89 protein-coding genes and 2 pseudogenes are annotated in these 92,491 nt (G+C 66.5%); 56 read left to right on the top strand and 35 right to left on the bottom strand.

Features of this window, described 5'->3' with window-relative positions:
- A pseudogene (locus DFR49_RS22335) lies at positions 1–164 on the bottom strand (acyl-CoA dehydrogenase); the annotation flags it as partial.
- 79 nt (positions 165–243) lie between these two features.
- On the opposite strand from DFR49_RS22335, the gene DFR49_RS20505 reads away from it, so the two are divergent.
- The 7 genes from DFR49_RS20505 to DFR49_RS20535 all read left to right on the top strand — a co-directional run bounded on the left by DFR49_RS20505 (position 244) and on the right by DFR49_RS20535 (position 12,351).
- Positions 244–1,116 carry an HpcH/HpaI aldolase/citrate lyase family protein gene (locus DFR49_RS20505; RefSeq protein ID WP_119037549.1) on the top strand — a complete coding sequence of 291 codons (873 nt, stop codon included), beginning with the start codon at positions 244–246 and terminating at the stop codon, positions 1,114–1,116.
- A 378-nt stretch (positions 1,117–1,494) separates the two neighbouring features.
- Entirely contained in the window at positions 1,495–3,711 is a 2,217-nt protein-coding gene (locus tag DFR49_RS20510) for a beta-glucosidase (protein WP_119037723.1), read from the top strand.
- A gap of 36 nt (positions 3,712–3,747) precedes the next feature.
- Complete coding sequence (locus tag DFR49_RS20515; RefSeq protein WP_119037550.1) at positions 3,748–6,966, top strand: TonB-dependent receptor; 3,219 nt, start codon at positions 3,748–3,750, stop codon at positions 6,964–6,966.
- 85 nt (positions 6,967–7,051) lie between these two features.
- On the top strand, positions 7,052–8,563 hold the full coding sequence (locus DFR49_RS20520; protein WP_119037551.1) for a tryptophan halogenase family protein: 1,512 nt from the start codon (positions 7,052–7,054) through the stop codon (positions 8,561–8,563).
- A complete protein-coding gene (locus DFR49_RS20525) occupies positions 8,560–10,089 on the top strand; it encodes a tryptophan halogenase family protein (protein WP_119037552.1) in 1,530 nt (509 codons plus the stop codon). Before DFR49_RS20520 ends, DFR49_RS20525 begins: the two co-directional genes overlap by 4 nt.
- 26 nt (positions 10,090–10,115) lie before the next feature.
- A complete protein-coding gene (locus DFR49_RS20530; protein WP_119037553.1) occupies positions 10,116–11,174 on the top strand; it encodes a LacI family DNA-binding transcriptional regulator in 1,059 nt (352 codons plus the stop codon).
- Positions 11,119–12,351 carry an MFS transporter gene (locus DFR49_RS20535; protein ID WP_119037554.1) on the top strand — a complete coding sequence of 411 codons (1,233 nt, stop codon included), beginning with the start codon at positions 11,119–11,121 and terminating at the stop codon, positions 12,349–12,351. The genes DFR49_RS20530 and DFR49_RS20535 overlap by 56 nt, the downstream gene beginning before the upstream one ends.
- Before the next feature lie 108 nt (positions 12,352–12,459).
- On the opposite strand, the gene DFR49_RS20540 is transcribed toward DFR49_RS20535, so the two are convergent.
- From DFR49_RS20540 to DFR49_RS20555, 4 genes are all read right to left on the bottom strand, one after another.
- Positions 12,460–14,022 carry an aldehyde dehydrogenase (NADP(+)) gene (locus DFR49_RS20540; RefSeq protein WP_119037725.1) on the bottom strand — a complete coding sequence of 521 codons (1,563 nt, stop codon included), beginning with the start codon at positions 14,020–14,022 and terminating at the stop codon, positions 12,460–12,462.
- Positions 14,023–14,141: 119 nt separating this feature from the next.
- Positions 14,142–16,148 carry a TonB-dependent receptor gene (locus DFR49_RS20545; protein ID WP_245968679.1) on the bottom strand — a complete coding sequence of 669 codons (2,007 nt, stop codon included), beginning with the start codon at positions 16,146–16,148 and terminating at the stop codon, positions 14,142–14,144.
- 58 nt (positions 16,149–16,206) lie between these two features.
- Positions 16,207–16,644: a YdeI/OmpD-associated family protein gene (locus tag DFR49_RS20550; protein ID WP_170151075.1), complete on the bottom strand. Its 438-nt coding sequence runs from the start codon at positions 16,642–16,644 to the stop codon at positions 16,207–16,209.
- The gene (locus DFR49_RS20555; protein ID WP_119037556.1) at positions 16,641–17,795 is read right to left on the bottom strand and encodes an acyl-CoA dehydrogenase family protein; all 1,155 of its coding nucleotides are present in this window, start codon (positions 17,793–17,795) and stop codon (positions 16,641–16,643) included. Before DFR49_RS20555 ends, DFR49_RS20550 begins: the two co-directional genes overlap by 4 nt.
- Positions 17,796–18,001: 206 nt before the next feature.
- On the opposite strand from DFR49_RS20555, the gene DFR49_RS20560 reads away from it, so the two are divergent.
- The 5 genes from DFR49_RS20560 to DFR49_RS20580 all read left to right on the top strand — a co-directional run bounded on the left by DFR49_RS20560 (position 18,002) and on the right by DFR49_RS20580 (position 24,083).
- Positions 18,002–19,009: a fumarylacetoacetate hydrolase family protein gene (locus DFR49_RS20560; protein ID WP_119037557.1), complete on the top strand. Its 1,008-nt coding sequence runs from the start codon at positions 18,002–18,004 to the stop codon at positions 19,007–19,009.
- A 206-nt stretch (positions 19,010–19,215) separates the two neighbouring features.
- Entirely contained in the window at positions 19,216–20,499 is a 1,284-nt protein-coding gene (locus DFR49_RS20565) for a 3-methyl-2-oxobutanoate dehydrogenase (2-methylpropanoyl-transferring) subunit alpha (RefSeq protein ID WP_119037558.1), read from the top strand.
- A gap of 178 nt (positions 20,500–20,677) precedes the next feature.
- Positions 20,678–21,685, top strand: a complete 1,008-nt coding sequence (locus DFR49_RS20570; protein WP_119037729.1) for an alpha-ketoacid dehydrogenase subunit beta — start codon at positions 20,678–20,680, stop codon at positions 21,683–21,685.
- Positions 21,685–22,986: a dihydrolipoamide acetyltransferase family protein gene (locus tag DFR49_RS20575; RefSeq protein ID WP_119037559.1), complete on the top strand. Its 1,302-nt coding sequence runs from the start codon at positions 21,685–21,687 to the stop codon at positions 22,984–22,986. The genes DFR49_RS20570 and DFR49_RS20575 overlap by 1 nt, the downstream gene beginning before the upstream one ends.
- A 62-nt stretch (positions 22,987–23,048) precedes the next feature.
- The gene (locus tag DFR49_RS20580; RefSeq protein WP_119037560.1) at positions 23,049–24,083 is read left to right on the top strand and encodes a glycoside hydrolase family 43 protein; all 1,035 of its coding nucleotides are present in this window, start codon (positions 23,049–23,051) and stop codon (positions 24,081–24,083) included.
- 3 nt (positions 24,084–24,086) lie between these two features.
- Here the strand turns inward: DFR49_RS20580 and DFR49_RS20585 are convergent, their stop codons facing one another.
- On the bottom strand, positions 24,087–24,899 hold the full coding sequence (locus DFR49_RS20585; protein ID WP_170151076.1) for a PdaC/SigV domain-containing protein: 813 nt from the start codon (positions 24,897–24,899) through the stop codon (positions 24,087–24,089).
- Positions 24,900–24,987: 88 nt separating this feature from the next.
- Between DFR49_RS20585 and DFR49_RS20590 the strand changes: the two genes are divergently transcribed.
- Positions 24,988–25,719, top strand: a complete 732-nt coding sequence (locus tag DFR49_RS20590; protein WP_119037562.1) for an energy transducer TonB — start codon at positions 24,988–24,990, stop codon at positions 25,717–25,719.
- 3 nt (positions 25,720–25,722) lie between these two features.
- Here the strand turns inward: DFR49_RS20590 and DFR49_RS20595 are convergent, their stop codons facing one another.
- The 3 genes from DFR49_RS20595 to DFR49_RS20605 form a co-directional block, all read right to left on the bottom strand.
- Positions 25,723–26,670 carry an aldo/keto reductase gene (locus tag DFR49_RS20595; RefSeq protein WP_119037563.1) on the bottom strand — a complete coding sequence of 316 codons (948 nt, stop codon included), beginning with the start codon at positions 26,668–26,670 and terminating at the stop codon, positions 25,723–25,725.
- Entirely contained in the window at positions 26,667–26,846 is a 180-nt protein-coding gene (locus DFR49_RS20600; protein WP_147373737.1) for a hypothetical protein, read from the bottom strand. The genes DFR49_RS20595 and DFR49_RS20600 overlap by 4 nt, the downstream gene beginning before the upstream one ends.
- 90 nt (positions 26,847–26,936) lie before the next feature.
- Positions 26,937–27,227: a hypothetical protein gene (locus DFR49_RS20605; RefSeq protein ID WP_119037565.1), complete on the bottom strand. Its 291-nt coding sequence runs from the start codon at positions 27,225–27,227 to the stop codon at positions 26,937–26,939.
- A gap of 151 nt (positions 27,228–27,378) precedes the next feature.
- Here DFR49_RS20605 and DFR49_RS20610 point away from each other — a divergent pair, with 151 nt between their 5' ends.
- The 5 genes from DFR49_RS20610 to DFR49_RS20630 all read left to right on the top strand — a co-directional run bounded on the left by DFR49_RS20610 (position 27,379) and on the right by DFR49_RS20630 (position 34,177).
- On the top strand, positions 27,379–28,338 hold the full coding sequence (locus tag DFR49_RS20610) for an ArsR/SmtB family transcription factor (RefSeq protein ID WP_119037566.1): 960 nt from the start codon (positions 27,379–27,381) through the stop codon (positions 28,336–28,338).
- Positions 28,335–29,276: a methylenetetrahydrofolate reductase [NAD(P)H] gene (gene metF / locus DFR49_RS20615; RefSeq protein WP_119037567.1), complete on the top strand. Its 942-nt coding sequence runs from the start codon at positions 28,335–28,337 to the stop codon at positions 29,274–29,276. The genes DFR49_RS20610 and metF overlap by 4 nt, the downstream gene beginning before the upstream one ends.
- A 109-nt stretch (positions 29,277–29,385) precedes the next feature.
- Entirely contained in the window at positions 29,386–30,432 is a 1,047-nt protein-coding gene (locus DFR49_RS20620; RefSeq protein WP_119037568.1) for a homocysteine S-methyltransferase family protein, read from the top strand.
- Positions 30,433–30,500: 68 nt separating this feature from the next.
- The gene (gene metH / locus DFR49_RS20625; protein WP_119037569.1) at positions 30,501–33,119 is read left to right on the top strand and encodes a methionine synthase; all 2,619 of its coding nucleotides are present in this window, start codon (positions 30,501–30,503) and stop codon (positions 33,117–33,119) included.
- 131 nt (positions 33,120–33,250) lie between these two features.
- Complete coding sequence (locus DFR49_RS20630; RefSeq protein WP_119037570.1) at positions 33,251–34,177, top strand: right-handed parallel beta-helix repeat-containing protein; 927 nt, start codon at positions 33,251–33,253, stop codon at positions 34,175–34,177.
- A 138-nt stretch (positions 34,178–34,315) separates the two neighbouring features.
- Here DFR49_RS20630 and DFR49_RS20635 read toward each other — a convergent pair whose 3' ends face one another.
- Positions 34,316–35,974: an alkaline phosphatase family protein gene (locus tag DFR49_RS20635; RefSeq protein WP_425454971.1), complete on the bottom strand. Its 1,659-nt coding sequence runs from the start codon at positions 35,972–35,974 to the stop codon at positions 34,316–34,318.
- Positions 35,975–36,043: 69 nt separating this feature from the next.
- Between DFR49_RS20635 and DFR49_RS20640 the strand changes: the two genes are divergently transcribed.
- Positions 36,044–38,071 carry a protein-disulfide reductase DsbD family protein gene (locus tag DFR49_RS20640; RefSeq protein ID WP_119037571.1) on the top strand — a complete coding sequence of 676 codons (2,028 nt, stop codon included), beginning with the start codon at positions 36,044–36,046 and terminating at the stop codon, positions 38,069–38,071.
- Between the two features lie 105 nt (positions 38,072–38,176).
- Here the strand turns inward: DFR49_RS20640 and DFR49_RS20645 are convergent, their stop codons facing one another.
- The gene (locus DFR49_RS20645; RefSeq protein WP_119037572.1) at positions 38,177–38,956 is read right to left on the bottom strand and encodes an arginyltransferase; all 780 of its coding nucleotides are present in this window, start codon (positions 38,954–38,956) and stop codon (positions 38,177–38,179) included.
- Positions 38,957–39,443: 487 nt separating this feature from the next.
- Positions 39,444–40,688 carry a threonine ammonia-lyase gene (locus tag DFR49_RS20650; protein ID WP_119037573.1) on the bottom strand — a complete coding sequence of 415 codons (1,245 nt, stop codon included), beginning with the start codon at positions 40,686–40,688 and terminating at the stop codon, positions 39,444–39,446.
- Between the two features lie 253 nt (positions 40,689–40,941).
- Here DFR49_RS20650 and DFR49_RS20655 point away from each other — a divergent pair, with 253 nt between their 5' ends.
- Together DFR49_RS20655 and DFR49_RS20660 are read left to right on the top strand one after the other, a co-directional pair.
- The gene (locus DFR49_RS20655) at positions 40,942–42,531 is read left to right on the top strand and encodes an amidohydrolase (protein ID WP_119037733.1); all 1,590 of its coding nucleotides are present in this window, start codon (positions 40,942–40,944) and stop codon (positions 42,529–42,531) included.
- A gap of 119 nt (positions 42,532–42,650) precedes the next feature.
- On the top strand, positions 42,651–43,085 hold the full coding sequence (locus tag DFR49_RS20660) for a GIY-YIG nuclease family protein (protein WP_342768480.1): 435 nt from the start codon (positions 42,651–42,653) through the stop codon (positions 43,083–43,085).
- Between the two features lie 108 nt (positions 43,086–43,193).
- Here DFR49_RS20660 and ctrA read toward each other — a convergent pair whose 3' ends face one another.
- Positions 43,194–43,901: a response regulator transcription factor CtrA gene (gene ctrA, locus DFR49_RS20665; RefSeq protein WP_119037574.1), complete on the bottom strand. Its 708-nt coding sequence runs from the start codon at positions 43,899–43,901 to the stop codon at positions 43,194–43,196.
- Between the two features lie 194 nt (positions 43,902–44,095).
- Positions 44,096–45,022: a LysR family transcriptional regulator gene (locus DFR49_RS20670; protein ID WP_119037575.1), complete on the bottom strand. Its 927-nt coding sequence runs from the start codon at positions 45,020–45,022 to the stop codon at positions 44,096–44,098.
- Positions 45,023–45,111: 89 nt separating this feature from the next.
- Here DFR49_RS20670 and DFR49_RS20675 point away from each other — a divergent pair, with 89 nt between their 5' ends.
- Complete coding sequence (locus DFR49_RS20675; protein WP_119037576.1) at positions 45,112–45,810, top strand: pirin family protein; 699 nt, start codon at positions 45,112–45,114, stop codon at positions 45,808–45,810.
- Between the two features lie 56 nt (positions 45,811–45,866).
- Positions 45,867–46,469: an NAD(P)H:quinone oxidoreductase gene (gene wrbA, locus DFR49_RS20680; protein WP_119037577.1), complete on the top strand. Its 603-nt coding sequence runs from the start codon at positions 45,867–45,869 to the stop codon at positions 46,467–46,469.
- 27 nt (positions 46,470–46,496) lie between these two features.
- Here wrbA and DFR49_RS20685 read toward each other — a convergent pair whose 3' ends face one another.
- The gene (locus tag DFR49_RS20685) at positions 46,497–47,204 is read right to left on the bottom strand and encodes a M15 family metallopeptidase (RefSeq protein WP_170151077.1); all 708 of its coding nucleotides are present in this window, start codon (positions 47,202–47,204) and stop codon (positions 46,497–46,499) included.
- Positions 47,205–47,269: 65 nt separating this feature from the next.
- On the opposite strand from DFR49_RS20685, the gene DFR49_RS20690 reads away from it, so the two are divergent.
- The 4 genes from DFR49_RS20690 to DFR49_RS20705 all read left to right on the top strand — a co-directional run bounded on the left by DFR49_RS20690 (position 47,270) and on the right by DFR49_RS20705 (position 49,799).
- A complete protein-coding gene (locus DFR49_RS20690) occupies positions 47,270–47,917 on the top strand; it encodes an RluA family pseudouridine synthase (protein ID WP_119037579.1) in 648 nt (215 codons plus the stop codon).
- Positions 47,910–48,314, top strand: coding sequence for an alternative ribosome rescue aminoacyl-tRNA hydrolase ArfB (gene arfB, locus DFR49_RS20695; RefSeq protein ID WP_119037580.1), 405 nt, complete (start codon positions 47,910–47,912; stop codon positions 48,312–48,314). Before DFR49_RS20690 ends, arfB begins: the two co-directional genes overlap by 8 nt.
- Before the next feature lie 51 nt (positions 48,315–48,365).
- The gene (locus tag DFR49_RS20700; RefSeq protein WP_119037581.1) at positions 48,366–48,848 is read left to right on the top strand and encodes a GAF domain-containing protein; all 483 of its coding nucleotides are present in this window, start codon (positions 48,366–48,368) and stop codon (positions 48,846–48,848) included.
- A gap of 87 nt (positions 48,849–48,935) precedes the next feature.
- Entirely contained in the window at positions 48,936–49,799 is an 864-nt protein-coding gene (locus DFR49_RS20705; RefSeq protein ID WP_245968680.1) for an RcnB family protein, read from the top strand.
- Between the two features lie 146 nt (positions 49,800–49,945).
- On the opposite strand, the gene DFR49_RS20710 is transcribed toward DFR49_RS20705, so the two are convergent.
- Positions 49,946–50,140 (bottom strand): KTSC domain-containing protein, encoded by a 195-nt coding sequence (locus DFR49_RS20710; RefSeq protein WP_211325961.1) that lies wholly within the window; start codon positions 50,138–50,140, stop codon positions 49,946–49,948.
- Between the two features lie 497 nt (positions 50,141–50,637).
- Between DFR49_RS20710 and DFR49_RS20715 the strand changes: the two genes are divergently transcribed.
- Positions 50,638–51,216, top strand: a complete 579-nt coding sequence (locus tag DFR49_RS20715) for a thermonuclease family protein (RefSeq protein ID WP_119037583.1) — start codon at positions 50,638–50,640, stop codon at positions 51,214–51,216.
- Between the two features lie 6 nt (positions 51,217–51,222).
- Here the strand turns inward: DFR49_RS20715 and DFR49_RS20720 are convergent, their stop codons facing one another.
- From DFR49_RS20720 to DFR49_RS20740, 6 genes are all read right to left on the bottom strand, one after another.
- Positions 51,223–51,960: a BglII/BstYI family type II restriction endonuclease gene (locus DFR49_RS20720; RefSeq protein ID WP_119037584.1), complete on the bottom strand. Its 738-nt coding sequence runs from the start codon at positions 51,958–51,960 to the stop codon at positions 51,223–51,225.
- Positions 51,960–52,607, bottom strand: coding sequence for an MT-A70 family methyltransferase (locus DFR49_RS20725; RefSeq protein WP_119037585.1), 648 nt, complete (start codon positions 52,605–52,607; stop codon positions 51,960–51,962). Before DFR49_RS20725 ends, DFR49_RS20720 begins: the two co-directional genes overlap by 1 nt.
- A 344-nt stretch (positions 52,608–52,951) precedes the next feature.
- Complete coding sequence (locus tag DFR49_RS21780; RefSeq protein WP_147373738.1) at positions 52,952–53,266, bottom strand: hypothetical protein; 315 nt, start codon at positions 53,264–53,266, stop codon at positions 52,952–52,954.
- Positions 53,267–53,509: 243 nt separating this feature from the next.
- On the bottom strand, positions 53,510–54,568 hold the full coding sequence (locus DFR49_RS20730; protein ID WP_119037586.1) for a ribonucleotide-diphosphate reductase subunit beta: 1,059 nt from the start codon (positions 54,566–54,568) through the stop codon (positions 53,510–53,512).
- 73 nt (positions 54,569–54,641) lie between these two features.
- A complete protein-coding gene (locus DFR49_RS20735; protein WP_119037587.1) occupies positions 54,642–54,851 on the bottom strand; it encodes a hypothetical protein in 210 nt (69 codons plus the stop codon).
- Positions 54,851–55,219, bottom strand: a complete 369-nt coding sequence (locus DFR49_RS20740) for a hypothetical protein (protein WP_245968681.1) — start codon at positions 55,217–55,219, stop codon at positions 54,851–54,853. Before DFR49_RS20740 ends, DFR49_RS20735 begins: the two co-directional genes overlap by 1 nt.
- A gap of 84 nt (positions 55,220–55,303) precedes the next feature.
- On the opposite strand from DFR49_RS20740, the gene DFR49_RS20745 reads away from it, so the two are divergent.
- Positions 55,304–55,555 (top strand): DUF2171 domain-containing protein, encoded by a 252-nt coding sequence (locus DFR49_RS20745; RefSeq protein WP_119037588.1) that lies wholly within the window; start codon positions 55,304–55,306, stop codon positions 55,553–55,555.
- 2 nt (positions 55,556–55,557) lie between these two features.
- Here DFR49_RS20745 and DFR49_RS20750 read toward each other — a convergent pair whose 3' ends face one another.
- Both DFR49_RS20750 and DFR49_RS20755 read right to left on the bottom strand, forming a co-directional pair.
- A complete protein-coding gene (locus tag DFR49_RS20750) occupies positions 55,558–56,043 on the bottom strand; it encodes an endonuclease domain-containing protein (protein WP_119037589.1) in 486 nt (161 codons plus the stop codon).
- A 113-nt stretch (positions 56,044–56,156) separates the two neighbouring features.
- Positions 56,157–58,076, bottom strand: coding sequence for a ribonucleoside-diphosphate reductase subunit alpha (locus DFR49_RS20755; RefSeq protein WP_119037590.1), 1,920 nt, complete (start codon positions 58,074–58,076; stop codon positions 56,157–56,159).
- Positions 58,077–58,532: 456 nt separating this feature from the next.
- Here DFR49_RS20755 and DFR49_RS20760 point away from each other — a divergent pair, with 456 nt between their 5' ends.
- Positions 58,533–59,402: a hypothetical protein gene (locus DFR49_RS20760; protein ID WP_119037591.1), complete on the top strand. Its 870-nt coding sequence runs from the start codon at positions 58,533–58,535 to the stop codon at positions 59,400–59,402.
- Positions 59,341–59,793, top strand: coding sequence for a hypothetical protein (locus tag DFR49_RS20765; protein WP_147373739.1), 453 nt, complete (start codon positions 59,341–59,343; stop codon positions 59,791–59,793). Before DFR49_RS20760 ends, DFR49_RS20765 begins: the two co-directional genes overlap by 62 nt.
- Positions 59,794–59,958: 165 nt before the next feature.
- Here DFR49_RS20765 and DFR49_RS20770 read toward each other — a convergent pair.
- Together DFR49_RS20770 and DFR49_RS20775 are read right to left on the bottom strand one after the other, a co-directional pair.
- Positions 59,959–60,771: pseudogene (locus tag DFR49_RS20770) on the bottom strand (IS1595 family transposase); the annotation flags it as partial.
- Positions 60,772–60,881: 110 nt separating this feature from the next.
- On the bottom strand, positions 60,882–63,557 hold the full coding sequence (locus tag DFR49_RS20775; RefSeq protein WP_245968682.1) for an EAL domain-containing protein: 2,676 nt from the start codon (positions 63,555–63,557) through the stop codon (positions 60,882–60,884).
- Between the two features lie 132 nt (positions 63,558–63,689).
- Between DFR49_RS20775 and DFR49_RS20780 the strand changes: the two genes are divergently transcribed.
- Complete coding sequence (locus DFR49_RS20780; RefSeq protein WP_119037594.1) at positions 63,690–64,868, top strand: MBL fold metallo-hydrolase; 1,179 nt, start codon at positions 63,690–63,692, stop codon at positions 64,866–64,868.
- Between the two features lie 45 nt (positions 64,869–64,913).
- On the opposite strand, the gene DFR49_RS20785 is transcribed toward DFR49_RS20780, so the two are convergent.
- Complete coding sequence (locus DFR49_RS20785) at positions 64,914–65,060, bottom strand: lmo0937 family membrane protein (protein ID WP_119037595.1); 147 nt, start codon at positions 65,058–65,060, stop codon at positions 64,914–64,916.
- A gap of 304 nt (positions 65,061–65,364) precedes the next feature.
- On the opposite strand from DFR49_RS20785, the gene DFR49_RS20790 reads away from it, so the two are divergent.
- From DFR49_RS20790 to DFR49_RS20835, 10 genes are read left to right on the top strand one after another with little or no spacing between them, the layout of a single operon-like run.
- Entirely contained in the window at positions 65,365–65,829 is a 465-nt protein-coding gene (locus DFR49_RS20790) for a hypothetical protein (protein ID WP_147373740.1), read from the top strand.
- 56 nt (positions 65,830–65,885) lie between these two features.
- Positions 65,886–66,902, top strand: coding sequence for a LysM peptidoglycan-binding domain-containing protein (locus DFR49_RS20795; RefSeq protein WP_245968683.1), 1,017 nt, complete (start codon positions 65,886–65,888; stop codon positions 66,900–66,902).
- Positions 66,892–67,320, top strand: coding sequence for a hypothetical protein (locus tag DFR49_RS20800; RefSeq protein WP_119037598.1), 429 nt, complete (start codon positions 66,892–66,894; stop codon positions 67,318–67,320). The genes DFR49_RS20795 and DFR49_RS20800 overlap by 11 nt, the downstream gene beginning before the upstream one ends.
- 60 nt (positions 67,321–67,380) lie before the next feature.
- On the top strand, positions 67,381–69,576 hold the full coding sequence (gene uvrB, locus DFR49_RS20805; protein ID WP_119037599.1) for an excinuclease ABC subunit UvrB: 2,196 nt from the start codon (positions 67,381–67,383) through the stop codon (positions 69,574–69,576).
- Positions 69,577–69,621: 45 nt separating this feature from the next.
- Positions 69,622–70,041, top strand: coding sequence for a DUF2924 domain-containing protein (locus DFR49_RS20810; protein ID WP_119037600.1), 420 nt, complete (start codon positions 69,622–69,624; stop codon positions 70,039–70,041).
- A complete protein-coding gene (locus DFR49_RS20815) occupies positions 70,038–70,319 on the top strand; it encodes a type II toxin-antitoxin system RelE/ParE family toxin (protein ID WP_119037601.1) in 282 nt (93 codons plus the stop codon). The genes DFR49_RS20810 and DFR49_RS20815 overlap by 4 nt, the downstream gene beginning before the upstream one ends.
- Positions 70,291–70,611 carry a HigA family addiction module antitoxin gene (locus DFR49_RS20820; protein WP_119037602.1) on the top strand — a complete coding sequence of 107 codons (321 nt, stop codon included), beginning with the start codon at positions 70,291–70,293 and terminating at the stop codon, positions 70,609–70,611. The genes DFR49_RS20815 and DFR49_RS20820 overlap by 29 nt, the downstream gene beginning before the upstream one ends.
- A gap of 44 nt (positions 70,612–70,655) precedes the next feature.
- A complete protein-coding gene (locus DFR49_RS20825) occupies positions 70,656–71,195 on the top strand; it encodes a hypothetical protein (RefSeq protein WP_119037603.1) in 540 nt (179 codons plus the stop codon).
- Positions 71,192–71,758 (top strand): hypothetical protein, encoded by a 567-nt coding sequence (locus DFR49_RS20830; RefSeq protein WP_119037604.1) that lies wholly within the window; start codon positions 71,192–71,194, stop codon positions 71,756–71,758. The genes DFR49_RS20825 and DFR49_RS20830 overlap by 4 nt, the downstream gene beginning before the upstream one ends.
- Before the next feature lie 53 nt (positions 71,759–71,811).
- Entirely contained in the window at positions 71,812–71,958 is a 147-nt protein-coding gene (locus DFR49_RS20835; RefSeq protein ID WP_119037605.1) for a hypothetical protein, read from the top strand.
- Positions 71,959–72,492: 534 nt separating this feature from the next.
- Here the strand turns inward: DFR49_RS20835 and DFR49_RS20840 are convergent.
- The gene (locus DFR49_RS20840; RefSeq protein WP_119037606.1) at positions 72,493–73,953 is read right to left on the bottom strand and encodes a flavin-containing monooxygenase; all 1,461 of its coding nucleotides are present in this window, start codon (positions 73,951–73,953) and stop codon (positions 72,493–72,495) included.
- Between the two features lie 126 nt (positions 73,954–74,079).
- Entirely contained in the window at positions 74,080–74,541 is a 462-nt protein-coding gene (locus tag DFR49_RS20845; RefSeq protein WP_119037743.1) for a DUF2721 domain-containing protein, read from the bottom strand.
- A 68-nt stretch (positions 74,542–74,609) separates the two neighbouring features.
- Here DFR49_RS20845 and DFR49_RS20850 point away from each other — a divergent pair, with 68 nt between their 5' ends.
- From DFR49_RS20850 to nadA, 13 genes are all read left to right on the top strand, one after another.
- The gene (locus DFR49_RS20850; protein ID WP_170151078.1) at positions 74,610–74,963 is read left to right on the top strand and encodes a SpoIIAA family protein; all 354 of its coding nucleotides are present in this window, start codon (positions 74,610–74,612) and stop codon (positions 74,961–74,963) included.
- An 82-nt stretch (positions 74,964–75,045) separates the two neighbouring features.
- Positions 75,046–76,167 carry a GNAT family N-acetyltransferase gene (locus tag DFR49_RS20855; protein WP_119037608.1) on the top strand — a complete coding sequence of 374 codons (1,122 nt, stop codon included), beginning with the start codon at positions 75,046–75,048 and terminating at the stop codon, positions 76,165–76,167.
- 52 nt (positions 76,168–76,219) lie between these two features.
- Positions 76,220–77,662: a 3-isopropylmalate dehydratase large subunit gene (gene leuC / locus DFR49_RS20860; RefSeq protein ID WP_119037609.1), complete on the top strand. Its 1,443-nt coding sequence runs from the start codon at positions 76,220–76,222 to the stop codon at positions 77,660–77,662.
- 133 nt (positions 77,663–77,795) lie between these two features.
- Entirely contained in the window at positions 77,796–78,425 is a 630-nt protein-coding gene (leuD, locus tag DFR49_RS20865; protein WP_119037610.1) for a 3-isopropylmalate dehydratase small subunit, read from the top strand.
- Positions 78,388–79,392 (top strand): NADPH:quinone oxidoreductase family protein, encoded by a 1,005-nt coding sequence (locus tag DFR49_RS20870; protein ID WP_211325962.1) that lies wholly within the window; start codon positions 78,388–78,390, stop codon positions 79,390–79,392. Before leuD ends, DFR49_RS20870 begins: the two co-directional genes overlap by 38 nt.
- Positions 79,393–79,697: 305 nt before the next feature.
- Complete coding sequence (locus DFR49_RS20875) at positions 79,698–80,021, top strand: DUF1476 domain-containing protein (RefSeq protein ID WP_119037612.1); 324 nt, start codon at positions 79,698–79,700, stop codon at positions 80,019–80,021.
- A 4-nt stretch (positions 80,022–80,025) separates the two neighbouring features.
- Positions 80,026–80,259, top strand: coding sequence for a BolA family protein (locus DFR49_RS20880; RefSeq protein WP_119037613.1), 234 nt, complete (start codon positions 80,026–80,028; stop codon positions 80,257–80,259).
- A 13-nt stretch (positions 80,260–80,272) separates the two neighbouring features.
- On the top strand, positions 80,273–80,605 hold the full coding sequence (gene grxD, locus DFR49_RS20885; RefSeq protein WP_119037745.1) for a Grx4 family monothiol glutaredoxin: 333 nt from the start codon (positions 80,273–80,275) through the stop codon (positions 80,603–80,605).
- 425 nt (positions 80,606–81,030) lie between these two features.
- Positions 81,031–81,399 carry a BlaI/MecI/CopY family transcriptional regulator gene (locus DFR49_RS20890; RefSeq protein ID WP_119037614.1) on the top strand — a complete coding sequence of 123 codons (369 nt, stop codon included), beginning with the start codon at positions 81,031–81,033 and terminating at the stop codon, positions 81,397–81,399.
- On the top strand, positions 81,396–82,991 hold the full coding sequence (locus DFR49_RS20895; protein WP_245968684.1) for a M56 family metallopeptidase: 1,596 nt from the start codon (positions 81,396–81,398) through the stop codon (positions 82,989–82,991). Before DFR49_RS20890 ends, DFR49_RS20895 begins: the two co-directional genes overlap by 4 nt.
- Positions 82,992–83,168: 177 nt before the next feature.
- Positions 83,169–84,029, top strand: a complete 861-nt coding sequence (locus tag DFR49_RS20900) for an MBL fold metallo-hydrolase (RefSeq protein ID WP_119037615.1) — start codon at positions 83,169–83,171, stop codon at positions 84,027–84,029.
- Positions 84,011–84,760 (top strand): DUF4230 domain-containing protein, encoded by a 750-nt coding sequence (locus tag DFR49_RS20905; RefSeq protein ID WP_425454972.1) that lies wholly within the window; start codon positions 84,011–84,013, stop codon positions 84,758–84,760. Before DFR49_RS20900 ends, DFR49_RS20905 begins: the two co-directional genes overlap by 19 nt.
- A gap of 261 nt (positions 84,761–85,021) precedes the next feature.
- Complete coding sequence (gene nadA / locus DFR49_RS20910) at positions 85,022–86,032, top strand: quinolinate synthase NadA (RefSeq protein WP_119037616.1); 1,011 nt, start codon at positions 85,022–85,024, stop codon at positions 86,030–86,032.
- Between the two features lie 102 nt (positions 86,033–86,134).
- On the opposite strand, the gene DFR49_RS20915 is transcribed toward nadA, so the two are convergent.
- Together DFR49_RS20915 and DFR49_RS20920 are read right to left on the bottom strand one after the other, a co-directional pair.
- Positions 86,135–86,854 (bottom strand): esterase/lipase family protein, encoded by a 720-nt coding sequence (locus DFR49_RS20915; protein WP_245968685.1) that lies wholly within the window; start codon positions 86,852–86,854, stop codon positions 86,135–86,137.
- Positions 86,854–87,531, bottom strand: coding sequence for a TIGR02117 family protein (locus DFR49_RS20920; protein WP_245968686.1), 678 nt, complete (start codon positions 87,529–87,531; stop codon positions 86,854–86,856). The genes DFR49_RS20915 and DFR49_RS20920 overlap by 1 nt, the downstream gene beginning before the upstream one ends.
- 44 nt (positions 87,532–87,575) lie before the next feature.
- Here DFR49_RS20920 and phhA point away from each other — a divergent pair, with 44 nt between their 5' ends.
- Positions 87,576–88,457 (top strand): phenylalanine 4-monooxygenase, encoded by an 882-nt coding sequence (gene phhA, locus DFR49_RS20925; protein ID WP_119037617.1) that lies wholly within the window; start codon positions 87,576–87,578, stop codon positions 88,455–88,457.
- 157 nt (positions 88,458–88,614) lie between these two features.
- Here the strand turns inward: phhA and DFR49_RS20930 are convergent, their stop codons facing one another.
- The 4 genes from DFR49_RS20930 to DFR49_RS22340 form a co-directional block, all read right to left on the bottom strand.
- Positions 88,615–89,577 (bottom strand): 50S ribosomal protein L11 methyltransferase, encoded by a 963-nt coding sequence (locus DFR49_RS20930; protein ID WP_119037618.1) that lies wholly within the window; start codon positions 89,575–89,577, stop codon positions 88,615–88,617.
- Positions 89,567–90,268, bottom strand: a complete 702-nt coding sequence (locus DFR49_RS20935; protein WP_119037619.1) for an SDR family NAD(P)-dependent oxidoreductase — start codon at positions 90,266–90,268, stop codon at positions 89,567–89,569. The genes DFR49_RS20930 and DFR49_RS20935 overlap by 11 nt, the downstream gene beginning before the upstream one ends.
- A gap of 184 nt (positions 90,269–90,452) precedes the next feature.
- The gene (locus DFR49_RS20940) at positions 90,453–91,817 is read right to left on the bottom strand and encodes a methyl-accepting chemotaxis protein (RefSeq protein ID WP_119037620.1); all 1,365 of its coding nucleotides are present in this window, start codon (positions 91,815–91,817) and stop codon (positions 90,453–90,455) included.
- A 19-nt stretch (positions 91,818–91,836) separates the two neighbouring features.
- The coding region (locus tag DFR49_RS22340; RefSeq protein ID WP_281271807.1) for a methyl-accepting chemotaxis protein at positions 91,837–92,491 on the bottom strand (655 nt) is incomplete at its 5' end.

The following is a 92,491-nucleotide window of genomic DNA, read 5'->3' on the forward strand; positions in this document are numbered from 1 at the left end:
ATCGCGGGATCGGTGATCTCGTCGTTGAACGCCTCGATCACGCGCGGGGCGAGCTTGTCGACCGCATAGGCGCGCGCGGTATCGCGGATCATCCGTTCGTCGTCGGTGAGCTGGTCGTCGAGATAAAACGCGTCCGCCCAGTCGAAGGCTGCCATGCCGGCCATGATGATCTCCTTTGCCGCCTGCGATGGCGCCGATCCGGGGTGTTTGTCCACCCCCGGAGATTGAGGCAGAAGCGCGTGCATGACCGATTCGATCCGACCGCGCCGCAGCGCCTTGTTCCTCCCCGCCTCCAACCCGCGCGCGATCGAAAAGGCGCGGGGCTTGCCGTGTGACGTGGTGATCCTCGATCTCGAGGATGCGGTTGCGCCCGAGGCCAAGGCAGCGGCGCGGGCGGCTGCTGTCGCGGCGGCACGCGAAGGGTTCGGCGGGCGCGAACTGGTGGTGCGCGTGAATGCGATCGACACCGAATGGGGCGCGGACGATCTCGCCGCGGTGGCGGAAGGTGCGTTCGACGCGGTGCTGGTGCCCAAGATCGCGCGGGTCGAGGATGTCGCGCGCTATGACGAGGCGCTGACGCGCGCGCCCGCGACGACGGGCTTGTGGACGATGATCGAAACGTGCCGCGTGTTCTCCGAGGTGCAGGCGATCGCCGACATGGCGGCAACGACGCGGCTGGCGGCGTTCGTCGTCGGCACCAACGATCTCGCGCTGGAGATGCGCGCGCGGCCGGCAGCGGATCGGGCGACGCTGCTGCCGTTCCTTGCGGCCGCGGTCGCGGCGGCGCGGGCGAGCGGGATCGCGGTGCTCGACGGGGTGTGCAACGAATTCCGCGATCTCGATCGGCTGGCGGGCGAATGTGCGCAGGGTCGCGCGCTCGGTTTCGACGGCAAGAGCCTGATCCACCCCGCGCAGATCGACGCCGCCAACGCCGCGTTCGCGCCCGACGCGGACGAATGCGCACAGGCCCGTGCGGTGGTCGCCGCGTTCGCGCTGCCGGAGAATGCCGGCAAGGGGGCGATCAGGCTCGACGGGCGGATGGTCGAGCGGCTCCATCTCGGCGAGGCCGAGCGGGTGCTGGCGCTCGACGCGGCGATCGCGGAACGCCGCGGCTGAAATTCGCGATTTCTCAACCAGACTCCACACGATTGGTCTGTTGCATTGGCGACACATTTTCCGGCCATTTCGGGCATTGGTCCGGACCGGTGCAAAAATCGGTTGTGAACGTTATCAATTTCTGCTTTCAATAGGCTAACGCGCTGCGATTCGTATCGAGCGCGGACGAGGAGGTGGATGATGACGGCAGGGAGCCAGGCGCTTCCGATCTAGCGGCGTACGCGCCGCCGGCACGGCATGATTCGAGAAAATGAAGACCGCCCATATGCACGAGGCGGAAGGGCGTGATGCGCATCGGCGTGTCGCGACGAGGGGGAGTTTGCGTTGATCGATCGGCCACGGGGATTCGCGATCGCGATCTTGCTGTTGGGGGCGGCGATGCCGCTTGCCGCGCAGCAGGCGCCCGCGCTTGCCCCGACGCCGGCTGCCGCCGCCACGTCCGCTGCCGACGCAAGCGAGGCGCGGGCACGAGCGCTCGCCATCGTGGCCGAGATGACGCTCGACGAGAAACTATTGCTTGTCCACGGCCTGTTTCCGCCCAAGACCAAGGCCGATCCGCACGGCGAGCTGATCCAGTCCGCCGGCCATGTGCCGCCGATCCCGCGGCTCGGCATTCCGATCGTCCGCGAGAGCGACGCCAGCCTCGGCGTCGCCAACCAGATCGAGCAGCGCAAGGGCGACACCGCGACCGCCTTGCCCTCGGGGCTCGCGACGGCGGCGACCTTCGATCCCGAGATCGCGCGGGCGGGCGGCGCGATGATCGGCGCGGAGGCGCGTGCCAAGCGCTTCAACGTACTGCTCGCGGGCGGGGTCAATCTGACGCGCGATCCGTGGAATGGCCGCAATTTCGAATATCTGGGCGAAGACCCGTTGCTCGCCGGGCGGATGGCGGGGGCGGCGATCGCGGGCGTGCAATCGAACCGGATCGTCTCGACGGTCAAGCATTTCGCGCTCAATGCGCAGGAGACGGGCCGGATGGTGCTCGACGCGCGGATCGACGAGGCGGCCTTGCGCGAAAGCGACTTGCTCGCGTTCGAGATCGCGATCGAAACCGGGCGGCCCGGCTCGGTGATGTGCGCCTATAACAAGGTCAATGGCGACTGGGCGTGCGAGAACCCGCATCTGCTCACCGACGTGCTCAGGAAGGATTGGGGCTACGAAGGCTGGGTGATGTCCGATTGGGGCGGGGTGCATTCGACCGTCAAGGCGGCCAATGCCGGGCTCGACCAGCAATCGGGGCAGGAACTCGATCACGCGATGTATTTCGGTGCGCCGCTTGCGCAGGCGGTGGCATCGGGCAAGGTGCCGATGGCGCGGCTCGACGATATGGTGGCGCGCATCCTCACCGGGCTGATCGCGAACGGGGTGCTCGATGCGCTGATGCCGGAGGCCGCGCAGCCGATCGATTACGATGCCCATGCTGACGTTGCGCAGCGTGACGCCGAGGCGGGGATCGTGCTGCTCAGGAACGAGGGCGGCGTGCTGCCGCTGGCGGCGACGGCGAAGCGGATCGTGCTGATCGGCGGCCATGCCGATGTCGGGGTGCTGTCTGGCGGCGGATCGAGCCAGGTGCGCTCGGTGGGCGGCGCACCGGTCGAGATTCCGCTGACCGAGGGCGCGGCCGCGTCGTTCGCGCGGGTGACGTGGCATGCCTCGTCACCGCTCAAGGCGATCCGGGCGATGGCGCCGGAGGCCGAGGTGACATATGTCGACGGCACGGATCCGGTGGCGGCGGCGAAGGCGGCGGCGGGGGCCGATGTCGCGATCGTGTTCGCGACGCAGTGGACCACCGAGGCCGAGGACGCCGACAGCCTGTCGCTGCCGCACGATCAGGACGCGCTGATCGCGGCGGTGGCGAAGGCCAATCGCGATACCGTCGTCGTGCTCGAAACCGGCGGGCCGGTGCTGATGCCGTGGCTCGACAAGGTGCCCGCGGTGATCGAGGCCTGGTATCCGGGGCAGCGCGGCGGCGAGGCGATCGCGAATATCCTGTTCGGCGCGGTCAATCCGTCGGGGCATCTGCCGATCACCTTCCCCGCGGCAGCATCGCAGGCGCCGCGCCCCATGCCGGTCGGGCGCGACGTGCTGGCGGGCGCGGCCGAGGCGGCAGCGAATGCCGATGCCGGATCGGCGGTGTCACCAGTGAGCTTCAAGGTCGATTATATCGAGGGCTCGGACGTCGGCTATCGCTGGTACGAGAAGACCAGACGCACGCCCGCGTTCCCGTTCGGTTACGGGCTCAGCTACAGTGATTTCGCGTATCGCAACCTGAAGGTGACGGGGGGCGCCACGCTGACCGTCAGCGTCGACGTCACCAACACCGGCGCGAAGGCTGGCGCCGACGTGCCCCAGCTTTACGTCGGGCACGGCGACACGCCGATGCGGCTCGCCGGTTTCCGCCGCGTGACGCTTGGCCCCGGCGAGACGCAGCGCGTCGTCTTCGTCGCCGAACCGCGCGTCGTTGCCGATTACGATGTCGCGCTGCCCGGCTGGCGGATCGCGGGCGGCGCGTATCGCGTCGCGGTGAGCCACGACGCCGCCGACCGCTCGCTTTCCGCAATCGCAACGCTCACGCCACGTATCATGCGTCCGTAAGTCAACGAAAAAGAACGACGAATCGAGGAGGAAGATATGACCAACAAACAGGGGATCGTCGCCGCACTGTTGGCGACCACCGCGTTCGCCACCCCGGCCTTCGCGCAATCGACCAACACGCAGACGGCGCCCGAACCGCCCGTCGCCGCCGCGACGCCGACGAGCATCGATGACGGCCAGAGCGACGCGATCGTCGTCACCGGCATCCGCGGATCGCAGGAGAAATCGATCGATCTCAAGCGTGAGGCGACCGCGATCGTCGATGCGATCTCGGCCGAGGATATCGGCAAGCTGCCCGACGTCACGATCGTCGACGCGCTTCAGCGCATTTCGGGCGTGCAGATCCAGCGCAACGCGGGCGAGGGCGCGACCGTCAACATCCGCGGCCTGCCGCAGATCGTCACCCTGCTCAACGGCGAGCAATATCTGTCGCCGGGCAATCTCGGCACCGCGCAGCCCAACCTCAACGACATTCCCGCGCAGTTGATGAACGCGGTGGTCGTCTACAAAACCACCGATCTGCACAACGCCGTCTCGGGCATTTCGGGGACGATCGATCTGCGCACGCGGCGGCCGTTCGATCTCAAGGACGGGTTCACGGTTTCGGGCACCGGCGAATATGCGCGCGGACGCGATACCAAGGATAACGATTATCTGTTCAGCGGGCTGGCAAGCTGGCGCAAGGGCAATTTCGGCATCCTCGCGTCGGGGGCATACAGCAAGGCCAATCTGGGCAACAATTACGCCGGCATCTCGGGCGGCCCGTTCGGCAACAACGATTGGGGCGGCGGCGGCGACAACTGGATTTCGCCGCACGGCTACGACACGTTCCACCGCGAGGTGGAGCGCGATCGGCTCGGGCTGTCGGGGGCGGTGCAATGGGAGATCGATCCCGGCATCACGCTGACCGGCGAGGTGTTCTACACCAAGCTCAAGGAACATAACCGCGCCGCGGGCATGAACATCTCCAACCGCTGGACCGGGCTGGGCTGGACGACGCCGACGCAATCGAGCGATGCGGGCGTGATCAGCCACGGCAACGGCGGCCCCTGGCTCGATGTCGACCAATATGATCTCGATGCGTGGTGGGTGAATTCGTTCACGGTCAATCGCACCACCGATTCGCACACGACCGATTTCAACCTCCAGCTCGATTACGATCGCGGTGGGCCGTTCAGCTTCAGCCTGCGCGGAATCCACGGCGATGCCGACTATCTGAGCATGAATGGGCAGGTGCAGGGCGATCTCAGCAACTGGCGGCCGGGAGGGCATACGTTCACGCTGTTCCGCAACGCCGCCGATCCCACGCGCGGGACGTTCTATCCTGCGGATATCGCGGCGATGTATCCTGCGAGCCAATATACCAACGGCGTGGTCGGCTCACGGGGCGGGCGCTATGTCGATCCCAATCCGATGGGCTATGGCGAAGATCCGCAGCTTCACATCGACGTATCGGGGCGCGACATCGTCTGGAGCGGGTTCGATACGCCGATCGCGGGCGGGCTGGGCGCCGGCCACGGCCTGGCCGATTATATGGCCAACAAGGACAGTTACACCGTCGCGGCCTATTCGTCCGAGGGCAACCAGCACAACAAATCGGACCTGACCGCCTTCCGGCTCGACGGCAGCTATGATTTCGAGAAGGCCGGCGGATCGTTGTTCGGCATTTTCAAGCGACTCGACGTGGGCGCGCGGGCGAGCAAACGCGCCACCCAGATCGTCAGCTTCCACCTGTTCTCCGATTTCTACGGGGGCAACGGCGCCTCCGATCCCAATGGTTGCGCGGCGCAGTGGAAGGCGATCGACGTCGTGATGGACAACCCGCAATGTTCGGCGGGCGAGATGGTCCCCAACGCGGCCTTCGATCCGACCCAGCCCGAAAGCGCTACCAACCCGGCGACGGTCTTCCAGGGCTATACGGTCAACCGACCGACCAAGATCGACGAGCACAACAACGTCTATTTCCTCGACGATTTCGGTTCGGTCACCAAGGGCTTCCCAGGCGTGTGGGTGGTCGATCCGCACGATTTCGACGACGAACTCGAATTCCAGAAGCGCGTATTCGGCAACGCCTTCCCGGTGATCGTCCCCGGTTCCACCTATGACGTCGATTTCTACGAGAAGAATGCCTATGCGAACGCCGTGATCGATTCGGGCCGGCTGCACGGCAACCTTGGCCTCAAGGCGATCTACACGCGGATCAGGGTGCGCCAGAACCAGACCGGCGACACGCGCGCTTATGGCGATACCAACCTCGACGTCGGCGATACCTTCAGCACCAACAGCTATTGGGACTGGCTGCCCTCGGTGAACCTGCAATATGACGTTACCAACAATCTCAGGCTGCGCGCCTCGTTCGCCAAGACGATGATCCCGCTCGATCTGGGCAATTACGGCGGCGGATTGCAGATTTTCACCGCGGATTCGCAAGGACCGACGCCCGACAATCCGAACGCGGCGCCGCTGGGCGTGCGGCAGGTGACGGGCGCCAGTTCGAGCGGCAACCCGTATCTCAAGCCCTGGCGGTCGAACAATTATGATGTCGCGATCGAATATTATCTGGGGCGCGCGTCGATGTTCAACGTCGGTCTGTTCAAGCTCGACATCAACAGCTTCGTCACCACCGGCACCGACAAGGGCAGTTTCCCCGACCAGGACGGCGTGATCCGGCGCGAGGTGCCGGTGTCGCGGCCGATCCAGGGCAAGGGCGGCACGCTTCAGGGGCTCGAAGCGGGGGCCAAGCTGGCGTTCAGCGACGTGATTCCGAATGCGGGCTTCCTGCGCAATTTCGGCATCGACGCGAACTACACCTTCTCCGACAGTTCGCAGGAGCGCCGGGGGCTGGATGGCAAGAAGCTGCCGTTCCAGGACAATTCGAAGCACCAGATCAATTTCGCGCTCTGGTATCAGGACAGCCATTTCCAGGCGCGTGTTGCGTATAATTACCGCACGCCGCGCCTGTCGGGCACGTTCCAGCCCGGGACGACATTGTGCACGGGCGCCGGCGATCCGGATTATTGCGTGCCCGCGGACCAGCCGGCGCCGGTGATCCCGATCTTCCAGGATACGTCACAATATGTCGACGTGAACGTCACCTATAACCTGAACGACAATCTGGCGCTCTACGCCAACGCATCCAACCTGTTCGGCGAAATCGAGCAATATTATTTCCAGTTCGACAAGGATTCGAAGCAGTTCCATTCCCGTAACGAATTCGAGCCGCGCTATTCGGCGGGGATTCGGGTCAAGTTCTGATAGTCTCCCACTGTCTGGCCGGCGGTATCGTGCCGCCGGCCGGATTTTTTGAATCGATCGATGGGTGATAGGACCGGCACGACGCATGGACATGACTTCCCCAGACCGTATTCGCTCCCTCGTCATCGTCGGGGGGGGCACCGCGGGGTGGATGGCGGCGGCGGCGCTGGCGAAGCATTTCCAGCGCAGCGATCTGGCGATCACCCTCGTCGAATCGAGCGCGATCGGCACGATCGGCGTCGGCGAGGCGACGATCCCCACGATCCGGCGCTTCTACGCGCGGCTCGGCATGAGCGACATGGAGGTGATGCGCGCGACCCACGCCACCGCCAAGCTGGGCATCAGCTTCGAAGGTTGGGATCATCCCGGCAGCCGATGCCTCCATCCGTTCGGGCTGTTCGGGCAGGATTATGGCGGGATCGGTTTCCATCACCTCTGGCTCGATGCGCGTGCGCGGGGCGACGAGACGCCGCTCACTGCGTATTCGCTGGGCGCGGGGCTGGCCGATCACGGGCGGATGGCGCTACCGCAGCCCAACCCGCCGACGCCGCTCGCTACCTATGACTGGGCGCTGCACCTCGATGCGAGCCTGTTCGCGCAGCATCTGCGCGGGTTCGCCGAACGCGCGGGCGTGACGCGGATCGATGCGCGGGTCGAGGATGTCGAGCTGGCGGAGGACGGGCGGATCGCCGCGATCCGGCTTGACGAGGGGCGCCGGATCGCGGGCGATTTCTTCATCGATTGCACCGGGTTCCGCTCGCTGCTGCTCGGCGAGACGCTGGGGGTCGATTATGTGGATTGGGGGCAGTGGCTGCCGTGCGACACCGCGATCGCGACCCAGACCGAGAATGACGCGGCCACGCCGCTGCCGCCGCATACGCGGGTGATCGCGCGCGACGCCGGGTGGCAATGGCGCATCCCGCTCCAGCACCGCGCGGGCAACGGGATCGTCTATTCGAGCGCGCACGCCAGCGACGACGAGGCGCTGGCCGCGCTCACCGCCGATCTGCCGGGCACGCCCGTCACCGAGCCGCGCCGGATTCCGTTCCGCCCCGGCCGGCGGCGCCTGTCGTGGGCGAAGAACTGCGTCGCGCTGGGGCTGGCGGCGGGGTTCGTCGAACCGCTCGAATCGACCAGCATCGCGGTGATCGAGACCGGGATCGAGCGGTTGAAACAGCTCTTTCCCGACACCCGGCTCGATCCCGCGCTGGCGAGCGAGTTCAACGACGCCACCGGCCGCGAGCTGGATCGATTGCGCGACTTCCTGGTGCTCCACTACAAGCTTGCGCGGCGCGGGGACACGTCGTTCTGGCGCGCGTGCGCCGCGATCGACGTGCCCGAGACGCTGCGTCATAAGCTCGCGGTGTGGGATGCGGGCGGCGAATTCGTGCGCTATCGCTGGGAGATGTTCCACCCGTCGAGCTGGCTGGCGATCTATTCGGGCTTCGGCCGCTTGCCGCAGCGACTGAGCCCCGCGCTCGACGGGATCGACAGGGCCGGGCTCGACGCGGCGATGGCGAAGATGCGCACCAGCGTCGCCGAGACGGTGGCGCGCGCGCCCAGCCACGCGCAGTTTCTTTCGGCGATCCCGCAATGAGCGGTGACGCAGCAAAAGACGGCGCGCCCGGCCCGATCCGTCGCATCTGCATCGTCGGGGGCGGCACCGCGGGCTGGATCGCCGCTGCCGTGCTCGCGCACCAATATCAGGGGATGATCGAGGTCGATCTCGTCGAATCGGACGATATCGGCACCGTCGGGGTGGGCGAGAGCACGATCCCGCCGTTTCTCCAGTTGCTCGCGGGGCTCGGGGTCAGCGAGAGCGAATTCGTCATGGCGACGCAGGCAAGCTTCAAGCTGGGCATCGGCTTCGAGGATTGGGGCGGGCCCGGGCATCGCTATTTCCACCCGTTCGGCACGATCGGGCAGATGGCGAACGCGCGCGATTTCTACCAGATCTGGTTGCGTGCCGCCGCCGGCGGGGAAGCGCCGCCGCTACTTGCGTTCGCGCCGGCGCACGCGATGGCCGAGGCGGGCAAATTCATGCTGCCCTTCAAGGCGCCCGACACGCCGATCGCGGGGGCATCCTATGCGCTCCACGTCGATGCCAAGCGCGTCGCGCGGTTCCTGCGCGGTTTCGCCGAGGAACGCGGGGTGACGCGCCACGAGGGCATCGTCACCGAGGTCGCGACGCGGCCTGACGGTTTCGTCGACCGCGTGATCCTGAACGACGGGCGGTCGATCGCCGTCGATTTCTTCATCGATTGCTCGGGCTTCCGTGCGCTGCTGATCGGCAAGACATTGGGGGTGGGCTATACCGACTGGTCGCACTGGCTGCTGTGCGACCGTGCGGTGGCGGTGCAGACCGAGAACGTCGGGCCGCCGCCGCCCTATACGCTGGCGGTAGCGCAGCCCGCGGGCTGGCGCTGGCGCATCCCGCTCCAGCACCGCACCGGCAACGGGCACGTCTATTCGAGCGCGCATATGAGCGAGGACGAGGCGACCGCGCTGCTGCTCGATCAGGTGGTGGGAGAGACCGTCACCAACCCGCTGCCGCTGCGCTTCACCAGCGGGGTGCGCGAGCGCGGATGGGACAAGAACGTGCTGTCGCTGGGGCTCGCCTCGGGGTTTATCGAGCCGCTCGAATCGACCGCGATCCACCTCGTCTATCGCGGCATGGAATATTTCCTCCGCTTCCTGCCCGGCACCGATTGCGCGCCCGAGCTGGCCGACGAATATAACCGCCGGGTGACCGCCGATTACGAGGAAATCCGCGATTTCGTCATCCTCCATTATTGCCTGACCGGGCGCCGCGACACCGCCTTCTGGCGGGCCTGCGTCGACATGGAATTGCCCCCGTCGCTCGCGCAGCGGATCGCGCTGTTCCGCATCAACGGGACGATCCCGGAGCATGTCGATCCGCTGTTCAGATCGGTGAGCTGGCAGGCGTTGATGGACGGGCTGGGGGTGCGCCCGCGCGCCTATCATCCCGCGATCGACCGGGTGGCCGCCGGCGAGGTCAATCGCGAGCTGGGCGCGATGGCCGATGCGCTTGCGGGGTTCGTCGCGACCTTGCCCGCGCACGAGGCATTTCTCGCTAGGCATTGCCCGGCCCCCGCCCCATAGCCATCGCCAAACCACGGGAACATTCAATGGGCCGCTCGCCGCGCCAGTCCGTCACAATCAGGCATGTCGCCGCCGAGGCCGGGGTGTCGCTGCAAACCGTGTCGCGCGTCGTCAACAACGAGCCCAATGTCCGCCCGCAGGTGCGCGAGCGCGTGATGGAGGCGGTGAAGAAGCTCGGCTACGTCCCCAGCCTGGCCGCGCGACGGATGGGCGGATCGCGATCGTATCTGATCCTGGCGCTCAACGATCGCGATCGCACGATCGAGGGCTGGCAATTGGGGCAGGGCTCCGACTGGATCGACCAGATGCTCTACGGCGGGATGCTGGCGTGCGCGGAGCGCGGCTATCGCATGATCTTCGAGTTGATCGACACGCATTCGGCGCACGTCGAGCGTGAGGTGAACGCCGCATTATCGTCGCTGCGCCCCGACGGGGTGATCCTGACGCCGCCGCATTCGGACAACCCGGCGATCATCGACCTGCTCGTCGCACAGCACATGCCCTTCGCGCGGATCGGATCGGACGATGCCAGCGCGGGCTTCGCGATCCGCATGGACGACGGCGCGGCGGCCGAGGCGGCGACCGCGCATCTGATCGGATTGGGGCACAAGCGGATCGGGTTCATCGCCGGCAGCGAGGAATATCGGCTGAGCGGCGCACGCACCGATGGGTATCGCGCAGCGATGAAGGCGGTGGGGCTGCCGATCGTCGATGGCCTCGTCCAGCCGGGCGATTTCAGCTTCGAATCGGGGGAGGCGGCGATGCGCGCCTATCTCGACTTCGGCGAGCCGGTAACCGCGGTGATCGCGAGCAGCGAGCAGATGGCGCTGGGCGCGCTCCACGTCGCACGCGATCGCGGGGTCGACGTGCCGGGTGAGCTTTCGCTCGTGAGCTTCGACGATACGCCCGTGGTGCGCTTCTCGGTGCCGCCGCTCACTGCTATCACGCAGCCGATCGCGCCGATGACGGCGAAGGCGGCCGAGCTGCTGATCGACGCCGCGAGCGGCAAGGAGAGCGAGCCTGGCGTTCATGTCATCCCCTTCGCGCTTGCTGTCCGCCGATCCAGCGCGCCGCCGCGCGGCTGAGGGCGCGCGCTCCTGGCGGTTCCTGGCGCTTTACGCGCTGGCCAATGCGGGCGGGGTCGCCGCGTTCCTGCCGCTGCTGACGTTGCTGCTGCCGCTCAAGGTACAGGCGGTGGCGGGCGACGAGCGGCTGCTGACGCTGACCTTGTGCGCGCTTGCGGGTGCGGTGACGGCGAGCATCTCCAACATCGTGTTCGGCGTGCTGAGCGACCGCAGCTTCGCGAGGACGCGTAACCGGCGGCGCTGGATCGCGGGCGGCCTCGCGGCGACGCTGGCGACCTATCCGCTGCTCCACTGGGCGGCCTCGCCGGTGCAGATCATCGCGGCGGTGCTGACCTTCCAGGCGGCGCTCAACATGATGCTCGCGCCGCTCTACACGATGATGGCCGACGAGGTGCCCGATCACCAGAAGGGCGTCGCGGGCGGGCTGTTGACGCTCGCCAGCCCGATCGGATCGGCGCTGGCGGCGGTGCTCGTGGCGACGGGGCTGGGCGAGGACGGGCGATTTGCGCTGGTATGCGGGTTCGTCGCCCTGTGCGTGGTGCCGCTGCTGCTGGTCCGCCCGCACCCGACCGATACCACGCCACCGCCCGCGCCGGCGCGCGCGATCCGGCGCGGCGATCTTGCGCTGACCTGGGGCGCGCGGCTGCTCGTCCAGCTCGCGGGGAACGTGCTGTTCACCTATCTGCTGTTCTATTTCGAGAGCGTCGTGCCGGGCGAAGAACCGGCCGTGCTCGCGCCGCGCGTCGGGCAATTGACGACGATCGCGTTCGCGCTGTCGATCCCGATCGCTCTGCTCGTCGGCCGCGCCTCGGATCGGATCGGGGCGCGCAAGCCGTTCCTGATGCTGGCGACGATCGTCACCGCAAGCGGGCTGCTGGTGATGGCGCTGTTCCCCGAATGGCCGAGCGCGGTGGCGGGGTACGGGCTGTTCGCGATCGGCAGCGCGGTGTTTCTGGGGCTGCATTCGGCCTATGCGATGCAGATCCTGCCCTCGCCTGAACATCGTGGTCGCGATCTCGGTATCCTCAACCTCACCAACACGCTGCCCGCCTTGCTTGGCCCGGCGCTGACCTGGTCGCTGGCGACGACCGAGCGCTTTACCCCGGTGCTGCTGACGCTTGCGGTGCTGACGTTGCTCGGCGGGGCGATGGTGATGTTTGTCCGCAGCGAGCGGTGAGGAATGTGCCGGCAATATTTCCGTTCGTGCTGAGCTTGTCGAAGCACCGTTCTTCGTAAGAAAGAGCGGCCCTTCGACAGGCTCAGGGCGAACGGGGCTGGGTGGTTATTACTCCAGTTCGCCGTCGATCAGGCGTGGGAGGCCCAGCGGATTGGCGCGCTGGATCGCCTTGGGGAGCAGCGCGTCGGGCAGATCCTGATAGCAGACCGGGCGCAGGAAGCGCTCGATCGCCGCGGTGCCGACCGATGTGGTGCGCGAATCCGAGGTGGCCGGGAAGGGGCCGCCGTGGACCATCGCGTACGAGACCTCGACGCCGGTCGGCCAGCCGTTGGCGAGGATGCGGCCCGCCTTGCGTTCGAGGATCGGGAGCAGCGCGCGGGCATCCTCCACATCCTCGTCGTCGAGCTGGAGCGTCGCGGTAAGCTGGCCTTCGAGCCCTTCGAGCACGCGGGCGACCTCGGCCTTGTCGGCGCAGCGGATCACGATCGAGGCGGCACCGAACACTTCGTCCGCCAGCGCGGGATTGGCGACGAACGCCGCGCCGGTGGTGCCGAACAGCGCCGCGCGGCCGCGATTGACGCCGCTATCCTCGGTGCCGCGCGCGATCGTCTCGACGCCCGATTGGCCGCCGAGCAGCGTGACGCCCTTGTCGTAATTGGCGTGGATGCTGCCGGTGAGCATCACCTGTGGCGCGGCGCCGCCCAGCGCCTCGGCCGCCGCATCGACGAAGCGATCGAGATCGGGGCCGTCGAGCGCGACGACGATGCCGGGGTTGGTGCAGAACTGGCCCGCGCCCATCGTCAGCGAGCCGACATAGGCCTTGCCCAGATCGGCGGCGCGGGCGGCAAGCGCATGGGGAAAGAGCAACACCGGGTTGATGCTCGACATTTCGGCATAGACCGGGATCGGCTCGGGGCGCTTCTGCGCGATCTCGACCAGCGCGAGCCCGCCGTGGCGCGAGCCGGTGAAGCCCACCGCCTTGATGTGGGGATCGGCGACGAGTGCGCCGCCGAGCGCGTTCGACGCGCCCTGGACGAGCGAGAACACGCCTTCGGGCAGGCCGCATTTCCTGACCGCGGCCTGGATCGCGCGGCCGACCAGCAGCGACGTGCCCGGATGCGCGGGGTGGCCCTTGACGACGACGGGGCACCCCGCGGCGAGCGCCGAGGCGGTGTCGCCGCCGGCGACCGAGAAAGCGAGCGGGAAGTTCGACGCGCCGAACACCGCGACGGGGCCGAGCGCGATGCGGCGCTGGCGCAGATCGGCGCGCGGCAGCGGCTGGCGATCGGGCAGCGCGGTGTCGATCACGACCCCCGCCCAGCGGCCCTGGCACAGCAGCTTGGCGAACAGCCGAAGCTGGCCGGTGGTGCGGCCGCGCTCGCCGGTGATGCGGCCCTGCGGCAGGCCGGTTTCGCGCACCGCGCGCTCGATCAGGCCGTCGACCGCCTCGATCTCGTCGGCGATCGCCTCGAGGAAGGCGGCGCGCGTTTCGGGATCGGTTTCGCGGTAGGTGTCGAACGCGTCGGCCGCGAGGCGGCAGGCCTCGGCAACGTCGTCGAGCGACGAGGTGGCGAAGGCGGGATCGAGCGCCTCGTTGGTCGCGGGATCGATCGCGCGGAAGGTGTCGTCGCGCGTCACTGCGCGCGCGCCGATCAGAAAGCTGCCATCCATGAAATCGTTCTCCATCCTATTGTCCGACAAGTACGCAAGCTGGGGTCTCTCGCTCCAATGACAAGGGAGCGGTATCATTGGCAACCGTCGGTTGCTGCGAAACGCGATAAATTATTTGCTCAACCCGTGAGACGGACGCCGATCCATAGTGTGCGCGGCGTACCGAGGTCGATCGAACCGCCGTCGTTGCGGGTGACGATCGTTTCATCGAACAGGTTCTCGGCGCGGCCGACGAGTGTGAGGCGGGATGTGACGGGGACGCTCGCGATCGCATCGACCGTCAGCGCGGCGGGGAGCACGTCGGTTTCGCGATCGTCTTCATATTGCTTGCCGACGTAGCGGAGCGTCGCGGCGAGGCCGGGGCCGCGATCGGGCGCCCAGCGCAGCGTGCCGCTGGCGGCGTGGCGCGGACTTTGCGCGGGCACGAAGCCGTCGAGCGCGACCGAGGTCTGCGAGGCGCGGACATGGCTGTCGCTATAGGCATAGGAAGCGGAAAGTTCGACATCACCGTGGCGCGCGGCGGCGGTGAGTTCGATGCCCCTGGCGACGATCGCATCCATATTGCGGCGCTGGCGCAGGTTGTCGGCGATCGTGACGTTGGCGATCGCGTTATCGAGCCGGTTCCAGAACGCGGTGACGCCGAGGCGCACGCCTGAGAGCGGGGTGACGTCCAGCCCCGCCTCGACGCCCTTCAGCCGTTCGAGATCGAGCGCGGCATTGGCCTCGGTCGTCACCGGGAAGACGGTGAACGGGCGATAGAGTTCGTTGAGCGTCGGCAGGCGGAAGCCGGTATAGCCCGCGGCGCGTAGCGCGAGCGTGGGGGTGGCGTGATAGAGAGCGCCGATCCGGCCAGTGGCTTCGATGCCGTCGCGATTGGCGAAGCGGCGATCGGTGGTGATCGCGCCGGCGGCGTTGGCCTCCCGGTAGAAGCCGTCGGTGATCGTCCAGCGATCGACGCGGCCGCCGCCGGTGAGGACGAGGCGACCGAGTGTCCAATCATCCTCGACGAACACACCGGCGGTGGTTGAGGCGCCGCCGGCGTTGCGGTGCGCAGTCGCGCGGCCGGTGATGGCGCTGTACGGGTCTTCGTAGAGTTCGCCCTCGGCATGGCGCCAATCCACGCCGATGCGCAAAGTGTGGTCGGCGCCGACCGGCGGGCGCAGTTCGATCTTGCCGCCGAGCCCGGTCGATGGCGTGTTGCGCTGATCGAGGACGAGCTTGTGGTTCGACGCGCTGATGACCTTGTTGGTGAAGTTGCGCGTCTGGAGATAGGCGAGCGCATCGAGCTGCCAGCGCCCACGATGGACGAGGCGGATGCTGGCGTCGTTGGCGGCCGAGGCACTGTCGGCGCCTGCGAAGCGCAAGGTGCGATCGTCGCGATAGACGAGCGCGCGTGCCTGGATTTCGGTGTCGGCATCGATCGGCGCGACCGCGCGCAGCGAGGTGGACCAGTTTTCGTAGCGCGCACGCACGTCGGCGGGGCCGCGCTGATCGGCGGGGGTGGTGAAAAAGCCGTCGCCGCGATCGTAATTGGCGCCGATCGACACATAACCAGCGCCCACATCGGGCGAGAGGCTGGCCGAGGCCATCAGCGAATCGCGGCTGCCCGCGAACAGGCTCGCCTCGTACGGTGGCAGATCGCTGCGCGTGGCGCTGCCGAGTTCGATCGTGCCCGCGACCGCGCCCGCGCCGAACGGCCCCGCGCCGCCGCCGCGCGTGATCCGCACCACCGACAGCCGATCGGGCACCAGCGCGTTGAACGGGATATAGCCGAAGAACGGATCGGCCTGCGGCACGCCGTCGAGCAGCACCAATGCGCGGCTGGTGGCGTTGCCGCCGAGCGCACGCAGCGTCACGCCTTGCGCGGTGGGGTTGGCGGCGCGGCTGTCTGCGCGGCGGAATTGCTGGACCCCCGCGACATCGGCGAGCACGTCCTCAAGCCGGCCGCTGGCGTCGCCGGTCAGCCGGTCGCGATCGATCGTGACCGAGCCGTAGGCGGGCGTGCCGGGCGGAAGCGGGAGGCCTTCGCCGATGACGACGATGCCGGGGTCGCCGGTGGATTGGGCGTGCGCGGCGGCGGGCAGAGCCAGAGCGAGCAGCGGCAGGGTGGTGAGGACAGGGCGCACGCGAAGCTCCGGCGGGGATGGTGCCCGCCTAGCCCAGTTGTCGGGGTAGGGAACAGGCCTAGGTGCGCAATTTCGTGATTGTTGCGGCGATCCGGCGCGCGCGCGTCTCGGGCTTCTTCGCGCCTTCTACCGCCTCGGCGGCCTCGCGCTGATGGGTGTAGCTCAGCTTCTCCCACGCCGCCTCCAGCCGCGCGGCGTGAATGGCGGTAATGAGATCGGCGGGCGGTGTCACCGTGCGCGGGGCGGTATCGAGCGTCAGCGTGACCTCGATCGTGTCGCCGCCCGCGACGCCTGCCGCCTCGCGGTTGCTTCGGCGCAGCGGCACGAAGGTGACGCCGCCCATGATCGCGATCGTGCTGCGATAGCGGTGGCCGTTGAGTGTGACGACCACCGGCGGCCGTGCCTTGCCGAACGTGTCGCACGGATCGAATGGCACGGGAATCGCGCCCTCGTCGGTGAGCGTGACGGTGAAGGTGTGTGACGGCGTGGCGGTCACAGGCTGCGTCCGATCAGCTCCTTCATGATCTCGTTGGTGCCGCCATAGATGCGCGATACGCGCGCCCCGCGCCAGGCGCGCGCGATCGGATATTCGTTCATATAGCCTGCGCCGCCGTGGAGCTGGAGGCATTTGTCCATCACCTCCCATTGCAGCTCGGTGTGCCACAGCTTCGCCGCCGCGCCTTCGGTCGCGGTCAATTCGCCCGCGAGATGGCGCTTGATCGCCCAATCGAGATGCGCCCAGCCGACCTGGAGCTTGGCCTTGAGATCGGCAAGCACGAAGCGCGTGTTCTGGAAATCGAACACCACGCCGGCGAACGCCTTGCGATCCTTGGTGAAGACGATGGTCTCGTCGAACGCCTTTTGCGCCGAGGATTGCGCGCCGATCGCGATTGTGAGCCGCTCCTGTGGCAACTGGCTCATCAGATAGGCGAAGCCCTTGCCTTCCTCGCCGAGGCAATTGGTGATCGGCACGCGCACGTCGTCGAAGAACAATTCGCTAGTGTCGGCGGCGTCCTGCCCGATCTTGTCGAGCTTGCGGCCGCGGCGGAAACCCTCGCGATCCGATTCGACGAGGATGATCGACATGCCCTTGTAGGCGGGTTGCGCGCTGGGATCGGTCTTGGCGACGACGAGGATCAGATCGGCGTTCTGGCCGTTGGTGATATAGGTTTTCGAGCCTGAGACGACATAATGGTTGCCGTCCTTGCGGGCGGTCGTGCGGATCGATTGCAGGTCCGATCCGGTGCCGGGCTCGGTCATCGCGATCGCGGTGATCGTCTCGCCGGAGACGAGCCGGGGAAGCCATTGCTGCTTCTGTTCTTCCGAGCCGTAGGCGGCGATGTAATCGCACACGATATCCGATTGCAGCGCGAAGCCGGCGGGGACGCCCGCATAATTCAACTCTTCGTCGACGATCGCGTTATAGCCGAAATCGAGCCCGAGCCCGCCATAGGCCTCCGGCGCGGTGGGGCACAGCATCCCGATCGCACCCGCCTTGCGCCAGAATTCTTTCGGCACGAGCCGATTGGCTTCCCATTCGGCGACGTTGGGCACGCCTTCCCTGGCGAGAAAGCTGCGCACCGTTTCGCGGAACGCCTCGTGATCGGCATCATAGGCCGAACGCCCCGGCACGTCGTCGAGCGTCATGATCGATTCTCTCCTGCATCCTTTCGGGTCACGGTGCGGTTGATTGACGCAAACGTCAACCACTTGCCGCCGCGATCGATCCGGGCCTGATCGATCCGGGCCTGATCGATCCGGGATTGTCGAAGCACCGTCCTTGTCTCTAGGGTCGCCGGCTGGAAGTGGCACCGGCCGGCTCCCCCGCCCGAGCGAACGAAAGAAGGATCACCATGAAACTCGCCAGCCTCAAGCACGGCCGTGACGGCAAGCTGATCGTCGTTTCGGATGATCTCGCCTGGTATGCCGATGCCGGGCATATCGCGCCGACGCTCCAGGCCGCGCTCGACGATTGGGGACGCGCGGAGCCGGCGTTGCGCAACCTCGCGATCGATCTCGAACACGGTGCGATTCCGCGCGAACGTTTCCACGAGCATGATGCCGCCGCGCCGCTGCCGCGCGCGTATCAATGGGCCGATGGTTCGGCCTATGTGAACCATGTCGCGCTGGTGCGACAGGCGCGGGGCGCGGCGATGCCCGACAGCTTCTGGCACGATCCGCTGATGTATCAGGGCGGATCGGACGGCTTCCTGGGGCCGCGCGACGCCATCCCGTTGAAGGACGAGGCCTGGGGCTGCGACCTCGAGGCCGAAATCGTGGTCGTCACCGGCGAGGTGCCGCTGGGGGCGAGCCGCGAACAGGCGCTTGCCGCGATCCTGCTTGTCGGGCTGACCAACGACGTCAGCCTGCGCAACCTCATCCCCGGCGAACTCGCCAAGGGGTTCGGCTTCTTCCAATCGAAGCCCGCGAGCGCGTTTTCGCCCGTTTTCGTCACCCCCGACGCGCTCGGCGACTGGTGGCAGGGCGGCAAGCTCCACCGCACGCTGATGGTCGATGTGAACGGCACGCCGTTCGGCCGGGCGCAGGCGGGCGAGGACATGACCTTCGATTTCGGCACGCTCGTCGCGCACGCCGCCAAGACCCGGCGGCTGGGCGCGGGGACGATCATCGGGTCGGGCACCGTTTCCAACCGCGATAGCGATGGCGGGCCGGGCAAGCCGATCGCCGACGGCGGGGTGGGCTATTCGTGCCTGGCCGAGGTCCGCACCGTCGAGACGATCCGCGACGGCAAGCCCGCGACCGGATTCCTCAAGGCGGGCGATACGGTGCGGATCTGGGCCGAGGACGATCACCACCGCTCGATCTTCGGGGCGATCGAACAGACGGTGGCAGCGGGGTGAAGATGGGCTCCTGCGCAAGCGGGAGCCCAGGGCCGCGAGCGAAATCGTTCGAGATTCCGGCCCCGCGGTCGCGGGCGCACTGGTGGGGCCGTGCCGACTCGCGCTGGTGACTCGCCACGGCCGTTGAAATTTTATAACAAGGCTCCGAAAGGTGATTCCACGCCTTCGCCTCGTGCCACGACGCGTGACCGTTTTTTGGAGAGACTATGGCAAGCGATCCGCGCGCCAACCTGAAACCCCTGTCGCTCCACGTGCCGGAGCCGAAGTTCCGGCCGGGCGACGTGGTCGATTTTGCCGATATCGAGGTGCCGCCCGCCGGCGCGGGACGCCGCCCCGATGTCGCCGAGGACGCGGCAACGTTTCCCGAACTCGCTTACGGCCTTGTCCGCGTGCTCGATGGCGAGGCGCGCGCGGTGGGGCCGTGGGATCCCAGGCTCTCGCCCGATCGGCTGCGCCGGATGCTGCGCGCGATGGCGCTGACGCGCGCCTATGACGAGCGCATGTTCCGCGCGCAGCGGCAGGGCAAGACCAGCTTCTACATGAAATCGACCGGCGAGGAGGCGGTGGCGGTCGCCGCCGCCTTCGCGCTCGACCGCGACGACATGTGCTTCCCGAGCTATCGCCAGCAGGGCCTGCTGATCGCGCGCGACTGGGACATGGTCGACATGATGAACCAGGTCTATTCGAACCGCGGCGACCGGCTCGAGGGCAAGCAATTGCCGATCATGTATTCGACCAAGGAAGGCAGCTTCTTTTCGATCTCGGGCAACCTCGCGACGCAATATCCGCAAGCGGTCGGCTGGGCGATGGCGTCGGCGGCGAAGGGCGACACGCGGATCGCGGCGACCTGGACCGGCGAGGGATCGACCGCGGAGGGCGATTTCCATTCGGCCTGCACCTTCGCGAGCGTCTATCGCGCGCCTGTCATCCTCAATGTCGTCAACAATCAATGGGCGATCAGCTCGTTTTCTGGATTTGCCGGGGCCGAGGCGACCACCTTCGCGGCGCGCGCGATCGGCTACGGCATCGCCGGGCTTCGCGTCGACGGCAACGATGCGCTCGCGGTCTATGCCGCGACATCGTGGGCGGCCGAGCGCGCGCGGACCAATGCCGGCCCGACGCTGATCGAGCATTTCACCTATCGCACCGAGGGCCATTCGACCTCGGACGATCCGACGCAATACCGCTCGGCGGGCGAGCCGACCGCGTGGCCGCTGGGCGATCCGATCGGGCGGCTCAAGGATCATCTGATCCAACTCGGTGAATGGGACGAGGAACGGCAGGCAGCGATGGACCTCGACCTCGCTGAGAAGGTGCGCGCGGCGCAGAAGGAAGCCGAGAAGAACGGCGTCCTCGGCCACGGCCTCCACCAGCCGCTCGATACGCTGTTCGAAGGGGTCTACGAGGAAATGCCGTGGCATCTGAGGGAGCAGCAGCAGATGATGCTCGACGAGGAAGAAGCGAGCGGCCGGCCGTGGGCGCGGAAGTGATGAGGATGCACCGCATCACCGTCATCCCGGCGAAGGCCGGTTTTTCCTGCCGCAAATGCGTGGATTGCAACTGCCAGACCATAGTCTTGGCTGGGGTGACGGAGCCAGCATGACCGAGCTTATCGAACAGCAGCAGCGCATCGCGCCCACGCCCGAGCACGAGGGCGACAGCGTGCGGATGAACATGATCCAGGCGATCAATTCCGCGATGGACGTGATGATGGCGCGCGACCCCGACGTGATCGTGATGGGCGAAGATGTCGGCTATTTCGGCGGCGTCTTTCGCGCGACCGCGGGGTTGCAGGCGAAATACGGCAAGCGCCGCGTGTTCGACACGCCGATCACCGAATGCGGAATTATCGGCGTCGCGGTGGGGATGGGGGCGTATGGCCTGCGCCCGGTGCCCGAAATCCAGTTCGCCGATTACATCTACCCCGCGCTTGACCAGTTGGTGAGCGAGGCGGCGCGGCTGCGCTATCGCTCGGCGGGCGAGTTCACCTCGCCGATCACCGTGCGCTCGCCGTTCGGCGGCGGCATTTTCGGCGGGCAGACGCATTCGCAATCGCCCGAAGGCATCTTCACCCATGTCTCGGGGCTCAAGACGGTAATCCCGTCGACCCCTTATGACGCCAAGGGGCTGCTGATCGCCGCGATCGAGGATAACGATCCGACGATCTTCTTCGAGCCCAAGCGCATCTACAACGGCCCGTTCGACGGCCATTGGGACCGCCCGGCGAAGAACTGGTCGGGGCATCCGGGGGGCGAGGTGCCGACGGGGTATTATCGCATCCCGCTCGGCACCGCGAAGGTGGTGCGCGCCGGCGCGGCGCTGACGATCCTCGCCTATGGTACGATGGTGCATGTGTGCCGCGGCGTGGTCGAGGAAGCGGGCGTCGATGCCGAGATCATCGATCTGCGCACGCTGGTGCCGATCGATATCGACGCGATCGAGGTATCGGTGAAGAAAACCGGCCGCTGCATGATCGTCCACGAAGCGACGCGGACAAGCGGGTTCGGTGCCGAATTGTCGGCGCTGGTGCAGGAACGCTGCTTCTACCATCTCGAAGCGCCGATCGAGCGCGTCACCGGGTTCGACACGCCCTATCCGCACAGCCTCGAATGGGCCTATTTCCCCGGACCGGTGCGCATCGGCGAGGCGCTCAAGAAGATCATGAAGGACGCATAATGAGCCGCTTTACCTTCAAGCTGCCGGATATCGGCGAAGGCATTTCCGAGGCCGAGATCGTCGCCTGGCATGTCGCGGTGGGCGATCGGGTCTCGGAAGATCAGCAGATCGCCGACATGATGACCGACAAGGCAACCGTCGAAATGGAGAGCCCGGTGGCGGGTGTCGTAGTTGAACTGGCGGGCGAGGTCGGCGAGCAGGTGTCGATCGGCGCGGCGCTGGTGGTGATCGAGACCGAGGAGGAAGACGCGCCTGCCGCCAAGAAACAAGAGGTCGAGGAGCAGATCGAGGCGGAAACGCCGGGCAAGCCGGAGGTGGCGCAAGAAGAGCCCGCGCGCGACGTGCCTGCCCGTGCTCCCGCGAAAGCAGGCGCCCAGGATACGAACCGCGACGCCAATGGCTCTGGGGCCCCGCTTTCGCAGGAGCACAAGGAGGAGTCGAAACCCATCCTCGCTTCCCCCGCCGTTCGCGCCCGCGCGCGCGATCTCGGCATTGATCTCGCGAGTGTCAAAACCGATGGCGACCGCATCCGCCACGCCGATCTCGACGCGTTCCTCCGTTACGGTGCCGCCCAGGGCTATCACCCGCCGCACGCGCGCCGCACGCGGGCGGACGAGGCGATCAAGGTGATCGGGATGCGGCGTCGCATCGCCGAGAATATGGCGGCCTCCAAGCGCGCGATCCCGCATTTCACCTATGTCGAGGAAATCGACGTCACCGCGCTCGAGGCGATGCGCGGCGATTTGAACGCGCATCGCGGGGCGCGGCCCAAGCTGACGATGCTGCCGTTCATGATCGTCGCGATCTGCCGGACGGTGCCCGGCTTCCCGATGATCAACGCGCGCTACGACGATGAGGCGGGGGTGGTGACGCGCCACGGGGCCGTCCATCTCGGGATGGCGACGCAGACCGATGCCGGGCTGATGGTGCCCGTCATCCGCGACGCGCAGGACAAGAACGTGTGGCAGCTCGCGGCCGAGATCACGCGGCTCGCCGAGGCGGCGCGATCGGGCAAGGCCAAGTCGGACGAGCTTTCGGGATCGACGCTGACGATCACCTCGCTTGGGCCACTGGGCGGGATCGCGACGACGCCGGTGATCAACCGCCCCGAGGTCGCGATCATCGGCCCCAACAAGATCGTCGAGCGGCCGGTGTTCCAGGGCGACGATATCGTCCGCGCCAAATGCATGAACCTCTCGATCAGTTGCGATCACCGTGTCGTCGACGGCTGGGACGCGGCGAGCTTCGTTCAGGCGTTGAAGAAGCTGCTCGAAACTCCGGTACTGCTGTTCGCCGATTGACGGCGCGCCCCTTATGATATGATTATAGAGACAAGAGAATCATATCATGGCGAGGTGAGTGGATGAGGGCGATCGGGCTGTCGCTGGTTGCAACCGGCTTGCTGGCGGCTTGCGCGCCGATTGCCGGGGCGCCGACGAACCCGGCCGATGGCCCCGCCGCCATCTTCACCAACCCGCTGCTCGCATCCGGCCCCGATCCGTGGATCACGCAGCGCGCCGGCGTCTATTATTTCATGGCCACGCGCGGCGATCGGCTGACGATCCGCAAGACGCGCGAGATCGCGCGGCTCGCCGATGCGGCGGAGGTCACGGTATGGATGCCGCCCGCCGCGGGACCGAACGCAAAGGCGATCTGGGCGCCCGAACTGCACCGGATCGGCGACAAATGGTACATCTACTATTCGGCGGCCGCCAGCGGGAGCGAGGGGGATGCGCGTCGCGGTGTCTTCGTGCTCGAAAATGCCGGTGAGGATCCGACCGCCGGCGCCTGGATCGATCGCGGGCAATTGCACACGCAGCATAGTGGCATCGACGGGACGACCTTCGCCTATCGGGGCCGGCGTTATTTCGTCTATGCGCCCTATGTCGGCCCCGACAGTGATCTGGCGATCGTGCGGATGACGAATCCGTGGACGCTCGAGGGGCCGGAGACGATCATCGCCCGGCCCGAGCGCGCATGGCAGCGGCACGGCAACCGACCGATCGTCGAAGGACCGGAATTCCTCCTGGGGCCGAAGGGCGATCTGTTCATCACCTTTTCGGGCAGTGCCTGCTGGTCCGACGATTATGCGATCGGGCTGCTTCATGCCGCCCCCGGCAGCGATCCGCTCGATGCGGCGGCGTGGCGGCAGGCCGACGGGCCGGTGATGAAGAAATCGCTCGCCAACAGCGTCTATGCGCCCGGGCATAACGGCTTTTTCACCTCGCCCAACGGCCGCGAGACGTGGATCGTGTATCACGCCAACCCGGCGGCGGACATGAAATGCACGGGCAAGCGATCCCCGCGTATCCAGCGGATCGACTGGTCCGCCAAGGGCTGGCCGGTCTTTCCCGAGCCTGCGGCGGCGGGCGCGCCGCTTGCCGCGCCCGCAAGGTAGGGATCAGCCGCCGGGGAAGGACGCGCGCCATTCGGGGGCGATCAGCGGAATCATCTCCTTCGGGATGAAGATGTCGTAGGTGTAGCTGCCCTCGGCGTGCGCACCCGCGATGTCTGCGGGAATGTACACGCCGATCCGGCTGAAGGAGCCGTTCACCGGTTTGGCGAACGCGAGCGTGATGTGATCGGCAAAATCGGGGCACCGTGTCGACCAATCGTCGGTGGTGCCCAGTTCACCCCCGCGGCGCTTCGCGCGCTCCTTATTCAGCGCGTCGCAGAAGGGCTTGCGGATCGTCGCCAGCGCCTCGGCCTTGTCGGTGAACAGCGCGTCGAAGGGCACCGCGCGATCCGCTGTCTTGTCCCACACCAGCGCCTCGAACGTGTCGCTGCCGTGCGCGCCGCCGGTATAGACATAGCCCGCGGCGACGAGCGAGAGCAGTTGCCCGGTCTCGCCCACCACCGACCAGCTCTTTTCGAGGCCGTAGGGATGCGCGGGCGCGTCGGGCGGCAACTCCTTCGCATATTGCGCCTGATCGCGGATCGCGGCCTGCTTGCCCGTTTCGGCGTCGGCGAGCAGGTGATCGCGCAGCGCCGGCGCGGCAGCCGCGCGTGCCGGGATCTTGTAATCAAAATCGATCACGGCGGTCTTTTCGGTGAGGTGGATCGGCTCGGCGGTGGCGGCGCCGGCCTGAGCATTCGCAACGGCATCGGCGGGCGCCTGGGTGTTGGCCGATGCCTGGTTCGCCGTGGGTTGCGGGTTGCAGCCTGCCAGCAGGAGGAGGGCGGCGGCGAGCGACAGGTGAAGGCGTGTATCCATAGGGGATGCCAATGCAGGGGGCCGCGGCAAGGTTCCCGTCATTCAGCGCCGATCAACCGGTGAGCGCGTATCCGCCCTGCCGATGAGAGTGTCGAGCACGAACGGGGCCGGCTATGCGGGCGCGGCGCGGGGATCGCGGCTGGCAGGTGCGGGCGGCGCGTTGGCGGCGACCGGGTTGCTGTTCGCGGCGCTGTGGATCGGGCTCGCGGTGCGCGAGCACGTCGCCTCGGATTCGGCCTTGCGCGTGTTCGATGTGTTGCTGCCTGCCGTACCTCCGCCCGAACCGATGCATCGATCGGCCCGGCCGAGCGGGGATGCGGCGCCGGCGCACCGCACCGCCCGCCCGGTCGCCATCGAGGCGCCGCCCGCGATCGTCCGGGTCGCGCATGTGCCCGTGATCGCCGCGCCGATCGTGGCGGCGGGCGCGGATCGCGCCGCGGGTGCTGCCGACACCGGCGCAGGAACCGGCGCCGGCGGGCTCGGCCGGGGGCTGGGCGCGGGTGGACACGGCGCGGGCACCGGTGGCGGCGCGGTGGTGCGGGCGCGGCACGTATCGGGGACGATCGCCAACACCGATTATCCCAAGCAGGCGCGCAAGGCCGGGCACGGCGGCACCGTGGTCGTAACGCTGGCGATCGACGCCGACGGCAGCGTCAGCGGCTGCACCGTCGCCCGATCGAGCGGCGTGGCGGTGCTGGACCAGACGACATGCCGGCTGGCTCGGGCGCGTTTTCGCTACACCCCGGCGCGCGATGCCGCGGGGCGCGCGGTCGCCGACCTTGCCGGCTGGCAACAGACGTGGTGGTTCGCGGCGCGCTGAGGTTCAGGCGCCCGCCGCGGTGAGGCGCGCAAGCTGATCATCGGTGAGCGTGAGATCGATCGACCCCATCAACTCGTCGAGCTGCGCGACGCTGGTCGCACTCGCGATCGGTGCGGTGACGCCGGGCTGCGCGGCCAGCCACGCAAGCGCGATCTGCGCCAGTGTCGCGCCGGTCTCTCCGGCGACGGCATCCATCGCGTCGAGCACGTCTTTACTGTTCTCCAGCAGGTCGCCCAGGCGGTTGCCGCGCACCGATTTATCGAGATCGTCCCTGGTGCGATACTTGCCGGTCAGAAAGCCCGAGGCGAGGCCGTAATAGGGGGTGACTGCGATATTGCGCTCGACGCACAGATCCTGAAGCTCGCCTTCGAATTTCGTGCGCGAAACCAGATTATATTCGGGCTGGAGCACATGATAATGCGGCAGCCCCGTGTCGCGAGCGAGATCGAGCGCCGATTTGAGCCGTATCGCGTTGAAATTGGACGCGCCGATGACGCGGACCTTGCCCGCGGTGACGAGCTTGTCGAACGCCTCGAGCACGGCCTCCTGCGGCACATCCTCATCGTCCTGATGCGCGAAATAGACGTCGATGCGATCGGTATCGAGCCGCATCAGCGAGGCTTCGCAGGCGATCGCGATGCGCATCGGTGCCAGTTTGTCGCCGCCTTCGCCGGGCAGCATCCCAACCTTGGTAGCGATCAGCACCTCGTCGCGTTTGCCCGAGCGCCGGAGCCATTCGCCGATCACGCGTTCGGATTCGCCGCCGGTATGGCCGTCGACCCAGGCCGAATAGACGTCGGCGGTGTCGATCATGCGCCCACCCCGATCGACGAAGCGATCGAGGATCGCGAAGCTCGTCTGCTTGTCAGCGGTCCAGCCGAACACGTTGCCGCCGAGCATCAGCGGCGGGGTTTCGAGATCGGTGGCGCCAAGGCGACGGAGCGTGGTCATCGAGCGGTGTCCTGGTTGGCGACGGCATTGATCGAGACGCTGTTGGCATCGAGCATCGCGGCGGCTTCGTTCAATTCCTGCGCCTGATCGGGGGTGACGCCGCCGAGTCCCGGATCATCGGGCGCGGAGCCGCACGCGGCGAGGCACATCGGCAAGATCATGGGCGGTAGGATCATGAGGACGCGCATTCCATTCCCCCCTAAAATGCGAAAGGGCCGCATTCCGAAGTGGAACGCGGCCCTTCCTGAAACGATCCGTAGCGCGGCTCAGTCGGCGATCGCGTTGCCGGCATCCTTCAGCGCGGCGCCGGTCGCATCGGCAGCGGCATCGGCACCGTTCGAGACGGCGCTGCCCGCGTTGTCGATCGCGGTTTCGGCGGCGCCGAGCGCGTTGTCGGTCGCGGCGTCGACGTCGCTGATGCCCGCGTTGGCGGTCGCTTCGGTGTCGGCGGCGATGGCGTTGGCGGCCTCGGCGGACTCGTTCTGCGCGTTCTGGCTGCACGCGGCCAGACCGGCGGCGGCGAACACGGCGACGGCCGCGATGATCGATTTCTTCATGCGAAAACCTCTTTTGCTGAATTGACCCCGAACGCCGTCGTCAACCGGCGGCAGCGCGGGAAAGTACCGATGCGTAACGATCCGCGCAACGGGAGTTTGCGATAGCCCCTCGTTGACCTGATATAAAGATATCTTTATATGTATATTCGAAATGACGATCGCCCTCGACATCTTCCGCGCCCTTGCCGACTCGACGCGGCTGCGAATCCTCGCGCTGCTGCGCTCGATGGAGCTGTCGGTGGGCGAGCTTGCGCAGGTGCTGGGGCAGAGCCAGCCGCGTGTGAGCCGGCATGTGAAGATCCTGTGCGACGCCGGGCTCGCCGAGCGGCGCAAGGAAGGAAGCTGGGTGTTCGTGGCGCCGGGCAGGGCCGAACTGGTCGAGCCGATCGCTGCCGCGCTGGCGGCGTGGGACGCAATCGAACCCGATCATTGGGTGGTGGCGGATGCCGCGCGGCTCGCGGCGGTGCGCGCCGATCGGGCGGCGGCGGCGCAGACATGGTTCGCGGCGCACGCGGGCGAGTGGGACGCGATCCGATCGCTCCACGTCGCCGAAAGCCAGGTCGAGGAAGCGATGGCGGCGGTGCTCGGCGACGCCGGGATCGCGCAACTGATCGATATCGGCACCGGCACGGGCCGCATGCTCGAATTGTTCGCCGGGCAGGCCGAGCAGGCGCTGGGGATTGACCGCAGTTCCGAAATGCTGCGGCTCGCGCGCGTCAAGCTCGCCGAGCGTGGGCTGGATCATGCCGAATTGCGCCAGGCCGATCTGTACGCGCTGCCGCTGGGCGACGGCGCGGCCGATGCGGCGATCCTGCACCACGTGCTCCATTTCGCGCAGCAGCCGGGGGCGGCGATCCGCGAGGCGGCGCGCGTGCTGATGCCGGGCGGGCGCTTGCTGATCGCCGATTTCGCGCCGCACGACGTTGAGGAATTGCGTACGCGTGATGCGCACGCGCGGCTCGGCTTTTCGGACGAACAGATGCTCGGCTGGTTCGAGGCGGCGGGCTTGCTGCCCGCGCGGACCGAGACATTGGAAGGCGGCGAACTGACCGTGAAATTGTGGCTCGCGCGCAAGGCCGGGGCCGGACTCAAGGAGGCGAAGGCGGCATGAGCCTGACTCTATCCGAACTCGAAGAAGCGCGTCGCGCGCTCGACGCACCGCTCTATGCGGACCTCGCCGGTGACGCCGAGGTATCGTTCGAATTCTTCCCGCCCAAGAGCGAGAAGATGGAGGCGACCTTGTGGGAGTCGATCCAGACGCTGGCGCCGCTTGGCCCCAGGTTCGTGTCGGTGACGTACGGCGCGGGCGGCTCGACCCGCGAGCGCACGCACGCCACGGTTGCGCGCATCCAGCGCGAGACGCCGCTTGCCGCCGCCGCGCATTTGACTTGTGTCGAGGCGACCAAGGCCGAGATCGACGCGGTCGCCGAGCAATATTGGGCATCGGGGGTGCGCCATATCGTCGCGCTGCGCGGTGATCCGCCGCGCGAAGGCGCGCGCTTCGAGCCGCATCCGGGCGGCTATGAGAATGCCGCCGCGCTCGTCGAAGGGTTGAAGAAGCGGCATCCGTTCGAGGTTTCGGTCGCGGCCTATCCCGAATGTCATCCCGATTCGCTGAGCGATCAGGCCGATATCGACAACCTCAAGGCCAAGATCGATGCGGGGGCGACCCGCGCGATCACGCAATTCTTTTTCGCGCCCGAAGCCTTTTTCCGCTTCCGCGATCGCGCCGCGGCGGCGGGGATCGCCGCCGAACTGGTGCCCGGTATCCTGCCGGTGTCGAACGTCGCGCAGACACGCAAGTTCGCCGGCATGTGCGGTGCGGCGATCCCGCCGTGGATGGACCGGCTGTTCGAAGGGCTCGACGATCATCCGGCGGCGCGCCAACTCGTCGCCGCGACGGTGGCCGCGGAGATGTGCCGCAAGCTTTATGCCGGCGGCGTGCGCAGCTTCCATTTCTACACGCTCAACCGTGCCGAACTGAGCTTCGCGATCTGTCACCTGTTGGGGCTGCGCGCCAACGCCGGGGTGAGCGTAGCGGCGGCGTAAACGCATACCGTCATCCCCGCGAAAGCGGAGACCCAGCTCCTTCGCGAGCCTCTTGGGATGACGGTTGGAAGATGGGTTCCCGCTTTCGCGGGAATGACGAGGATTTGTGATGACTGCACGTGATCGACTCAATGCCGAAGCCGCCAAGCGCATCCTGATCACCGATGGCGCGTTCGGCACCGAGATCCAGGGTTGGAAGCTTTCGGAGGCCGATTATGCCGGCGATCTGGGGCTCGCCAAGGATCAGAAAGGCAATAACGACATCCTCGCGCTGACCAAGCCGGAGGTGCCCGAGGCGATCACGCGCGCCTATCTGGAGGCAGGATCGGACATCGTGTCGACCAACACGTTTTCGGCCAACCGGATCAGCCAGGCCGATTACGCCGCCGAGGCACTGGTCGGCGACATCAACCGCGCGTCGGCGCGAATCGCGCGGCGGCTGGCTGACGAGTTCGCCGCGAAGGATGGCCGCCCGCGCTTCGTCGCCGGCGCGATCGGGCCGACCAACAAGACGCTGTCGCTCTCACCCGATGTTGAAGATCCCGGTTATCGCGAGATCGATTTCGACTATCTGAAGGGCGTTTATCGCGAACAGATCGACGCGCTGATCGAAGGCGGGGTGGATTTCATCCTGATCGAGACGGTGTTCGATACGCTCAACGCCAAGGCGGGGATCATGGCCGCGATCGAGGCGGGGCTCGCGCTTGGCCGCGATGTGCCGGTGATGTTGTCGATGACGCTTACCGATCTGTCGGGGCGCAATCTTTCGGGGCACACGGTCGAGGCGTTCTGGCACGCGGTGCGGCACGCGCGGCCGGTGACGATCGGGCTCAACTGCTCGTTCGGCGCCGAGCAGCTTCGGCCGCATGTCGGCGCGCTCGCCAAGATCGCGGACACGCTGATCATGGTCTATCCCAATGCCGGGCTGCCCAACGAACTGGGCGAATATGACGAGGCGCCCGATCAGACCGCGGCGCTGGTCAAGGACTGGGCCGATGCGGGGCAGGTCAACATCCTCGGCGGCTGCTGTGGTTCGACGCCTGCACACATCGCCGCGATCGCTGCGGCGGTGAAGGCTTTGCCGCCGCGCGTGCTCGCCAAGCCGGAGGTGCGCACCCGGTTGGCGGGGCTGGAGCCGATGATCATGGCTGCCTGAACCGCCGCCCCGTCCCGACATTCCCTCCCTCGACCCCTCCCGCCCTTGGGAGGGGGGAAGAAGAACAAATGACCACCACCACCAATGCCTCGTCCTCGTTCGTCAATATCGGCGAGCGCACCAACATCACCGGATCGGCGCGGTTCAAGAAGCTGATCATGGCGGGCGATTATCCGGCTGCGGTCGAGGTCGCGCGCAGCCAGGTCGAAAACGGCGCGCAGGTGATCGACGTCAACATGGACGAGGGCCTGCTCGATTCGGTCGAGGCGATGACGATCTTTTTGAAGCTGATCGCCGCCGAACCCGATATCGCGCGCGTGCCGGTGATGATCGACAGCTCCAAATGGAGCGTGATCGAGGCAGGGCTCAAATGCGTCTCGGGCAAGCCGATCGTCAATTCGATCAGCATGAAGGAAGGCGAGGAGGAGTTCCTCGCGCACGCGCGACTGGTGATGGCGTATGGCGCTGCGGTGGTCGTGATGGCGTTCGACGAGACCGGGCAGGCCGACACCAAGGCGCGCAAGATCGAGATCTGCGAGCGGGCCTATGCGCTGCTCACCGGGATCGGCTTCCCGCCCGAGGATATCATCTTCGATCCCAATATCTTCGCCGTCGCGACGGGGATCGAGGAACACAATAATTACGGCGTCGACTTCATCGAGGCGTGCAAGGAGATCAAGGCGCGGCTGCCGCATTGCCATATCTCGGGCGGGCTATCGAACCTGAGCTTCTCGTTTCGCGGCAACGAGACGGTGCGCCGCGCGATGCATTCGGTGTTCCTGTATCACGCGATTCCCGCCGGGCTCGACATGGCGATCGTCAATGCCGGGCAGCTCGATATCTATGACGATATCGATCCCGAATTGCGCACCGCGTGCGAGGACGTCATCCTCAACCGCGATCCCGAAGCGGGCGAGCGACTGGTCGCGCTTGCTGAACGTTATCGCGGCAGCGACCCGGCGGCGGAAAAGCAGGCGGCCGAGTGGCGCACCTGGGACGTCAACAAGCGGCTCGAACACGCGCTGGTCAAGGGTATCGACGCGCATATCGTCGAGGATACCGAGGAAGCGCGGCTCCAGCATCCGCGCCCGATCGAGGTGATCGAAGGCCCATTGATGGACGGGATGAACGTCGTCGGCGACCTGTTCGGATCGGGCAAGATGTTCCTGCCGCAGGTGGTGAAATCGGCGCGGGTGATGAAGAAGGCGGTGGCGCATTTGCTGCCCTTCATCGAGGCCGCGAAGGAGCCCGGCGCGCGCGGCAAGGGCAAGATCGTGATGGCGACCGTCAAGGGCGACGTCCACGATATCGGCAAGAACATCGTCGGCGTCGTGCTCCAGTGCAATGGCTTCGAGGTGATCGACCTGGGTGTAATGGTGCCGTGGAGCGACATCCTGAAGGCGGCCAACGACAACGACGCCGACATGATCGGCCTGTCGGGGTTGATCACGCCGTCGCTCGACGAGATGGTGACCGTTGCCGAGGAAATGAGCCGCGCCGAGATGGTGATGCCGCTGCTGATCGGCGGCGCGACCACCTCCAAGGTCCACACCGCGCTGCGCATCGCGCCCGCTTATTCGGGGCCGGTGGTGCATGTGCTCGACGCGAGCCGTGCGGTGGGGGTTGCCTCGACACTGGTCAGCGACACCCAGTGCGAGCCTTATGTCGCGAAAATCGCGGCGGAATATGATGCTGTACGCAAGGCGCGGGAGGGCAAGGGTCAGAACCCGCTGCTGCCGATCGAGGAGGCGCGCGCACGCGGCTTTACCGCCGATATGGCGCTCAAGGCGCCCGCCCCCAAACGGCCCGGCCTGCATGTTTTCGACGATTGGGATCTGGCCGATCTGCGCGAATATATCGACTGGACGCCATTCTTTCGCGCGTGGGAGCTGGCGGGCACCTATCCCGCGATCCTCGACGATGCGGTGGTGGGCGAAAGCGCGCGCGGCCTTTGGAAGGACGCGCAGACGATGCTCGACCGCGTCGTCGCCGAAAAGTGGCTGACCGCCAAGGCCGTCGCCGGCCTGTGGCCGTGCCGGCGCGAGGGCGATGACGTCGTTGTGACCGAGCAGACCGCCAACGGCCCGCGCGATATCCGCATCCCGTTCCTGCGCCAGCAGATCGCCAAGCGTGAGGGGCGGGCCAATATGTGTCTCGCCGATTTCATCGATCCCGAAGGCGACTGGATCGGCGGTTTCGCGGTGACCGCAGGGCACGGGATCGACACGCATCTGGATCGCTTCCGCGCCGACCATGACGATTATTCGGGCATCCTCCTGAAAGCGATCGCCGATCGCTTCGCCGAGGCGTTCGCCGAACGGCTGCACCAGCACGTCCGCACCGAGCTGTGGGGCTATGCCGAGGGCGAGCAGCTCGACAACGAGGCGCTTATCCGCGAGCAATATCGCGGCATCCGCCCCGCGCCGGGCTATCCCGCGTGCCCCGATCACAGCAAGAAAAGGATGCTGTTCGATCTGATGGGCGCCGAGGCGGCGACCGGGATCGAACTGACCGACCATTTCGCGATGGTGCCCACCGCGGCGGTGTCGGGTTTCTACATCGGCCATGCGCAGGCTGAATATTTCGGCGTCGCGCGGATCGGCGAGGATCAGGTCGAGGATTATTCGGTGCGGCGCGGCGTCAGTCTCGACCAGGCCAAGCGCTGGTTGCGGCCCAACCTCGAATGACCGAGGGTTCCAATCCGGGACAGGACCGGCGGCGATCAACATTCTCGCCGGGCCTTCACGGAGATTAACCTTCAATCGGTCTTTCGCGCACGCGGTTCGACGCGCAGCGTGCGCACGAAAGGATTCCCCTCATGCGCTTCGCCGCCCTCGCCCTGCTGCTGCTTGCCGCCCCCGCCGCCGCCCAGAACGGCGCGCCGTTCACGATCGCCGAAACGGGCCAGACTTTCCACGATATCGACGACGCGGTGCAATCGGTGCGGATGGGGACCGCGACGATCCTGATCGCGCCGGGCGTCTACCACCAATGCACCGTCCAGGCGGGCGGGCGGATCACCTTCAAGGCGGTCCAGCCCGGCACGGCGATCTTCGACGGCACGACCTGCGAGGGCAAGGCCGCGTTCGTGCTGCGCGGGCAGAGCGCGACCGTCGACGGGCTCGTGTTTCGCAACATGGCGGTGGACGACGGCAATGGGGCGGGCATCCGTACCGAGATGGGCGACCTCACCGTGCGCAATGCGATGTTCGTCGATAGCCAGGAAGGCATCCTCGGCGGCGAGCCGACCGGGCAGCGGATCGTGATCGACCGATCGACCTTTTCGGGGCTGGGCACGTGCGACGCGGCGACCGATTGCGCGCATTCGATCTATCTCGCCAACCGCGGCTCGGTGACGATCACCAATTCGCGTTTCGAGCGTGGGCAGGGCGGGCATTACGTCAAGCTCCGCAGCCCCAACGTCTCGATCACGGATAATAGTTTCGACGACAGCCGCGGCCACAAGACCAATTACATGATCGACCTGCCCAATGGCGCGAGCGGGCTGATCGCCAACAACACCTTCGTCCAGGGCAAGGACAAGGAGAATTGGTCGGGCTTCATCGTCGTCGCGGCCGAAGCGCACGATTTCTCCGCCGACGGGCTGGTGGTGCGCGATAATGACGCGCGGCTGGCACCCGGGGTCGAACGCAGCCCCGCCTTCGTCGCCGATTTGAGCGGCGACCGGATCACCGTCGCCGACAACCGGCTGGGGCAAGGCGTGCGGCGGTTCGAGCGGCGGTAAACGGCACGCTTTTCCGGCATTCTTCCCCGGCGAAGGCCGGGGTCCAGTTGGGAAACATCCGGAGGCAGGCGCGGCGCATCATTACTGCCGTCACCGATACTGGGCCCCGGCCTTCGCCGGGGAAGATTTAGGGATGCCTTAGCGGCACGTGCTCCCCGGCCCCGCATCGAGATCGAGGCAGCGGCCGTCCATCTTCGGCGCGCCCGTCGCCACATGCGCGAGCGCCGCGAGCGTCGGGGCGATGTCCACGGTTTCGATCGCGTGCGGTTGTTCGAAGCCCGTCATGCCCTTGCGCCAGAACAGGATCGGCACGCGGCGGTCGTAATCCCAGAAGCTGCCGTGGGTGGCGACCGAACCGCGCGTCGGATCGGAAATCGGGGTTACCAGCGGCTTCAAAGCGACCACCAGATCACCCGAGCGGCCGGGGTAATAAGACGCCTTGGCGCGCATGATCAGCGGCCATGTATCGGCCGGCCCGGCCGGATCGGGTGAGGCGGCGATCTCGGCGCCGGTGAAGACCGCGGCGACCTGCGGCTGCGCGAGCAGCACCTTCTTCGTCTCGGCGATCACCGCCTGCTTCTTTGCGGCGGGCACATCGGGGGTCACGTAGAAATTGCCGCTCGAATAAGCGAGCAGCTTGCCCGACAGGCCCAGCGTCGCGCCCACGGCCTTGCCGATCGTGTCGGGGTTGAAGCTCTTCGCCAGCCGCTCGGCCATCGGCATCGCCTGCTCGCGCTGGCGCTCGGGAAGGTCGTTGCCGCCGTGATCGGCGGTCAGCGCGACGGCATAATCGATCCCCATCGCGTCGAGCTGCGCGAAGAAATCGCCCAGATCGCGATCGAGCGAGGCGAGCTGGAGGCACATCTCGGTGCCTTCGGTGCCGTATTTGTGGCCGACATGATCGGTCGCCGAGGCGCCGATATCGATGATGTCGGTCTGCGGCCCTTGCCCAAGCTTCATCGCCTGGATCAGCCCGGCCGCGAGCGCGAGCGTCGCGCCGTCCTTGGCGGGGGAATTGCCGAAGCCGCTGACGTCGCCCGCAGCGCGCGCGAAGCGGCCGGTGCCCACCGTCTTGCCCTCGCCCAGGGGGATCGCGCGATCCTTGGCGCGGCAGAAATCGGGAAGTTCCAGCGGCGGTTGTGGCCGCGCGATCTCGGCCGCCACCGCCTTGTTGGCGCGCGCGACCACCGGCGGGGTCGCGCGACCGGCATAGGTGACGAAGCTGTCGCGATCCCACCACCACATCTCGTCGACCTTGTGGCCGCCCATCAGCACCGCCGAGCGATCCTTGCCCGCGACCGAGACGACGCGCGTCGCCGGATCGGCCGCCTTCATCCGCTCGCCGAGCGTCGGCACCATCAGATGATCGGGGCTGACGGTATATTTGTCGTTCGTGCTGCCGGGGACGCTTTCGTCCTCGACGCAGTAGATCTCCTTGTCGTCGAGCGGCGAGGAGAAATCGATCCAGTCGTTGGCGATGATGCCGGTGTGCATCGGCCGCATGCCGGTGAGGATGGTGGAATGGCCAGTGCAGGTGACGGTCGAGGCATGGCTCTGATAACCCGAGGGAAAGACCGCACCGTCGAGCAGGCGCGCGAAGCCGCCGGTGAAGTGGTTCCGATATTCGGCGAACAGATCGGCCGAGAATTGATCGACCGAGATGACCACGAGCAATTTGGGCGCGGTGGCCATCGCCGGGGCGGGGGCGGTTGTTGCGGGCGGGCTGTCCTGCGCGATGCCGGGCGCCGCGGCGGCGCCAAGCGCGAGCGCGACCATCGAGACGAGCGATTTCTTCATGGGGCTCCCCTATGGATCAGGCTAAGACCCCGCTATTGAGCAGCAGGGCGATCGAGGCAAGGAAGTCCATTGCGCGCGGCACGTTTCTGGTTTGTGACATGGATTGCGCTGATCCTGAGCGCGACGGCGGCGCACGCGCAACTCGCGCCCGATCCGTCGGGACCGCATCTCGCGCTGCGCCTCGTCGCCGAAACCACGACGCCGGCGGCGGGCAACGAGGTGACGCTGGCGATCGATTCGCGGCCGCAGCCGGGGTGGCACGGCTATTGGCAGAACCCCGGTGACGCAGGCTTTCCCGCCAGGCTCGACTGGAATCTGCCGAGCGGCGTCACCGCGAGCGCGCCCGCTTATCCGCTGCCGCAGACGCTGCTGATCGCGGGGTTGATGAACCATGTGTTCGAGAAGCCCTATGCGCCGCTGGTGACGCTTTCGATTCCCCCCGGGCTGACGCGGGGGACGATACTGCCGATCCGGCTGCACACCGAGTATCTTGTCTGCACCGATCAGATTTGCGTGCCCGAGGCCGCCGATCTGGCGACGACGCTGACCATCGGCGACGGCGCGATCGATCCGGGCGTCCGCGCGCGCTTCGATGGCTGGCGGCAGGCGATCCCCAAACCAATCGGCTCGCCCGCGACCTACCAGATCGCCGACGGCCGGGTGCGGATCGCGGTGCCCTATCCCGCCGACGCGCCGCTCGGCGACGCCCATTTCTTCGCGATCACGCCGGGCGTCGTCGCCTATGCCGCGCCGCAGACGGTGTCGCGCGACGGCGATCGGGTGGTGATCGAGACCAGAGCGAGCGGCGGCGAGGCGGCGGGCAGCCTCGAAGGCGTGCTGCGGATCGCTACCGATCGCGGGCTCAGCCTGACCGCGGCGCCGGGCGTGGTGGCGTCCGTGGACGCTGGCTCCACGGGTGTGCGTGCGGCGCTGCTGGCATTTCTCGGCGCGCTGCTGGGTGGGCTGATCCTCAACGTCATGCCGTGCGTGTTCCCGATCCTGAGCCTCAAGGCGCTCAGCCTTGCGCGTGCCGGGATCGACGAGCGGCACGCGCGGCGCGAAGGGGTGGCGTACACGGCGGGCGTCGTGCTGACCTGCGTCGCGCTGGGCGGGATCATCCTGGCGCTGCGGGCGGGCGGATCGGCGATCGGCTGGGCGTTCCAGTTGCAGGACCCGCGAATGATCGTGGTGCTGTTCGTGCTGGCGCTCGCGATCGCGCTCAATCTGGCCGGGTTGTTCCAGATCCCGACACCGCGGTTCGTCAACCGTGCGGCGGGGAGCGGCGGCGCGTTCCTGACGGGGGTGCTTGCCGCGTTCGTCGCGACGCCGTGCACCGGCCCGTTCATGGGCGCGGCGCTCGGCGCGGCGCTGGTGCTGCCGGTATGGGCTGCGCTCGCGGTGTTCGCGGGGCTGGGGCTCGGGCTGGCGCTCCCCTTCCTGCTGCTCGGCTTCGTGCCCGTCCTCCGCCGGATATTGCCCCGGCCGGGGGCGTGGATGCGGACCTTCGAGCGCGTGCTGAGCGTGCCGATGTTCCTGACCGCGCTCGCGTTGCTGTGGGTGTTGTCACGCCAGACCGGCAATGCGGGCGTCGCACTCGGGATCGGTGCGGCGCTGGTGCTGGGCGCCTTGCTGTGGTTGGCAGGACGGCGACAGGCTCGCGGGCTCGCGGGTGGCGCGCTGGCGGCGCTCGCGCTGGTCGGCGTCGGTGCGGTCGGCGCGGCGGCGGTGACGCGGCTGCCGCACCAGGCAAGCGTGCCCGTTGCAGGAGCCGAGCCGTTCAGCGAGGCGCGACTGGCGGCGCTGCGTGCGGACGGGCGCCCTGTCTTCGCGTATTTCACCGCCGATTGGTGCCTGACGTGCAAGGTCAACGAGAAGGTCGCGATCGAAACCGATACGGTGCGCGATGCCTTCGCGCGGCACGATGTGGCGGTGTTGGTGGGAGACTGGACCGATGGCGATCCCGTGCTCGGCCGCTTCATTCAGGCACACAACCGCGCCGGCGTGCCGCTCTATCTGTATTACGCGCCGGGGGCTGGCGAGCCCAAGGTGCTGCCGCAGGTGTTGACGCCCGCGATGCTGGCCGGGTTGGCGGAGTAGGTTCGTCATGCCGGACTTGTTCCGGCATCCAAGGTTCAACAAGCGAGGACGCTCGCGGTCGAGAGTTGGACCCCGGAACAGGTCCGGGGTGACGAAGGAGGTTGCTCAGGCCAATTGGTCTTCGCGTATCCGTCGGGCGGGCGCTTCCTCATCCTCGGGCATGAGCCGCCAGCCGTGCGGGCCGAGCACCTCGATCGGGCGATAGCGCGTCTTGTACGCCATGCTGCGCGATCCCTTCACCCAATAGCCGAGATAGATATAGGGCAGGCCCACCGCGCGCGCGCGCAGGATGTGATCCATGATGATGAAATTGCCGAGGCCGTGGCGCTCGGCATGATCGGGATCGAAGAAGCTGTAGATCATCGATAGCCCGTCGGCCTGGCGATCGGTGAGGCAGGCGCCGACGAGCTGGCCCTTCCCGCCTGCGGGCGCAGGCTCGCGATATTCGATCACGAACGAGGTGACCGGGCTCTGCTCGACCATGTCGGCATAATCGCCCTCGTCCATGTTCGCCATGCCGCCGCCGGGATGCCGCACCGCGAGATAGCGGCGCAGCAGATCATATTGCTCGTCGGTCGCCCACGGCCGGCAGGCGCGCACGTCGAGATCGGCATTGCGCCGCAATACGCGGCGCTGGGTGGCGTTGGCGTGGAATTCGTTGGCGACGACGCGAACCGACTGGCACGCGGTGCAGCCTGCGCAGCTCGGACGATACGCGACCGCCTGGCTGCGGCGAAACCCGATCCGACCCAGCGCGTCGTTCAATTCGGCCGCGTGGGGCCCGGAAAGCTCGGTGAACACCTTCCGCTCCTGCCGCCCCGGCAGATAGGGGCAGGGCGATGGGCTGGTTACGAAGAACCGCGGAAATCGGAATGGAGCGGTCACCGTTGCGTCCTCTGGCCCGCGACGAAAGCGGTCGCGTCGGCGCCAGTATGAATCGGATGAATCGTGATGAAAAGCCGCTTTACCATGAAAGAGGGTTAATGCGGTGTTTGTCATCGTAAGGGCGGGGCGAGCGGACCTGGCATCAAGCCAAGGCGCCGATACCGCAGTTCATGCGCGACCCCGACAGGTTGCGACCCGAAACACCTACGGTGTGTCCAGAGCCGCGCACGAACCGCCGCCGAAGATGCCCCCGGCAGCATTGCGGATACAGTGACTAACCCCGCACCGACCAACCTACGCCTGTGGGGGACTCGACGGGAAGAGTCCCGTGACTCGCTTCGCCGCAGGCACGATTCCACTCGTCACGTATTTGTGGCGCTGGAGCCGCACCGGCCCGCTCCCCCCCACCCGGGCTCCCATGCGATTATACTGTGTGGGAGGTCGGGTGGGGGAGCGGGCTGGTGCGGCCTTCAATCGAAAACGCCGCTCAAGCCAGTTCGACCTGGCTCACCTCGTAACCGCCGGTGCGCAGCGCCTCGATCAGCCGGTCGAGATGCTTCGCGTCGCGTGTCTCGCACTCGATATCGGTGATCAACCCCTTGGCGGGCAGCGTCGTGAAGACGCGCTGGTGATAGACTTCGATGATGTTGGCGCGCTGCTGATCGAAGATCCGCGCGACATTGTAGAGCGCGCCGGGCTGATCCTGGAGCCGGATACGCAGCCGCGCGAGGCGCCCCGAGCGCGCGAGATCGCGCAGCAGCACGTTGGCGAGCAATCGGGTGTCGATATTGCCGCCACACAGGACGATGCCGACGGTCTTGCCCTTGAAGCGCTCGGGATAAGCGAGCAGCGCCGCCAGCCCCGCCGAGCCCGCACCCTCGACGACGGTCTTTTCGATCTGGAGCAGCAGGCTCACCGCTTCTTCGAGGCTGCGCTCGCTGACCAGCACGATATCGTCGACCAGCGCCTCGACCATGCGGCCGGTGATCTGGCCCGGCGCCTTGACCGCGATGCCTTCGGCCAGCGTATCGCCCGCGCACGCCATGTTCGTGCCGTTGATGCGGTTGTACATCGACGGGAACAGTTCGGCCTGGACGCCGATCACCTCGATATCCCGGCCCGAGGCCCGCGCGACCGTCGCCATGCCCGAGATCAATCCGCCGCCGCCGATCGGCGTGACGAAGGTGTCGATATAGGGTGCGTCCTCGAGCATCTCGATCGCGGTCGTGCCTTGGCCGGCGATGATGCGCGGATCGTCGAACGGGTGGACGAAGGTGTAGCCGCGCTCGGCCTCCAGTTCGCGGGCGTGCGCATAAGCCGCGTCGAACGTGTCGCCTTCGAGGATCACGGTCGCGCCGTGGCCTTCGGTCTGCGTCACTTTCACCGTCGGCGTGTTTCTGGGCATGACGATCGTTGAGGGGATTCCGAGTCGATGCGCGTGATAGGCGACGCCTTGCGCGTGGTTGCCTGCCGAGGCCGCGATCACGCCCTTGGCGCGCGCCGCCTCATCGAGCTGGAGCAAGGTGTTGAGCGCGCCACGCTCCTTGTAGGCCGCGGTGAACTGGAGATTTTCGAACTTGAGATAGACCTTGGCGCCGGTCATTTCCGACAGCGTCTTGCTGACCAGCGTCGGCGTGCGCACGATGGCATCGGCAATCCGCATGTGCGCCGCGCGAATATCCTCGATCGAAACGGGGAGGGCGGGGGCGGATGCGGTTGCGTGCGTTGCCATCTGGTTCTTCCGTTTGCCCTGAGCTTGTCGAAGGGCGGTGTTTCCCTCCGATCCGTCGACGGAATCGGCGGTGCTTCGACAAGCTCGGCACGAACGGAGGCTGCGTGGCCCGCCTAGACCATCTGGCGCGTCGGCGGAACACCCCTTATGCGATTGCGTCCCTCATGTGATCGCGCAGACCACGACCGCGCTGGAGAATGCCCGAGTGAAGCTTTTGTTCTCGCGACCGATCGCGGCGCTGGCCGCATTGCTGATGGCCGTGCCCGCGCAGGCCGATGCGCTGATCGACAATGTCAACGGCATCACGCTCGACGAGGACGGCGACGTCATCCACTTCACCGGCCTGTTGATGACGACCGACGGGCGCATCACCAAGCTGCTCGGCCGCAAGGACAAGCGCCCCGAAAAGCTCGACTGGCGCACCGACATGCACGGCAAGGTGATGCTGCCGGGGTTCGTCGACGCGCACGGGCACATCATGGACCTGGGGTTCCGGTCGATGGAACTCGACCTTTCCGACACGCATTCGCTGGCCGAGGCGCAGGCGAAGATCGCGGCCTATGCCGAGGCCAATCCCGAGCGGACGTGGATCCTCGGCGGCGGCTGGGATCAGGAGAAATGGGGGCTGGGTCGTTTCCCGACCGCGGCCGAGCTTGACGCGGTGGCCGGTGATCGTCCGGTCGCGCTGACGCGGATCGACAGCCATGCGGTGTGGGTCAATTCGGCGGCGCTCAAGGCGGCGGGGATCACGCCCGCGACCAAGGCGCCGCCGGGCGGGCGGATCGAAAACGGCATCCTCACCGATGCGGCGCGGCTGATGATCATGCAGGCGGTGCCGCAGCCGCTCGCACGCGAACGCGATCTGGCGTTCATCCAGGCGCAGCAGATGCTGTTGTCGAAAGGCATCACGGCCACCGCCGACATGCGCACCACGCTCGACGACTGGCTGGTCTATCGCCGGGTTGCCGACAAGAACCTGCTGCGCATCCGCATCTTGAGCTATGCCGACAGCATCCAGACCGCGAACCGCGCCGCCGGCGGCAGCCCGTCGCCCTGGCTCTACGACGACAAGCTCAAGATGGGCGGCGTCAAATTGTTCGCGGACGGGGCGTTGGGGTCGCGCGGGGCGTGTCTCAAGGCACCTTATGCCGACGCGCCGAAGCAAAGCGGGCAGTGCCTGCTCACCGATGCGCAGCTCAAGAACCTGATGAGCCGCGCGGCGATGGACGGCTTCCAGGTCGCGGTCCATGCGATCGGCGACAAGGCCAACGCCGAGGCGCTCGACGCGATCGAGGCGGTGTCGGACACCTACAAGGGTGATCGCCGCTGGCGGATCGAACACGCGCAGATCGTCGACCCCGCCGATCTCCCGCGCTTCGGCAAGGGCAGCATCATCGCCTCGATGCAGCCGATCCATGCGCTGTCGGATCGGACGATGGCCGAGGCGCGACTGGGGCCGGGCCGGCTCGCGGGCGCCTATGCGTGGCATTCGATGCTCGAGAACAAGGTGCCGCTCGCCTTCGGGTCGGATTATCCCAACGACGATTTCAACCCCTTCCACGGCTGGGTCGCGGGCTTCACGCGCGCCGACGGCGCCGGCCAGCCGTTCGGCGGGTGGCAGCCGCAGGAACGCATCACCCGCGAGGAGGCATGGCGCGCCTATACGATGGGCGGCGCCTATGCCGCGTTCGCCGAAGACCGGATCGGCCGCCTTGCGCCGGGGCTGTGGGCGGATTTCATCATCGTCGACGCCGATCCCCTGCTCGCGACCGCCAGCGACCTGTGGAACATGCAGGTCGAGCAGACCTGGGTGGGCGGCAAGATGATGTGGAAACGGCAGTAGGGGGCGGCCCCTTGCGGTCATGCCGGACTTGTGCCGGCATCCAATTATCCACGAGCGATATTGCCCGAGGCTTGTTGGACCCCGGAACAAGTCCGGGGTGACGGATCTGTATGGAAACAGTGGCAAGCCCAATCCGACTGCGAACGATGCAGGTCGAGCAAACGTGGGTGGGCGGCAGGATGATGTGGGACATTTTCTGTCATGCCGGACTTGTTCCGGCATCCAACGTGCCGCACACCGAGGCCATGCGGGAAAGGTTGCCCTGCGTTTACATGATGGCGAGCGGATTTCTCGGCACGCTCTATGTCGGCGTGACCTCCAACCTCGTCGGCCGTGTCATGCAGCACCGCGAGGGGACGTTCGAGGGTTTTACCAAGCGCTACGGTTGCGAACTGCTCGTCTGGTACGACGTAGGCGAGACGATGGAGACCGCTATCGCGCGCGAAAAGACGATCAAGAAATGGCCGCGCGACTGGACGTGCAATCTGATCGAGCGCACGAATCCGGAATGGAATGATCTCGCGGTAGGGTTGGGGCTGGAGCCGTTGAGCTAGCGCCCGGCCGCTCGTTGGATGCCGGAACGAGTCCGGCATGACGATTTCCCAAAAAAAACGGCCGCGGCGCCCCCCGACGCCGCGGCCGCCCGCTCGGGTGATCGGAGATTACGCAACCGCGGCTTGCGGCAGCTTTTCTTCTTCGGGTTCGCGCAGCACGTAGCCGCGGCCCCAGACGGTCTCGATGTAATTGTCACCGTCGCACGCCATGCTCAGCTTCTTGCGGAGCTTGCAGATGAAGACGTCGATGATCTTGAGTTCGGGCTCGTCCATCCCGCCGTAGAGGTGGTTGAGGAACATTTCCTTGGTGAGCGTGGTGCCCTTGCGGAGCGAGAGCAGCTCCAGCATCGCATATTCCTTGCCCGTCAGATGGACGCGCGCGCCATCGACCTCGACCGTCTTGGCATCGAGATTGACCGCGAGCTTGCCGGTCTTGATGACCGACTGGCTGTGCCCCTTCGAACGGCGGACGACGGCGTGGATGCGCGCGACCAGTTCTTCGCGATGGAACGGCTTGGTGACGTAATCGTCGGCGCCGAAGCCGAAGCTGCGGACCTTCGAATCCATCTCGCTGACGCCCGACAGGATCAGCACCGGCGTTTGCACGCGGGCGACGCGGAGCTTCTTGAGCACGTCGTAACCGTGCATATCCGGCAGGTTGAGATCGAGCAGGATGATGTCGTAATCGTAGAGCTTGCCGAGATCGAGGCCTTCCTCACCCAGATCGGTGGTGTAGACGTTGAACCCTTCGGTCGAGAGCATCAGCTCGATCGCCTTCGCCGTTGTCGGCTCGTCCTCGATCAGCAGCACGCGCATGAGCTTATCCCCTGTTGCCGTCGCGTTGAGCCGCCCCTGGCCCAGCGTATCCCGGCACCCTCATTAACCAAATAAGGTCTGAAGGCAAAAGGTTAATTTGGTCTTAAGCCGCAGAACTGCGCGAGTCGCGGGGCTCTGGAGGTTATCGAATCGTTATCGGCGCGGTCGCGACCGCGCGCTTGCGGGCCATTTTCCTAAGATCGCGGGCGGGCGTCGGCATCGCGAACGCCGAGGTCGCGAAAGCGCGTCGCGAGGAAATCGATCAGCGCTTCGACGCGTGCGGGGCGGAGCGGGCTCGGCGGCGTCATCAGGTGGAGCGCGATGGGCGGGGGCCGCCAATCGGTGAGGATCGGCTCGAGCGTGCCCGTGGCGATATCGGCGTCGACGATGAAGCCCGGCAGGCGTGCGATCCCCAATCCGCCGCGCAGCGCCGGGAGCATCGCGTCGCCGCTGTTGCTCATCAGCCGTCCCGTTGGCCGCACCGCCGCTTCCTCACCGCCCGGACCGGTGAAACGCCACGCCGCGCCGGGCGCATTGGTATAGCCGATGCATTCGTGCTCGGCGAGTTGGGCAGGGTGCGTCGGGCGGCCATGCTTGTCGAGATAGGCGGGCGCGGCGACGACATGCACCGCGATCCCGCACAGGCGGCGCGCGCGCAGCGACGAATCGGGCAGGGCGGCGATGCGCAGTGCAACGTCGAACCCCTCGGCGACGATGTCCACCTGCGCGTCGGAAAGGTTGAGGTCGATCTCGATCCCCGGATGCGCTTCGAGGAATTCTGCGATGACGGGCGCGAGATAGGCCATGCCGAAGGTCATCGGCGCGGCGACACGGACGAGCCCCGCGGGCAGCGTCGCGCTGTCGCGCGCGGCTTCCTCGGCCGCCTCGCCCTCGGCGACGATGCGGCGCGCATGGTCGGCGAGCGCCTTGCCGCTCTCGGTGAGGGTCAGCCGCCGCGATGTGCGATGGAACAGGCTGGTGCCGAGATGCGTCTCGAGCCGCGATACCGCCTTCGAGACGGTCGCCTTCGAAATGCCGATCGCCTCCGCGGCGGCGCTGAACGAGCGATGCTCGACCACGGCGGCGAAGATCGCCCAGGCTTCGAAATCAGGCAGGCGCATTTTCGAAACAATCCGTTTCTAACGTTTCCGTTTACGCCTCGATCATGCGCCCTATCTTGGGGCCAAGCAATCCTTCGGGAGACAGGAACATGATCGAGAAACGCAGCTTCGACAGCCTTGGCCATGCCGATCACGGCTGGCTCAACGCGCGCCACCATTTTTCCTTCGCCAATTATTATGACCCCAACCGGATGGGCTGGGGCGCGATCCGGGTGTGGAACGACGACGAAATCGGCCCCAATTCGGGCTTTCCGGCGCATCCGCACCGCGACATGGAGATTATCACCTATGTCCGTTCGGGCGCGATCACGCACCAGGATTCGATGGGGAACCAGGGCCGCACCGCGGCGGGCGACGTCCAGGTGATGAGCGCGGGCACCGGCGTGCGCCACGCCGAATATAATCTGGAGGGCGAGACGACGACGCTGTTCCAGATCTGGATCGAGCCCAAGCGGGCGGGCGGCAGCCCGTCCTGGGGCGCCAAGCCCTTTCCGAAGGCCGATCGCTCGGGTCAGTTCGTCACGCTGGCGAGCGGGTTCGAGGGCGATGACGGTGCTCTGCCGATCCGCGCCGATGCCCGCGTGCTCGGCGCGACGATCAAGGCGGGCGAAAGCCTGACGCACACCGTCGGCGAAGGGCGGCACGCCTATCTCGTCGCCGCGACCGGCGCGATCGAGATCGACGGCGTGCGCTTCGATGCTCGCGACGGTGCGGCGCTGTCGGGCGGCCAGACCGTCACCATCACCGCAATCGACGACGCCGAAATCGTCCTCGTCGACGCGGAATAGCAATTCCCCCTCCCGCACGCGGGAGGGGATTATCACACCGGCAAAGGAGCCACCCAATGACCAAGGTTCTCGTTCTCTATTATTCGTCCTACGGCCATATCGAGCAGATGGCCGACGCGGTCGCCGAAGGCGCGCGCGCCGGCGGCGCCGAGGTGGATATCCGCCGTGTGCCCGAAACCGCGCCTGCTGCGGTCGTCGCCGCGGCCGGTTTCAAGGCCGATACGGCGCACCCGATGATCGAAAGCGCCAATGCGCTCGCCGATTACGATGCGATCATCATCGGCGCGCCGACGCGCTTCGGCCGGATGCCAAGCCAGATGGCGGCGTTCCTCGACACCGCCGGCGGGCTGTGGGCGTCGGGCAAGCTCAACGGCAAGGTCGGCGGCGCGTTCACCTCGACCGCGACCCAGCATGGCGGGCAGGAAATGACACTGTTCTCGATCATCACCAACCTGCTCCATTTCGGGCTGGCGGTGGTCGGCCTCGATTATGGTTATGCGGGGCAGACCGGCGTGAAGGAAGTCCACGGCAGCACCCCGTACGGAGCCTCCACGATCGCCGACGGCGACGGCAGCCGCCAGCCGAGCGAGATCGATCTGGGCGGCGCGCGCTATCAGGGCAAGCGGATCGCGGAAATGGCGGTCAAGCTGGCGGCCTGAGGCATCGGCCGGACCTCTCAACGAGGGTCAGTTCGATCCGGGCACCGGCGGCTGCGAAACGACGCGCACGACCAGATTGGGAAGGCGCGGCTTGGCCGGAAAATCAGCGCGGGCGGTGGCGAACAGCAGTCGCGCCGCCCGCGCGCCGGGTTCGGTCGCCGACCGGCCGACCCAGCGCCAGTGCCACGGCTCCCAGGTCACGCCCTGCGGGTTCCTCCACGGGAACGACAGTTCGAAGCCATATTCGGTCGCGTGCTTGAGCAGCCATTGTCCGAGCGGGGTACGGTCGAAGCAATATTCGACATCGTCGCAGCCCGGCGACGGCCGCGTGCCGAAATCGATCGCATAGCCGGTCGAATGCTCGCTGTGGCCCGGCGGCGCGACACTCATCGCGCGTTTCGCGGGCTCGGTGCAGCGGGCATTGCCATCCGGGTCGGTGGCGCAGAACACCGCGCGCTGGTGCGCCGCCGAGCGGTAGCACGACACCCCCTGCACCGTGCCCGCGACGCCCGCCGCGTGCGCCGCGGCGATCAGCGCGGTCAGATCGGGGATCACCTCGCGGCGGAGCAGGCACGGCTGGCGCAGGTCGAAGCCTTCGGGCGCGGCGACGAGCATCGCGGGGTCCGCATCGGGATAGGGCAGGTGGCCGTAGAGGCGCGCGTCCGCGGCCTGCCCGGCGGAGGCGGGGGCGGCGGCAACGAGCGTGAGCGCGGCAAGCGCGGAGTGGAGCAGCATCATTCCTGTCCTGCGAGACGCCGCGGCTCTGGCATGAGCCACCGCTTGGTGGCAAGAGCGCGACCATGCTCAGCGACCGCGTGATCTTCCTCGATGGCGAGGCCATCGTCCTCGACAAGCCGTCGGGCCTGCCCGTCGATCCGCCACGCGACGGATCGATCAGCCTCGAAAACCATCTCGAAAGCTTGACCTTCGGGTTCAAGCGCTGGCCGCAGGCGGTGCATCGGCTCGACCGCGACACCTCGGGCTGCCTGCTGCTCGCGCGCAACCCCAAGGCGCACAAGCGCTTCCAGCGCGCGTTCGAGGAAGGGCGGGTGGAGAAACGCTATCTCGCAGTGCTCGACGGCGTGCCCGAAGGCGAAGACGGCGTGATCGACATCGCGCTCGTCAAGGTGAGCAGCGCCGAGCGCGGCTGGCGGATGACGGGCGCGCGCAACGGCAAGCCCTCGCGCACGCGCTGGCGGGTGCTGGAGACGAGGAACGCGCGCACGCTCGTCGAATTCATGCCGGAAACCGGGCGCACCCACCAGATCCGCGTCCATGCCGCCGAAGGGCTGGGCGTGCCGGTGGCGGGCGATCCCGTCTATGGCCGCGGCGGCGGGTCGTTTCTGCTCCATGCGGCGCACCTCGTCGTCACCCGCGACGGCAAGCCGCCGATCGACGCCACCGCGCCTTTTCCCGACCGCTTCCGCGAGGCGGGGTTCGATGGCTGAGATCGCGATCCCCGAGGACGCGATCGAGGAACGGTTCCTCGCCTCGACCGGGCCAGGCGGACAGAATGTCAACAAGGTGGCGACCGCGTGCCAGTTGCGCGTCGACGTGTTCCGGCTGGGGCTTGAACCCGATGTGTACCGGCGCTTGAAGACGCTCGCGGGGAGCCGGATGACCGGGGCCGGCGATCTCGTGATCACGGCGCGGCGTTTTCGCACGCAGGAGGCCAACCGCGCCGATGCGCGGGCGCGGCTTGCCGATCTGCTCGCCAAGGCGCACGAGCGCCCGATCAAGCGGCGCCCCACCAAGCCGAGCCGTGCCGCCAAGGCGCGCCGCGTCGATGCCAAGAAAAGCCGCAGTTCGATCAAGGCCGGGCGCGGCCGGGTGCGGCTGGATTAGGGTGGGGGAGCGTGCCGGTGCGGCAACGCCAGTGGAACGATAGGAAATACGATGTATCATTTCGACATCACCGCCGGTTCGAAGGCCGAGCTTTATCGCGACCTGCTCGGCGCGATCGACGCGATCACCGCGGGCGAGCCCGACGCCGTCGCCAACATGGCCAATGCCGCCGCAGTGATCTGGCAGTTCCTCCCCGATCTCAACTGGGCGGGCTTCTATCGCCTGGTCGACGGCGAGCTGGTGCTCGGGCCGTTTCAGGGCAAGGCGGCGTGCATCCGGATCGCGATCGGCAGCGGCGTGTGCGGCACCGCCGCCGCCGATCGGGCGACGCAGCTCGTTGCGGACGTCAACGCCTTTCCGGGTCATATCGCGTGCGATTCGGCGAGTGCTTCGGAATTGGTCGTGCCGATCGTCGCGGGCGATCGGCTGATCGGAGTGCTCGATCTCGACAGCCCGCATCGGGGCCGCTTCGACGCCGAGGATGCAGCGGGATGCGAGGCGATTGCTGCCTTGCTGGCGGCGCGGCTTTGCTGACCCAATTCGGGACTCGGCCAACTTTTCGCCATACGGCCGCAATGATAGACGTTGCCGCGAGATAGCGAGAGATGGCGAGGAGGCGGAATGCGCGGATTCCAGATCGCAGTGGCGGCGTCGGCGGCAATGCTCGCCACGCCTGCGTGGGCGCAGCATCACGGCAGTCGTGGCGGCGGACACTGGCAAGGCGGCGGCCAGATGCACGATTCGCGGATGCACGGGGGCTGGCAGGGTCAGCGCGGCGGATCGTGGCACTGGACCGGCCCCGACCAGCGCTGGGGCGGGACGATCGACGACCGCTGGTATGGCGGCGCGGGCGCGCCCGGCGGCTGGACGGCGTATCGCCGGCCGGTGCGCGGGGAGATGCTGCCGCGCTATTGGGTGTCGCCATCGTGGACGGTGTGGGACTGGGCCGATTACGGCCTGCCACGGCCGCCGCGCGGCTATAGCTGGTCGCGTTACTATGACGATGCGGTGCTGATCGACCGTTCGGGCCAGGTGCGCGACAGTCGCGGCGATGTGGATTGGGGCGGTTACGACCAGGGCTATGACGACGGCTATCGTGACGGTTATGACGACGGCAGCGCCCGGGATGATGCCCTACCGCCGCCGCCGCCGGGATACGACCAGCGTTATGACGGCCCGCCGCCCGAGGTCCGTTTCGGCCCGCGCGCCGAGATCGTGCAGCCGCTCGACGGGCCGGCACTCGCCTATCCGCCGCAGGTCGTGACGCGGTGCGTCGGCGATTGCGCGGGCGTCGTCGCCGATGGTTATTATTACCCGCCGCGGACCGAATCGACGATCACCATTCCCGCCCGGCCCCTGGTGGTGACGACCACCACGGCCGCGGCGACACCGGCACAAACCACGCGTGGCGAACGGGCGGCGCCGGGCCGCACCAAAACGGTTGCGCACAAGACGGTAACGCGTACAACGACGACACGGCGATAAGCCGCTTGCGTCTGCCTTCACGGGCAGGCGTTTCTGGGGGGTCGGTCCGGCATGCTTCGTTGCGCGCCGGACCGGCTTGCGGACATTGCCGCGTGGTGACCGATCGGCGTGTGCCGGATGATGGCGCCGGATCGCGGCGCCGGAGGTCAGCCCGGCCGCGCGCGCTGGCGGCGGAACGGATAGCGATCGCGGATCCTCGCATGGAAATAGCGGCCCAGCGACGGCGCCGCGAGCAGCCCGGCGGCAACGCGCGGAGGCACGCCCGAATAGCTGTACCATCCGCCTTGCGCGAAGCGGATCGACAGCCGCCGCCGCGCGCGATCATAATCGACGTCGCGCATCGCGGATGATGTGACCCGAACCATGTGCAACCAACGCGAAACCGGGGGTTTCGGTTGCCGGCCGGGGAGCACGCATGGCCGCCCAAGTTGACGGCGTGGCGGGGTAGTGCGCGAGGCGATCGGCTCCCGAATGCGCGCGGCGGCGCAAGAATGGTGCGTATTCGGGTTGCTGATGGCCTGTTTATAACCTGATTGGTTGATGTAGGACAGATGCGCGCGTGACGAACCGGCTATGGCGGCGACGGGCGGTGAGGCATATCGAGGGCGATCCGGTTCATCGCCGAGGCGCCTCAACTGGACCCCGGCCTTCGCCGGGGAAGAGGCTCTTTCCTTGGATCGTGAGGGGACGCCCGTGCCGGGCAGCGCGCGTAAAGATGCCGCCATCGTGGAGGCGATTGGCGGCGGCTCGGCCCGGAACGGACTCGGTTGGGCGCTGACGGGCGGCGCGGATGCGGATTTGATGCTGTCGGCAATGCCGAAAGGCGGGTGCGACAGCGATGAGACACGATTCGGATTTTCACCGGGCGCGGCGCCCACGGCGGGCGGCGAGGCGGCGGCGCGGCCGGGGTGGCACGCTGGTGCTGGCCGTGGCGGCGGTGGGGCTGGCGCTGACGATCGCGATGCCCGAGCGCGCGCGGGACATGCTCGATACAGCGGCGGCGATGGCCGAACGGGTACGTATCGAGGCCGACGCGCCCGGGACGCCGGCGCCGGCGGGTACGCCGATGGCGGCGCGATCGTTCGGGCTGTGCTTCACCGGCGGCGGCGAGAATTGCGTGGTCGATGGCGACACCTTCTGGATCGACGGCGAGAAGGTGCGTGTCGCCGATATCGATGCCCCTGAGACCCACCCGCCGCGCTGCGCCGAGGAAGCGCGGCTGGGCAAGGCGGCGACCGAGCGGCTGCGCGCGCTGCTCGATGCCGGGCCGGTGACGCTGGTGGCGGCGGATCGCGATGTCGATCGCTATGGGCGCAAGCTCAGGATCGTCGAGCGCGACGGGCGATCGCTGGGGGCGGTACTGGTGAAGGAAGGGCTGGCGCGGGAATGGAGCGGGCGGCGGGCGCCGTGGTGTTGAGGGGGGCTAAGCGTCCATATCGATGATCGATGGCGGCAGGCCGATCAGGACGAGCGGGCAGGGATTGCCGACACCGCGATGTACGCGGTCAATGAGTTTTGACCAGTGCGTCGTTGCCTGACCGAATTTGTCAGATGTAAATTTTCGTGACCATGCCTTGGCGAATGGCACCTGACGGTCGAGATCCTTTTGGATTTGCTTTCGCTGCGGCTTGGTTGGTGAGCCCGCGCCAAATTCTTCCAGTCCCACGAAATCGAGAATATCACGATCGACGGCGAACTTCTCGACGCGTTCGCGCATCGTCGCTTGCATTTCCTCGCCCCGAGTAACGATGCCGCCGATGCTGATCGCACCTTCGGCATGGAGGCGTTTGAAGTTTTCGAGGTCGCGGTCGAAAAACGGATCCTTGTTGTTCCATTCGATTTCGAGCGCGAACACGCCGCTTTTGTCACGGCGGACGTGATCGATCTCGTGGCTGATCGATTCCTTGGCAACGCCGTCGACGGTCTTCTTCAACTCGAAATTATGCTTGATCCATTTGAGCGCCGCGAGGCCGCGGCGGAGGCGCTGGGTCATCTTCGCCTCGCCACCGCCGCCGCCGATGATTTCAGTCATCGGCAGCGAGATGTTGAGTAGCGCGCCTTCGAGTTCGTCGATCAGATCAGGAAAATCGTGGATCAGAATCGCTTCGGCGTGGCTCGTAAAGAGAATGTCGAAACCGTTGTCGCGTAATCGATCGAACATTATTCCGCCGCCACGACCGCCGAATTATAGTTGTAGGTCTTCCAATCGGGTTTGTAGTCTTCGTCAGCCTGGTTGCCCCAGACTTCCCAGCCCTTGCGCTTGCCGCGGCTGAACATTTCGAGATACGGCCCCCAACTGCAATCCTCGATGATCTTGTATTGCTCGTCGGGCTTGCGGCTGTGCTCGCGCTTGCGCGACTGGATCATGTTGACCTGGCTGCGCCCCGGCGCGAGCGTGCGGGCGTTCTTGCCGCGCACGCCGAACAGCAGGATTTCGGTGACGTTGCGGAAATAGAAGCCGACGCCGCGCCCGTCCGATCCCCCGTCCTTGCGCACCTTGTGCCAGACGATATTGGAAATATAGCGGAAGCCCCACGCCTCCATCACGCGCAGGCCGTCGGGCAGCAGCGCGTTGGGCACCCAGAGATAGAGATGCGCCGGCTCGGCGGCGATGTCGGCGACCGGCAGCGCGCAAATCTCGTCGAGCGTCATCGTGCCGTAGCGGTTGAGCCTTTTGTGCTCGGGCGCGACCTTGCCGGTGCGGTTCTGGAACTGCCACGGTGGATCGGCGAGGATCGTCCCGAACCGCCGCCCCCGCGCGGTGCGGATCAGATTGAGATGTGCGGTGAGGGGATCAGCGGAGAACATAACAAGATCCTTGCTGATCCCGCGGTAAAGGTCAATCCGCTTTGTCGGATAGTCCTATTGGCGGCCGAGTGCGATGTTATTTTGGCGTTTGCTCACCTTCTCGGCGGCGGAGGAGGAATGGAGCCCGGGTCCGACCTCTGAGCCCCGCCGTCGTTGTATCGAGGACCCGGCGGTGGAGGTGGCGGCGGTGGAGGTGGAGGGGGGGAGGAGGAGGTGGTGGTGGCGGTGGCGGTGGTGCTGGCGGATTGGCCATCTTGCGCTCTTTCCAAAGTCATTAACGCCCACATCGATACTACAATCGCTAACCCAAACACAATGTAAGTGGCGCGCCGGGTTCTACGTAACTACAACACGAATGCTGAATCGCTGCTGCGTTCGCTTTGGAGCGTGTAATATGCGTATGCGATCTGCTTTTGGCGTTCATACGCTTTTCCGGACATCAACTGTTCCGTCATGGCCAATGTCAATGTAGTTAAAAACAGCCCGATGCCGACGTAAAGAATGGGTGATTGCGCGAGCGAAGGAAAGCGAGAATCTGAACCAAAAATTAGGCCGGGGATCGCAAGTAGCGCCCCCGACGAAATTTGTGTGATCGTGCTGATTAAGCCGTCTTCACGCGCCTGCCGAGCGACATCGTGCCCTGCGCAATCAGCTCGCATCCATTCGTAACATTTATCCGGATCAACATGGGCGAGAGGATGAGGGCCCCGCTCGGCTCGAGCGCGAGCCCGTTGGGTCCTGCCGGCTGGTAGCCGCTTCCATTCATCCGAGCGGTATGACGGCATCGTAAAGGTCCCAGCTTACCTCATTTTCATTAAGCGCCATGCAACGAATGTCGCGCCGTAGCCCGTTCGCGCCGAGCCCGGTTCGACATCGGTTAAATATACCCCTCGCCTAATACCTCACTCCGCCGCGATCCCCGCCTTGTCGAACATATCGCCCTCGCCGGCGTCGCCGTCTTCGTTCGCGGCCGGGCCCAGCTTCGCCTTCTGGCGCTTGTCGAAGCTGTCCCACACCTCGTTCCAGTTCCCCCGTGTCGCGGCCTTGGAATATTCGGTCGCGCGCTGTTCGAAGAAGTTGGCGTGCTCGACGCCGTTCAGGAGCGGGGCGAGCCAGGGGAGGGGGTGTTCGTCGATCATGTAGATCGGCTTGAAGCCGAGCTGGCCCAGCCGCCAGTCGGCGATGTAGCGGATGTACTTCTTGATCTCCTTGGGCGTCATCCCCGGCACCGGCCCCATTTCAAAGGCGAGATCGATGAAGGCGTCCTCCAGCCGCACGGTCGTCTGGCACTGGTCGAGGATGTCGTCCTTGACCGATTTGGTGAGGCAATCGCGCTCCTTGGCGAAGGCGTGGAACAGGCGGATGATGCCTTCGCAGTGCAGGCTCTCGTCGCGCACGCTCCAACTGATGATCTGGCCCATGCCCTTCATCTTGTTGAAGCGCGGGAAGTTCATCAGCATCGCGAAGCTGGCGAAGAGCTGCAGCCCCTCGGTGAAGCCGCCGAACATCGCCAGCGTCTTGGCGATATCCTCGTCGGTGTCGACGCCGAAGCGCTGGAGGTAATCGTGCTTGTCCTTCATCTCGGCATAATCGAGGAAGGCGCCATATTCGCTCTCGGGCATGCCGATCGTGTCGAGCAGGTGGCTGTAGGCGGCGATGTGGACCGTCTCCATGTTGGAGAAAGCGGCGAGCATCATCTTGATCTCGGTCGGCTTGAACACGCGGCCGTATTTGTCGTGGTAGCAATCCTGCACCTCGATATCGGCCTGGGTGAAGAAGCGGAAAATCTGCGTCAGCAGGTTGCGCTCGTGATCGGTGAGCTTCTGCGCCCAGTCGCGGCAATCCTCGCCCAAGGGCACTTCCTCGGGCATCCAGTGGATCTGCTGCTGGCGCTTCCAGAAATCATAGGCCCAGGGATATTCGAAGGGCTTGTACTGCTTGCGGGCTTCGGTGAGGGACATGGAGCTTACTCCTGGCAAGATGAAACGGAGGAAAAGGCGGGGCCATACGGCGGGAAGCGCGGGGCGGGCATCGTCACCCGGCGCCGTCCCAGGACAGCAATGCGACGCAGAAGATGCCGAGGATGAGCGCCAGCGCCGCCAGCATCGTGCCGACGAGGCGGCGCGCGTAGACGCCCTGTTCGGTCACCACCGGGCGCGTCGTCACGTAGATCGCGGCGATCGCGGCCGCCGCGGCGGTCATCCCCATCAGGACGGGCGGGGCGAGGAAGAAGGCCGCGGCCATCAGGATCGCCTCGTGCGGATATAGACCGTCTTGCCGCCCTTGCGCGCGCCGACGCCGAGGAACACGATGCCGACGAAATAGCCGAAATCGTACCAGCCGCCGTTATTGGGCACCGCGTAGATCGCAACATCGGGCATGAACAGGCTCAGCACCCAGGCGACGGGGAAGATGAAGCCGTGCCAGAGCCCCAGCAGGAAGCCGGGCGTGTCGGCGCCGTGCTCGACCGCGCTCGATACCTGCCGCGCGCAGGCGGCGAGCGCGGCGAGGGGGGCAAGCGTGAGGAACGTGCGCAGGCGCGGCGCCGGCCTGCGGGTGAGCTTCGCTGCGGCGCGCCGTGCGATCGCGGCGATGGTGACGGGATCGGTCATGCGGGGCATCCTCCAGCCGGTGGGCGATGCATCCAATCGCGGCGCGGCTCGTTTGATCCCCGAACGCAGATGAGGAGGATCACGATGGTCGATACCAGCAGCATCAAGGAGCATATGAACGTGATCGGCGCGGATGGCGTCCATGTCGGCACGGTCGACCACCTCGACGGCGACCGGATCAAGCTGACCAAGGCCGACAGCCCGCAGGGGCCGGACGGCGAGGGCGCGAAGCATCATTACATCCCGGTCGGCCTCGTCGCTGATATCGAGGGCGACGCGGTGCGCCTGTCCGCCACCGCGCAGAACGCGCAGGACATGTTCGAAGAAGCGGAGTGAGATCATAATTCCTCTCCCTGTGGGAGAGGAAGGGGCCCAGCCGCAGGCTGGGAAGGTGAGGGTGAGTTGCTCGTCAGCTCGCCCTTTTCCTTGTCACCCTCACCCTTCCGCGGCTTCGCCGCTCCCTCCCTCTCCCAAAGGGAGAGGGAACGCCGAATCGCCTCGATCACGCCGTCGGTGTTTTCCAACACCTCGTTGTTCCAGAAGCGCAGGACGCGATAGCCTTCGCGTTCGATGAAGCGCGTGCGGGCGGTGTCGTAGGTGTCGGCTTCGGCATGCTGGCCACCATCGACTTCGATGACGAGCCTGGCGGAGAAGCACAGGAAATCGGCGACGTAACGGCCGAACGGCACCTGGAAACGCCATTTCAGGTACGGGAAGGCTTGCTTGAGCGCACAGCGGAGGTGCTTTTCGGCGTCGGTTGCGTTGCGGCGGAGATCGCGGGCTTTTGCTACCGCGCCTGTCGGGGTGTTTTCGTAGAGACGCATATCGCCCTCACCCTTCCCACGCCGCTGCGCGGCGCGGGCCCCTTCCCTCTCCCAGCGGGAGAGGGAGGGAGCGGCAACGCCGCGGAAGGGTGAGGGCGAAAGGCGTCGTCACCTCACTGGCACGCCAGGCATTCGTCGTAATCGGTCGATTCCAGCTCGAACTTGGCCAGATCGGGCGTGTTGTCGGCTTCCACGCCGCCGGCGAAGCCTGCGCGCTGGACCGATTTCGAGCGCAGATAATAAAGCGACTTGATGCCCAGTTCCCACGCGCGGAAGTGGAGCATCAGCAGATCCCATTTCTCGACGTCGGCCGGGATGAACAGGTTGAGGCTCTGCGCCTGATCGATGAACGGCGCGCGATCGCCGGCGAGTTCGAGCAGCCAGCGCTGATCGATCTCGAAGCTGGTCTTGTAGCAATCCTTTTCTTCCTGGCTCAGGAAATCGAGGTGCTGGACCGAGCCGCCGCGCTCGAGGATCGTGTTCCACACCGCTTCGCTGTTCTTGGCCTTGTCGATCAGCAGCTTTTCCAGATACGGATTCTTGATCGACCACGATCCCGACAGCGTCTTGTGCGTGTAGATATTGGCCGGGATCGGCTCGATGCACGCGCTGGTGCCGCCGCAGATGATGCTGATCGACGCGGTCGGCGCGATCGCCATCTTGCACGAAAAACGCTCCATCACGCCCTGATCGGCGGCGTCGGGGCAGGGGCCGCGCTCGTGCGCGAGCATCATCGAGGCTTCGTTGACCTGCGCGTTGATGTGCTTGAAGATCTTGAGGTTCCAGCTCTTCGCCATCGCGCCCTCGAACGGCAGCCCGCGCGCCTGGAGGAACGAGTGGAACCCCATCACGCCGAGCCCCACCGAACGCTCACGCGCGGCCGAATAAGCGGCACGCGCCATGCCGGGCTCGGCGCGGTCGATATAATCCTGGAGCACGTTGTCGAGGAAGCGCATCACATCCTCGATGAAGCCCTTCTCGTCCTTCCACTGATCCCAGGTCTCGAGGTTCAGGGACGAGAGGCAGCACACCGCGGTGCGATCGTTGCCGAGGTGATCCTTGCCGGTGGGCAGCGTGATCTCGCTGCACAGGTTCGAGGTCGAGACCTTGAGCCCCACATCGCGGTGATGCTTGGGCATGTTGTCGTTCACGTGATCGGCGAACACGATATAGGGCTCGCCGGTCGCCAGCCGCGTCTCGACCAGTTTCTGGAACAGCGCGCGCGCATCGACCGAGCCGCGCGTCGACCCGTCCTTGGGGCTCTTCAATTCCCACTCGGCGCCGTCGCGCACCGCTTCCATGAAGGCGTTGGGGATGAGCACGCCGTGATGCAGGTTCAATGCCTTGCGATTGAAATCGCCCGAGGGTTTGCGGATTTCGAGGAATTCCTCGATCTCGGGGTGCGAGATATCGAGATAGCAGGCCGCCGAACCGCGGCGCAGCGAGCCCTGTGAGATCGCGAGCGTCAGGCTGTCCATCACGCGCACGAACGGAATGATGCCGCTGGTCTTGCCGTTGAGCCCCACCGGCTCACCGATGCCGCGCACATTGCCCCAATAGGTGCCGATGCCGCCGCCGCGCGAGGCGAGCCAGACGTTCTCGTTCCAGGTATCGACGATACCTTCGAGGCTGTCGGGCACCGAATTGAGATAGCAGGAGATCGGCAGGCCGCGCCCGGTGCCGCCGTTCGAGAGCACCGGCGTCGCGGGCATGAACCACAGGTTGGAGATATAATCATAGAGCCGCTGCGCGTGGGCGGCATCGTCGGCATAGGCGCTGGCGACGCGCACGAACAGATCCTGGAAGCTCTCGCCCGGCAGCAGATAGCGGTCGCGCAGCGTCTCCTTGCCGAATTCGGTCAACAGCGCGTCGCGGCCATGATCGACCTCGACCGGATAGGGCAGGGGGCGGGCGCCGTGGTCCGCGGACGTATCGGCGAGCGCCTCACCGACGGCGGCCGCGGCACCCGCGGCGGCGGCTTCGATCGCATCGGTGGCCATGCTTTCCTCGCGTTCCTGGTCCCTGAAATCCATCGCTACGGCTCCCGTTGTTCGTACCGGCACGTCCCGGCCTGCATCGAATCGGGGGCGAACCCCCATGCTACACCAGGGGCGGCCCGATCAGGAGAACAAAATGTGACCCCGCGCCCTTCGATGGGCGCGAATCGAGGCCCGCCGTGGCCGCGGCCACGGACGCTGTCCTACCAGTTATTGGGTCTGCCCCTCAACTCGACCACAAGAGATTGTGATAAACGCGAGTCCGGCGCAAGTGACGAAGCGCAAATTAGGCGAACCATTCGTCGCTCACCAGACTCGCTTCGTCGACCGATCGCATTGCGGCGGCGCAGCGACGCGCGGGGGCAGGCGGGCTTCAGGGAATGCAAGGGAACGAACACCGAACAGAAAATATTTTGGCGTTTATCCCCTTCGCATACGGAATTGACGTTGGTGGCGAAATTATCATAGCGTCCTGCCCAACTGGGGGCGTCTATGAATCGTATATTCGAGCATTTCCATCTATCGCTGATCGAGGGTCAGCAAGACCTATTCAAAGCGCCGTTATCGCGCGAACAGTGGCTCAGAGAAGCGTTCGGCGAGACATTCTCATTCCATCATTACGGCAAGCAATTCCATTGGGTTCCTCGCGGCGATTCCGGCAACCCGATCGTCGGCACTGTCGAACGAAAAAAGACCCGCACCCAACACAAGGGGCCAGAAGAAGGTGCGGCAGAATTTGAGGGTGAGGAGTGGCAAGGATCGATTGTAATTATCGATCCCCAGCATCGGCCAGATGGGCAAAAGCTCGCTTTTGAGCGCGACCCCAACGTTGGCGCGGCTGCGGCTGTGCTGGACTCTCTCGTGGCGCACCTGAACTCACAGCGCAATCAATACACGATACATGTCAAATCGCTGTTCGACGCGGACACATTTCGGACCTTCGCCAGCAGGCATGGGCAAATTGTTCGATACGTGACCTTCGACTTTGTTGTGCCGAACATGTTTTTTGGCACGTCCACGAGCATCGACGCGGGCTTGCGCCGGATTGGCGAGGATACCAAGGCGCAGGGCGTCAAGGTCACGCTGGAAAGCGCAACCGGCGTCGATACCGCATCAGAAAATGTCGAGTCCGCTTTGCAATATGCTGAGGCCGGAAACGCGAGCGTGACTGCGAGGGCGATGAATGGCGACAAATACAGTTCGACGAGCCGGAGAAAAACCGTTAAGATGCACAGCATCTTAAATTTCGCAAAAGACAGCAAGGAGCATGTCAAACAGTGGCTCAACCAGGCGCTAGGTCGTGAAGCAGACGATAGCGTGGGTGACGCTGATAGCGCTGGCGACGGTCCTGATCGGGGCTAGCATCTGCCAGCCCTATTATCTCACCGACGACGGCAACTCCTTCTTCAAAGGCTTTGTCACATGGGAGCTTCTGTCGTTTCTTGGCGTGGTCGTAACGATCACGCTGGCCTCGGCTGCCAACCTTCACCTCGAGCTGAACAAGCTGGAAGAAAAAACCGACGAACGATTCCCCGAAGCTCGCAATTCCATCCGTCTTTCGGCCTATTCTCTCTTGATGTTGTTCTTGGCTGCGTTCGTTCTGGTCGTGGTGAAACCGACCATCGACGGCGCCCATTGGAACGCCGTATTGAACTCGGTCGCGGTCCTGATCGTTCTGTTCAATCTCGCTATATTAGCAGACCTCACGATGGCGGTATTCCGCATCCCGCCCCTCAAGGACAAGGCAAAGTGACAGATCTCCGTAAAGCCCGCGATGAAGGCAAAGTGGCCGAGTTTGCCGCGCGACGGGACGCCCATGCGCTCCCCGGCGACGAAGCCACATTCAATCGCACTTTGGCGTCAATGGCCGGAAAGTCGAAACCAAAGCCGGAAACATCGAAGCCGGATCGTTCCGGCGATTGAAGCGGAACTCGAATTCCTTGGCATAGGTGCCGAGGTATTTCGGGCTGACGCTGATATGCGTGCCCGCGATCGACGCTTTCAGGTGCCGCCAAAACCCTTCGATCGCATTGACCGTCGTTCCCGTAGCGCTGACATATTCCTCGCGAGCGTGGTTCACCGTCTTGTGCCAATAACCCATCGTTCCGAGGCCGCCGTAAGCGACCAGCTCGTCGGTGTGGATTTCGGTATGCGGAAGCACATTGGCGCGAACGACCGGCAACAACGTCCCGCTCCGGCGGTTCGGCACGACCTCGACCACAATATTGCCGCCACGCTCCAACATGCCAAACACGACCGCTTTGCCCTTGCCGCCCTGCCCGCCCTTCATTTCGCCGCCAACAAACATCTCGTCAGCCTCGACTCGCTTCGTGAAGCCGCCGATCGGCTTGTCGCCGTCCACATCGGCCATGTGTTCGCGGATCAGCTTCGCCATGCGCCACGCGGTTTTGTAGGTAACGCCTAGCTGGCGCTCCAATTCCTTGCCGGAGACGCCGTGGCGCGTCGTCGTGAACAGATGGATGGCGTAGAACCAGAGTTGCAACGGCGTCCGCGTTTGCTCGAAAGGCGTCCCGACTGTGGGATGCAGATGATGGCCGCACCACTGGCAGGAATAAGCCCGCTCGGCCTTGATTCGATACCAGTTCGATGGGCGCTCGCATGACGGGCAGGTGAAGCCCTGTCCGAATCGCACGCCGAACAGGTGATTGAGGCAAGTTTCATCGTCAGGAAACTGGCGGAAAAACTGCGTCGTGGTCATTTGCTTCGTCATGCCGATCTTATGGCACAATCCAGTTACGTATGCAAGGGGGATAGACGCCAATATTTTGTCGGTGATCGGGCGTCGGCGCCTTTTTATCCGACAGAGCGGTGCGAGCGACGTCACCCGGCCTTGCGCAATCCCCTGGCGGGCTGGTTGAGGCGTTCGAGGTTGAAATGTTCGACGAACTCGATTCCCGCCTTGCCGTCGCTGGCCCAGCGCAGCCGGGCGGGGAACATCTCGTCTTCGAGCAGCTCGATCAGCAGATCGACGCCGATCGCGTCGTCGCCCGCCTCGATCCCGTCGATCATCGCGCCGGTGGCGGAAATGTCGCGGATGCGCACCTCGCCCGCCGTGCCGCCGCCCTCGATCCGCGCCGAACGCAGCATCCGCGCGCGCGGGCTGCGGCTGACCTTGTAGCCGACCGGGCTCGCCTTGCCGCCGTTGCCGAGCTGCTTTTCGACCTCTTCCGAGCGCGCGGGCTTGCCGTAGATATAGCCTTGGATGTGGCTGCACCCCAGGTCGCGGATCAGCGCGAGCTCGTCCTTCAATTCGACGCCCTCGGCGGTGGTCTCCATGCCCAGCGTCTCGGCGAGCGTGACGATCGCCTTGATGATCGCGGCGTTGCGATTGCCGGCGATCGCCGCACCGCGGACGAACGACTGGTCGATCTTGATCTTGTCGAACGGCGCCTTCTTCAGATAGCCGAGCGACGAATAGCCGGTGCCGAAATCGTCGAGCGCGAGCCGCACGCCGATCGCCTTGAGGCTCTTGAACATCTGGTCCGACGAGGCGGTCTCGTCGAGGAACACGCCTTCGGTGATTTCGAGTTCGAGCCGCTGCGGCGCGATCCCCGATCGGGCGAGCGCATTGGTGACGATCGCGGGCAGCGCGGGGTTGGCGAACTGGATCGGCGAGACGTTGACCGCGACGCGGACGCCTTCGGGCCAGCGCGCGGCTTCGTCGCACGCGGTGCGCATCACCCATTCGCCGATCGTCTCGATCAGTCCGCATTCCTCGGCGACGGGGATGAATTCCGCCGGCGAGATCGCGCCGCGCGTCGGATGTTCCCAGCGGATCAGCGCTTCGTAGCCGACGATACGCTCCTCCCTGGTGGAGACGACGGGCTGATAGGCAAGGTGGAACTGGTTCTGCGCGAGCGCGTGGCGCAGATCGTCTTCGAGCGCCTTGCGGTTCTGCGCGCCGACGAGCAGTTCCGCACGGTAGAAGCGGTGGATGCCGCGCCCGTCGGCCTTGGCGGCGTAGAGCGCGAGATCGGCGTTGCGGATCAGGCTTTCCGAATCCTCGCCGTCCTCGGGGGCGATCGCGACGCCGATCGAGCAGCCGATCGAGATCGACGACCCCTGGATGAAATAGGGCTGCGACAGCGCGCCGATGACCGATTTGGCAAGCTCGCCCAGCCGATCGCGGTTGATCTCGGCCGGCAGCACGACCTCGAATTCGTCGCCGCCGAGCCGCCCGACCAGCCCCTTGTCGCCGATCGCGCGCTGGAGCCGCTGCGCGACCTGCTTGAGCAAGGCGTCGCCGGTCTGGTGGCCGAGCGTGTCGTTGACCGCCTTGAAGCGATCGAGATCGAGCAGGAACAACGCGGTCGGGCGATAGGCGCGCCGCGACTGGGCCAGCGTCTGATCGAGCGAGCGCTTCATCTGCTGGCGATTGGCAAGGCCGGTCAGCCCGTCGAAACGCGCGAGCCGCGCGATCTCGGCATCCGAGCGGCGCTTCTCGGTCAGGTCGCTGCCCGAGCCGATGAAACCCACGAAGCGGCCGCGATCGTCGGTGGCGGGGCGGCCCGAGATCGACCACCAGCAAGCGGCGTCGTCGGTGCCTTCGGCGCTTTCCCCGGAGCTGTCCCCGACTCTGCCGATCGCGGCGACCGAATAATCGGCGAATGCGGTGCGCGAATTGAGATGAAAGCCCAGCGTGCGCTCGGTATCCGGCGCGCCGCCGTCCATGCGGAACACCGCATTGAGCATCCGCCCGATCGGGCCGACGCCGTCGACGACGAGCTGGCGCGCGACCTTATCCGACAGGTAGGTCAGCCGGCCCTGGCGATCGGTCTGCCAGAACCAGCCCGAGCCGTGCGATTCGAATTCGGCGACGAGGCGGCTGGCGAGGCGGCCTTCGTTCTCGTGCACGGCGCGTTCGTCGGCGATCCGGTGATCGAGCGCGGCGAGGCGCTGCGTGACGAGGCCGAGGCACGCGAGCAGGCCGAGCGCGAGCAGCGTCGCGACGCTCGGCCCCGACAGCCACGAAATGACCGCCGCGAGCCCGATCGCGAAGCCGAGGATCGCCGCGCGGATCGCGAACAGCGCGCTCGCCGACAGGCCGATCGCGCCCGCCACCGCGACGAAGCAGGCAAGCTGGAACGGGCCGGGGGGAAGCGCCACCGTCGTCTGGAGCAAGGTGAGCTGGCTGGCCGCCATCGCCACCGCCGCGCAGGCGATCGCGCGAACCTGGAGGTGCGGGGCCAGCCCGCGCCAGCGCCCGATCTTCAACACCGCGAACACCACCACGCCCGCCGCCGCGGCGAGCCCGCCCTCGACCAGTATCTGGGGCACCAGCGCCGGATGGCCGGCGCGGGTCGCGATCGCGACGCACGCTGCCACGATGACGATCTGCGCGATCATCGCCAGCGGCCACACCGCGCCGACCTGCCGCACCGGCTGGACGTGATCGAAGGCCGACGCCGCATCGCCCGGATCGACGAGCGACAGCAGCACCGAATTCTCGCGGGCGCTGGCAGCGATGTTCATGGCCCGGCGGACGGAATCGGTCATCCGTGCATCTTAGCTGCACGCGCGTTTCGAAATGGTTTGCAAAACATGGTCAGGGTCAGGACCCTAACGATTACGGCCCGGTGCGTTGATTCCGGGTTGTCCCCGCAGGCCGGCTGTGGGACGGACACGCGCATGATCTGGACGATTCTGCGGCTGGCGGGCTCGGCGGTGCTGGTGCTCCTGATCGTGGCGCTGCTGGCGATCGTGATCGTGCCGCGCTTCCTCGATCGCGTTTATTATCGCGGGCCGGTGAGCGACCATTTCGATGGCGCGCGCTTCTTCAACCCCGAGGGCGACGACACGCTGGCGCCGCCCGCGGGGCGCAGCCGGGGTGGTTTCCTGCTGCGCTATCTGTTCGGCCGCGACGATCGCCCCGCCTGGCCCGAGCAGGTCGCGGTGCGGCCGTCGGTGCCCGCGGCGCGCGTCGAGGGCGCGCGGATGGTGGTGACCTGGGTGGGCCATGCGACGATGCTGATCCAGACGCAGGGGCTCAACATCCTCACCGATCCGGTGTGGAGCGACGTCGCCGGGCCGTTCGGGCGGATCGGGCCGCGCCGCGTGGCGGCACCGGGTGTCGCGCTGGATGATCTGCCGCCGATCGATCTGGTGCTGGTGAGCCACAATCATTACGACCATCTCGACCTCGCGACGCTCGAAAAGCTGTGGGCGCGCGATCGACCACGGGTGATCACCAGCCTCGGCAATGACGCGATCATCGCCAAGGCGGGCGTGTCGGCGACCGCGCTCGACTGGGGACAGAGCGTCGCGATCAAGCCCGGCATCGACGTGGTGGTGACGCCCGCGCATCACTGGACGAGCCGCTGGTTCACCGATCGCAACCGCGCCTTGTGGTCGGGCTTCGTCGTGCGGCTGCCGGGCGGCAATCTGTTCTATTCGGGCGATACCGGTGCGGGGAGTTTCGGCTGGGCCGACAAGGCGGCGTCTTATGGGCCGATCCGGCTGGCGCTGCTGCCGATCGGCGCGTTCCGTTTCACCGCGGGGCAGATGGCAAGCGGCGCGCATATGGGGCCGCTCGACGCGGTCGAGGCGTATCGCCGGACGGGCGCGGCGCGCGCGATCGCGGTGCATTGGGGCACGTTCCGGCTGTCGTACGAAGGCTATGACACGCCCGCGCGGATGCTCGCGCCGGCGATGCGGTGCGCGGGGATGGACCCGGCGCGCTTCGACACGGTGGCGATCGGCGCGCCGATCGAGGTGGCGGCGCATCAGGCACCGCCCGCGACCGCCGAGGTGCCGCGCGAACAACGGCTGGCGTGCCTCGATACGCCCGAGGTGCGGGCGTTGCCTTAAGGTTGTCGGTGCGGCACGGACTCAGCCGCGCCGAATCCGAAATCCTCAGACCCGGCGGCCCGAGATCAACTGCCAGATCACGACGACGACGGCGATGACGAGCAGCAGGTGGATGAGCCCGCCCGCGACGTGGAAGGCGAAGAAGCCGAGCAGCCACAGAACGAGCAGAATGACGGCGATGGTCCACAACATGGTTTGATCTCCCGTTGGAGGAACAAGAACGTCGCGGAGCCGCTAGGCGTTCCTACCGCGTAACGAAGGATCGGCCTCAACGGCGGTTTCCGGCTGCGTTCGCGGGCCTGTCGCAATAGATTTTGATCCACTTGCGTGGAAGCGGCACCGGCCCACTCCCCACCCGGCCACCCAACGGCAGTATTCTATGGGTGGCCGGGTGGGGGAGTGGGCCGGTGCCGCAGCCGATTCAGCGTCGCTGAATCCGACTCTAGGCGTACGCCGATTTTGGCGTGGCGGCGCGACCGTGGTAAATATGCCGATCATGGGGGAAACGGGGGCCGATGCGGGCATCAGGGTGCCGCGCTATCAGACGACGCTGGATCGCGCGGGGCTCGCGCTGGCGGCCGGCGGCGTGCTTTATGGCGCGCTGGCGATGTTGCTCGCCGCGCGCGGCGGCGAGGCCGGGGTGCTGACGCTGATCGCGGTGTTCGTGGTCGGCGCCGTGCTTTCGATGCTGGCGATCACCGCCACCTTCGGGCCGTTATGGCTCGCGTTCCATGCCAGCGGTCGGCGCGGCCCCGGCCATGCCGCCGCGCTCGGTGCGATCGTCGCGCTGATGCTGTGGGTCGCGGCGGCACACGACCTGCTCGCGAGCTACGCCTTTGCCGACCGGGGCAGTGCCGCGATCGGCTGGCTGCGCGCGATCGGCGTCGCGCTGATGTTCGCCGCCATCGCCGCTGCGACCGCGCTCGTCATGTGGCGCGTGGCATATCGGCGGGCGGGGTAGAATGTTCTTGTTTTGTTCTCCATAATCTGCTATCCGGGAGGCAGGGAGAATAGGGCGTGAACCGATCGAGCGTAATGCTGAATGGTCGCAGGCAATCGGCATTCGAGGTTTATTTGCGCACCGGACGGCGTGGCACCGATTGGTGCCGGCAGGATATCGAAGTAAAATTCAACCCTTGGCACGACCCCCAAGACGGGCGTTTCACCTTCTCGGGCCAGGGGCGATATTACGGTGCAGGTGCCGACGTCGAGGAAACTGGTGGCACTGGTCGCTCCGGGCGATGGCAGAAGCGCGCGGGGATAGATTCAGCGGGCCCTGATTATAGTCGGCTCGATCCCCGAAATCCGCGCAACTACAAGGTATATATCGTCAAGCCCGGAGACACACTCTCTGGAATCGCGCGATTCCGAAAAGGTCTCACTGTCGCCGATCTCGAATGGTTGAACAGGATATCGGCCGGTGCGCCGCTCCAGATCGGTCAAAAGGTGAAGGTGCCCAACCAGGAGTTGCTGGAGGCGGGACGTGACGCGAAGAACAGGTTCATTGCGCTTTGGCTCTACGCGGAAACGCATAACCACCATTTGCCGCCCGATCCGGCACATCCGCCGTCGATCGAGCAGCAAATCAACGATCCGACATATTGGCATCCGGTCCGGAAAAATGGCTACCGCTATGACCTCGATCTGGCGGAGCGCCCGCGTGAGATAAGGGGGGAGGTATCGATCGATGCGACAGCCATGCGCTCTAGGCGAAACCAGCGAAGCGCCGGTGGCGCGGATCGGCGTGCGACTGATGATGGCGGCCATTATATTGCTGCCCGCTTCAACGGGCCGAGCGACGCCTTCAACCATTTCGCACAAGACGCCAATTTCAACCGCGGCATTTATAGGGCCATGGAAGACGGCTGGGCGGCAAGCGTGCGCGCCGGGCATCGCGTCATGGTCGACATCGTGCCGCATTACGACGGGCTCTCGCTTCGGCCTGATCGAATCAAGGTCACCTGGTTCGTCGATGGTGAAAAACGATCGCGCACCTTCGAGAATGAGCATAGGAGCAAACGCCGTGGCGAGTGATAAATACGATGTCCTTGGCCCGCTATATAGCGAGATCGGCGGCGAGCTTGCCAAGATCGTCGGCGGGGATCCTGACGGCGTTTATCTTTACGCGGAGGCCGGCGAGGGCTGGGTCGGCCCCAGCGTGTTCAAGGATGAAGGCGCGGTCGTCCGCTATTTCGATGACAGCATGCTTCTGTGCGATCTAATCATGGAGGCTTGGGAAACCCAGGAGCCCGACAAACGCTGGGCGGTGATGGAATATACCGTTACCGGCACGTCGTTCGACGTGAAGTTCAAATATCCCGAAGAGATCGATCCCGCCGAGACCGAAATGGAGCGGCGGCCCGCGGCGCTCAAGGCGCGGTACGGTGACAAGCCGGTCGTTTATCCCCCCGAGCCGCCGGGGATGATGGAATTCAAGGGCAACGCGGGTTGAACCATCGCGCCCGTGCCGCCGGCACTGGAACAAAGCGGTATCACCGACCATATTCGCCCCATGCCGATCCAGATTCGTACCAGCCTCGCCGAACCCGAGACGGGGCCGGCGTTCGTGCCCCACCGCCCCAACCGGCCCGAGAAGGCGGAAGGGGGCAAGCGCTTCGAGATCGTGAGCGATTACGAGCCCTCGGGCGATCAGCCGACCGCGATCGCCGAACTGGTCGAGGCGGCGCAGGGCGGGGAGCGCGACCAGGTGCTGCTCGGCGTCACCGGATCGGGCAAGACCTTCACGATGGCCAAGGTGATCGAGGCGTTGCAGCGCCCGGCGTTGGTGCTCGCGCCGAACAAGATCCTCGCGGCGCAGCTCTATGGCGAGTTCAAGAGCTTCTTTCCCAACAATGCGGTCGAATATTTCGTCAGCTATTACGACTACTACCAGCCCGAGGCCTATGTGCCGCGATCGGACACGTACATCGAGAAGGAAAGCTCGGTGAACGAGGCGATCGACCGGATGCGCCATTCGGCGACGCGGGCGCTGCTGGAGCGCGACGACGTCATTATCGTCGCCTCGGTCTCATGCCTGTACGGTATCGGCTCGGTCGAGACCTATTCGGCGATGATCTTCGATCTCAAGAAGGGCCAGAGCGTCGACCAGCGCGAGATCGTGCGCAAGCTCGTATCGCTGCAATACAAGCGCAACGACGCGGCGTTCGCGCGCGGCAATTTTCGCGTGAAGGGCGACAATCTCGAGATTTTTCCGTCGCATTATGAGGACACCGCGTGGCGCGTCTCGTTCTTCGGCGACGATGTCGAGGAGATCGTCGAGTTCGATCCGCTGACCGGCAAGAAGGTCGCGAGCCTCGATTACGTCCGCGTGTTCGCCAATTCGCACTATGTGACGCCGGGGCCGACGCTCAAACAGGCGATGGAAGGCATCCGCCACGAACTTGCCGAGCGGCTGAAGGAACTGGAGGCCGAAGGCAAATTGCTCGAACATCAGCGGCTCGAACAGCGCACCAACTTCGACCTCGAAATGATTGCGGCGACAGGAAGTTGTGCGGGGATCGAGAATTATTCGCGCTTTTTGACCGGCCGCCTGCCGGGCGAGCCGCCGCCCACATTGTTCGAATATCTGCCCGAGAACGCGCTGCTGTTCGTCGACGAGAGTCACCAGACGATCGGCCAGATCAACGGCATGTCGCGCGGCGACCACAAGCGCAAGATCACGCTTGCCGAATATGGTTTCCGCCTGCCTTCGGCGATCGACAACCGCCCCTTGCGGTTCAACGAATGGGACGCGATGCGTCCGCAGACCACCTATGTCTCGGCGACGCCCGGCGGCTGGGAAATGGAGCAGACCGGCGGCGTGTTCTCCGAGCAGGTGATCCGGCCCACGGGGCTGATCGACCCGCCGGTCGAGATCAGGCCGGTCGAGGAACAGGTGCAGGATCTGATCCAGGAATGCCGCAAGACCGCGGACCTCGGCTATCGCACGCTGGTGACGACGCTGACCAAGCGGATGGCGGAAGACCTGACCGAATATATGCACGAGGCGGGATTGAAGGTCCGCTACATGCATTCGGATACCGAGACGCTGGAACGAATCGAGCTGATCCGGGATCTTAGGCTTGGTGTCTACGACGTGCTCGTAGGGATCAACCTGCTGCGCGAGGGGCTCGACATTCCCGAATGCGGACTGGTCGCGATCCTCGATGCCGACAAGGAAGGGTTCCTGCGCTCGGAGACGTCGCTGATCCAGACGATCGGCCGCGCCGCGCGTAACGTCGACGGACGCGTGATCCTCTATGCCGATCGCATGACCGGCAGCATGGAGCGCGCGCTCAATGAAACGACGAGGCGTCGCGAGAAGCAGGAGGCGTATAACACCGAGCATGGCATCACGCCGGCGACAATCCGCAAGAATATCGGTGACATCATCGCGCATGTTGCCTCGAAGGATCAGGTGACGGTCGAGATCGCCGAGGATCGGCCGCACATGGTCGGCCACAATCTGCGCGCCTATATCGAGGAACTCGAAAAGAAGATGCGCGCGGCCGCCGCCGACCTCGAATTCGAGGAAGCCGGCCGGCTGCGCGACGAGATCAGGGCATTGGAGGCCGAGGAACTCGGGCTGCCCGAGGACCAGCGCAAGGCGCCGGTGATGGGGCGCAGCAACGAAGGCAAGCCGGGTACGCGCAAGATGCGCTATGGCAAGACGCAGAAGATGCGGATGGGGGGACGGCGGGGGCGTTGACTAATAGTTCGTTACGATCTATTGATACGTAGATCGGAGCGGGCTATGCAGATCGATATCGATTTCGAGGTATTCAAGGAGCTGACAGCGCGGCGAGAGCACGAAGCGCATACGTATAACGATGTCTTGCGTGAGCTCCTTGGCATGGATTCATCCATCGATCGGCTTGAAGGCATAGGCCGAGAAGACGGTCTCGTTTCCGGAGGACGGAAGAGTTTTGTCCTGCGCGATGGCGAGTTGCCGGATGGCACGAAATTACGGGCGATCTACAAAGGAACCGGATATCGTGCGACGATCCAGGATGGTCGTTGGGTCGATAGCGAAGGCAGAGAACATCGAAGCCCCTCGGCCGCAGCAAGTGCCATTAGCCACACAAATGTGAACGGCCTTCGGTTTTGGCACGCCAAGCGTCCGAACGACCATGACTTTACACGATTGGACATCCTGTTGGCGAGACGGCCATGATCCGTGGCTTCGCCGATCCCGAAACCGAACGCATCTGGGGCGGCGAGGCCAGTCGTAAACTGCCGCGGGAGATGCAGAACCGCGCGCTCGACAAGCTCAGGATGCTGAACCGGGCGAAGACGTTGAGCGACTTGCGCAACCCGCCGGGTAATCGCCTCCACGCGCTCAAGGACGATCGCGCGGGGCAGCATTCCATTTCAATTAATAAGCAATGGCGTATATGCTTCGTCTGGAAGGATGGAAGCGCGCATGACGTCGGGATCACAGACTATCACTGATCGGGAATGGCTGCACAACAGCCATGCCGGCGAGCTGTTGGTGCTCGAATTCATGGAGCCGCTCGGCCTGACGACCGATATGCTTGCGACGGCGCTGGCGGTGGCGCCCGCGCGTCTGGATGACGTGGTTTCGGGCAAGCTGCGGATGGATGCCGATCTCGACCTCCGCCTCAGCCGGTATTTTCGGATGTCCGAGGGGTTCTTCCTGGGCCTTCAACTCGACCACGACCTTCTCGACGCCAAGCGGGCGCTCAACGGCGAACTCGACCGGATCGTGCCCCGCGCCGCCTGAACGGGCTTGAGGGCGGCGCCATCGGCCCGCATAAGGCGGATGTGATGCGTAACCTCCTTGCCCTTGCCGCGGTCGCGATCCTCGCCGGCTGCATTCCCGCCTCGCCGCCGCCTGTGGCGCCGGTGCCGCAACCCGCCCCGGCACCAGCGCCGGCTCCGGCGCCCGCACCGGTGGCGCCCGCGCCGACGGGCGACTGGCGCGATTGGCCGCTGACCCCCGGCGACTGGACCTATCGGCAGGATGGGCGCGGCAGCATCGCGTTGTTCGGGCCGCGCGGGGGCGACGCGAGCTTCACGATCCGCTGCGATAACGCGGCGCGCCAGATCTATCTGTCGCGAGCGGGCACCGCGCCGACCGGCGGCGCGATGACGATCCGCACCACCAGCGCCACGCGCGCGCTGCCGTCGCAGCCGACCGGCGGCACGCCGCCGTACATGGCGAGCGCACTGGCCCCGCGTGATTCGATGCTCGATGCGATGGGCTACAGCCGTGGCCGTTTCATCGTCGAGCAGCCGGGGCTGCCGATCCTGGTGATCCCGGCCTATGCCGAGATCGAGCGCGTGGCCGAGGATTGCCGGCGATGAAGCGCGCGCTGGCGGTGCTGCTGCTGGCGGGGCTCGTGGCCTGCCAGCGGCACGAGACGTCGAATACCGACATGCCCGTGCCCGAGCCGACCGGCAATTTGCGGGATGCCCAGCGCGTGCCCGCGCCTTCCGCCGACATCGGCTCGGCGGCGCTGCCCGCGCCCGAGTTGGAAGGGGCCGCCACTGCCGCGGGGCACTGGCGCTTCCAGGTTTCGGCCAAGGGCGACCAGGCGGTGTTCGGCGACGCGGGCGAGGCGTCCGAATTCGCGATGCGCTGCGACGCCGAGGCGCGGCGGATGGTGTTCACGCGCGCCGCATCGGGCGGCAGCGGCGCGACGATGCAGATCATCGCCGCCAACGGCGCGGCGACCTTCTACACCGAACCCGGCCCGGCGGGGCGCACCCAGGCGAGCGACCCGGCGACCGACACTTTCCTCACCGATGTGCTGGCGACCGCGAAGGACCGGATCGGGGTTCGGATCGGAGGCGGGCCGACGCTGGCGATGCCGGTCGATCCCGTCATCCGCCAGACGATCCTGCGCTGCGCGGCGCCCAGGGGATAAGGCCGGGGGATAAGCGGGCCGCCTCGCGCGTTGAAGGCGCGAGGAGAGAGGCCATGATCCGCAAGCTCAAATCGGGTTACCGCATCTATTCGCGCAAGAAGGATCCGGAGACCGGCAAGCGCAGGAACCTCGGCACGTTCGAGACCAAGGCCGCCGCGCAGAAGCACGAGCGCGACATCCAGTATTTCAAGCGGCATTAGAGCGAATGGCACTCGCGCCCCGTGCTCCCGCGAAAGCGGGAGTCCAGGAGCCGCGGTCGATGCGCGTTCTCGACTCTGGACCTCTGCATTCGCGGGGGAACGCTCATGTCTCGGGATGCTCGCAAGGCGTTCGGCAAGGACTGAGCCGTGTCGCCGCGCAGACCTTGAATCATTGCGCAAACATATTTGGAAAACAAGACTTGTTTCGCAGGAATGGCTGACTCACATTGGGGATGCAGCCAGCGATGGGTGCGCAGTGCTTCAACTAGCGAAAGGAGGTGATCCGATGTCTCATGGTTCAGCAATGGGGTCGGTTCAGTTCGTTCGGGAGACGCGCCGCTAAGGTCCGCCGGGTGCGTGCGGGGGGTATTCTCCCCCAGCCAACGCAGGCCACCCACAGGAATAGCGGCTCGCATGGTCTCCCGGGCTGGAGCTTCCGGCCGCTGACCATGCGAGAGGCTGTCGGGCCCCTGACGGGGCTCGGCAGCCTCTTTCATTTTTGGGGCGGTGCCGCTTCCACGATAGTGCAACAAACTAGCCTATCTCGTAAGCCTCGGCGTCGAAGCGGCGCATCATTTTCGCGAACGCGCGGGTGTCGCTGCCCCAGTTGTTGGGCATGATGCCGCTGCCGGTCTTGTACCAGCTCTCGCAGCCGCCCGCCCACGCCGTGGTGAGCAGGCGGTTCTGGAGCGTGCGGTTGTACGCGTCCTGCGTGTCGGTGCGGACTTCGATGCGGCGCGCCTCGCCGCGCGCAAGCTTGAGGATCGCGGGCAGCGCGTAGCGCATCTGCTGTTCGACCATGAAGATGATCGAATTGTGCCCGAGATTGGTGTTGGGGCCATAGAGCAGGAACAGGTTGGGAAAGCCCGAAACGGTGGTGCCGCGATACGCGACCGCGCCGCGCCGCCACGCCGATGCGAGCGTGCCGCGCGGGCCGGTGATCGCGATCGGCGCGACGAAGCCGTGGCTGGCGAAGCCCGTCGCCCAGATGAGCACGTCGAGCGGCACCGTTTCGCCGTCGGCCAGGCGCACGCCATCGGGCGCGATCGCGGCGATGGCGCGCGTTTCGAGATCGACGCGCCGCCGCATCAGCGCTGGGTAATAATCGTCGGAGAGAAGCGTGCGCTTGCAGCCGATGGGAAAATCGGGCGCGAGCTTCGCCCGGAGCGCGGCGTCGGGCACCTGCGCCTTGAGGTGATCGCGCGCGAGCGCCTCGATCTCGCCGGCTTTCGCGCCCTCGGGCGTGCCGATCGCCGGCCACGTCGCCTCGAGTTTGCGCCAGATCAGCCAGCGGAACGCGCGGCGTAGCAGCGGCAACCAGGCGAATGACGTTTGCGCGCGCGGCGAGAAGGCGTGGTCCTCGCGCGGGACGATCCACGGCGGGGAGCGCTGGAAGACGGTGAGGTGGCCGACGCGGTCGACGATCCCCGGTACGACCTGGATCGCGCTGGCGCCGGTGCCGATCACGCCGACGCGCTTGCCCGCGAGATCGACCGACGCGTCCCAGCGCGCAGTGTGGAATTGCGCACCGGCGAAATCCTCGCGGCCGGGAATATCGGGGATGTTGACGCGGTTGAGCTGGCCGGTGGCGACGATCAGCGCGGGCGCGCGCCAGGCGCGGCCATCGGCGGCGGTGACGGTCCAGCGATGGTCGGCTGGATCGAAGCGGGCGTCGGTCACCTCGGTATCGAGCCGCACATCGTGGTCGAGCCGGTGCGCATCCGCCTGCCGTTCGAAATAGGCGAGGATTTCGGGTTGCCCCGCGAACATCCGCGACCAGCGCGGGTTGGGCGCGAAGCTGTAGCTGTAGAGATGGCTTGGCACGTCGCACGCGCAGCCGGGATAGGCGTTGTCGCGCCACGTGCCGCCGACGCCGCCGCCCTTTTCGAGGATCACGAGATCGTCGATCCCGCGCTGTTTCAGCCGGATCGCGGCGAGCAGCCCGGACATGCCGGCGCCGACGATGATGACGCGCGTATCCTGGAGCCCCTGCATCGAGACAGCCTAGAGTTTATTGGGCCTGTGTGAAAGCGGCGCCGGCCCGCTCCCCCACCCCGCCTCCCAACGGCAGTATCCTGAACGGGAGGCGGGGTGGGGGAGCGGGCCAGAGCCGCCCTCGATTCAGGAAAGCCGCTTACCGAGCATCTCGTTGCGGACATAGGTCGCGCGCAGCGACAGGCGGACCTCGATCAGGAACATGACGAGCCCCGATACGAGCAGCAGCATCGCCATGATGAACATCACCCCCACCACGGTGCCGATGTGCAGGTGCGCCAGTTCGCCGACGAACAGCAACGCGACCACCGAACAAGTCGCGATCGCGCTCGATGCGCACAGGAACAAGGCGGTGTTGATCACCTTCATCCGCCAGTGGAGCAGCCGCAATTCCCAGGCGTGATGCGTGCGATCCTCGCCGACCAGAGTGGGCTGAAGCATTTCGAGCGCGCGCGCACGATCGACCACGCGGGCGAGCCGCGCGACGAGCACGTTGAGGATCGCGCCGATGCCCGCGAGCATGAACACCGGGCTGAGCGAAAGCTGGATCGTCTGGGCGATCGTGGTGACGGCAGGGAACATTTCCATGATCTGGTGCATGATGCGTGGAAACGCGCCGGATGCAACCCGGCGCGTATCGCAAGAGGTATCCGATCATGATCGACTATCGCACCGATTCCCACGGTATCGTCGAATTCACCATCGACGGCCCGATCACCAAGCCCGAATATGATCGCATCGTCGCCGAGATCGACGCTGCTATCGAGCGCTTCGGCAAATTGCGGATGATCGAGATCGTCAAGGATATCGGCGCGATCGACAGCGCGATCTGGTGGCCCGACCTCAAATGGGCGGCAACGCACATGAAGCATATCGCGCGCTGCGCGGTCGTCACCGACAAGGGTTGGATCGGCGCGATCACCCGCGCCGCCGCCGCGGTGCTGCCCGCCGAGATCCGCGTCTTTTCCCTTCCCGACGTCGCCGAGGCGCGCGCCTGGGTGCGCGAATAGCCCGGACACGGCGTCGCCGATGCGACGGGTCGCGGCGGCCATCCATCACTTGGTAACCCTGCCGTCGCTATGAGCGGGGCGGATGACTAGTTCGATGCCGCTCGACGCCTTCACGAGGCTGCCCGCCGCCGCGCGCGCGCTGACGCTCGACGGGCTGTCGGGGCTGATCGATGCGGTTGCGGCGGAGGCGGCCGAAACGCACCGTTTCCTGCGCTTCCAATGGTATGCCGCCGCGCTGACGGCCTATGGCGGCGCGGCGCGGACGATCGTGGTCGAGCGCGAGGGCGATCCGGTGATCGCGCTGCCGATGATCGCGACCGGGCCGCACTGGCTCGGCATGGCGAGCGTGCCGGGAAGCTACTGGCCGTTCCGAAGTTTTCCGATGAGCATCACCGCCGCGCCTGATCAGGTCGCGCTGCTGCTCGCCGAAGTGCGGCGTCAGGTCCGGGTGTTGAGGATCGGTCCGGTGTGCGACGGCGATCCGGGGCTGGAGGCGATGATCGCGGTGGCGCGTGCCAAAGGCTGGGCAGTGCTCGACCGCTTCGTTGCCAATGGTTACGTGCTCGACATGGCGGGCGGCAAGGCGGCGGGCACCTGGCCGCGCAGTTCGACGCTCAAGAAGAACCGCTTCCACGAAAAGCATCTCGCGACGCACGGCGAACTCGGCTGGCATTATGCGACCGGCGCCGCCTTGCCAGCGGCGTTCGACGCCTATGCGATCGTCGAGGAGAAAAGCTGGATCGCCGATCATGACGACGGCGGCCGCGACGCCAAGTTCACCGCGGCCGGCCACGGCGCCTTCTGGCGCGTGGCGGCGGCGGACCCGGTGCTCGCCGATATGTTCTCGGGCGCGCTGCTGACGATCGCCGGCGCGCCGGTGTCGTTCGCGTTCGACATCAATGCCGGCACGCTGCGCTATGCGATCGCCAACAGCTACGATACCGCCTTCGCCAAGCACTCGCCGGGGCGCGTGCTCGATTATCGCAATTTGCTGCGCGGCCTCGATCAGGGGGTGGCGCGCGTCGATTGGGGCGCGGGCGACAGTGGCTACAAGCGGGGGATCGGCGCGGTGAAGGCGCAGGCGATCCGCGACTGGCTGTTCGTCCGCCCCGGCATGTCAGCCGCGGCCGCGCGCCTGCTTGCCGGGCGCTGGCGGCGATCGGGCAATCCGGGGCCGGCGCGCGCGCTTTCACCGCAAGCGTAACAATATTCCGCCCAGGGTTGCACGGGCGAACATTTCGGTTAATGCGCTGCGCATGGCCAGCCGACCGCAGACTCTCTACGAGAAGATTTGGAACGCGCACGTCGTCGAACGGCGCGATGATGGAACCTGCCTGATCTATATCGACCGCCACCTCGTCCACGAAGTGACGAGCCCGCAGGCGTTCGAGGGGCTGCGCGCGGCCGGGCGCAAGGTGCGCCGGCCCGATCTGACGCTCGCGGTGCCCGACCACAATCTGCCGACGACGGCGCGGGTCGATGCGGCGGGCAAGCGCCTGCCGATCGCCGATCCCGAGAGCGCCAACCAATTGGCCGCGCTCGAGCGCAACACCGCCGAATTCGGCATCGACTATATCGACGCGACCGCGCCCGAACAGGGTATCGTCCATGTCATCGGCCCCGAACTGGGCTTCACGCTGCCGGGCACGACGCTGGTGTGCGGCGACAGCCACACCTCGGCGCACGGCGCGCTGGGGGCGCTCGCGTTCGGGATCGGCACGAGCGAGGTCGAACATGTGCTCGCGACGCAGACGCTGCTGCTGAGCCAGGCGAAGACGATGGAGGTCCGCGTCGAGGGCAGCCTCGGCTATGGCGTCAGCGCCAAGGACGTCATCCTCGCGATCGTCGGCCGGATCGGGGCGGCGGGCGGCACCGGCCACGTCATCGAATATACCGGCAGCGTGATCCGCGCGCTGTCGATCGAGGGGCGGCTGACGGTCGCCAACATGTCGATCGAGGGTGGCGCGCGCGCCGGACTGATCGCGCCCGACGAGGCGACGTTCGCCTATATCAAGGGCCGCCCGATGGCGCCGGCGGGCGAGAATTGGGACAAGGCGGTGGCGTGGTGGAAATCGCTGCCGAGCGATCCGGGCGCGGTCTACGACAAGACGGTGGTGCTCGACGCCACCGATATCGCGCCCTCGCTGACCTGGGGCACCAGCCCCGAGGATGTGGTGCCGATCACCGGCACCGTCCCCGATCCCGCAAGCTTCGCCGACGCCGCGAAGCGCGCGGCAGCGCAGAAGTCGCTCGATTACATGGGGCTGGCGCCGGGGATGCGGATGCAGGATGTCGGCGTGCAGCACGTCTTCATCGGCAGTTGCACCAACAGCCGGATCGAGGATCTGCGCGCCGCGGCGTCGGTCGCGAACGGCCGGCACGTGGCCGATGGGGTGCGCGCGCTGGTCGTGCCCGGATCGGGACTGGTCAAGCGCCAGGCCGAGCATGAGGGGCTCGATCGCATCTTCGTCGCGGCGGGCTTCGAATGGCGCGAGCCGGGGTGCTCGATGTGTCTGGCCATGAACCCCGACAAGGTGCCGCCGGGCGAACGCTGTGCTTCCACATCGAACCGGAATTTCGTAGGACGCCAGGGGCCGGGCGCCCGCACGCACCTGTTGTCGCCCGCGATGGCGGCCGCGGCGGCGGTGACGGGGAAATTGTCCGATGTTCGCGAACTGATGTCGAACGGCAGGGAATAAAGGGGGACGTCGCCATGAAGAAAGCACTTGCCTTGCTGATCGTCGGTGCGATCGTCAGCGGCGTCGCGGCTTATGCCGCCAGCGCCGCCGATCCGATTCCCGAGACGCCCCCGGCAGTGGTGTCGTCGCGCTGATGGAGCCCGTCACCCGAGTTTCCGGCGGCGCCTATCCGTGGGGCGCGAAGAACGTCGATACCGACGTCATCATCCCCGCGCACTGGCTCAAGACGATCACGCGCGCCGGGCTGGGCAAGGGCGCGTTCGAGACGGTGCGCGCCGAGCCCGGCAACATCTTCGACGATCCGCGCCATGCCGGCAGCCCGATCCTGATCGCGGGCGACAATTTCGGCTGCGGCTCGAGCCGTGAGCACGCCGCCTGGGCGCTGGGCGACATGGGCATCAAGGCGGTGATCGCGCCCAGTTTTTCGGACATCTTTTCGGGCAATGCGTTCAAGAACGGCATCGTCACCGTGGTGCTGCCGCAGGAAGCGATCGACCGGCTGATCGAGGTCGCGCAGGACCAGCCGATCACGATCGATCTCGAGACGATGACGGTCACCACGCCGTTCCAGGATCGCTTCACCTTCACCCTCGATCCGTTCCGCCGCCAATGCCTGATGCAGGGGCTGGACGAGATCGGCCTGACGCTGGCACAAGATACCGCGATTTCGAAATTCGAATCCGGGCTTGCCACGCGCCGGCCCTGGATCGCGAGGGAGAGCGGATATGCGAGCATTGCTGTCGAAGGCGCCGGGCGGACCTGAAACTCTGGAATTGAGCGAGGTCGCCGATCCGATCGCGGCCGAGGGGCAGGTGATCGTCGCGGTGCGCGCGTGCGCGATCAACTACCCCGACGTGCTCGTCATCGAGGATAAATACCAGTTTAGGCCCGAACGCCCGTTCGCGCCCGGCGGCGAGATCGCGGGCGTGATCGAGCAGGTCGGCGCGGGCGTCGAGGGCTGGCAGGTGGGCGATCGCGTGATCGCGGTGATCGGCAACGGCGGGCTCGCCGAAAAGGTCGCGGTCGATGCCGCGCGGCTTTATCGCCTGCCCGAAGGCCGCGATTTCGCCGAGGGCGCGGCGCTGCTGCTGACCTATGCGACGACGATCCACGCGCTCGTCGATCGCGGGCGGCTCAAGGCGGGCCAGACGCTGCTGGTGCTCGGGGCGGCCGGCGGGGTGGGGCTCGCCGCGGTCGAACTTGGGAAGGCGTTCGGCGCGCGCGTGATCGCGGCGGCCTCGTCCGAAGAAAAAGCGGCGGCGGCGCGGGCAGCGGGCGCCGATGACGCGATCGTCTATCCCTACGCGCCGTTCGACAAGGCGCAGTCGAAGGAATTGGCCGAGCGCTTCAAGGCGGCGGTGGGGCCGAAGGGCGCCGACGTGATCTACGATCCGGTGGGCGGCGATTATGCCGAGCCGGCGTTGCGCGCGATCGGGTGGGAAGGGCGCTATCTCGTCGTCGGCTTCCCGGCGGGGATCCCGAAGCTGCCGCTCAACCTCACGTTGCTCAAGAGCTGCGACGTGTGCGGCGTGTTCTGGGGCGCGTTTGCCGCGCGCGATCCGCAAGCCAACCAGCGCCATGTCGCGCACTTGTTCGACCTGTGGCGCGAGGGCCGGATCGCGCCGCGCGTCACCGAGACCTTTGCGCTGACGCAAGGCGGCGAGGCGATCGCGCGGATGGCGGCGCGCAAAGCGATCGGCAAGCTGGTGGTGACGACGACGGCCGGTTGACGCGTGCCGATTTGACGGCGTCGATCGGGCGGGGCGCGCGGCCGCCCCGTTTGCGGGATGATATCCGAAATCGGTCGACGATCGGGATGCCCCGCTTCTCGAGTTTGATCCACTTGCGTGGAAGCGGCACCGGCCCACTCCCCCACCCGGCCACCCATAGGATAATCGCATTGGGTGGCCGGGTGGGGGAGTGGGCCGGTGCCGCAGCCGATTCAGCCTAGCTGAATCCGACTCTCGCCCGTTGCGCGGGTGCCTTTGCCCCCCTATCTCGATGCCACCGTTTTTCGCCGAAAGGGAAGCCGCACATGACCACCTTCGACGATCGCGAGCGCGCGTTCGAAGCCAAGTATAGCCGCGACGAGGAGATGGCGTTCCGCATGACCGCGCGCCGCAACAAGCTCGTCGGCCAATGGGCGGCCGAGAAGATGAAGCTGACGGCCGAGGAAACCGACGCCTATGCGCGCGCCGTGGTCCATGCCGATTTCGAGGAAGCGGGCGACGACGACGTCGTGCGCAAGCTCGTCGGCGATTTGACCGCCGCGGGTATCGAGATCGACGATGCGGATGTCCGCGCCGTGATCGAGGAAAAGATGGTCGAGGCGCGCCGCCAGCTCATGACGGAGTTGTGATCGCATGGCGATGCAGGCCGACGAGATCGAGGCGCTGATCCGCGGTGCCATCCCCGATGCGCAGATCGAGATCACCGATCTTGCCGGCGACGGCGACCATTATGCCGCCCGCGTGGTGAGCGAGAGTTTCCGTGGCAAGCCACGGGTGATGCAGCAGCGCGCGGTCTATGCCGCGCTTGGCGGGCGCATGGGCGGCGAGCTTCACGCGCTCCAGCTCACCACCGGCATACCCGAATGAAGGAGTGACGACGATGACCGACGATGTGCAGGCCCGGATCGACGAGAAGGTGAAGGGCAGCGACGTGCTGCTGTTCATGAAGGGCAGCCCGCTGTTCCCGCAATGCGGCTTTTCGAGCCGCGCGGTGGCGATCCTCCAGCACCTCGGCGCCGAATTCGACAGCGTGGACGTGCTCCAGGATCAGGGCATCCGGCAGGGCATCAAGGCCTATTCGGATTGGCCGACGATCCCGCAGCTCTACGTCCACGGTGAGTTCGTCGGCGGATCGGACATCATGATGGAGATGTACGAATCGGGCGAGCTTGCCGATCTGCTCCAGGCCAAGACCGGCACCGAGGCCGGCTGAGCCCCTCGCGGGGGCGCTGCGCGCGGCGGAATCAGCACCTATCTGCGCGAGACGCGCGACCATATCCTCAGGCGCGTGCTGCATCGGTTCGATGGCGTGGTGCGATCGGCGGTGGCCGGGTGAGGGTGGGCCGGCGCGAGATCGGAGGAGCAGCCGGCCCACCCTGCTGAAGCGTCAAGACGCTCGGGGTGCCTGCAACGTTGCAGCGTCCGTGCCAGATCGGCGACGGTACGCTTTCACGCGGTAGACGAAGGTTAACGGCGGGATCGCGGAGCGCGCGGGTGTAAACCATGCCGACACCGATCCCACGGTCGCGGGCCGCCGCCCGGCGGTGATCCACGCCTGTTCGAAACCCGTGCTTGAAATCCGGCATTGACTACACCCGTAATCGATGCGATTACACGTGTAGTCGAAGGAGAGTGCCGGTGGCCGATCGTATCAGTGATGCCGAACATGCCGTGATGGAGGTGCTGTGGGAGGAAAGCCCGCTCACCGCGCAGGACGTGGCCGAGCGGATCGCGCCCGAGCGCGCCTGGAGTGCCAACACCGTCAAGACGTTGCTCGGACGCCTCCTCGCCAAGCAGGCGATCGGGCATGAGGCCGATGGCCGGCGGTACCTCTATCGCCCGCTGATCGCGCGCGATGGCTATGTCGCCGGCGAATCGCGGCGGCTGATGGATCGGCTGTTCGGTGGCCGGCTGGCGCCGCTGGTCGCACATCTCGCCGAGCGCGACGCGCTGACCGACGACGATATCGCCGAGATCGAGGCGCTGCTGAAGGACCTCAAGCAGTGAGTACCGGCCCGCTGATCGCCTGGGGCGTCGAGACGCTGATCGCGATGACGCTGCTGATGCTGCTCGTGCTCGCGCTGCGCGGCGCCGTTCGGCGTCAGTTCGGATCGCAGGTGGCCTATGCCTTATGGGCGTTGCCCGCGCTACGGCTGCTGCTGCCGCCGCTGCCGTCCGACTGGCGCGCGGCCGCCGCGGCGCCGATCGCCCGCGCCAGCGAGACGATCACGATGGTGGTCGTGCAGCCGCTCGGCCTCGCCCCGACCGGTGCGGCGCAGACGCCGCTGGGGCTGGCGCTGGTCGCGCTGTGGGGTGCGGGCGCGGCGGGGTTCTTCTGCTGGCATCTGGTCGCGCATGCCCGCTTCTGCCGCCGTATGCTCGCGGGCCGCGTGCGCGAGGCGGTGGCGGACGACGGCATCCGCGTCGTCGAGACCGATGCCGCGACCGGCCCGCTCGCCTTCGGGGTGCTGCGCAAATACATCGCCTTTCCGCGCGACTTCGCCGAACGCTACGACGAGGACGAGCGCGATCTCGCATTGGCGCACGAACGCGGCCACCACGCGCGTGGCGATCTGATCGCCAATTGGGCGGCGCTGCTGGTGCTCGCGGTCCACTGGTTCAATCCGATCGCCTGGCGCGCTTTCCGTGCCTTCCGCGCCGATCAGGAAATGGCGAACGACGCGCGCGTCCTCGCGGGCAAGAGCGCGACCTTCCGCCACGTCTATGCCTGCGCGATCGTCAAGGCCGCGCATGGCGGCGCGGTATCGGCGGCGTGTCATCTGCACACGATCAACGACCTCAAGGGGAGACTGAAGATGCTGTCGACCAGGAAAACCTCGCGTGCGCGACTGGCCAGCGGGATCGCCGCGGTGGCGCTGGTCACCGCGACGGGGCTCGGCGTCACGGCCTCGGGCACGCAAGCCGCCGAGACGATCCGCACCCGCGTGAGCCGGACGATCGGCGTGGATCTGCCCAACAGCGGCGCGGTGTGGACGATCGCCCCGTTCGGCGCGGCGTCAGCCGGTGCCGGTTCGGGCGATGTGCAGGACACGGCGCTGCCGCTACCCCCGGCGCCGCCCGAAACCGTGCCGCCGTCGGCCGCGCCCGCCGCCCCGCCCGCGGTTCCCGCACCGCCGGCACCGCCCGCGACCGCGACGTGGAGCTGGACGAGTGCCGATCAGGATGCGGTCGCCGGCGACGTGCGCACGATGAAGCGGGTCCAGGTGATCAAGGACGGCAAGGTCGTGACCGACAACATCATGGCCGACATGCCCGAGATCAGCTCGCGCAACTGCACGATCACCGACAAGAACGACGATCTTGTCATCCACGACGATTCGGGCAAGCGCCCCAAGATCATCATCTGCACCGATCGGATCGAAAAGGTGAGCGCGGATGCCGCGAGGGTCGCGGCGAACAGCGCCCGGATCGAGCGCGACGCCTACCGCTCCGCGCTCGACGGGCTGCGCAAGGCGCGCAGCAGCATGGCGGACAATGCCAGGCTCTCCGCCGCCGATCGCAGCGAGGCGCTCGCCGCGATCGACGAATCGATCCGCGAGATCCAACACGATATGGACAAGACCGGCACCGACAATTGAACGACGGGAGGGGAGGGCAGGGCAGGGCCGGCACCCGTGACAGCGGGGCCGGCCCTTTGCGTTTGATCCACTATCGTGGAAGCGGGCCGGTGCCGCACCCGATTCAGCTCCGCTGAATCCGACGCCAGCACGCCGCCGCCCTTGCCAACCTCGCCGCCAGCCGCCATCTCGAAGGGCATGGACGTACCCCCGACCGGCGAACGCATCGCGCTCGACCCCTTGGTGGCGCGGGTGCTGGCGCCCAATCCGTCGCCCTACACCTATACCGGCACCCAGACGCATCTGGTCGGCACGCGCGATCTCGCGGTGATCGATCCGGGGCCGGACGATCCCGCGCACCTCGATGCCCTGATCCGCGCGATCGACGGCCGGCCGGTGACCGCGATCGTCGTCACCCACACCCACCGCGATCACAGCCCCCTGTCGCGGGCGTTGAAGGCGGCGACAGGGGCGCCGATCGTCGGCTGTACCGCGCTCGCGCTCGACGATCTCGGCCCGCGCGCGGACGCCGCGTTCGATCGCGATTACGCGCCCGATCGCGTGCTCGCCGATGGCGACCGCGTCGAGGGCGACGGCTGGACGCTGGTCGCGGTGGCGACGCCAGGCCACACTTCGAACCATCTCGCCTTCGCGCTGCCCGAAACCGGCGCGCTGTTCTCGGGCGATCATGTCATGGGCTGGTCGACCACCGTCATCGCGCCGCCCGACGGCGACATGGCGGCGTATATGGCCAGCCTGATGAAGCTCCAGCAGCGCGACGACCGCATCTATTATCCCGGGCACGGCGACGCGATCGAGAACCCCCGTCGCCTCTTGCGTGGCCTGATCGGGCACCGCAAGCAGCGCGAAGGCCAGATCCTGCGGCTGATCGGGCGCGACGGCATCGGCACCGTCCCGGCGATGGTCGAGCGGATGTATGTCGGGATCGATCCCCGATTGCGCGGCGCGGCCGAGCTTTCGGTGCGCGCGCATCTGATCGACCTCAGCGATCGCGGGCTGGTGATCGAGGAGGGCGACACGTGGCGGATGACAGCGTGAGCGAGGCGGCGCCCGGTGCCGCGCCGCCGCCGCATCGTGCGGGCGTCGGTGGCTTCCTCGTCAAGTTCGCGGGCGCGATCGCGATCCTGATCGCCGTCGCGTTCGGGCTGATGTGGGCGGCGCAATCCTATGTCGGCAAGAAATTGTCGCCCGATCCGGTGACGATCGCCAATGCCAGCCTGCAAGGATTGCAGGAACAGAACCGACTCTCCGCCTTCGCCGCGCGCTATGTCGCGGTGGTGACGTCCAGGCAGTCGCGGCTGGGGCTGACGGCGGAAAAGACGATGATCATGCCGGGCATGGTCCGCTACGAGGTCGATCTAGGCAAGCTGACCCAGCGCGACGTGACCTGGGATGCGGCCAGCAACACGCTCGCCGTGCGGCTGCCGCCGGTCGAGGCCGATCAGCCGCAGATCGATCTGGCGGCGATCCGGCAATATGGCAGCGGCGGCGTGCTGATGACGCTGACCAGCGCCGAGGCCGATCTCGACGCCGCCAACCGCAAGGAAGGGCAGGCCGAATTGCTCCGTCAGGCGAGGGCGCCCGCGATGATCAAGATCGCCCGTGACGCGACCCGGGGCGCGGTCGAGCGCAGCTTCGCGATGCCGCTGCGCGCGGCAGGGATCGACGCGCGGGTGAAGGTGACGTTCGCCGACGAGGGCAGCAGCGAGCGATGGGATACGTCGCGCTCGTTGCAGGAAGTGCTTGGGCAGGAGAAGGGTCAGCGCTGACGGCTGCTTTTGGTGGTTAGCGGACCGTCCGTCCTTTCGTCACCCCAGCAAAGGCTGGGGTCTATCTCTCCAGCAAGGCAGCGCGTTCGTTTCCGATAGAGTCATGGATGCCAGCCTTCGCTGGCATGACGGCAATGGGGCGAAAGCGCGTATCGTGTTGAGTTGATGGCGCGGCGCCGCCCGACGTCGATCCGCTCCCTTCTCCTTGATCCCGCCGCCCGCGCGCGCCACATGGCAGACAGGCAAGACGAGGATCAGCGAATGGACGCACGTGGTGGTATCGGCGGCAGTCTGGCGGGGCTCGATCTGCGCGCAGAGATCGATCGGCTGCGCAAGGAGCGCAACGCCGTTATCCTCGCGCATTATTACCAGAAGCCCGAGCTTCAGGACATCGCCGATTTCGTCGGCGACAGCCTCGATCTGTCGCGCAAGGCGGCGGCGACCGATGCCGAGGTGATCGCGTTTTGCGGTGTCCGCTTCATGGCCGAGACCGCCAAGATCCTGAGCCCGGACAAGACCGTCGTGCTCCCCGACATGGATGCCGGGTGCAGCCTGGAAGATTCGTGCCCGCCCGATCAGTTCGCGGCGTTCCGCGCGCAGCATCCGAACGCGATCGCGCTCACCTATATCAACTGCTCGGCGGCGGTGAAGGCGCTCTCCGACGTCATTGTCACCAGTTCGTCGGCGGAGAAGATCCTCTCCCAGATCCCTGCGAGCCAGCCGATCATCTTTGGCCCCGATCGCAACCTCGGCGGTTATCTCGCGCGCAAGACCGGGCGTGACCTCATCCTGTGGCCGGGCGTGTGCATCGTCCACGAGGCGTTCAGCGAGACCGAACTGTTGAAGCTGCGGGCGCAATATCCCGACGCGCCGATCGCCGCGCACCCCGAATGCCCCGCGGTGATCCTCGATCACGCCGATTTTGTCGGCTCGACGAGCGGTATCCTGGCCTATGCCAAGGAGATGCCGGGCGACACGCTGATCGTCGCGACTGAGCCGCACATCATCCACCAGATGGAAAAGGCGTTTCCCGACAAGACCTTCATCGGCGCGCCGGGGGCCGACGGCAATTGCAACTGCAATATCTGCCCGTACATGGCGCTGAACACGATGGAGAAACTCTACGTCGCGCTGCGCGATCTGGAACCGCGCATCGAGATCGAGGAAGGCCTGCGCCTGAAGGCCAAGAAGAGTCTCGACGCGATGCTCGCGATGGCCAGCGCGAGCGTCGGCATGGGCGATCTCGGCCCGGTGAAAGTGACGGGGGATTGAATTTCGTCGTCATGCCGGACTCGTTCCGGCATCCAACCATCCACGAGCGCAGGCGTTTGGGGCACGTTGGACCCCGGAACACGTCCGGGGTGACGAAGGGGCTTATTTCTCCCCACCCAGCACATCGGCGATCGCGCGGAGCACTTCGGGCTTCAATTGCACCCCCATGTGGCTCGATTGCACCTCGATGCAGCGGCCCGCGCCGTCGTCTTCGGCGTGGCAGATCATGCCGTTGACCAGCCCGTCGCTGCGGCTCCAGATCGCGGTCGCGGGGACGGAAAGCGGGGCGGCGGCCTCGGCGAGCAACGCCTGGTGGCGGGGCGAATCGACACGCTCGCCGGTCAGCCATTCGTAGGTGCGCCACAAATTGGTTGCGCGCGGGCTGCCCGCGAAGGGCGAGGCGACGGTGATCACCTCGCGCACCTGATCCGGCCAGCGCTGCGCGGCGAAGCGCGCCATGATGCCGCCCAGGCTGACGCCGACCAGCGTGACCGGCGCGCCCGTCTCCCCGGCGATCGCGGCGATGCGCGCGCCCAGCTTCTCACCGTCGGCGCCGATCGTGCGCAGCGAGAAATTGTGCCCGAGCCCCCAGCCGAAGGCGCGATAGCCCAGCGCCGACAGATAGCGTCGCATGATGAAGTTCGAGCGATCCGACACGAACAGCCCCGGCAGCGCGAGCACCGGCCGCCCGTCGCCCTCGGGCGCCGCCGCCAGCATCTCTCGCGAAAAGGCATGGCTGGTGATCGACCAGATCGCGCGCGGCAACTCGGCCGCAAGCGCGAATTTGGAAGGGGCCGCGATATCGTCGGCACGTGTCGCCATCAAAACCATCCCATCACCGTCGCGGGAAACGGAGTCCACGCGCCGACGCGTACGCCAGCGTGCCGCAGCGCCGTTCCCGTCCAGGCGTTGCATGTCATCAAAGCGTCATAGCGGCCTTTTGCTCCATAAAAAGTATCGAAATCCTGATAGCCGCGGTCGATTCGCGGGGTTTCGCCCGGCGCGGCGTCGATGCTCGCGCGGATGAAGGCGGCGAGGCGGCGGTATTCTGCGGCGCGCAGCACGATCGGGCGCACGACAGGGCTGGGCCGCGGTGCGGGCAGATATTCGACATGGACGAGCGTTTCGTCGCTCCCGATCGCGGCGTGGAGGACGGTCAGCGGGCGGACATCGGCCCAGGTGGGCGTCTCGAGGTAGAAATGCCGCTCGCCCCAGCCGAACGCGAGGTGATCGAAGCCGGCATAGCGCGGATCGCCGAAATGCGCCGGTTTCACCAGCCGCGTCCAATCGACTCCGGCCGCGCGTTTGGGCAGCACCAGATCAGTGTGGACGCCGTTGGTCTCGACATAGATGGTGATGCCCTGCGCCGGCGGGCGCCAGCCGGCATTGGCGGGGATCGCGCCGCCGATCATCCCGGCGGCCCAATAGCCCGCGATCAGCAGCACGAACGCCGTCGCCAGCCGCAACATCGCACGCTTCAAGAGGGGCCAGATCGTCATCCGCCGATATTCGCGCACCGGCGCGATTATGCTATGTCTTTTCCATGACGGGAGAAACGCACGTACTGGAGTCTCCGCCCGCGGGCGCCGCCGCGGATTGGACGATTCCGCAGGATTGGGCGCATTATACGCAGGAAGACCATCGCACCTGGGACACGCTGTTCGCGCGCCAGGCCAAGTTGCTGCCCGGCCGCGCGTCGGATGCCTATCTGCGCGGGCTGGATGTTCTCAAGCTCTCCAAGCCCGGTATCCCCGATTTCGAGGAATTATCCGAGCGCCTGATGAAGTTGACGGGCTGGCAGGTCGTCGCGGTGCCGGGGCTGGTGCCCGACGACGTGTTCTTCGACCACATGGCCAACCGCCGCTTCGTCGCGGGCAATTTCATCCGGCGACCCGACCAGCTCGATTATTTGCAGGAACCCGACGTCTTCCACGACGTGTTCGGTCATGTGCCGATGCTTGCGGACCCGGTGTTCGCCGATTATCTCGCCGCTTATGGCCGCGGCGGGCAGCGTGCGATGGGGCTGCACGCGCTCAAATATCTCGGGCGGCTCTATTGGTACACGGTCGAGTTCGGGCTGATCGAGGAAGCGGGCGCCTTGCGCATCTACGGTTCGGGCATCGTCTCGAGCTTTTCGGAAAGCCGCTTCGCGCTCGACGATCCCAGCCCCAACCGCATCGCCTTCGATCTCGCGCGGGTGATGCGCACCGAATACCGGATCGACGATTTCCAGCAGAATTATTTCGTGATTCCGAGCTTCGACGAGCTGCTGCGGGTGACGGTGGAGACCGATTTCGCGCCGCTCTACGAGGAGATGCTGGCCGAGCCCGACATTCCGATCGCGGCGATTCTGCCGGAGGATCGGGTGATCACCGAGGGCACGCAAGATTATGCGCGGAGCAGGGCGCCGGCAGTGGTGGGGTAACGAGCGTCGGCACTCGACCGCGAATATTGGAAAGATCGTCACCCCGGCCTTGAGCCGGGGTCCCGCTAACTTTCCCTTCGCTGCCGTGTTTTCGAATGGATATCAGAAGAAGCGGGACCCCGGCTCAAGGCCGGGGTAACGGGGTAGAAACAGTCGATTATCTTCGCCGTTTCCGCAGCCGCAGGATCGCCCAGTCGCCGAGGTCAAGGCGCTCGGCCAACCGATAGCCCTGCCGGCGATAGGCGCGGGCGACGGCGTTGGCCTGCGTCTTGAGCAACCCTGCGAGCACCAATTGCCCGCCCGGCGCGGCGATCGCGGCCACGTCCGCCGCCATGTCGATCAGCGGGCCGGCGAGGATGTTGGCGATGATCAGATCATAGCGCGCGCGGCGCTGGACCAGCGCGTTGGCGGTGCCGTCGGCGACCGTCAGCGCCAGCTTGCCCAGGCCGAGCCCCAGCGGAACGCCGTTGGTCTCGGCATTCTCCGCCGTCACGTCGATCGCGATTCCGTCGATGTCGGTCGCGGTCGCGTAGGCGCGCGGCCACAGGTGCATGCCGGCGAAGGCGAGCAGCCCGGTGCCGGTGCCGAGGTCGATCAGATTGTCCACCCGCGCGCCGCGCCGCCGGATGCGATCGAGCATGATCAGGCAGCCGGTGGTGGTCTCGTGATGCCCGGTGCCGAACGCCTGGCTCGCCTCGATGCGGTAGCGGCGAATGCCCGGCGCGTCGGCCACGTCGTGCGCAGAGGTGTGGACGACGAACCGACCCGCGCGCACCGGCTCCAGCCCCTGCTGGCTCAGCGTCACCCAATCGGCATCAGGCACCTTTTCCGGCTTGGCCTTGGCCGCGCTCGGCACCAGCGCGCGGATCGCGGCGATCGTCGCCTTGTCGGGCTTGCCCTCGAAATAGGCGTCGAGCCGCCAGTCCTCGGGATCGTCGGGAATGCCCTCGCTCGTCATCAGCACCGGCGGCGGCTCGAGCGCGGCCAGCGCCTCCATGTCGACCTCGATCGCCTCGGCTTCCGCCTTGGTGCAGGGCAGCGTGAGCTTCCAGCTTTCGGTTGCCGCGCCGCCGGACGCGGAACCGCTTCCCACTTCTGCTGACGGGCGCTTAGCGGACATAGCTCGCCCCGTTGATGTCGATCACCGCACCGGTCATCGACGCGGGTGCCTCGAGCGCGAGGTAGCGCGCGGCATCGGCGATCTCCGCAGGATCGGCGACGCGGCCGAGCGGGATGTCGGCGAGCAATTTGTCGCCGCCGCGGCTTTCCAGATAGTCCTCGGCCATGCCCGTCATCGTGAAGCCGGGGCAGATCGCGAAGGCAAGCACATTCTCGCGCGCGTAGGCCCGCGCGATCGTCTTGGTCATCGCGACCATGCCCGCCTTGGATGCGGCGTAATGCCAGTGCGCGGGGCTGTCGCCGCGATAGGCGGCGCGGCTGGCGATGTTGACGATGCGGCCGCCGCGCCGGGCCTCCTGCCAATGCCGCACCGCGAGCCGGCAGAGTTCGGCCGAGGCGGTGAGGTTGATCCGCATCGTCCGCTCCCAGGTCGCGACCCATGCCGCGTGCGGCTGATCGAGCGGCGCGGCCTCGAAGACACCGGCATTGTTGATGAGCACGTCGATCCGGCCATCGAGTGCGTCGAGTGCGGCGTTCCACAGCGCCTGCGGGGCGGTGGGATCGGCGAAGTCGGCGGCGATGCCGCTCGTCGTACCGTGGCCGATCAGGCGGACGTCGCCGCGCGCTGTCAGCGCCTCGGCAATCGCGGCGCCGATCCCGCGGCTCGATCCGGTGAGGAGGATGTTGGGCATCGCTGCCGCTTAGCTGTTTCGTCACCCCGGCGGAAGCTGCGATGCCCCGCGCTCCCCGTCGTCATGCCGGACTTGTTCCGGCATCCAAGCTGCAACAGGCGGCAGCGCTCGTGGAGAGTTGGACCCCGGAACACGTCCGGGGTGACGAATGTGGGGCGTCGACCGTAAGATGGCGACTGCAGGATTATGCCGCGACGCTGGCGGAGAATTGATCGGCGGCGGCGTTGAGGTTGCCCAATCGATCATCGACCTCACCGAAATCGCGCTGGAGCGTGTCAATTTCGCTCGCCACGGTTTCGGTATCCTCGCGGATGGCGGCGATGGTGTTGGACATGGAATCGGCGGCGAGGGCGGTTTCGTCGACGGCGGCGGTGATGGCGGTGACGGTCTGCGCCTGCGTTTCCATTGCCGATCGGATGCGGTTGGCCGATTCCTGGACCTCGGTGACGGTGTCGCGGATCGAGGCATTGGTCTCGACGGTGGAATGGGTGGCGGATTGGATCGCGGCGATCTTGGCGGCGATATCGTCGGTAGCGCGCGCGGTCTGGTTGGCGAGGCTTTTGACTTCCTGCGCCACGACCGCGAAGCCGCGGCCGGCATCGCCGGCGCGCGCGGCCTCGATCGTGGCGTTCAAGGCGAGGAGGTTGGTCTGCCCGGCGATGTCGCGGATCAGGCCGAGGATCGATTCGATCGATTTGGCGTGGTCGCTCAAGGTTTCGGACATGCCGACGGCGGCGCCGGCCTGATCGGAGGCGCGCGTCGCGATCTCGGCGGCGGCCTCGACTTCGGTGCGCGCATCCTCGATCGCGCGGATCAGCCCCGCCGCGGTCTGCGCCGCCTCGCGCATCGCGATCGCGGATTGCTCGGACGCGGCGGCGACTTCGCTTGCCTTGCCCAGCATCCCGCGCGCCGATGTCGCGGTGTTCTGCGCCTGCAACCGCGCGCGTGAACCCAGTTCGGCGGTCGCTTCCAGCGTGACGCCGATCGTTTCGCGGAATTCGGCCGATTGCGCATGGCGTGCCTTGCGCGCGCGTTCCTCCTCGCGCAGCCCGTAATGCTCGGCCATCACCGCGGCCTCGACCATCGCCAGCCGCTGGATGACGTCGCCCAGCCGGCAGGCATCGGCGACGCTTGGACTCGACGCGCGGATCACCTCGATCAGGCGCGTGTGGGCCGCCGAGAGCGCGGAGAGGTAAGCGTGCATCGGCACGCCGGCCTTGTGGCGGCGGCTGGCGTTGCGCAGCGCCGTCTCGATCCATTCGGTGCTCAGCGGGCGTGAATATTTCTGGCGCACATACTCCGCCGAATCGCGCCGCTGGCGCGCGCGCGCCTCGGGGCTCTTGGCGATGTTTCGCACCCGCACGTCCGGGTCGGCGAGGAACGGTTCGAGGAACGCGTCGGCGATATCCTGGCAATGGTCGGCGATCAGCGCGCTGATCTCGCCGCTCGCCGCCGCGATCGCGCCGTCGCGGTCATAGGCTTGCAACCGCTTGCGAATCGCCTCGACCGCTGCGGCGCGCTGGGTCTGCTTCTGTTTTGGATCATCCATCTCTGCTTCCCTCGTGCGCTCAGGCGGCGACCCTGGCGACGAAATCGCCCGCGCTGTGCTTGAGGCTGCCGAGCCGGCCGTCGAGCGCGTCGAAGCCCTGCCCGACATTGTCGATTTCGCTCGCCACGGTTTCGGTATCCTCGCGGATGGCGGCGATGGTGTTGGACATGGAGTCGGCGGCGAGGGCGGTTTCGTCGACGGCGGCGGTGATGGCGGTGACGGTCTGCGCCTGGGTTTCCATTGCCGATCGGATGCGGTTGGCCGATTCCTGGACCTCGGTGACGGTGTCGCGGATCGAGGCATTGGTCTCGACGGTGGAATGGGTGGCGGATTGGATCGCGGCGATCTTGGCGGCGATATCATCGGTGGCGCGCGCGGTCTGGTTGGCGAGGCTTTTGACTTCCTGGGCGACGACCGCGAAGCCGCGCCCGGCGTCACCGGCGCGCGCGGCCTCGATCGTGGCGTTCAAGGCGAGGAGGTTGGTCTGCCCGGCGATGTCGCGGATCAGGCCGAGGATCGATTCGATCGATTTGGCGTGGTCGCTCAAGGTTTCGGACATGCCGACGGCGGCGCCGGCCTGATCGGAGGCGCGCGTCGCGATCTCGGCGGCGGCCTCGACTTCGGTGCGCGCATCCTCGATCGCGCGGATCAGCCCCGCCGCGGTCTGCGCCGCT

Origin of the sequence: Hephaestia caeni, from assembly GCF_003550065.1 — a bacterium.
In the GTDB taxonomy this organism is placed as follows: Bacteria; Pseudomonadota; Alphaproteobacteria; order Sphingomonadales; family Sphingomonadaceae; genus Sphingomonas; species Sphingomonas caeni_A.

What these genes read in the sequence shown, in the direction of transcription:
- DFR49_RS20610 (WP_119037566.1), top strand. Translation starts at nt 27,379, where the DNA reads ATGACGATCGCCCTCGACATCTTCCGCGCCCTTGCCGACTCGACGCGG.
- DFR49_RS20740 (WP_245968681.1), bottom strand. Translation starts at nt 55,219, where the DNA reads ATGACCGATCCCGTCACCATCGCCGCGATCGCACGGCGCGCCGCAGCG.
- DFR49_RS20630 (WP_119037570.1), top strand. Translation starts at nt 33,251, where the DNA reads ATGCGCTTCGCCGCCCTCGCCCTGCTGCTGCTTGCCGCCCCCGCCGCC.
- DFR49_RS20870 (WP_211325962.1), top strand. Translation starts at nt 78,388, where the DNA reads ATGCGAGCATTGCTGTCGAAGGCGCCGGGCGGACCTGAAACTCTGGAA.
- DFR49_RS20930 (WP_119037618.1), bottom strand. Translation starts at nt 89,577, where the DNA reads ATGTCCGCTAAGCGCCCGTCAGCAGAAGTGGGAAGCGGTTCCGCGTCC.
- DFR49_RS20705 (WP_245968680.1), top strand. Translation starts at nt 48,936, where the DNA reads ATGCGCGGATTCCAGATCGCAGTGGCGGCGTCGGCGGCAATGCTCGCC.
- DFR49_RS20940 (WP_119037620.1), bottom strand. Translation starts at nt 91,817, where the DNA reads ATGGATGATCCAAAACAGAAGCAGACCCAGCGCGCCGCAGCGGTCGAG.
- DFR49_RS20820 (WP_119037602.1), top strand. Translation starts at nt 70,291, where the DNA reads ATGACGTCGGGATCACAGACTATCACTGATCGGGAATGGCTGCACAAC.
- DFR49_RS20840 (WP_119037606.1), bottom strand. Translation starts at nt 73,953, where the DNA reads ATGCAGGGGCTCCAGGATACGCGCGTCATCATCGTCGGCGCCGGCATG.
- DFR49_RS20585 (WP_170151076.1), bottom strand. Translation starts at nt 24,899, where the DNA reads ATGGATACACGCCTTCACCTGTCGCTCGCCGCCGCCCTCCTCCTGCTG.
- DFR49_RS20900 (WP_119037615.1), top strand. Translation starts at nt 83,169, where the DNA reads ATGGACGTACCCCCGACCGGCGAACGCATCGCGCTCGACCCCTTGGTG.
- DFR49_RS20690 (WP_119037579.1), top strand. Translation starts at nt 47,270, where the DNA reads ATGCTCAGCGACCGCGTGATCTTCCTCGATGGCGAGGCCATCGTCCTC.
- DFR49_RS20780 (WP_119037594.1), top strand. Translation starts at nt 63,690, where the DNA reads ATGATCTGGACGATTCTGCGGCTGGCGGGCTCGGCGGTGCTGGTGCTC.
- DFR49_RS20515 (WP_119037550.1), top strand. Translation starts at nt 3,748, where the DNA reads ATGACCAACAAACAGGGGATCGTCGCCGCACTGTTGGCGACCACCGCG.
- DFR49_RS20505 (WP_119037549.1), top strand. Translation starts at nt 244, where the DNA reads ATGACCGATTCGATCCGACCGCGCCGCAGCGCCTTGTTCCTCCCCGCC.
- DFR49_RS20560 (WP_119037557.1), top strand. Translation starts at nt 18,002, where the DNA reads ATGAAACTCGCCAGCCTCAAGCACGGCCGTGACGGCAAGCTGATCGTC.
- metF (WP_119037567.1), top strand. Translation starts at nt 28,335, where the DNA reads ATGAGCCTGACTCTATCCGAACTCGAAGAAGCGCGTCGCGCGCTCGAC.
- leuD (WP_119037610.1), top strand. Translation starts at nt 77,796, where the DNA reads ATGGAGCCCGTCACCCGAGTTTCCGGCGGCGCCTATCCGTGGGGCGCG.
- DFR49_RS20620 (WP_119037568.1), top strand. Translation starts at nt 29,386, where the DNA reads ATGACTGCACGTGATCGACTCAATGCCGAAGCCGCCAAGCGCATCCTG.
- DFR49_RS20730 (WP_119037586.1), bottom strand. Translation starts at nt 54,568, where the DNA reads ATGTCCCTCACCGAAGCCCGCAAGCAGTACAAGCCCTTCGAATATCCC.
- DFR49_RS20830 (WP_119037604.1), top strand. Translation starts at nt 71,192, where the DNA reads ATGAAGCGCGCGCTGGCGGTGCTGCTGCTGGCGGGGCTCGTGGCCTGC.
- grxD (WP_119037745.1), top strand. Translation starts at nt 80,273, where the DNA reads ATGACCGACGATGTGCAGGCCCGGATCGACGAGAAGGTGAAGGGCAGC.
- DFR49_RS20920 (WP_245968686.1), bottom strand. Translation starts at nt 87,531, where the DNA reads ATGACGATCTGGCCCCTCTTGAAGCGTGCGATGTTGCGGCTGGCGACG.
- ctrA (WP_119037574.1), bottom strand. Translation starts at nt 43,901, where the DNA reads ATGCGCGTGCTGCTGATCGAGGACGAGCCGACAACGGCGAAGGCGATC.
- DFR49_RS20835 (WP_119037605.1), top strand. Translation starts at nt 71,812, where the DNA reads ATGATCCGCAAGCTCAAATCGGGTTACCGCATCTATTCGCGCAAGAAG.
- DFR49_RS20760 (WP_119037591.1), top strand. Translation starts at nt 58,533, where the DNA reads ATGAATCGTATATTCGAGCATTTCCATCTATCGCTGATCGAGGGTCAG.
- DFR49_RS20825 (WP_119037603.1), top strand. Translation starts at nt 70,656, where the DNA reads ATGCGTAACCTCCTTGCCCTTGCCGCGGTCGCGATCCTCGCCGGCTGC.
- DFR49_RS21780 (WP_147373738.1), bottom strand. Translation starts at nt 53,266, where the DNA reads ATGCGAGCTGATTGCGCAGGGCACGATGTCGCTCGGCAGGCGCGTGAA.
- DFR49_RS20605 (WP_119037565.1), bottom strand. Translation starts at nt 27,227, where the DNA reads ATGAAGAAATCGATCATCGCGGCCGTCGCCGTGTTCGCCGCCGCCGGT.
- DFR49_RS20540 (WP_119037725.1), bottom strand. Translation starts at nt 14,022, where the DNA reads ATGGATGGCAGCTTTCTGATCGGCGCGCGCGCAGTGACGCGCGACGAC.
- DFR49_RS20510 (WP_119037723.1), top strand. Translation starts at nt 1,495, where the DNA reads ATGCCGCTTGCCGCGCAGCAGGCGCCCGCGCTTGCCCCGACGCCGGCT.
- DFR49_RS20785 (WP_119037595.1), bottom strand. Translation starts at nt 65,060, where the DNA reads ATGTTGTGGACCATCGCCGTCATTCTGCTCGTTCTGTGGCTGCTCGGC.
- DFR49_RS20685 (WP_170151077.1), bottom strand. Translation starts at nt 47,204, where the DNA reads ATGCTGCTCCACTCCGCGCTTGCCGCGCTCACGCTCGTTGCCGCCGCC.
- DFR49_RS20570 (WP_119037729.1), top strand. Translation starts at nt 20,678, where the DNA reads ATGAACATGATCCAGGCGATCAATTCCGCGATGGACGTGATGATGGCG.
- DFR49_RS20810 (WP_119037600.1), top strand. Translation starts at nt 69,622, where the DNA reads ATGCAGATCGATATCGATTTCGAGGTATTCAAGGAGCTGACAGCGCGG.
- DFR49_RS20595 (WP_119037563.1), bottom strand. Translation starts at nt 26,670, where the DNA reads ATGACCACGCTCCGTCGCCTTGGCGCCACCGATCTCGAAACCCCGCCG.
- DFR49_RS20790 (WP_147373740.1), top strand. Translation starts at nt 65,365, where the DNA reads ATGGGGGAAACGGGGGCCGATGCGGGCATCAGGGTGCCGCGCTATCAG.
- DFR49_RS20555 (WP_119037556.1), bottom strand. Translation starts at nt 17,795, where the DNA reads ATGACGCTCGACGACGTGCCGGGGCGTTCGGCCTATGATGCCGATCAC.
- DFR49_RS20565 (WP_119037558.1), top strand. Translation starts at nt 19,216, where the DNA reads ATGGCAAGCGATCCGCGCGCCAACCTGAAACCCCTGTCGCTCCACGTG.
- DFR49_RS20725 (WP_119037585.1), bottom strand. Translation starts at nt 52,607, where the DNA reads ATGTTCTCCGCTGATCCCCTCACCGCACATCTCAATCTGATCCGCACC.
- nadA (WP_119037616.1), top strand. Translation starts at nt 85,022, where the DNA reads ATGGACGCACGTGGTGGTATCGGCGGCAGTCTGGCGGGGCTCGATCTG.
- DFR49_RS20580 (WP_119037560.1), top strand. Translation starts at nt 23,049, where the DNA reads ATGAGGGCGATCGGGCTGTCGCTGGTTGCAACCGGCTTGCTGGCGGCT.
- DFR49_RS20880 (WP_119037613.1), top strand. Translation starts at nt 80,026, where the DNA reads ATGGCGATGCAGGCCGACGAGATCGAGGCGCTGATCCGCGGTGCCATC.
- DFR49_RS20535 (WP_119037554.1), top strand. Translation starts at nt 11,119, where the DNA reads ATGTCATCCCCTTCGCGCTTGCTGTCCGCCGATCCAGCGCGCCGCCGC.
- DFR49_RS20845 (WP_119037743.1), bottom strand. Translation starts at nt 74,541, where the DNA reads ATGGAAATGTTCCCTGCCGTCACCACGATCGCCCAGACGATCCAGCTT.
- DFR49_RS20755 (WP_119037590.1), bottom strand. Translation starts at nt 58,076, where the DNA reads ATGGATTTCAGGGACCAGGAACGCGAGGAAAGCATGGCCACCGATGCG.
- DFR49_RS20775 (WP_245968682.1), bottom strand. Translation starts at nt 63,557, where the DNA reads ATGACCGATTCCGTCCGCCGGGCCATGAACATCGCTGCCAGCGCCCGC.
- DFR49_RS20575 (WP_119037559.1), top strand. Translation starts at nt 21,685, where the DNA reads ATGAGCCGCTTTACCTTCAAGCTGCCGGATATCGGCGAAGGCATTTCC.
- DFR49_RS20750 (WP_119037589.1), bottom strand. Translation starts at nt 56,043, where the DNA reads ATGCGTCTCTACGAAAACACCCCGACAGGCGCGGTAGCAAAAGCCCGC.
- DFR49_RS20525 (WP_119037552.1), top strand. Translation starts at nt 8,560, where the DNA reads ATGAGCGGTGACGCAGCAAAAGACGGCGCGCCCGGCCCGATCCGTCGC.
- DFR49_RS20700 (WP_119037581.1), top strand. Translation starts at nt 48,366, where the DNA reads ATGTATCATTTCGACATCACCGCCGGTTCGAAGGCCGAGCTTTATCGC.
- DFR49_RS20600 (WP_147373737.1), bottom strand. Translation starts at nt 26,846, where the DNA reads ATGATCCTACCGCCCATGATCTTGCCGATGTGCCTCGCCGCGTGCGGC.
- DFR49_RS20635 (WP_425454971.1), bottom strand. Translation starts at nt 35,974, where the DNA reads ATGAAGAAATCGCTCGTCTCGATGGTCGCGCTCGCGCTTGGCGCCGCC.
- DFR49_RS20715 (WP_119037583.1), top strand. Translation starts at nt 50,638, where the DNA reads ATGAGACACGATTCGGATTTTCACCGGGCGCGGCGCCCACGGCGGGCG.
- DFR49_RS20815 (WP_119037601.1), top strand. Translation starts at nt 70,038, where the DNA reads ATGATCCGTGGCTTCGCCGATCCCGAAACCGAACGCATCTGGGGCGGC.
- DFR49_RS20655 (WP_119037733.1), top strand. Translation starts at nt 40,942, where the DNA reads ATGGCCGTGCCCGCGCAGGCCGATGCGCTGATCGACAATGTCAACGGC.
- DFR49_RS20710 (WP_211325961.1), bottom strand. Translation starts at nt 50,140, where the DNA reads ATGCGCGACGTCGATTATGATCGCGCGCGGCGGCGGCTGTCGATCCGC.
- phhA (WP_119037617.1), top strand. Translation starts at nt 87,576, where the DNA reads ATGACGGGAGAAACGCACGTACTGGAGTCTCCGCCCGCGGGCGCCGCC.
- DFR49_RS20530 (WP_119037553.1), top strand. Translation starts at nt 10,116, where the DNA reads ATGGGCCGCTCGCCGCGCCAGTCCGTCACAATCAGGCATGTCGCCGCC.
- DFR49_RS20670 (WP_119037575.1), bottom strand. Translation starts at nt 45,022, where the DNA reads ATGCGCCTGCCTGATTTCGAAGCCTGGGCGATCTTCGCCGCCGTGGTC.
- DFR49_RS20915 (WP_245968685.1), bottom strand. Translation starts at nt 86,854, where the DNA reads ATGGCGACACGTGCCGACGATATCGCGGCCCCTTCCAAATTCGCGCTT.
- DFR49_RS20720 (WP_119037584.1), bottom strand. Translation starts at nt 51,960, where the DNA reads ATGTTCGATCGATTACGCGACAACGGTTTCGACATTCTCTTTACGAGC.
- DFR49_RS20855 (WP_119037608.1), top strand. Translation starts at nt 75,046, where the DNA reads ATGACTAGTTCGATGCCGCTCGACGCCTTCACGAGGCTGCCCGCCGCC.
- DFR49_RS20735 (WP_119037587.1), bottom strand. Translation starts at nt 54,851, where the DNA reads ATGGCCGCGGCCTTCTTCCTCGCCCCGCCCGTCCTGATGGGGATGACC.
- arfB (WP_119037580.1), top strand. Translation starts at nt 47,910, where the DNA reads ATGGCTGAGATCGCGATCCCCGAGGACGCGATCGAGGAACGGTTCCTC.
- wrbA (WP_119037577.1), top strand. Translation starts at nt 45,867, where the DNA reads ATGACCAAGGTTCTCGTTCTCTATTATTCGTCCTACGGCCATATCGAG.
- DFR49_RS20650 (WP_119037573.1), bottom strand. Translation starts at nt 40,688, where the DNA reads ATGGCAACGCACGCAACCGCATCCGCCCCCGCCCTCCCCGTTTCGATC.
- DFR49_RS20935 (WP_119037619.1), bottom strand. Translation starts at nt 90,268, where the DNA reads ATGCCCAACATCCTCCTCACCGGATCGAGCCGCGGGATCGGCGCCGCG.
- DFR49_RS20850 (WP_170151078.1), top strand. Translation starts at nt 74,610, where the DNA reads ATGATCGACTATCGCACCGATTCCCACGGTATCGTCGAATTCACCATC.
- DFR49_RS20745 (WP_119037588.1), top strand. Translation starts at nt 55,304, where the DNA reads ATGGTCGATACCAGCAGCATCAAGGAGCATATGAACGTGATCGGCGCG.
- DFR49_RS20520 (WP_119037551.1), top strand. Translation starts at nt 7,052, where the DNA reads ATGGACATGACTTCCCCAGACCGTATTCGCTCCCTCGTCATCGTCGGG.
- DFR49_RS20675 (WP_119037576.1), top strand. Translation starts at nt 45,112, where the DNA reads ATGATCGAGAAACGCAGCTTCGACAGCCTTGGCCATGCCGATCACGGC.
- DFR49_RS20875 (WP_119037612.1), top strand. Translation starts at nt 79,698, where the DNA reads ATGACCACCTTCGACGATCGCGAGCGCGCGTTCGAAGCCAAGTATAGC.
- uvrB (WP_119037599.1), top strand. Translation starts at nt 67,381, where the DNA reads ATGCCGATCCAGATTCGTACCAGCCTCGCCGAACCCGAGACGGGGCCG.
- leuC (WP_119037609.1), top strand. Translation starts at nt 76,220, where the DNA reads ATGGCCAGCCGACCGCAGACTCTCTACGAGAAGATTTGGAACGCGCAC.
- metH (WP_119037569.1), top strand. Translation starts at nt 30,501, where the DNA reads ATGACCACCACCACCAATGCCTCGTCCTCGTTCGTCAATATCGGCGAG.